Raw genomic sequence first — 115343 nt, 5'->3', positions numbered from 1 at the left:
CCGAGGCGTCCATCAGGTCGTCGTGCACGAGTGCGGCGGCCTGGAAGAGCTCGAGTGCGGCGGCCGCACGGACCGCGGGCGCGAGCGCGCTGTCCACCGGTGCACCGCACGCGCCCGCCGCCGCGAGGCACAGCCGGGCGCGCAGCCGCTTGCCCCCCGACACCGCGCGGGACGCCGCCTGCACGAGCACGGCCGTCTCCGCGCCGGCGGCCGCCGCGAGCCGGTCGGCCTCGGTCAGGGCCGCTTCGAGGGCGTGCTGGACGAGCGCGGGCGTGTCGGCGGGCATGGAAGCGAGGGTACGGCGCGAGTTGCGCCCAGGGGGCCAGGACGTCGCACTCCCGGGGGCTGTCCTCAGGCGACGCGCGGCGGCCGGGCCGGCTGCGGTGGCATGGGGGCACCCCCGCAGCGGGGGCACGAGAGGAGGAGCGTGCCGTGGAGAACGAACGTCCTGGTCAGTCCGGGTCCCGTGGGCGGCGGGGGCGCAGCGGGCCGGGTGGGCCGGGTGGGCCGGGTGGGCCGGGTGGGCCGCGGGCGCCGCGCGGTGTCGGTGCGGCCGGCGGATCGGACGACCTCGACGACGTCCCCGTCGTGCGGGTCGCCGGTCCCGCCGAGCTGCTGTCCTACGTCCCGCACGCCATGGGCTACCACCCGCGCAGCTCGGTCGCGCTGGTGTCGTTGCGGCCACCGCGCGGGCGGGTGGGGCTCGTGGCACGCATGGACCTCGCCGACCTCGCCGGCCCTGGCGGGCCCGTCCTCGCGGCCGAGCTCGCCGCCCACCTCGCGGCGGACGGTGCCGCCGCGGCCTTCTGCGTGCTCTACCGCGACGGCGACCCCACGCACGTGCCCGAGCGCGACCCGCTGCACGTCGTCGTCGCCGCGCTGGAGACGGCGGCCGGAATGCCGCCGCTGCGTGACGTGTGGGTGGTGGGCACCACCGGCTACGCGGCGTGGGGCTGCACGGACCGCGCGTGCTGTCCGGCCGGCGGCCGGCCGCTCGCCGACCTGAGCGCCACGAGCATCGCCGCCGAGCTCGTGCTCAAGGGCTCGGCGCCCGTCGCGTCCCGGGCGGACCTCGCGCCGGGGCGGGAGTCCGACCCCTGCGCGCGGCTGTCGTTCGAGGACGGGGTCCGCGCCGTGCGCGGACGCCGGACTCGGGCGGGTACCGCGACCCGTGCCGCGGCCGCGCTGCGCGTGGTGCGCACCGCCGACCCCGGACCCACCGAACTCGGCCGGCTGAGCGCGCTCCTGCTGGACCGGGCGACCCGGGACGCCGTGCTCGGGGTGCTCGCGGAGCAGTCGATCGGCGCGTTCGACGGGCGGGGGAGGTCTGCGGCCGGTGCCCCAGCCCGCGGCGCTCCGAGGGCCGAGCACGGCGCGGGCCCGGCCGTGGCGGCTGCTGCGGACGATGCGGCGCCGCACGCGGCCGAGCGCGACCGGCGGATGCTGGAGCGTGCGCGGATCGCGCTGAACAGCCTGTACGAGGCCGGCGGACCGGCGCCCGGGTCGCTCGCCCGCGCCGCGCGTCGGGCGCTCACCGAGGCGGCCCGGCTCGCGTCGGGTGACGTGCGGGCCGAGACGCTCGCCGTGCTCGCGTGGCTCGCGTGGTGGCACGGCGACGGCGCCACGGCGGACGTCTGCGCGGAGGAGGCGGAGCGGGTCCGGCCCGGACACGTGCTCGCGGGCCTCGTCCGGGACGCGCTCGCCGCTGGCCTGCCACCGGGTTGGGCGCGGCGCGGTTCCCAGGGGCGCCAGGGGGCCGCCGCGGTCGGCTAACCTCACCGAGAGGGCCCCTGACGCGGCCTGCGAATCGAGGAGGACACCATGACGATCGTCGTGGGTTACCTGGCCACACCCGAGGGTGCGGCGGCGCTCGACGCGGCGGTCGCGGAGGCCGGCCGACGTGCCGCTCGCATCGTCGTGGTCGTCTCGCAGCGACGCGGTGACGACGTCCAGGCGCTCGAGGCGAACCTCGAGCACGTGCGGGACCGTCTCGACGAGGCGGGCCTGGGGTACGAGGTGCGCCAGATGGAGCGGGGCCGCGACGTCGCGGACGACCTCATCGACGCAGCGGAGCAGACGGGCGCCGAGCTCATCGTCATCGGTCTGCGCCGTCGGTCCCCGGTCGGCAAGCTGATCCTCGGCTCGAACGCCCAGCGGATCCTGCTGGACGCCCCGACCCCCGTGCTCGCCGTAAAGTCGAGCTGACCGCGCAGCCCGCCTGACGCGCGTCGCCCAGTCCGCACGAGGAAGGCAGCTGCCGTGGCCGCGAACGACGTCCCCGAGAACCTCACGTACACCGCCGAGCACGAGTGGGTCGCCGTCGACGACGACGTCGCCACGGTCGGGATCACCGCCTACGCGGCCGACGCCCTCGGTGACGTCGTGTACGTGGCGCTGCCCGCCGTCGGCGACACGGTCACGATCGGCGACGTCGTCGGCGAGGTCGAGTCCCACAAGTCCGTCTCGGAGATCTTCGCGCCGATCGCGGGCGAGGTCGTGGCGGTCAACGACCGCCTCGAGGCGGAGGCGGAGCTGGCGGGGTCGGCGCCGTACGAGGACGGCTGGCTCTTCCGGGTGCGGCTGGACGGTGGCACCGAGCACCTGCTCGACGCCGCCGCGTACGCCGCGCACATCGCCGACGCCTGACGTCGCGGCCGGGAGGCCGCTGCGCCGCCCGAAACTTGTCGCCGGCGGCGGGAACAATCTCGTCGATGCTCGCGTTGGACCCAGTGGTTGACGACAGCCTCCCGTCGGTGCGCCCTGATCGTGCGGGACATGTCGTCGTCGGCCGGTACCATTACCGGGCCGACCCGGGCGCTACGCCCGGTCGGCTGCTCCCTGCCGAAAGGTTCTTCGTGTCGGTCAGTACCACCCCCGCCACCCAGGTCGACTCCACCACCGAGACGGCAGTGGCCGAGAAGAAGGCACCCCGCGCCCGCCGCGCCGCCGCACCCGCGGCTGAGACGGCCGAGACCGTCACCGCCGAGAAGCCCGCCACGCCGGCCCGTTCGCGTTCGCGCGCCAAGGCCGCGCCCGCGGGCGCCGAGGCCGACGAGAGCACCGCTCCCGCCACGCCCACCAAGGCCCGCACGACGCGGTCGAGCGCCAAGCCGGCGGCGAAGGCGCCCGCGAAGGCCGCGAGCAAGGCGAAGGCCGCCCCGGCGGACGACTCCGAGCACGCCGAGCCCGAGGACGTGGACGACGCCGAGCTCGAGGAGGTCGAGGTCGACGTCGAGGACACCGCGACCGACTCCGACGACGAGGAGTCGACCGGCGAGACCACCGCGAAGCCGGAGGCCAAGGAGGAGTCGGAGGAGGAGGAGGCCTCGGCCGGCTTCACCTACTCCGACGCCGACGACGACGATGCCCCCGCGCAGCAGGTCGTCACGGCCGGCGCGACGGCCGACCCGGTCAAGGACTACCTCAAGCAGATCGGCAAGGTCGCCCTCCTGAACGCCGAGCAGGAGGTCGAGCTCGCCAAGCGCATCGAGGCCGGCCTGTTCGCCGAGGAGAAGCTCGCCGAGGGCACGATCACCGACTTCCACCTGCGCCGTGAGCTGGAGTGGATCGCGGCGGACGGTCGCCGCGCGAAGAACCACCTGCTCGAGGCCAACCTGCGCCTCGTGGTGTCGCTGGCCAAGCGCTACACCGGCCGCGGCATGCTGTTCCTGGACCTCATCCAGGAGGGCAACCTCGGTCTGATCCGCGCGGTGGAGAAGTTCGACTACACCAAGGGCTACAAGTTCTCCACGTACGCCACGTGGTGGATCCGCCAGGCGATCACCCGCGCGATGGCCGACCAGGCCCGCACCATCCGCATCCCGGTGCACATGGTCGAGGTCATCAACAAGCTGGCCCGCGTGCAGCGGCAGATGCTCCAGGACCTGGGCCGTGAGCCCACGCCGGAGGAGCTGGCCAAGGAGCTGGACATGACGCCCGAGAAGGTCGTCGAGGTCCAGAAGTACGGCCGCGAGCCCATCTCCCTGCACACCCCGCTGGGCGAGGACGGCGACTCCGAGTTCGGTGACCTCATCGAGGACTCCGAGGCGATCGTCCCGGCCGACGCGGTGAGCTTCACGCTCCTGCAGGAGCAGCTGCACGCGGTGCTCGACACGCTGTCGGAGCGCGAGTCCGGCGTGGTCTCGATGCGGTTCGGGCTCACCGACGGTCAGCCGAAGACGCTCGACGAGATCGGCAAGGTCTACGGCGTGACGCGCGAGCGGATCCGGCAGATCGAGTCCAAGACGATGTCGAAGCTGCGTCACCCGTCGCGCTCGCAGGTCCTGCGCGACTACCTCGACTGATCTTCGTCCCACACCGACACGGGCCCGGCACTGACGTGCCGGGCCCGTTCGCGTCCCTCGGGGGGGCGGTCGGGACGTGCTCCCGGGTCGGCCTCGGCCACCCTGCGAGTCACCCGGTCTAGGGTGTGCAGGCGATGCGCCCCTGCACCCGGGGCGCGCTGACGGTCGGAGGGCGCGTGACGGAGCACGACCACGCCGCGGACCTTCGACGCGCGCTGCGGGCCGGCGACGGCCTGGCGGCCCGGCACCTGCGCGAGGGGGTCGACCCGGACGAGCGCTGGGCGGTCCTCGCGCAGGAGGGCGGTTCGGGATCGGTGCTCGCCGTCGAGCTGCTGGTCGAGGAGCTCGACCGCAGTGGCACGGTGCGCCGGCTCGTGCGACGGTCCCTGCTGGACGAGAGCGCGGTCGACGACGTGGTGCAGGACACCCTCGTGTCCGTCGCCGGGTCGATCGGGCAGTTCGGCGGCGACGCCAAGGTGACCACCTGGGTGCACCGCATCGCGCAGCGCCGCGTCGTCAACCACCTGCGTCGACAGCGCACGACGGCGGAGCTCACCGACTCCGACCTCGGCCCCTCCGCCCGCATCAGCTCGATGATCGCCGCCCGCGTCACGGTGCGGGACGCCGTCGAGCGCCTTCCCGAGCTGTACCGCGAGCCCGTGCTGCTGCGCGACCTCGCCGGCCTCGACTACGCCACGATCGCCGAGCGGCTCGGCCGCTCGGTCGGCACGGTGAAGTCGCAGATCGCCCGCGGTCGGGCGATGGTCGCGGCGCTCGTGGGGGAGCCGGGGTGAGCGAGCCCGCGCTCGGCCGCTACCGCCTGCTCTCCGTGCTGGGCGTCGGCTCCTTCGCCACCGTGCACCGCGCGCGGGACGACCGGCTCGAGTCCGACGTCGTGGTCAAGGTGCTGGCCGAGAACCACAGCCTCAACCTCGAGATCCGGGAGCGGTTCATCGCGGAGGGGCGCAGCCTGCGCCGCGTGGTGAGCCCGCACGTCGTCACGGTGCACGACATCGGCGAGTCCGAGCGCGGGCAGCCCTACCTCGTGCTCTCGCTCGCGGATCGCGGCACGCTCGCCGCGCGCGTCCGGGAGCTGCGCTCCGCGGGCTGGACGGCCACGGCGGACGACGTGCTCGCCGTCGCCCGCGCGCTCGCCGCCGCCCTCTCCGCGGTGCACGCCGCGCAGCTGGTGCACCGCGACCTGAGCCCGGAGAACGTGCTGCTGACCTCGGTCGCCGGACTGGAGCGCGGCGACGCGCCGAGGGCCGAGGCAACCGGTGGCCTGGTGCGGGCCGACGAACGGCTCGTCCTCGCCGACCTCGGGCTGTGCAAGGACCTCGCGCTGAGCTCCGGGCTCACCGTGGCCGGGGGGACGACGGGGTTTCGCCCGCCGGAGCAGCGCGACGCCGGCGTGGTCGACACGCGCGCCGACCTGTGGGCGCTGTCCGCGCTCGTGCGCTGGCTCGCCGCCGACGCCGCGCTGCCCGAGGAGCTCGCCGTCGTGCTGGGGCGCAGCCTCGCGGACGACCCGGAGCGGCGGCACCCCGACGTGGGCGCCTGGCTCGCGGACGTCGAGCGCGTGCTGGCTCCGCAGCCGGTCGGATCCGACCCGGGGGACGCCGCCACGTCGGGAGGGCGCGACGACGGGACGAGCGACGACGGCGCAGCTCACCCTCCGGTGCGACGCTCGCGTCGGGCGAGGGTCCTGGCGGGCGTCCTCGCGCTCGTGCTCGCGCTCGGCGTCACCGCCGGGCTTCTCGTGGCGCGCTCGAGTGGCCCGGGCGACGCGACGGCGACCGCGCGGATCGCGATCTCTGGGCCGGTGCAGGCGCAAGTGGGCGTGCCGGTGACGTTCGAGGCCGACGTCGACGGCGCTACCACCTGGGTCTGGACGCTGCCGAGCGGGGAGTTCGTGCCCGACGCCGAGTCGGTCACCGTGACGGCGTCCGCGCCGGGAGCGGCCCGGGTGGTCCTCAGCGCCCTGGACGAGGCCGGCCGTGAGCTGCGGACCGAGCACGGCTTCCGGGTGACGCCGTGACGGCGATGAGGTCGACGGGAGGGAAGGAGGAGGCGACGGTGAGCGCGGCGAGTTCGGAGCCCCTGCAACTTTTCCCCCTCCGACGCCGACGAACCTGGTGTGAGCAACCCACCGACCCGAGGAGCTGACATGACTCACCACGACCAGAACCGGCGGACGGCGTTCCTTCTCCCCGTCGTGCTGCTGACGGGCGCGTTCGCGCTGTCCGCGTGCACGGGCGACCAGGCCACGTTCGACCCCTCGGAGGAGGGTGACGCGCCCGCCAGCGCGGGCGCGACGCCCACGGGAGGCAAGGGGCCGAGCCAGGGCTCGACGTCGGACGCCTCCGCTGCCGCGAGCGGGGGAGACGCCGCCGGGATCGACCCGGACGACGTGGTCGCCGAGTACACGGTCGCGTTGCCCCCGGGCGCGGAGGCGCCGGAGGGCAGCACCGTGACGGTCGGCGTGCACGAGCTGCGCGTGCAGGGCGACGTGATGCTGCTCGAGCTCTACGTGACCCCCGACATCGCCGGGGACAGCTCGCAGGAGTGGTCGCTGTACGACCTGGGCGGTGAGCGTTCGATGTGGCCGATCCTCAACGACGCGGCGAACCTCAAGCAGTACAACCTGTTGATGGACGACCTGGGCCGGCGCTGGGTCGTCGACAACGTGTACACCACCACGACCGACGGAGTGACCGCGCTGTGGTGGGGCTACTACGCGGCGCCGGAGGACGACATCGACACGATCTCGGTCCAGGTGACGCAGGGTCACCCCGTGATCGACGTCCCCATCGAGCGATGAGCGCCGCACGCGCCACGTGGATGGCCACGCTGGCACTCGCCGCCACGCTGGTCACAGCGCCCGCGCTCGCGTACAGCGGGCCCCCCGTCGACTCGCCCACCCCGCCCGCGCAGCCGCCGACACCGACGCTGAGCCAGCTCGACGCCTCGGTCCTGCGCTTCACGAACCCGGGCGTGCTGCGCTTCACGGACCCGGGCGTGCTGCGCTTCTGGGCCGAGGGCAGCGTGTCGACCCTGGCCACGACCGAGCAGTCGGCGGGATCGACGACGATCACGCTCGCGACCGACATCCTCTTCCGGCCCGACCTGTGGGACGTCCCGGAGAACGCGCGCGAGCAGATCGTCGACCTGGTGGCGCAGATCCCGAGCGGCGCGAACGTGTCGGTCGCGGGACACACGGACTCGGTGGTCGGCGCGGTCGACAACCAGGAGCTGTCCCAGCACCGCGCCGACGCGGTGGCCGCCGTGATCGCGGCCGCTCGGCCCGACCTCGTGCTTGACGTCCAGGGGTACGGTCCCACCCGTCCCGCGGTGGCCGAGGACCCCGCCAACCCGGCGACGTATGCCGCCAACCGGCGGGTGGAGATCGTCTACCAGGGCTGAGCAGCGCCGCGTTGCGCTCGGAGGCGCGGGGAACGGCCCGTGGCGACGAGAACGGTCCGCTGCGGTCGCGGTGGTTGCGCCGGGAACGGCCCGTGGCGACGAGAACGGTCCGCAGCGGGCCGTTCTCGTCGCGGTGGGCCGTTCTGGGCGGAAACGGGAGGGGGATCGGGCCGTCTGGGCGCGGCAGGGCGGTTCTGAGTATGGGCGGCGCCTCGGTGATGGGAAGTGGGCGCGGTGGTTGCGCCGGGAACGGCCCGTGGCGACGAGAACGGTCCGCAGCGGGCCATTCTCGTCGCGGTGGGCCGTTCTGGGCGGAGATGGGAAGCGGGCAGTGGGCCGTCTGAGCGCGGGGTGGTGATCGGAGCGGGCGCGGCGCGTCGGTCGGGCGTCAGCGCCCGCGCCGACGCCCGCCAGACCGTGGGCCGGCGGAGCCGGTGTGCCGTCGGTCGCCTGGGGGCCGTCCGCCGCGCCGATCGTCGGTGGCGCCTCGCCCGCCGTCGCGCTTACCGGCCGCGCGGGCACCTCTCTCGCGCGCACCGCCATCTGGCTCGTCGCGGCCGCCGGCACGGTCGCGACCACGTGTGGAGGCCGCGGTCCGACCGCGCACCACCCCGATGAGGTCGTCCACGAGGGGCGGCGTCTCGCCGTCGGGCGCGGGTCGCCAGGCGAGGCCCACCTGCGAGGTGGGCGCGTCGCGCAGCGGCCGCAGCTCGACGTCGCGGCGGTGCAGGGCGCGCGCGAGGGCGCGAGGCAGCACGCAGACGCCCGCCTCCGCACCGACGAGCTCGAGCGCGTCGGCCGTGGTGGCGGGAGCGCGGCCGACGAACCGCTCGCCGGGCGCGCCGGACCAGTGCAGCACGTCGTCGGCGGGGACGAGGAGGGTCTCCTCGGCGAGGTCGCCGGGCGTGAGCTCCTCGAGCAGGGTGAGGACGTGCTCCCGGGGCAGCGCGACGACCGTCTCCTCCACCCACAGCGGGATGCGCGCGAGGTCGCCGCTCGCGAGGGGCAGGCGAAGGAAGGCGGCGTCTGCCGTCGCGGCCACGAGGGTGGCCTCGGCGCCCGAGGCGGGGACCTCGAGGAGGTCAAGGGGCACCGCGGGGTAGCGCTCGCGCCAGGTGTCGACCCAGCGTCCCGGGCTCACCCCGGGCACGACGGCGAGGCGCAGCCGGGAGGCGTGCTCGCCGTCGGGGGTCAGCGCAGGTCCGGGGCGGAGGTGGCGTGCAGGCGGTCCGTCTCGTCGAGGATCTCGACGGCGATGTCGCTTAGAGCCGGGGTGAGGGCGCGCCCGTGGTGGGCGCAGAAGTACAGCTGGCCGGACTCGAGCGTGACGCGGACGTAGGCCTGCGCACCGCAGCGGTCGCAGCGGTCGGCGACGGTCAGCTCGGCGGTCGGAGTCGTGGTCACGTGTCCATGGAACCACCTCGGGCGCCCGGACCACGGGAGGGTTCGCTGACCGCGTAGCGGCGCGTTGCGCGGATCACGTCGGTGCCGGCCCCGCCCTCCAGGACGCCGGAGGACCCCGCGCGAGCCGCCCGGGACCGGGGCGAGCCTGCCCGGCGATGTCGGCGCGGCGACCTAGCATGACGCGGTGAGCACCCCCGAGTCGTCCTACACCGCACGCCACCTCTCGGTCCTCGAGGGGCTCGAGGCGGTCCGCAAGCGCCCCGGGATGTACATCGGCTCGACCGACTCGCGCGGGCTCATGCACTGCGTCTGGGAGATCATCGACAACGCGGTCGACGAGGCCCTGGCCGGGCACGGCACGCTCATCGAGGTCGTGCTGCACGCGGACGAGAGCGTCGAGGTGATCGACCACGCGCGCGGCATCCCGGTCGACACGGTGGAGAAGCTCGGCCTGTCCGGCGTCGAGGTCGTGTTCACGAAGCTGCACGCCGGCGGCAAGTTCGGCGGCGGGTCCTACGGCTCCTCCGGCGGCCTGCACGGCGTGGGTGCCTCGGTCGTCAACGCGCTGTCCTCGCGGCTCGACGTCGAGGTCGACCGCGGCGGCAAGACCTACCGCATGACGTTCCGCCGCGGCGAGCCGGGCACGTTCGCCGACGGGCCGGGCGGTCCGGGACCCGACTCGCCGTTCACGCCGTTCACCGACCGCAGCGAGCTCGCCGTCGTCGGCAAGGTGGCGCGCGGCCGCACCGGTACGCGCATCCGCTACTGGGCCGACCGGCAGATCTTCCCGGTGAGCGCGACGTTCGCCTACGACGAGCTCATCACGCGCGCCCGCCAGACCTCCTTCCTCGTCCCGGGCCTCGAGATCGTGGTGCGCGACGAGCGCCGCCGCCCGGGCACGCCCGGTGAGCACGGCGTGGTCGAGGAGCGTTTCAAGCACGACGGCGGCACGCGCGACTTCGTGGAGTTCCTCGCCCCCGCGGACCCCCCGGTCACGGACGTGTGGCTGCTGCGCGGCAGCGGCACGTTCACCGAGACGGTGCAGCAGCTGGACGGCAAGGGTCACCTCGTGGCGACCGACGTCGAGCGCACGTGCGAGGTCGACGTCGCCCTGCGCTGGGGTCAGGGCTACGAGACCGAGGTGCGCACGTTCGTCAACATCATCGCCACCCCGAAGGGCGGCACCCACCTCGCCGGCTTCGAGCAGGCGCTGCTCAAGGTGCTGCGCCGCGAGATCGAGGCGAACGCACGGCGGCTCAAGCTCACGGCGAAGAACGGCAAGGACAAGGTCGAGAAGGACGACGCGCTCGCCGGCCTCACGGCCGTGCTCATGGTCCGGCTGCCCGAGCCGCAGTTCGAGGGGCAGACGAAGGAGGTGCTCGGCACGGCGCCGGTACGCCAGGTCGTGGCGAAGGTCGTCGAGACCGAGCTCACGGCTCACCTGCAGTCCACCGCCCGGACGACCAAGGCGCAGGCCGCCGCCCTGCTGGAGAAGGTCGTCGACGAGATGCGGGCTCGGGTGTCCGCCCGCACCCAGAAGGAGATCTCGCGCCGCAAGAGCGCGCTCGAGGCGTCCTCGCTGCCGGACAAGCTCGCGGACTGCCGCACGGACGACGTCGCCCGGTCGGAGCTGTTCATCGTCGAGGGCGACAGCGCGCTCGGCACGGCCAAGCACGCACGCAACTCCGACTTCCAGGCACTGCTGCCGATCCGCGGCAAGATCCTCAACGTCCAGAAGGCCTCGCTCTCGGACATGCTCGGCAACGCCGAGTGCGCGTCGATCATCCAGGTGATCGGTGCCGGCTCGGGCCGGTCGTTCGATCTCGACGCCGCGCGGTACGGCCGCGTCGTCCTCATGACCGACGCCGATGTCGACGGCGCGCACATCCGCACGCTGCTGCTCACCCTGTTCTTCCGGTACATGCGCCCCCTGGTGGACGCCGGGCGCGTGTTCGCCGCGGTGCCGCCCCTGCACCGGGTGGAGACGTACGGGTCGGGCGGCAAGCCGGGGGAGATGACCTACACGTACTCCGAGGCCGAGCTGCACCGGCTGCTCGCCCGGCTGGAGCGCTCGGGCAAGCGCTACAAGGAGCCGATCCAGCGCTACAAGGGTCTCGGGGAGATGGACGCCGACCAGCTGGCCGAGACCACGATGGACCCCGCGCACCGCACGCTGCGGCGCGTCACGATGGCGGACGCGACCCGCGCGGAGGAGATCTTCGAGCTGCTCATGGGCAACGACGTCGCGCCGCGCAAGGACTTCATCGTGGCCGGGGCCGCGGGCCTGGACCGCGAGCGGATCGACGCCTGAGGGCCTGCGCGGGTCCGGCGCGCCCAGCCCTGGACTCGGCACGCTCGGCCGGCTGGGACTCCTCGGCGGGCTCGGCCGGCCCGCCGGACTCCCAGGTGCGAGGCGCTCGGGGGAGGCCCGCGGGCCCTCCCGTAGGCTCGGCCCCATGACGCTGGAGGAACCACCGCTGCGCCCGCCGGGCGACCGCGAGTCCGCTCCGGCGACCCTGCCGGCCCCGCCGGCGCTCGAGGGGATCAGCTGGCGCGGCCTCGACCGACTCGACCTGCCCGCCCTCGCGGCGCTCGTCGCGGCGTGCGAGGAGCACGACGACCCGCCCTACCGCACGAGCGAGGACGAGCTCGCCGAGGACCTGTTCGACGGCTCGGCGTGCGACCCGGGCGTCAACACGATCGCCGGCGTCACGGCCGACGGCGCACTCGTCGCGTACGCCCGGGTGCGGGCGCTGCCCGGCCACGAGGTCAACGTGCGGGTGTTCCTCGGCGGCGGCGTCCACCCCGAGGTCCGGCGCCGCGGCGTGGGAACCGGGCTCGTGGCGTGGCAGGTGGCCCGGGCGCGGCAGCTGCTCGCGGAGCTGCACCCCCAGGTCCCGGCCCGGATCGCGACCTACGTCGAGGACGGCATGGGTGACCAGGAGGCGCTCCTGCGCCGCGCGGGGTTCGAGCCACGGCGCTACTACACCGAGCTGCGCCGCGACCTCGCCCTGCCGATCCCGGCGACCACCATCGCGGCGTCGCTGCGGGTCGAGCCGTGGACCCAGGAGCTGGACGACCAGGTGCGTCAGGCGCACAACGAGGCGTTCGCCGACCATTGGGACGCCGAGCCGCAGACGCCCGAGGCCTGGCAGGAGGGCAACAGCCACTTCGCCCCCGAGTGGAGCTTCGTCGTCATGGACCGCTCCACCGACCGGGTGCGCATCGCGGGCTACCTGCTGTCGGGCAGGTACGAGCAGGACTGGCCCGCGTTCGGGTACACCGTCGGCTACACCGACCTGCTCGGGGTGCGCCGCGAGTGGCGCGGCCGGCGCGTGGCCACCGCACTGCTCACGACGGCGATGCGCGCGTACGCGGCCGACGGCATGCAGTACGCGGCGCTCGGCGTGGACACCGAGAGCCGCACCGGCGCGTTCGGGCTGTACGAGGGGCTCGGCTACGTCCCGACCCGCGGCTCGGTGCTCTGGAGCATCGAGGTCTAGCCGATCCCGGCCACCGGGTGCGTGAGCGGCCGGCCGGAGCCGTCCCGGCGGTCGTCCAGCTCGGGCAGCTCGACGGGCTGGCCACCGGAGCCCACGGCGCGGGCCGGGTCCGGCCCGACCCAGGCCAGCACGAGGGCGTCCTCGCCGCGCAGGAACCGGTGCGCCCGGACCCCGCCGGTGCCGCGGCCCTTGCCCGGGTAGGCGGCGAACGGCGTCACCTTGGCGGTCCCGGGCGCGGTCCCCGGAAGCGCGCCGGACGCGCCCGCGACGGTCACGACGACCGTGTCGTCGGCCCGGCCGTGCGGGACGACGGCGAGGTGCACCACCCGGCTCCCGCCGTCGACCTTGACCCCGGCCATGCCGCCGGCCGCGCGGCCCTGCGCGCGCACCTGGGCCGCGGGGAAGTGCAGCAGCTGCGCGTCCGAGGTCACGAGCACGAGCTCGTCGTCGTCGCGTGCGGGGACCGCCGCGACCACCTCGTCGCCGGGTCGCAGCGCGAGGCACTCCCACGCCTCGCCGCGCACGGGGCGGTCCCCGGGGGCGACGCGCTTGACCATGCCCTGCGCGGTGGCGAGGGCGAGCACCGGTGAGTCGGGCTCGATCGCGGTGAGCGCGAGGATGCGTTCGCCGCGCTCGAGCGTCACGAGGTCGGCCGCCACCGCGCCACCGGCGAGGCTCGGTGCCCCGTCCGTGCTCGGCAGCGTCGGCACGTCGAGCACGGACAGCTCCACGATCCGCCCCCGCGAGGTGACGACGCCGACCGTGGCGCGTGCCGACGTCGAGACCTGGGCGGCGAGCGCGTCGTGCGCGGACCGCGACCCGGTGCGGACCACGGGTGCGTCGTCGCCGGTCCGCGCCACGAGGCCGGTCACCGACAGCAGCACGGTGCAGGGGGTGTCGGGCACCTCGAGCGGAACCGCCCCGCCGCGGCCCGCGGCCGGCGCGGACAGCGCGGTCACGGCGCCGCCCGCGGACTCCAGCAGCACCGTGCGCCGTGGCGTGCCGTACCGGCGGGCCACCTCGGCGAGCTCGTCGGACACGACGCCGCGCAGCACCGCGTCGTCGGCGAGGATCGCCTCGAGCTCCGCGATCTGCGCGAGCAGCTCGCCCTGCTCGCGCTCGAGCTCGATCGTGGAGAACTTGGTCAGCCGGCGCAGCTGCAGCTCGAGGATGTACTCCGCCTGCGCCTGGGAGAGGTCGAAGACCTGCTGCAGGCGGGTGCGCGCCGTCGCGGCGTCCTCGCTCGAGCGGATGACCGCGATGACCTCGTCGATGTCGGCGATCGCGACGAGCAGGCCGCGTACGAGGTGCAGGCGGTCCTGCCGGCGGCCGAGGCGGTACTCGGTGCGCCGCCGCACCACCTCCAGGCGGTGGTCGACGTACACGACCAGCAGCTCGCGCAGCCCGAGCGTGCGCGGCTGACCGTCGACGAGCGCGACGTTGTTGATGCCGAAGGAGTCCTCCAGCGGGCTGTGCCGGTACAGCTGCTCGAGCACGGCCTCCGGGTTGAACCCGGTCTTGACCTCGATCACGAGGCGCGTGCCGTTGGTGCGGTCGGACAGGTCCACCACGTCGGACACGCCCTGGACCTTCTTGGCCCGGACGGCGTCGACGATCTTCGATTTCGCCTTCTCCGGCCCGACGAGATAGGGCAGCTCGGAGACGACGATGCCCTTGCGGCGCGGCGTGATCGACTCGATCTTCGCCGTCGCGCGCGTGCGGAACGAGCCGCGCCCGCCGGCGTACGCCTCGCGAACGCCCTCGAGGCCGATGATCCGGCCGCCGCCGGGCAGGTCGGGCCCGGGGACGAAGCGCATGAGCGCCTCGAGGTCGGCGTCCGGGTGGGCGATGAGGTGCCGGGCCGCGGCGACCACCTCGACGAGGTTGTGCGGCGGCATGTTGGTCGCCATCCCGACCGCGATCCCCGAGGCCCCGTTGACGAGCAGGTTCGGGATCGCGGCGGGCAGCACCTCGGGCTGGCGGAACTGGTTGTCGTAGTTCGGGACCATCGTGACGACGTCCTCGTCCAGGTCCGCCGTCATCGCCAGGGCCGCCGGCGCGAGCCGGGCCTCGGTGTACCGGGGCGCCGCCGGACCGTTGTCGAGCGAGCCGAAGTTTCCGTGCCCGTCCACCAGCGGCAGGCGCAGGGAGAAGTCCTGCGCCATGCGCACGAGCGCGTCGTAGATCGCGGTGTCGCCGTGCGGGTGCAGCTTGCCCATCACCTCGCCCACGACGCGGGCCGACTTCACGTGCCCCCGGTCGGGTCGCAGGCCCATCTGGTCCATCTGGAACAGGATCCGGCGCTGGACGGGCTTGAGCCCGTCCCGGGCGTCCGGCAGGGCGCGGGCGTAGATGACCGAGTAGGCGTACTCCAGGAAGGAGTCCTGCATCTCGGACGTGACGTCGATGTCGACCACCGACCCCACCCGGTCCGCGCCGGGGGAGTTTCGGCCGCTCGGGCGGGAGGCGTCAGGCACGCCTCCCATCATCACCGACGAACGGGCGTTCGCCTGCCAGCCTCGCCGGGCCCCGGTTAGGGTGACGGTCATGCAGCCCGCTGGAGAGCCGTACCCCCGGCACTGGGAGGCGGACGTGCTGCTGCGGGACGGCTCGACCATGCGGATCCGGCCGATCCGCCCCACCGACGCCGACGCGCTGCAGGCGTTCCACGTCGCGCAGAGCGAGGAGTCGATCTACTTCCGGTTCTTCGCGCCGCTGCGCCGGCTGCCCGAGCGCGACCTGGAGCGCCTCGTCACGGTGGACCACGTCGACCGGGTCGCGCTCGTCGTCGTCTCCGGCGCGGCGATCGTCGCCGTCGGGCGCTACGACCGGATCGACGCCGACTCCGCCGAGGTCGCGTTCAACGTGTCCGACGTCTACCAGGGCCGCGGCCTCGGGTCGGTGCTGCTCGAGCACCTCGCGGCCGCCGCGCGCGAGCGGGGCGTGTCCACGTTCGTGGCGGACGTCCTGCCGGGCAACGCGAAGATGATCCGTGTCTTCACCGACGCGGGCTACGACGTCGTGCAGCGGTACGAGGACGGCGTGATCTCGCTGTCGTTCACGATCGAGGCGACCGACCGGTCCCTCGAGGTCGTCGCGAGCCGCGAGCAGCGCACCGACGCGGCGTCGATGCGGATGCTCCTGGACCCCACGGGCGTGCTCGTGGTCACCGACGGCCACGACGCCGCGTTCGCGCGCCGGGTCGCCAGCAACCTCACCGGCACCCTCGCGCACTGCGTCGGCGAGGCCCTGGCCGACGTCGCCGCGCAGGCCGGCCACACCTGGTCGGCCGACCTGGCGGGTGCGCCGGAGGACCCGCTCCAGCTCGCCGTCGTCGCCGCGTCGCCGCACGCCGTGCTCGACCTGCTGGCCCCCCTCGCGGCCCGCGGGGTGCGGGGCGTGGTGCTCCTGTCCGACGGTTTCGACGCGCCCGACGGCGACGCCCCGCGCCTGAGCGACCTCGTGACGGCCGCGCGCGAGGCGGGTCTGCGGCTGATCGGTCCGCGCTCGTTCGGCGTGTCCGTGGCGCGCGGCGACCGCGTGGTCAACGCGACGCTGCGCACCGAGCCCCTGACGCCCGGCCCGTCCGCGTTCTTCTGCCAGTCCGGCGCGATGGCGCAGGAGATGATGGACGAGGTCGAGACGTACGGCGCACGGGTGGGCACGTTCGTCTCGGCGGGACACCGCGCCGACGTCTCCGGCAACGACGTGCTGCAGTACCTCGCGGGTCAGAGCGACGTCCGCGTCGTCGGGATGTACCTGGAGTCCCTCGGCAACCCGCGCAAGTTCGCGCGCGTCGCGAGCCGCGTCAGCGCGGCGGTCCCGGTCGTGGCCGTGGTGGGCGCCAGCCAGCGCGAGCGGTCGCGGGAGGCCGGCACCCTGGGGCGCGGGGCCGTCGAGGAGGCCATGCTCGCGGCGGGCGTCCTCGTGGCTCCGACGATGCGCGCGATGGTGGCCGCGACCACGCTGTTCGCCCACCAGGAGCTCCCGCGCGGGGCACGCGTCGCGGTCCTCACCACCGCCGCGTCGGTAGCGCGGCTCGTCGCGGCGCAGGTCGCGCACCTGGACCCCGACCCCGTCGTGGTCCAGCTGCCGTGGGCCAGCCCGCCCGGGGCCGTGGTGGAGGCCGCCGCGACGCTCGCGACCCGGGAGGACTGGGACGTCGCGCTCGCCGTGTACTCCCCGCCGCTGGGGCCGCCGGAGGCCGAGGTGCTCGAGGCCATTGCCCGACTGGGGTCGGGGGAGCGACCGGTGCTCGCCGTCGTGCCCGGTCTCGTCGGCGTGACGCCCGGCCTCACGCATGAGCGGACCGTCCCCGCTTTCCCGTCCGTCGAGGACGCCGTGGCGGCGCTGGAGCTGGCGGACGCGTACGCGCGCTGGCGGCGCACCGACCGCGGTCACCTCGTCGCGCCCGACGGCGTGGACCTGCGTCGTGCGCGTGAGCTCGTCGCCGCGGAGGTCGCCCACGCGGCACCGGGGGAGCGGGTGCGCCTCGGACGTGACCGGACGCGCGAGCTGCTCTCGGCCTTCGGGATCGAGGTGCTGCCCAGCCGCGAGGTGCGCTCGACGTCGCAGGCGCTCGCCGCCGCGCGCGACCTCGGCTGGCCCGTGGCCGTGAAGTCGACCGACGCGATGCTGCGCCACCGCGCGGACCTGGGCGGAGTCCGGCTGGACGTCGCGGGGCCGATCGAGCTCGTCGAGGCGGTCCGCCAGGTGCGGCTGCGCCAGGACTCGCACGCCCCGGTGGAGATCCAGCCGATGGCGCCGCTCGGCGTGGCGTGCGTCGTCACGGCCGGCGAGGACCGCCTCCTCGGCCCGGTCGTCTCGTTCGGCCTCGCGGGCGACGCGACCGACCTGCTCGACGACGCGTCCTACGCCATGCCGCCGCTGCGCACCGGTGACGTGCACCGGCTCGTGCACTCCGTCCGCGCCGCGCCGCGGCTGCTCGGGCAGCGCGGGGGCGAGAGCGTCGACGTCGCGGCCCTGGAGGACCTGCTCGCGCGGGTCGCCGAGGCCGTCGAGGCGCTCCCGCAGCTGCACCGCGTCGAGCTGCGGCCGGCGCTCGCCTCGCCCGAGGGCGTCGTCGTGCTCTCCGCCCACGTGGACCTCACGCCCGAGTCCCGGCCCGACGGCGGGCGGCGCGCGCTACGCGCCTGACGCCGCGCGCTACGCGCCTGACGCCGCGCGCGACGCGCCTGACGCCGCGCGCGACGGGCTCGCGGCCTGCGGCCTGCGGCTTGCGGCTTGCGGCTTGCGGCTTGCGGCTGGCGGCTTGCGGCTGGCGCGCGGCACCAGCCCGGGGCCCGGGCTGTGGGCATCGCCCGCGGGGCGGCCCGGGATGGAACAATGTCGCGGTGCGCCGACCCACCTCAACCGACCTCGTGCAGGACCTGCACCGGTGCGGGTACTACCCGGACCTCGTCGCGGACGTCATCGACGTCGCGCTCGCCGGTGAGGAGGTGGTCGCCCACCTCCTGCAGCCCGAGACGACGTTCGACGACGCCGAGGTGCGCCGTCACCTCACCGCCCTCGTGCTCACGCCGCACCGGCTGATCGTGGCGCACGTCGACGACCACACGCTCGACGGCGAGGCGCAGGCCCTCGCGAGCACCGAGGCCGTGCCCCTGCGTGAGGTGCGCTCGGTCGTCATCACCCAGGGCTTCACCGACCCCGCCCAGCACGACGGCGTCTCCCGCCGGCGCGACCTCACGATGTCCCTGGGCTGGGGTGCCGTCCAGCGCATCGACCTCGAGCCCGCGACGTGCGGGGATCCGCAGTGCGAGGCCGACCACGGGCTGACCGGCGCTGCCACGCCGGACGACCTCGTGGTGCGGGTCAGCGCCGAGGCCGAGGGCGAGGAGGCGCTGGGTGCCGCGCTCGGGTTCGCGCGCGCCCTGTCCGCCGCGACCGCACGCACGTGACCGGACCCACGGCCGCCGATGTCGCCGCGCCGGACCCGCCGCAGCTGCACCCACCCGCCGGGCTCGAGCTGCCGGGCACGCGGCGGCCGCTGCGCGGACTGCTGCCGGACGTCGCGCGCTCGCTCGGTGCCGTCCTGCCCGACCTGCCGGGCGCCGGGCTCGACCTTCCCGCGGGGGAGCGCGCCGTCGTCGTGCTCGTCGACGGGCTCGGCGCCGAGGCGCTCACCGCACGCGCGGGGCACGCGCCCGTGCTGCGCGGGATGCTCGCCGACGCCGCCGCGGCGGGCGAACCGCACGCGAGCGCCGGCTACCCCAGCACGACCGCGGCGTCGCTCGGCTCGTTCGGTACCGGGCGCAGCCCCGGCGAGACGGGACTGCTCGGCTACTCGCTGCGCTGCCCCGACGCGGCGGCGCTCGGGCTGCCCCCCGCCGATCAGCTCGTCAACCTCGTCTCGTGGACCGCCGGTCCGGGTGCACCCGTGCCCGACGCGCGCACGTGGCAGCCGCTGCCGACCGTCTTCGAGCGGTTCGAGGGCGCCTCCACGGCGATCGGCAAGTCCAAGTTCGCCGGCTCCGGGCTCACCACGGCGGCCCTGCGCGGCGCGACGTTCGTGCCGGCCGACCGGTGGGACGACGCCGTCGAGGCCACGCTCACCGCCCTGCGCCGACCCGGCCTCGTCTACCTGTACTGGGGCGCGCTCGACGCGGTCGGGCACCAGCGCGGCTGGGCGGCGCCCGAGTGGGGCGAGGAGCTCGCCGCGCTCGACGCGGGGCTGCGCACGCTGCTGCGCCGGGCGCCGCGCGGGACGACCGTGCTCGTCACGGCCGACCACGGCATGGTCGACGTCACCGAGCGCCTCGACGTCGCCGAGACCCCGGCGCTGCGCGAGCAGGTGGTGCTCGTGGCGGGCGAGCCGCGCGCGCTGCACGTGCACCTCGAGCCCGGCGCCGCGATCGGCGCGGCGCGCGAGCGCTGGGCCGAGGCGCTGGGCGAGCGGGCGTGGGTGCTGACCGGGGCTGACGCGGCGGCCGGCGGGCTGTTCGGCCCGGTCGCCGACCGCAACCGCGCCCTGATCGGCGACCTCGTGGTCGCCCTCACGGGCACGACGGCGGTCGTCGACTCGCGCAGCCAGAGCGCCGCGTCGCTGCGGCTGGTCGGGATGCACGGCTCGCTCACGACGGCGGAGCTCGCCGTCCCCGCGCTCGTCACCCGGACCTGAGGTCGAGTCAGTCGGAGCGCGACCCGAAGACGATCTCGTCCCAGGACGGCACCGACGTGCGCCGCGAGCGGGACTTCCCCCGCGCGGGCGCGGCGGGCGCCGCCGGGTCCTCAGCCGTGGCCGCGGTGTCATCGGACCCGGACCCGGACCCGGACTCCGCCCCGGAGGCGCCGGTGGTGGAGTCCGCGGCCGCACGGCGCAGGCGGAGGACCGGTGGGACCGGGAAGAGGCCCTCCTCGGCGGGTGCGTCGTCGGCGGTGCCGCCGAGCCCGGGGGAGCGCGAGTCACCGGGATCGTCCGGGTCGCCCGGCTCGAGGCGGCCCCCGCTCGAGGCGCGCTCGTCGCCGTCGTCCGCTGCGCCGTCGTCCCGCGCGGCGTGACCGCGCCGCCCGCGGCGGGCCGTCAGCTCGGCCAGCAGGGAGTCCGTCGCGCTGGCCACGCCGGCGTCGTCCGCTGCGCCGGCGTGCGCCGCGGTGTCGGCACCGGGCACGTCCTCGGCGGCCGCTGCGCCGTGCGTCGGGCGCCCACGCTCACCGGGCTGCGGGCCGGCGGTCGACCCGACGGAGGGTCCGACGGCCCCCGACCCGGCCGCCGCGGCTGGTCCCGCCGGCCCCGTCGACCCGGCCGAGCCGCGCAGGTCGCGGATCACGAGATCGGCGCCGCGGCGGTGCTCGTCGGCCTCGACGTCGAACGGCGTCGCGCCGCGCGGGCGACGCGTGGTGAGGTCGGTCTCGGAGAGCCAGCGGCTCTCGTCGTCGAGCGCGGTGATCGAACGGGCCTGGAGGTCGACGTGCCACGCGGCGCGGCGCTCCGCGCCGCCCGCGGTGAACGTGACGCTGACCTCCCACGGCTCGCCGGCTCGGCGCAGGGCGTCCCACTCGGCCTCGGACTCCACGCCGCGGGCGGCGAGCCGGTCCAGCACGAGGTCCCCGAGCGTGGGCGCGCCCACCTCGTGACCGATCGCCAGGGCGCGCGTCTGCTGCACGATCCACGTGCGTTCCGCCTGCACCGGACCCTCGAACCGGCGCACCGCCTCGAGGGCGACGCCGCCCGCGGCGGCGACCTCCTCGACGCTCGCGCCCGCGCGGATCCGTGCCTGGATCTCCCGGGGGGACAGCGGGCTGCGCTCGGCTGCGCGCAGCGCCTCCAGGTGCGGGCGGTCCCGCCGCACGGCGACGCGCAGGGGCTCGTCGATCACGAGCAGGTAGCGCTGCCCCTCGCCGTCGACGAGGACCAGGTGCTCGCCGTCGGCGTGCAGGCTCTCGAGCTGTAGCTCACGCATGTGGCCTCCTTCTGCCCCCAGGGTGCCACCTGGCACGCGAGGACCGTGGGACCCGGTGCGGAGTGTGGCCGCCTCCGAACCATCTCGACGCGGTCCGAGGGCTTGCGCGGCGGCGACGCGGCACGGTCGGTCGCGACGTCGTCCTCAGCCGTCTCGACTGCCTCGCGAGACCGGGAACAACCGCGGGGTCGCGTGCGTTGAGCGCAGTGTCCGGCCCCGTGGAGCCGTCGGCCGATCCCTGTCGGCGACACCCCGGAGGGCGGGCCGCGTGCGGTCGGGTCTCGTTTGGTGCACAATCACCCCGCTCGACCTGCCCGCCGAGTCGGCGAACCGGCCCGACGTGAACACCTGGGTGGACAACCACCCGACGAAGACGGAGTGTGACGCCCCACCATGGCGACCGATTACGACGCCCCCCGCAAGACCGACGAAGAGCTCAACGAGGACTCCCTCGAGGAGCTGAAGGCCCGCCGCAACGAGAAGACCTCGGCCGTGGTGGACGAGGACGAGACCGAGGCCGCCGAGGGGTTCGAGCTGCCCGGCGCCGACCTGTCCGGTGAGGAGATCACCGTCCGCGTCCTTCCGCGGCAGGCGGACGAGTTCACGTGCACGCGGTGCTTCCTCGTGCACCACCGCAGCCAGCTCGCGTTCAGCGACTCGGTCGGAGCGGTCTGCGCGGAGTGCGCCGCCTGATCCGACCCTCAGCGACAGCACGGCCCCCGGCTCCAGCCGGGGGCCGTCGTCGTCTCGGCGCGGTCGTCCTTCGACCGCGGACCCTGCCTGCGTGCCGTCAGGCGACGGGTGGACGGATCGCCTGCAGCGCGCGTGCCAGCTCGTCCGCGCGCCGGGAGGAGACGACCCAGTACGGCGTCGGGTCCGCGTCGTCGCGCACCTCGACCTGCACGGCGGTGCGGATCCAGCCGCGGTGCGCGAGGTAGGCGCGTGCGTCCGCACCCGGCCCCAGGACGTGCCGGGTCGCCTCGGCGTCGAGCGCGCGCACCTCGCCGATGTGCCACGCGTCCAGGAACGCGCGGCCGGCGCGCAGGCCCGGGTCGGTGCCGTCGCTCACGCTGACGCGGTCGGCGGTCCGGGCCAGCAGCAGCGCGATGGTGGCGGTCACCACGATCGCGGTCGCCAGGGCGGTCACCTCCGACAGCGGGAAGACCACGAGCCCCGCCAGCAGACCCCCGAACGGTGCGAGCACCCAGGCCCCCGCGGAGGGCCACTGACGCTCCACGAACACGTCGGCGGACTCGACAGCGGGGGGCATGTGTCCAAGCCTGCCACGGCGCCGGGGCCGTGCAGACGCGCAGGTAGAGTGGCCGGGTGACGCACGACGGCATGGCGGGAGCGCCCGGGGAGGGCCCCGAGGAGGTCGACGTCGCGATCAAGATCCTCGACGACGGCATCGAGCCGCCCACCTATGCGCACCGGTTCGACGCGGGTGCGGACCTGCGCGCGCGGGTCGCCGTGACCCTCGAGCCGGGTGAGCGTGCGACCGTGCCCACGGGGCTCGCGCTGGCGGTGCCGCCGGGGTTCGTCGCGCTGGTGCACCCCCGCTCCGGCCTGGCCGCGCGGCACGGGGTCACCGTGCTCAACGCACCCGGCACGATCGACGCGGACTACCGCGGCGAGGTCGCCGTCGTGCTCGTCAACACGTCACGTGACCGCGCGGTGACGCTCGAGCGGGGCGACCGGATCGCCCAGCTCGTGCTGCAGCGCGTGGCGCACGCACGCTGGCAGGTCGCACAGGACCTGCCCGAGACCGTCCGCGGGACGGGCGGTTTCGGTTCCACGGGCGGGTTCGTCCCCGCCGGAGAGGACTCCTGATGGCTCTGTTCGGTCGACGCCGCCGCGAGGCGGAGGAGACAGCGCCCGAGCCGGCCGCCGAGGCCGTCGACGGCGAGGCCACCCCGGACGCCGGCGAGGCCACCGACGGCGGCGAGGCCACCGACGGCGAGGCCACGCTCTCGCCCGAGGCGGTGCCCGCCGGCGAGCGTGGCCCGTGGGACGTCGCCGACGCCGACGACCGCCCCGGCCGCGTGGACCTCGGCGCGCTGCGCATCCCCGGCCGCAACGGGATGGCGCTGCGGATGGAGCTGGACCGCCAGTCCAAGCGCGTCATGGCGGCCAACGTGACGATCGGCCAGTCCAACCTGCAGCTGCAGGCGTTCGCCGCACCGCGCACCGCGGGCATCTGGGACGAGATCCGCGGCCAGATCGCCGCGCAGATCACGGCCCAGGGCGGTTCGGTGCAGGAGGCCAAGGGCCCGTTCGGCGCCGAGCTGCTCGCGCTGCTCCCGGTGCGGGACCAGGCCGGCAACGTGGCACGCCGGCCGGCCCGGTTCCTCGGCGTGGACGGACCGCGCTGGTTCCTGCGCGGCGTGCTCACCGGGGCAGCCCTCGCCGACCGCGCGGCCGCGACGCAGATGGAGCAGTACTTCTCCGAGGTGGTCGTGGTGCGCGGCAGCGAGGCCAAGCCGCCGAGCGAGCTGCTCACCCTCACGATGCCCGGCCGGCCGGCGCCCGCCGAGCCGGCGCCCGCGCAGCCGGACCTGCTCCGCCGCGGTCCCGAGATCACCGAGGTGCGCTGAGGTGGGGACGACCTCGGCCCGCGTCGGCTGGCTCGCCAGCCACGCCGAGCTCCAGGCGTCGGAGCAGCGCAGCTGGGTCGAGCGGTACCAGACCGAGGACATCGCCGCGCTCCAGCCGCGCCACCGCAGCCGTGTGGCCGGCGTGCTGCGCTCCGTGACGTACGCGCCGGTGGGCTCGACGACGGCGCTGCGCGCGGAGCTGTTCGACGGCACCGGCTCGATCGAGCTGTGCTGGACGGGACGCCGCGACGTGCCCGGGATCGTGCCCGGCCGGCGGCTGCTCGCCACCGGCATGGTGGCGCGCGGCGAGGCGCGCCAGGCGCGCCTGCTGATGTTCAACCCGCGCTACGACCTCATCGCCACCCGGCCGGGTGCCGGGTGAGCGACGCGGCGCGGGACCGCGTCGACGGCGCCGCCCCCACCGCACCAGACGCTGGGCCGGACGCCTCGCCCGCCGCCACGCCCCCCGTTGCCAGGCCCGCGACCCCCGACGGCGTGTTCCACGCCGGTCCCGCCGTCGCGCCCGCGGTGACTCCCGCCGTCGTGCCCGCGACCGCTCGCGAGCTGGCGCCGGACGTCGCGCGGGCGCAGGGCCTGCGGGCGCTCGGCGGCGAGGGCTTCTCGCTCGAGGAGGCCGTCGGCGGGTGGCGCGGGCTGATCGAGTCGGTCGCGCCCGGGTTCGTCTTCGTCGTCGTCTTCGTCGTCACGAACGAGGTGCGACCGCCTGTCCTGGCCTCGCTCGCCGTCGCGGCGATCGCCGTCGTCGCGCGGCTGGTGCGTCGCAGCCCGGTGACGTACGCGCTCGGCGGCGTGCTCGGCGTCGGGATCGGCGCCTTCTGGGCCTGGCGCTCGGGCGACGCCGAGAACTACTTCGCGTGGGGCCTGCTCACGAACGCCGCGTTCGCGCTCGGCGTGGGGATCTCCCTCGCGGTGCGCTGGCCGCTGGTGGGGATCGTGGTGAGCGCGCTCGGCCTGGCGCCCAAGGCCCCGGTCGACGCACGGACCGAGGCGGGTGCCGCCGTCGAACCGGGCGAGCCGGCTCCGCCCGTGCTGGACTCCTCGTGGCGGCGCGACCCGCAGGCGATGCGCCGCTACACGATCGCCACGTGGCTCTGGTTCGCCGCGTTCGTGCTGCGCCTCGCCGTCCAGCTGCCGCTCTACCTCGGCGGCGAGGTCGCCTGGCTCGGCACGGCCCGGCTCGTCATGGGGCTGCCGCTGTGGGCGCTGGTGCTGTGGCTGACGTGGCTGCTGGTCCGGCGTCCAGGACACGCTGGAGCTGCTGCACGGGCGTCCCGTCGGGACTGAGGTGCGCGTCGACCTTGTCGGCCACCACGAACAGCAGCTGGTCCCCGCCCTCCAGGGCGTCGTCCGGGCTCGGCGGGATCGGGTGGTTGCTGCGGATGATGGTGGCGAGCACCACGTCGAGCGGCCAGGCCACCTCGCCGACGCGGCGCCCCACGAGCGGGGAGCTGTCGGGGAGTGCGACCTCGTACATCCCCGCACCGGAGGACTGCAGCTCGAAGAGCTTGACGAGGTCCCCCACGCTGACGGCCTCCTCGACGAGCGCCGTCATGATCCGCGGCGTCGAGACGGGGACGTCCACACCCCACGTCTCGTCGAACATCCACTCGTTCTTCGGGTTGTTCACGCGCGCGACGGTGCGCGGCACCGCGAACTCCGTCCGGGCGATGAGCGACAGCACGAGGTTCACCTTGTCGTCGCCCGTCGCCGCCACGACGACGTCGCAGTCCTCCAGGCCCGCCTGCTCCAGGGTCGCCATCTCGCACGCGTCCCCGAGCAGCCAGCGGGCGCGCGACACGCTGGCCACGCGCATCGCGGCGGGGTTGCGGTCGATGAGCGTGACGTCGTGGCCGTGCCCGAGCAGCTCGCGGGCGATGGACCGGCCGACACTGCCGGCACCGGCGATGACAGCCTTCATGACTCCTCCTTGCGCGGCGGCGTGGCGAGCACGCGCTGGACGGCGTTCGCGGACGACGGCGCACACAGCACGTGCGCGACGTCGTTCTCCTGCACCACGGACTCAGGGGTGAGGAGCATGCCGGCGCCCCAGCGGGTGAGGAAGGCGACCCGGGCGCCCGACGCCTGCTCGAGGCGAGCCACGGGCACGCCGATCCAGCCCGCGTGGAGCGACATCTCCACGAGCGCGACCTTCCCCGAGGAGTCGGTGTACTCGGTCATCTCGCGGGCCGGCAGCAGGCGACGCAGCATCTGGTCCACCGTCCACCGCACGGTGGCGACGGTCGGGATGCCGAGCCGCGAGTACATCTCGGCGCGACCGGCGTCGTAGATCCGCGCGACCACGTTGTCGACGCCGAAGGTCTCGCGCACCACGCGGGCGGCGAGGATGTTGGAGTTGTCGCCGTTGGACACCGCGGCGAACGCGTAGGCCTCGTCGATGCCGGCCTGGGTCAGGGCGTCCCGGTCGAACCCCATGCCGGTGACGCGTCGTCCGGAGAAGTCGGCCGGGAGCCGGCGGAACGCCTCGGGGTTGGAGTCGATGACGGCCACCGAGTGGCCCTGGTTCTCGAGCGTCTCCGCGAGCATGACGCCCACGCGGCCCGCACCCATGATGACGACGTGCACGCGTCAGACGCTACACGCGCCTAGCATGTCGACCCGTGCCAGGAATCCTCGACGGCGCCAAGCGCGTCCTCCTCGGGCGCCCGATGTCCAGTGACGCGCTGGGCCACACGCTGCTGCCCAAGCGCATCGCGCTGCCCGTCTTCGCCTCGGACGCGCTGTCGTCGGTCGCCTACGCGCCGGACGAGATCCTGCTGACGCTCTCGATCGCGGGCGTCACCTCCTACCTCCTGTCGCCCTGGATCGGGCTCGCCGTCGCCGTCGTCCTCCTCACGGTGGTCGCCTCCTACCGCCAGACGGTGCACGCCTACCCCTCGGGTGGCGGGGACTACGAGGTCGCGACGACGAACCTCGGCCGCAACGCGGGCATCAGCGTCGCGAGCGCGCTGCTCGTGGACTACGTCATGACGGTGGCGGTCTCGATCTCCCAGGCCGCGCAGTACCTGTCGGCGATCGTCCCGTCGGTGAACGGCTACGAGGCCGCCATCGCGGTGGGCGCCATCGTGCTGCTCACCCTCATGAACCTGCGCGGCGTGCGGGAGTCGGGGGCGTTCTTCGCCGTCCCGGTGTACCTGTTCATGTTCGCGATGGGACTGATGGCGGTCTGGGGCACCGTGCAGTACTTCACCGGCAGTCTCACGCTGGCCGAGAGCGCGGGTTTCGAGCTGGTGGCCGAGCCCGGGTTCGAGCAGGGCCTCGTGGGCATCGGCGGCGCGATGCTGCTCGCCCGGGCGTTCTCCTCCGGCTGCGCGGCGCTGACGGGTGTCGAGGCGATCAGCAACGGGGTTCCGGCGTTCAAGAAGCCGAAGTCGCGCAACGCCGCGACGACCCTCCTGCTGCTGGGTCTCATCTCGGTGACCATGATCGCCGCGATCCTCTTCCTCGCCCGGGCCACGGGCGTCGTCTTCGCCGAGAACCCGCACGAGCAGATGACCGACGGTGGTCGGGCGCTCCCCGTGGGGTACGAGCAGCACCCCGTCATCGGGCAGATCGCCGACGCGGTGTTCCACCACACCCCCGTGCTGTTCTACTTCGTGACGGCGGTCACCGGCCTCATCCTCGTCCTCGCGGCGAACACGGCGTTCAACGGGTTTCCCGTGCTGGGCTCGATCCTCGCGCGGGACGGGCTCCTGCCGCGGCAGCTGCACACCCGGGGTGACCGCCTCGCGTTCTCCAACGGCATCATCGCCCTCGCGGCCGCCGCGATCGCGCTCGTCATCATCTTCGACGCCTCGGTCACGCGGCTCATCCAGCTCTACATCGTGGGCGTCTTCATCAGCTTCACGATGAGTCAGCTCGGCATGGTGCGGCACTGGACGCGTGCGCTGCGCACCGAGGTCGACGCCCGAGTCCGGTCGCGGATGGTCCGCTCGCGCGCGGTGAACGCGTTCGGGCTGGGGCTCACCGGCGTCGTGCTCGTCATCGTCCTCGTCACGAAGTTCACCCGCGGCGCCTGGATCACCCTCGTCCTCATGGGGATCCTCTTCGTCGCGATGCGTGGCATCGCCAAGCACTACGACCGGGTGCGCGCGGAGCTCGAGCTCGACGACGTGAGCGCCGCGCGTGCGCTGCCGTCCCGGGTCCAGGCGGTCGTGCTCATCTCGCGGGTGCACAAGCCGACGATGCGGGCCATCGCGTACGCGCGAGCGACCCGCCCGTCCTCGCTCGAGGCCATCACGGTCGGGGTCGACCCGGAGGACGTCGAGCGGCTGCGCGCCGACTGGGTCGACAAGGAGATCCCGATCCCGCTCACCGTGCTGGACTCGCCCTACCGCGAGATCACCCGCCCGGTGCTGGACTACGTGAAGTCGCTGCGCAGCACCTCACCGCGCGACCTCGTGGTCGTCTACGTGCCGGAGTACGTGGTGGGGCACTGGTGGGAGCAGATCCTGCACAACCAGAGCGCCCTGCGGCTCAAGAGCCGTCTGCTGTTCACGCCCGGCGTCGTGGTGGCCTCGGTGCCCTGGCAGCTGGACTCCGCGAGCGACGGCGCGGACGAGTCGCGGTGGGACGAGCCGGTCGTCCAGTGGCGGACCGGCGGCCCGCAGGAGTGAGCCGCCGAGGTGGCCCGGTCGACCACGACCGGCTCGGCTACTGCAGGAGCGAGTCCGGCGGTGGCAACTGCACCGCCTGCTCGGCCTCGACGTGCACGCCCGGAAGCAGGTCCAGCCGTTCGCGGGTCGGGGTGTCGGCTCGCCCCAGCACGATCCCGAGCTGATCGAGCACCGAGGTGACGGCGAGCCCGCACTCCTCGAGCGCGGGCAGCGTCGTGCTCAGCGGGCGACCGGTGATCGTCACCACGACGGCCTGACGCTCGGGGCGCTCGGGGGCGTGGGGGGTGCGGCGGTGCAGCGGCGTGGAGCCGGACATGCCTCCATTCTCACCCCGGGTCAGCCTGCCGTCGACGACTGCCCACCCCCGGGCGGCGCGCGTCCGATCCTCAGGCCGGCGGCCGGGTGGGCACCGTGGCGCAGCCGGCGCCGACGAGCATCGCGTCCTGCCCGGTCGCCCGCGCGGTCTCGACCACCCGCGCCCACAGCTCGCGCCCGCGCAGCCCGGTGGCCTGCGCGTACACGGCGGCGACCCCGGACACGTGCGGCGTCGCCATGCTCGTGCCCGAGAGGTAGGCGTAGGACCCCCGAGCCACCGGGTAGGAGGAGTAGACGTCGACCCCCGGCGCGGCGATGTTCACCTCGCCGCCGTCGCCGTTGAGCGCGACGCACGAGAAGGACGCCCGCAGCAGCGCCCGGTCGAGCGCGGCCACGGCCATCACGCTCGGGCAGTTGGCGGGTGAGCCGACCGGCATGTACCCCTCGTTGCCCGCGGCCGCGACGATGAGGCAGCCCGCGTCGAGCGCGGCCTGGGCGGCGGCCTCGTAGTACTGCAGGTAGGTCTCGCCCTTGGCGACGGCCGAGCCGAGCGACATCGAGATGACCGGCGCTCCGAGCGAGACGGCCCAGTTGATGCCCGCCAGCACGCCGCCCGAGGACCCCGACCCCTCGTTCGAGAGCACCTTGCCGACGGCGAGGCGCGCCGAGGGGGCGACCGAGAACCGGCGCTGCCCGCCCGGCGGCGTGTGCGCGCCGGCGATCGTGCCCGCCACGTGCGTGCCGTGGCCCAGCCCGTCGTGCACCTCCTCGCCGTCGACGAAGCTCTGGTGGGCGACGACGACCCCGGCCAGGTCCGGGTGGCCGAGGTCGACTCCGGTGTCCAGCACCGCGACCGTGATCCCGGAGCCGGCCCAGGGCGCGCGGCTTCCGGCGGGCGGCGCGGCGTGCACGGCCTGGATGCCCCACGTCGCGTTCGGCGAGTCCGCCCAGAGCGTGGCCGGGTCGGTGCCCGGCTCCTCCGCGAGGTAGGTCTCGTCGGCCGAGACCGCGGCGGTGTGCTGGCCCAGCGCACGGACGTAGACCTCTGGCTCGCAGGAGCGCACGGGGAGCTCGGTTCCGGCGGCGGCCGCGCCCAGGGCGCTGACCTGGTCGGGATCCGCCGCGAGGATCGCGATGCCGAGCTGGTCGAGGTAGGCGTACTCGCCCGGGACGGAGCCCGGCGGCGTATCGCCCACGCGCTGCACGCGGATGCCGGTGACGTCACGCAGAAGTCCCTCGCCCTCGCCGCGGGCACCGGGCTCGAGGACGACGATCGTGCGTCCGGTCGTCCCGGTGGGGAGGTCGGCGCGGGTGGTGCTGTCCAGGCTCATGGGGGCTCCTCGAGAGTGACGGGTGCGGGTCCGAGGGGGACGTGCTCACCCCGGGGCGGGGGCGTGGGTCGAGCGTGCCACGCGCCGCCGACATCGCCCAGGGCGGGCGGATCTCGGCCGACATGCCAAGACCCCCGGACCCGCGCGGGGTCCAGGGGTCTCGGTCAGGATCGAGCCCGGGCGTGCGGCGTCAGGGACGGCGGGGCCTTCGCCGTCGGCCGGGGATCACGCGAGGAGCCCGGTCACGAGACGAGCCCGATCACGAGACGAGCCCGATCACGAGCTGGACCCAGAACACCCCGAGCACCGCGAAGGCCACGGCGCCGAGCGCGACCTGCCACCACCGGTTCCGGAGCCGGCCCATGAACTCCGCCTTCGTCGCCATGTAGACGAGCAGGAAGCACAGCACCGGCGCGGTGAGCACGGTGAGGGACTGTGCGATCACGATGAGCTGCACCGGTGAGGCCTGGAAGATGGCGGTGACGACGAGACCCACGGTGAGGATGACGCCGGAGAAGATGCGGGCGGCCGTCGTGGACGCGGAGGCGCCCTTCCCGAGCGCGTCGGAGAGCATCGTGCCGCCGGCGGTCGCGTTGGCGGTCATCGCGGAGAACGCCGCCGCGAAGAAGCCGAGCGAGAAGACCCAGGTGCCCACGCTGCCGGCGAGCGGCTCGAACACGGAGGAGAGCTGACCGATCGTCGAGGCGATCTCGCCGGGGCCGTCGAACACCTTGGCCGCCACGAGGATCACGAGGGCCGTCATGACGCCGGGCGCGACGATGCCGGGCACCGTGTCGGCGACGGTGATGTCGCGGTACTGCGACTCCGTCCGCCGACGCTCGCGCGTCCCGTAGGCGCTGTAGAAGGCGGCGTTCGCCGAGAGACAGGTGCCGATGAGGGCGATGACGATGGTCGTGGAGCCCTCCGGGACGCGCGGGACGAGGCCCTCGACGGCGAGCCACCAGTCCGGCCGGGCGAGCACCGCCGACAGCACGAACGCGAGGGCCATGAGCGCCATCGCGACGATCATCACCCGCTCCATCACGCCGTAGACGTTGCGCAGCACGAGCACGACGGCGACGGCGAGCGTGCACACGACGGACCAGAACACCGGCGCGCCGCCGAAGAGCATCGAGAGGGCCAGGCCGGACCCGACCGCGTTGCCGACGGAGAACATCAGCGTGATGACGAACACGGCGCAGCCGGCGAGGTAGCCCACCCAGGTGCCGAGCCGCTGCTTGACCGCGGTGAGCAGCGAGACGGGGGACTTGATGCCGATACGGACGCTCATGTCGGTGAGCGTGAGCATGAGGATCGTCGCCGCCACGACGACCCAGACGAGCTGGTACCCGAAGCCGGAGCCGGCCTGGATCGACGTGGTGAGGTTGCCGGGGCCGAAGCCCCAGCAGCCGACTACGAATGCGGGGCCGGCCATCCGCAGCAGCCGGACGAAGGAGCGACGACCGGTGGTGGTCGTCTCGCCCGTGGCGCTCGGCACTGCGGTGGACGCGGCTGCCTGCCGCTCTGGCGCGGGCGGGCCCGCGACCGTCTGGGGGAGCGGGTCTGCGCGGACGGCCGCTGGGGCGACGGTGCCGGTGGGACGGGTCGTGTCGTGCATGGGGTCCTCCGTAGCGGCAACTCTGCCGCGGGTCGACGTCGACGGGAAGGCTCGGACGAGTGGTCACGGAGTGCATGACCGCGAGGGACGTTCGATAAGGAACGTTCCCGGGAACGATTGCAAGTGTGCGGGCGCGTCGAGGCCGCCGTCAAGGGCCAGTTCCCGGAGGTCGCCGCGTCACGCCCCGTACAGGCCCGCGAAGACGAACGACAGCGTCACGGACAGCCCGGCCACGATCAGGCCCGGAACGAGGAACGGGTGGTCGAACACGTGGCGGCCGAGCCGCGTGGAACCGGTGTCGTCGAGCTCGGCGGCGGCCAGGAGGGTCGGGTAGGTCGGCAGGATGAACATGCCGGCGGTGGCGGGGAACGCCGCCACGATCGCAGCCGGCGCGACGCCGAGGGCGAGCGCGGTCGGCATCAGCGCCTGCGCCGTCGCGGCCTGGGAGTAGAGCAGCGACGAGGCAAGGATCATGACGACGGCGAGCAGCCACGGCCACTGCACCAGTGCATCGCCCGCCAGCTCGCCGATGAGCTCGCTGTGGTTGTTGACAAAGGTCGAGCCGAGCCAGGCCACGCCGAGGATGCACGTGCACGCCGTCATGCCGACCTTGAAGGTCGAGGCCGACGGGATCTCTTTCACGTCCCCGCGGCACAGCACGAGGATCGCCAGGGCGACGGTCAGCATGGCCGCGACGCGAGCCGCCGCGCCGTTCATCGCGGGCGGGTCGACGAGGCCGACCCGCTCGCTCGTGAGGACCGCGTAGGTGAGCACCGCGACGAGTCCGACGACGAAGATCACCACCGAGCGTCGGGCGCCGGGCGGCAGGTCGCGCGCCTCGTGCGGCTGCGGAGGCCGCGCCTCACCGGTGCGCAGACGCTCGGCGTACTCGGGCAGCGTCGACAGCGCGGTGCGGCCCCGCGCGCGGTCCCAGACGAGGTAGAGCACCGAGGTCGCGAGGACCGCGAGCAGTGTCGCTGGCATCACGATGGCGAGCAGGAGCAGGTAGTCCCAGCCCGTGTCCCCGTCCTCCAGGAGGGAGGACATGAACAGGACGGACGCTGAGATCGGGGAGGCGGTGATCGCGACGAGCGAGGCCGCGACGCCGATCGTGAGGGCGCGCTGCGGGCGGACGTCGTTCTCCTTGCCTCCACGATCACCGGCATCGTCGCGAAGGACGCCTGACCGGTGCTGGCGGTGAGCGTGAGCAGGTAGATGACGACCGGACCGAGCACGGTGAGTCGTTTGGGGTTGGCCCGCAGCACTCGGTCGGCGAGATCGACGAGGTAGTCCATGCCGCCGGCGACCTGCATGGCGGCGACGGCGACGATCACCACCATGATGAACGCCACGACGGTGAGGGGCAGGTCGTCGAGCGAGACCGTGGCGCCCGTGAGGCCGAGCAGCAGGACGCCGAGGCCCCCCGCGAACCCGATGCCGATGCCGCCGACCTTGGCGCCGATCGCGATGGCGCCGAGCAGGATGAGCAGGTGGAGCCAGATCATCGCCGCCACCCCCTGGCGACCGCGAGCGGCCGCGGGAACGGGGTGGGAGCGGGGGTGGTGGGACGGGGGCGCACGGGGCCGCCCGTCGGGGTGCCGGACAACGCGGGTCATCTCCTTCGATGGCGGCGTCGAGACGCCGTAGGCCTGCGGGTGGGCCGGCACCCTGGGGGAGGAACGGGAACGTCGGGGGAGCGGGGCGTCCCGGCCGCGCGGGGGTGAGCCGCGCGGCCGGGAGATCCGGGTGGGCCGATCAGGCGGGGACGACCGCCTGGCCGAGGCCCGCGAACGCCAGCGCGGCCGCGATCTCCTCGTGCGCGCCCTCGGCGAGCGGGAGGAGCGGCGAGCGGACGGTCGCGTGCTCGAGAATGCCGCGGGCGACCAGCGCCTCCTTGAGGGCCACGGTGCCCTCCATGTGCGAGCCGCGGTGGTACACGGCCTGGGTGAGCGGGAAGAGCTTGGTGTGCACGGCCTTCGCCGCGGCGTAGTCCTGCGCCTTGCCGGCCTCGAGCAGCTCGTTCAGCAGCTCCGACGCCATGTTGCCGTAGCCGACGAGGAAGCCGTCCACGTCGAACGCCGTGTGCAGCAGGTACTCGTCGTGGCAGGAGAGGATCTGCAGGTCGGGGTAGGTCTCGCGGAGGATCGGGATCTCGGTGTCCCACCGCTTCATGTTCCGCACGCCGTTCTTGGTGGCGAACACACCCTCCTGGCCGGCGATCTCGAGCTGGGTCTCGAGGTCGTAGGACGCCTTGGTGACGTCCGGGTACTGGAAGAGGATGCTGGGCAGGCCTGCCTCCTCGTAGATCGCCTTGTAGCGGTCCTGCGGGGCGCCCTTCTGGAAGCCGAAGCGCAGCCAGCCGTGCGAGGGGTAGATGAGCCCGGCGGCGGCGCCCGCGGCGACCGCGCGGCGCGACTCCTCGACGGCGACGGCCGTGCCCTCGCCGGTGATGCCCGCGATGACCGGGACGCGCCCGTCGGTGGACGCCACGAACTCCTCGATCACCTGCACCTGCTCGGCCTGGGTGAGGAACGTGCCCTCGCCCGCGTGGCCCAGCACGATGAGGCTCTTCACGTAGGGCAGGGAGCCCAGGTAGCCGCCGAGGCGGTGGATGGCCTCGACGTCCACCGCACCGTCGCGGGTGAAGGGCGTCACGGGGGCCGGGTTGATGCCGCGCATGTCCAACGTCATTGTTCTTCTCCTTGTCGGGATCAACGTGCAATCGTTCACGGGAACGATTGCAAGTATGCCCCCCGTCCCGATCACAGGTCAACCCTGCGTCTGCCACGGATCGTTCCCGGGTCGCCGGCGCGATGGTGGCGCGGCGGCGTGGCCGAGCGGATGGAAGGATGGCGGGTGCAGACCAGACCGAACCGGGGGTGGACGTGGCGTTCGAACGACAGGTCGTGACGCTGCGTGACGTCGCCGACGCAGCCGGGGTGTCCGTCTCGACCGCGAGCCGCGTGCTGGACGAACGGGGGCCCCGGTCGCGCTCGGCGAGCGCTGACCGGGTGCGCCGCGCCGCCGACGAGCTGGGCTACCGCCGCAACGCGATCGCGGCCGGCCTGCGCCGTGGTGCGACCGGGACGATCGGCATGCTGGTCCCGCGGCTGTCCGACACCGTGATGGCCGTCATGTACGAGGCGGTCGAGAGCGCCGCGCGAGCGCGCGGCTTCATGGCGGTCGTCGCGACGAGCGGTGACGACCCGCAGGACGAGGCGCGCGCCACCGAGACGCTGCTCGACCGCAACGTCGACGGCCTCGTGCTGGCGACGGCGCGCTTCGACGACTCCCTCCCCGAGTCGCTGCGCGAGCGCGGGATCCCGCACGTCCTCGTGCTGCGGACCGACGGCGTGAGCGCGTCCTCGCTCGGCGACGACGAGACGGGTGGCTACCTCGCGACGCGCCACCTGCTCGACCTCGGGCACGAGCGCGTCGCCGTCGTGGCAGGACCCGCGTTCACCTCGACCGCGCGATCGCGGCTGGCCGGGGCGAGGCGCGCCCTCACCGAGCGCGGCCTCGAGGCGCCCGCCGAGCTCGTCGGCCACGCGCCGACGTACGGCGTGGACGACGGCGTGCTCGCCGGCGAGCGACTGTTCGCCCTTCCCGCGGCAGAGCGACCGACGGCGGTGTTCGCCGCGAACGACAACCTCGCCATCGGGGTGATGTCGGCCGCGTACCGGGCCGGCCAGGTCCCGGGGCAGGACGTGGCGATCGTGGGCTACAACGACATCCCGTTCTCCCGCCGGATGCCGGTGCCGCTCTCCTCGGTCCTCGTCCCGTACGACCACATCGCCGCCACCGCGCTCGACCTGCTCGCCGAGCACGGCGAGCCGCGGATCGAACGCGCCATGCCGACCCTCATCCCACGGGCCTCCTCGGGGGCTCCCCTGCGCGGGGGGCGCTCGTGAGCCAGGACGGCCACGTGCTGCGCGGCGTCCGCACGGGCGCCCCGGCGCACGGCGGGCACGTCGTCGCCCGGCACGAGGGTCGCGTCGTCTTCGTGCGGCACGCCGCGCCGGGCGAGCTCGTGGACGTCCGGCTCACCGACGCCGGCGAGGGCGCGCGGTTCTGGCGCGGTGACGCGATCAGCGTCCACGAGCCCTCCCCGGACCGGGTGCCGCACGTGTGGCCGCCGGCCGGGCCGGGCGGCGTGGGCGGCGCCGAGCTCGGCCACCTCACGCTCGAGGCCCAGCGCCGCTGGAAGGCGACCGTCATCGCCGACACGCTGCGGCGCATCGGCCACCTCGAGGTGCCGGACGTGCCGGTGCACGCGGCGCCGGGCGAGGAGGCGCGCGGCGGGCTCGGCACGCGCACCCGCATCGAGCTCGTCGTCGACGCCGAGGGTCGCCCGGCGATGCACCGCCACCGCAGCCACGCGCTCGTGCCCGTGCCGGACATGCCGCTCGCCGTCGAGCAGATCCGCTCCTCCGGCGTGCTCGAGGAGTCCTGGCCGCCGGGCACCCGCCTCGACGTCGTCGCGGCGCACGACGGCCTGGCGGTCTACGTCGACGGCGAGCCCGCGCCCGGCCGACCGGGCGTGCGGGCCGGCGTCGTCGAGCGCGTGACGGTGACCGACCCCGCGGGCGCGAGCCGGGAGTACGAGTTCCGCGTCGCGGGCACGGGCTTCTGGCAGGTGCACCCCCAGGCGCCGAGCCTGCTGGCCGAGCGCGTGCTGACCGCGGCGGACCTGCGCGAGGGCGAGCACGTCCTCGAGCTCTACTCCGGCGCCGGCCTGCTCACGCTCCCGCTCGCGGACGCGGTGGGGGAGTCCGGCGTCGTGGTCGCCGTCGAGGGGGCCGGCGACGGCGCACGCTACGCCCGGCGCAACGCGCGCGCCCACCCGTGGGTGCGGCTCGTCGAGGGCGACGTCGACCACCTGCTCGCGCAGGCCGCCGACGGCCACGCGCCCCGAGGTCGAGGCGAGGGCGGCGGCCGCGGCGCGCGGGGCCGCTCGGGGCGCGGCGGCCGGACGAGGGCCGACGCGCAGACCCGGGCGCCCGGGACGCGCGGCCTGCTCGCTGACGTGCGACCCGACGTCGTGGTGCTCGACCCGCCCCGGGTCGGCGCCGGTCGCGGCGTGGTCGACGCCCTGACCGCGCTGCGCCCGCGGCGCATCGTCTACGTAGCGTGCGACCCCGCCGCGCTGGCGCGGGACGCGGCCCGCGCCGTCGCCCGCGGCTACGTGCTGAGCGACCTGCAGGCCTACGACCTCTTCCCGCACACCCACCACGTCGAGGCGATCGCGGTGCTCGACGCGCCCGGGGACCTCCGCCTCGCCGCGGAGCAGGGGTGGCCGGCGTGACGACGGCGACCCTCGTCGGGCTCACCGAGGCCGAGGTCGCGCAGCGGGTCGCCGCGGGTCAGGTCAACCGCGCCGACGACGCCACGTCGCGCAGCCTCGCGGACATCCTCCGGGCGAACACCCTCACCCTGTTCAACGCCATGCTCGGCACGGCGTTCGTGCTCGTCCTCCTCACCGGCCGCTGGCAGGACGCGCTGTTCGGCCTCGTGCTGGTCGTCAACACGCTCGTGGGCGTCGTCACCGAGTACCGCGCGAAGCGCACCCTCGACCAGCTCGCGGTGCTCGACGCACCCACCGCGCGGGCGCTGCGCGACGGGCAGGTGCGGGAGGTCGCCGTCGGGCACGTCGTGCTCGACGACGTGCTCGAGATCGCCGCGGGCGACCAGGTCCCGGTGGACGCGGAGGTCCTGCAGACCCGTGGGCTCGAGCTCGACGAGTCCCTGCTCACCGGCGAGTCCCGTCCGGTGCGCCGCGGCACGGGCGAGGAGGTGCTCTCGGGCTCGTCCGTGGTCGCCGGGGCCGCGACCGTGCGTGCCGTCCGGGTCGGTGCCGACTCCTACGCGCAGAAGGTGACGGCCGCCGCCAAGCGCTACTCCCTCGCCTCCTCCGAGCTGCAGGCGGGGGTGCGCCGCGTGCTGCGCGTCGTCTCGTGGATCATCGTGCCGATGGCCGTGCTGCTCGGGCTCAGCCAGCTGCGCGCGCTCGGCGGATGGGACGCGGCGCTCGCGAACGGGACGTGGCGCGACGCGGTCGTGCAGTCCGTGGCCGGGGTCGTCGGGATGATCCCCGACGGCCTGGTGCTGCTCGTGTCGCTCAACTTCGCCCTCGCCGCCGTGCTGCTCGCGCGGCGAGGCGTCCTCGTCCAGGAGCTGCCCGCGGTCGAGGTGCTGGCCCGGGTCGACGTGCTCTGCCTGGACAAGACCGGCACGATCACGGACGGCGCCGTCGCGTGCGAGGCGCTCCTCGTGCTCGACGCCGACGGCGAGCCCACCTCCGCGCAGCCGGACCGCCGGGTGCTCGCGGTGCTCGCCGCGATCGGCGCGCAGCCGGGGGCGAACGCGACCGCCGCGGCCCTGGCCGAGCACGTGCGGTCCAGGGCGGGCACCGCGCCGGGTGCGGCGAGCGGGGCGAGCACGACCGGATCCGCGATCGTGCCCGCCGCCGTGGGCGCCTCGGTCCCGTTCTCCTCGGCGCGCAAGTGGTCCGCGCTCGACGCCGACGGCGAGGCCTGGGTCCTCGGGGCGCCCGAGGTCGTGCTCGCGGGCCGGGAGGACGCCCTGGCCCGCGCAACGCTCGCGGCCGCCCGCGAGCGGGCGGGTGCGGGTGCGCGGGTCGTGCTGCTGTCCCGCGCCCCCGAGGGCCTGCCGGACGTCGACGAGGCGATGCCCGCCGTCGTGCCCGCCGCGCTCGCGGTGCTCGCCGAGCGCGTCCGGGGCGACGCGTCGGCGACGCTGGGCTACTTCCGCGAGCAGGACGTCGCGCTGCACGTCATCTCCGGCGACAACGCCGACACGGTCGGCGCCATCGCGACGAAGGTCGAGCTGCTCGGGCCGGGGGTCGACGTGCCGGGCACGGACGCCCGCACGCTGCCCGACGACGTGGCCGCCCTCGGCGACGCGCTGCAGGACGCGCCCGTGCTCGGGCGGGTCACGCCCGAGCAGAAGGTCGGCATCGTCGAGGCGCTGCAGGCGCAGGGCCGCACGGTCGCGATGACCGGCGACGGCGTGAACGACGCGCTCGCGATCAAGACGGCTGACCTCGGCATCGCGATGGGCGAGGGCGCGCGCGCCACCAAGGCCGTGTCCCGGATCGTGCTGCTCGACGGCCGGTTCGCCACCCTGCCCGGCGTCCTGGCGCAGGGCCGGCGGGTCATCGCCAACATGGAGCGGGTGGCGACGTTCTTCCTCGTCAAGACCGCCTACTCGACCGTGCTCGCCGTCGTGACGGTGCTCGCGACCCTCGCCGTGCCGATCGGCTACCCCTTCCTGCCGCGCCACCTCACGCTGGTCTCCGCGCTCACGATCGGCATCCCCGGGTTCCTGCTCTCGCTGCCGCCCTCGCAGGAGCGGTACGTGCCGGGCTTCCTGCGCCGGGTGCTCTCGTTCGCGCTGCCGGCCGGCCTGCTCGTCGCCGTCGCCGCGATGGGCGTGTACCTGGCCACCCGCGACCCCGCGCACGACGGCGAGACGACGGCCCGCACGCTGGCGACCCTCAGCGCGACGGGACTCGGGCTCGTCATCGTCGTGGCCTACCAGGGCCGGTTCGCGTGGTGGAAGGCCGCGATGGTCGCGGTGCTCGCCGCGGCCGGCGTCGGCGCGCCGTACGTGCCGCTCGCACGGGACTTCTTCCTGCTCGAGGTGCCGACGGCGGCCGACTGGCTGCTCGTGCTCGCCGTCGTGGCCGTCGGCGGAGCCCTGCTGGTGCTGCTGCGGCGGGTGGTGCAGGCGCGGGACGGCGGGCATGCTGGGCGAGCCGGTTCGCCGTCGGTGGGCCCGACGACGTAAGATATCTTGACGTCAAGATAGTTTTTGCGCGAGCGCGAGGAGACCCCATGAGCACACCTGACAGCTTCGGAGCCAGAGGGACCCTCGAGGTCGCGGGCGCCAGCTACGAGATCTACCGCCTCTCGGCGGTCGAGGGGACGGCACGGCTGCCGTTCAGCCTCAAGGTCCTCGCCGAGAACCTGCTGCGCACCGAGGACGGCGCGAACATCACCGCCGACCACATCCGCGCCATCGCGGCGTGGGACCCGGACGCCCAGCCCGACACCGAGATCCAGTTCACGCCTGCGCGCGTGATCATGCAGGACTTCACCGGCGTCCCGTGCGTCGTCGACCTCGCCACGATGCGCGAGGCCGTCGCCGAGCTCGGCGGCGACCCCAAGCGGATCAACCCCCTCGCGCCCGCCGAGATGGTCATCGACCACTCGGTGCAGATCGACGTCGCCGGCCGCCGCGACGCGTTCGAGCGCAACGTGGAGCTGGAGTACGAGCGCAACCACGAGCGCTACCAGTTCCTGCGCTGGGGCCAGACGGCGTTCGACGACTTCAAGGTCGTCCCGCCGGGGACCGGCATCGTGCACCAGGTCAACATCGAGTACCTCGCGCGCGTCGTGATGACGCGCGAGGTGGACGTCGACGGCGAGCGCGTGCTGCGCGCCTACCCCGACACCTGCGTCGGCACCGACTCGCACACCACGATGGTGAACGGCCTCGGCGTGCTCGGCTGGGGCGTCGGCGGCATCGAGGCCGAGGCCGCGATGCTCGGTCAGCCGGTCTCGATGCTCATCCCGCGCGTGGTCGGCTTCAAGCTCTCCGGCACGATCCCGGCGGGCGTCACCGCGACCGACGTCGTCCTCACGATCACCGAGATGCTGCGCCAGCATGGCGTCGTCGGCAAGTTCGTCGAGTTCTACGGCGCGGGCGTGGCGGCGGTCCCGCTCGCCAACCGCGCCACGATCGGCAACATGAGCCCCGAGTTCGGCTCGACCGCGGCGATCTTCCCGATCGACTCGGTCACCGTGGACTACCTGCGCCTGACCGGGCGCAGCGAGGAGCAGCTCGCGCTCGTCGAGGCGTACGCCAAGGAGCAGGGCATGTGGCTCGACCCGAGCGCGGAGGGCTACGCCGAGCCGCAGTTCTCGGAGTACCTCGAGCTCGACCTGTCCACCGTGGTCCCCTCGATCGCCGGGCCGAAGCGCCCGCAGGACCGCATCGAGCTGTCCCACGCCAAGACCCAGTTCGGCCGCGACCTGCCGACGTACGCGCCCGACGTCGTCAACGTCATCGACCAGGCCGAGCTCGAGTCCTTCCCGGCCTCGGACTCCCCGGCGATCGGCGAGCGCGTGCGCCGCACCGTCTCGGTGACCGACTCCGAGGGTCGCCAGTACGAGCTGTTCCACGGCGCCGTGGCGATCGCGTCGATCACGTCGTGCACGAACACCTCCAACCCGTCGGTCATGCTCGCGGCCGCGCTGCTCGCGAAGAACGCCGTCGAGAAGGGCCTCGTCGCCAAGCCGTGGGTCAAGACGTCGATGGCGCCCGGCTCGCAGGTCGTGACGAACTACTACGAGAAGGCGGGGCTGTGGCCCTACCTGGAGAAGCTCGGCTTCCACCTCGTGGGCTACGGCTGCGCGACCTGCATCGGCAACTCCGGCCCGCTGGACCCGGCCGTCTCCGAGGTCGTCAACCACGAGGACCTCGCGGTGGTCTCGGTGCTCTCGGGCAACCGCAACTTCGAGGGCCGGATCAATCCGGACGTCAAGATGAACTACCTGGCGTCCCCGCCGCTCGTCATCGCGTACGCCCTGGCCGGCACGATGGACTTCGACTTCGAGCACGAGCCCCTGGGCCGCGACGAGGCCGGGCAGCCGGTCTTCCTGCGCGACATCTGGCCGGCGCCCGAGGAGGTCCAGGCCACGATCGACGCCTCGATCGACCGCCAGATGTTCACCGAGGACTACGCCGACGTCTTCACGGGTGACGAGCGCTGGCGCGGGCTGGACACCCCCGCAGGCGACACGTTCGCGTGGGACCAGCAGTCGACCTACGTGCGCAAGCCCCCGTACTTCGAGGGCATGCCGGCCCAGCCCGAGCCGGTCACCGACATCACGGGCGCGCGTGTGCTCGCCAAGCTCGGTGACTCCGTGACCACCGACCACATCAGCCCTGCGGGGTCGATCAAGGTGGACAGCCCGGCCGGGCGCTACCTCGCCGAGCACGGCGTGGACCGCAAGGACTTCAACTCCTACGGCTCGCGCCGCGGCAACCACGAGGTGATGATCCGCGGCACGTTCGCGAACATCCGGCTGCGCAACCAGCTCCTCGCCGACCGCTTCGACGGCAAGGGCGTCGAGGGCGGCTTCACCGTCAACTTCCTGACCGGTGAGGACACCACGATCTACGACGCCTCGGTCGCCTACGCCGAGGCCGGCGTCCCGCTCGTGGTGCTCGGCGGCAAGGAGTACGGCTCGGGCTCCTCGCGCGACTGGGCCGCGAAGGGCACCCGCCTGCTCGGCGTGCGCGCCGTCATCACGGAGAGCTTCGAGCGCATCCACCGGTCCAACCTCATCGGCATGGGCGTCGTCCCGCTGCAGTTCCCGGCGGGCGAGAGCGCGAGCTCGCTCGGCCTCGACGGCACGGAGACGTTCGACATCGCCGGCATCACGCAGCTCAACGAGGGCGTGACCCCGCGCACGCTCGCCGTCACCGCGACCAAGCCGAGCGGCGAGGTGATCTCGTTCGACGCCGTCGTGCGCATCGACACCCCGGGTGAGGCGGACTACTACCGCAACGGCGGCATCCTGCAGTACGTGCTGCGCTCGCTCGTGGCCTGACGCCCGGCGTGTGACACCCGCGCCTGACACCCCGGCGCTGCGGGCCACCCGCGTGCCCGACGGCGGCCCTCACCTTCGCGGTGAGGGCCGCCGTCGTGCGTGTCGCACCCCGCTGGCACACTCGGCGCCATGACCACGACGTCCACGGTGCAGGACCACCTCGTCGACCGCGTGCAGCGCGAGCTCAGCAGCCTCGTCGACAAGACCGAGGGGCTCAGCGAGTACGACGCGCGGCGGCCGCTCGTGGGCAGCGGGACCAGCCTGCTCGGGCTGCTGCAGCACACGAGCGCCGTGGTGCTCGGCTACGTGACCGAGTGCTTCGGGCGCGAGGCGGGGATCGAGCTGCCCTTCTTCGGGCCCGACGCCGAGGAGGGCGCGGACATGTGGGTGTCGCCCGACGTCGAGCGGTCGTGGGTGGTCGGTCTCGCCCACCACACGATCGAGCAGGTGGGGCGCTCGAGCGAGGCGCTCACGCTGGACTCACCCGGACGGGTGCCCTGGTGGGGCGAGCGCGGTGCGGTGACGTTCGGCGAGATCCTCGCGCACGTCCTCGTCGAGGTCTCGCGGCACGCGGGGCAGGCCGACATCCTGCGCGAGGAGCTCGACGGCGCGCTCGGCTCCCGCCGCGACGACCCGAACGTGCCGGCGTGGAGCGCGCAGCAGTGGGCGGCCTACCGACAGCGGCTGGAGGAGATCGCGGCGCGCTTTCGCTGAGCACCGTCGAGCCGGCGGTGCAAGCACGGACCGCCGGCGGACACATCACGGTCATGGAGGGTCCCGCTCGTCCCGCTGATCCCACTGCCTCCGCTCGCGCTGCTCGCCGTGCGCGTCCGGTCCGGCCCTGCCGTCCAGATCGCACGGCGCCCGGCGAGCGTCCTCGCGGCCGGTCGCTCGCCGTCGTCGGTGCGGCCGTCGTGTCGGCGACGCTCGTCGCGGGGTGCGCTGCGCCAGAGGGTGCGACCGAACCCTTGCGCAGCGAGGTCGCGAACCAGCCCGTCTCGCTCGACGAGGCGTCCGCGCTCGACGGCGTGCTCGCCGCCAACGACGCCCTCGGCGCCGCGATGCTCTCCTCGAGCGACGCGACCAACGCCGTCGCGAGTCCGTTCGGCGCCTACGTCGCGCTCTCGATGCTCGCGGAGGGCGCGCGCGGCGACACGGCGGCGGCGTTCGAGGCGGCCCTCGGCGCGGCCGGTGCCGACCGCACGGCGAGCGTCTCGGCGCTGCGGGAGGCGCTGCTGGCCTACGACGGCGACCCCACGCTCGCCGCGGCCGACCAGCTGCCCGCCGCCCCGCTGCTCCACCTGGCCGACCGTGTCGTGCTCGACGACGAGCTCGACGTCGAGCCGGACTTCCTCGCCGCGCTGGCGCGCGGGTACGACGCGGGTGTCGACACGACCGACCTGGGCGTCGACGCGGCCAAGGCCGTGCTCGACGAGTGGGTGAACCGTGAGACGGGCGGCCTCGTACGGTCGTCGGCGATCACGCCCCACCCCGACCTGCGCGTCGTCCTGCAGGACGCGATCGTGCTGGCTGCCCGCTGGCGCGTCCCGTTCGAGCCGAGCGACACCGCGCCGGCCGCGTTCGCCACCGGCACCGACATGGTCGACGTCGACACGCTGCACGGGACTGCGGAGGCGGACTGGACGGCGCACGACGTCGACGGCTGGACCAGCGTGCGGCTGCCCTACGTCGAGGGCTTCGTCGCCGACCTCGTCCTGCCGCCGGCCGGGACCGACCCGGCCGACGTCTCGCTCGACGTGCTCGGCGGGCTGCGCACGGGGGCGGAGGCGACCGACCTGGCGCAGGGCCGGCCGATCGGCGTCGCGGTGCCCGTGCTCGACCTCGAGCCGGGCCCGCTCGACCTCCTTCTCGCGCTGGACGCCGTCGGGCTCGGGGAGCTGTCCCGTCTGTCCGACCTGCCCGACCTGGGAGGCATCACCACGACGGAGAATCTCGTTCTCGCCCAGGCGGCCCAGCAGGCGCGTCTGACATTGGACGAGGGCGGAACCGTCGCCGCTGCCGTCACCGAGCTCGCGGCCGACTCGACCGCCGCGCAGGTCCGGCCGGAGGACGCGTTCGTCGTGACGTTCGACCGGCCGTTCCTCCTGCGGGTCGCGGACGCGGAGACCGGGCTCACGCTGTTCCTCGCCGCGGTGCGCGACCCGAGTGCGGGGTAGCGCGCGTCAAGCGCTGTCGCACCCTGGTGCGAGGATGCGGGCATGACCCGGCCGGCGATCCCCGCGACAGGCTCCGGTGCGTCGCCGCCCGGGTGGTGGCCGGTGCTCGGTGGCGTGGTCGCAGGCGCCGCAGCCCTCGTGGCGGGCGAGCTCGTGGCCACCGTGCTCGTGCCGGCGGGGGCGCCGGTCGCCGCGGTCGGGGGAGCGGTCATCGACGCGCTGCCGGCCTCGCTCGTGAACTGGGGCAAGGAGACGCTCGGCACCGCCGACAAGCCCGTGCTGCTCGGCATCGTCGTGCTCGTGGTGCTCGCGCTCGCGGGCTGGGCCGGCGCGAGCGAGGTCCGTCGCGACGGCGCCGGGTCGCTCGTGCTCGCGGGCCTCGCGACCGTGGCGGGCGTTGCGGCCGCGGTGCGGGCCGAGTCGCTGGTGGCGGCGCTGCCCGCCGCCGTCGCGGGCGTGGCTGGCGTCGTGCTGCTACGGGCGTTGACGCGGCGGCTGCGCGCGGGTGGCGCCGGGGCGCGTGCACCTGCTCCCCGGCCGGGCGCCGAGGCCGTATCCGATGTACCCGGTCTTCCGATCGCGCCCGTGGTGCCCGCATCCGGTTCCGGTCCCGCCGGGGCCGCCCGCCGATCATTCCTCGTCTGGACCTCGGCGACGGCGGCGCTCACGGTGATCGGCGCCGTCGCCCTGCGCGCCTGGGGTGCCGCGGCGAGCGTGGTCGAGCAGACCCGCGCGCTGCTCACGCTGCCGGCCCCGGCGACGACCGAGTCGGTGCCGGCGGGAGCCGAGCTCGGCGTCGACGGCCTGTCGTCCTACCACACGCCCAACGCGACCTTCTATCGCATCGACACCGCGCTGCGGGTCCCGGTGGTGGACGCGGACACGTGGACCCTGCGCATCACGGGTCTCGTGGAGCAGGAGGTGACGGTGACGTTCGCGGAGCTGCTCGCCATGCCGCTCGTCGAGCACGCCGCGACCCTGGCGTGCGTGTCGAACCCCGTGGGCGGCGACCTCGTGGGGAACGCGACGTGGCTCGGGCTCCCGATCCGCGAGCTGCTCGCGCGCGCGGGCCCGCTGCCCGGTGCGGACATGGTCCTGTCGACGAGCGAGGACGGCTGGACGGCCGGGACGCCGCTCGAGGCGCTCACCGATCCCGACCGCGAGGCGCTGCTCGCCGTCGGGATGAACGGGGAGCCGCTCCCGGTGGAGCACGGCTTCCCCGTCCGGATGGTCGTGCCGGGCCTGTACGGCTACGTGTCGGCGACGAAGTGGGTGCGCGAGCTGCGGGTCACCACGTTCGCCGACGACCAGGGCTACTGGACGCCGCTCGGCTGGGCGGCGCTCGGGCCGGTGAAGACCGCGTCGAGGATCGACGTGCCCAAGCGAGGCAGCGACGTCGCGGCAGGCCCGGTCGTCGTCGCGGGTGTCGCGTGGGACCAGCACACCGGGATCGCGCGCGTGGAGGTCGGGATCGACGGCGAGTGGCGGGATGCCGAGCTGGCCGAGGTCACGGGGCCCGACACCTGGCGGCAGTGGCGGCTTGACTGGGTGGCGACGTCGGGTCGACACGAGATCGCGGTCCGCGCGACGAACTCCGACGGCGAGACCCAGACCTCGGACATCGCCTCGCCCGCGCCGGACGGTGCGACCGGGTGGCACACCGTGGTGCTCGGGGTCTCCTGAGGGGTCCGGGCGGTCCGGGCGACGGTCAGGCTGCTCGTCAGGCCGACGGTCGGGCTGCTCGTTCTCGTGGCCTGCGGCTAGTTTCCTCGGCTGCCCGGTCAGGCGGGCGGCACGCCGTCCGTCGGCTCCTCGGACACGTGGGCCCGGAACGCCGTCGTGACGTACGGCAGCTCCACGGTGTCCGCGCCGGACGCCGTGCGGGTCTCCGTGTCGAACCCCGGGGCGGCGCGGAACACCTCGTCGAGGAGGTCGGCCAGCCCACGCTCGATCCGGGCGCGCTCCTCGTCGCCGGCCGTGATGAGGTAGCTGCGCGACCGCGCCATGGCCAGGAGATCCGCACGTGTCACGGTCTGCGTCCAGCGCCACTCGGCGCGGTCCAGCCGCGACGACAGCGGGGGAGCGACCGGAGGAGCGCCGGCCGCGACCATCTGCTCGGCTCGGCTGCCGTGCATGATCTCAGTCAGCCTGCGCACCCACGGTTCCGACTCGTCGCGGACGTTCCAGATCAGCCCGAGCACGCCGCCGGGGCGCAGGACACGGGCAACCTCGCGGCTCGCGGCCCCGGGCTCGACCCAGTGCCACGCCTGTCCCATCACCACGGCGTCCACGGATCCGTCCGGCAGCGGGAGCGCCTCGGCGGTGCCGCGGAAGGTCGGGACGCCCGGCACCTGCTCGCGCAGCACCGCCAGCATCGCCGGATCGGGGTCGACGGCGACCACCTCGGCACCCGTCGCGACGATCCCGCGGGTGAGCTTGCCGGTCCCGGCGCCGACGTCGGCCACGCGCAGCGGGGGAGCGTCCGGCGACGGGTCGCCGAGCAACCACGCGACGGCGGGCTCCGGGTAGGTCGGGCGGCCGGCCTCGTAGGTCGCGGCTGCTGCTCCGAAGGACGTCGCACGCTCGGTCACGCCAGCACCCTACGCCGCGCGCCTCACGGCTCGACGGGGTCGTCGCCGGCGTCGGACGCGTGCACGAGCTCGTCGAGCGCGGCACGCGCCCACGGTCCGTTCGTCGGATCCTCGGGCGCGTCGACGAGCACGCCCGTCGCCATCGCGACCGCCCACGCCCCCGCGCGCCGCCAGCGGCCGGGATCGGGGCGGTCGGTGCCCGGGCCGCCGGGGCGACGCGCCTCGTAGGCCGCGGCGAACGCGGCGCGACCGGATGCGTCGAACGCGAGCCACGCCGTCGCGAGGTCGCACGCGGGGTCGCCCGCGCTGTGGTCGCCGAAGTCGAGGAGCGCGGCGAGCGCGTCCCCGCGTGCGCCGTCGTCCGCCCCGGGCGTCACCACGAGGTTGGCGGGGTGCGGGTCCCCGTGCACCCACGCCGGTGCGTGCGCCCACGCGGGGGCCGCCACGCCGGCCCGCCACCGGGCCTCGGCGAGGTCGAGATCCTCGAGCGGGACGGCGCCCGCCCCGGCGCGCGCGCGGTCGAAGCGGGCCGTCACGGCGGCGACGCGCGTCGCGAGGGGCACCGCCCGCACCGGGTTGTGCGGTGCGTCGGGCGGAGCGGTGGTGTGCAGGGCGGCGAGCGCGTCGGCGAGGTCGACCGCCCAGGCCGAGGCTCGCCGTCGGGGCCGATCGGCGGAGCGCGCACCGCTCACCCAGCGCGTGACGGTCCACGGCCAGGGGTAGCGCGGCGACGGCGCACCGACCCGCACCGGGACCGGCACCACCACCGGGAGACGGGGCGCGAGGGCGGGCAGCCACCGCTGCTCGTGCTCGATGAGCGGCACGCCCTGGGCGCGCCGGGGCAGCCGAACGCAGAGGTCGTCCCCGACCCGGACGAGCACGTTGTCCCAGCCCTCGGCGACGACGTGGCGCGGCAGGCCGGCGAGGTCGGGGTGCTGCTCCGCGAGCAGGTGGCCCACGAGGTCGGCGTCGATCGGGTGGTCCAGGGGCAGGTCGCGGGGCGGGACGGGCACCGGGCCATCGTGCCCGACGGGCCCACGGCCCCGCGCGAGAGTGACGGCGCGCGTTCGAGCTCGTGGTGGCACGCTGGGCCGGTGACAGCAGCAGCGGGGAGCGACGGCGCAGCGAGCGCGTCGGCACTCGACCCGACCCGGGTGTGGCGCTACGACGGCGAGATCCTCGGAGTGGGGTCGGCGAGCGGGACGCGCCTCGTGGTCGGGCTGTGGCGGCGCAGCCCGTTCGGGACGTTCGCGGACGTCATGGTCGAGGACCCGGGCGGCCGGCGCACGCTCCTCGCGCCCTCCCGAGAGATCGCCGACGAGGTCGCGCGCCTGTACCGGTTCGACCAGGTCCGCCTCGGACCCGTGCGCGTGCAGGGCAGCGCTGCGTCCGACGCGCATCCCGGTCTCCTCGTCGTCAGCGCCCCGGGTCTGCGCCTGACCGTCACGCTCGGCGGTCGCGACGGGCTCGGCAGGGTGTTGTCGCTCCTGCCGCGCGGCCTGGCGGCCTCGACGTCGTGGGCACGCGTCGTCGACGCACCCGCCCGGCTGCTCGCGCCCGGCGTGCGCACCGCGGGGCTGACCCGCGACGGGCGGCGCGCCACCTACGGGGCGTGGGACCGCCGTCGGGCGATCGCGGTCGAGGGGACCTGGTCCGGCGAGGACCTCGGCGTGCTCGCTCCCGTCGACCCGCCGGTGCGGTTCGGGTTTGGGTCGTCGCCGAGGGCGCCCGGGCTGACCCGCGTGGTGACGACCGTGCGGCCCTGACGCGCGGGTCGCGGCGAGCGCTGGGTCCTGGTCATGCTTCCGCGGCGAGCGCTGCGTTGCGTCACCGGAGGGCGCTGTGGTGACCGCAGGTCAGCGTTCGGTGGCGGGCCGTGACCGCAGGTCGTGCGCCGGCCCCGCACTGCGACGGCACGGTGCCGCCCGCGTCGCTCGTGGGGGCCCTGCCGTTCGCGCCGGACGCGGCGGCCGAGGCGCTGCACCGGCTCGAGCGCGACCACCCCGGCGCGTGGGACGAGCGGTACGGCTGGTGCGACGGCGTGAACCTCGGGGCGGGCGACGCCGCACCCGGGTCCGAGGGCACCGTCGCGAGGACCTGGTACGCGCCCGCGCGGTTCGGGCTCAACAAGGGGGTCTCGGCGCTGCTCGGCGCGGCCGCGCTCGGCAGCACCGTGGTGTGGGACGCGTACGCGGCGCACCCGTGGGTCGCCCGGGGACTCGACGTGCTCGGCCTCGAGCTCGCGCGCTGAGCCCGTGCCCGGAACTTGCCCGCCGAGCTCGCTCGGCGACCCGGCTCGTTCGTACCTGCTAGCTCAGTGCCCCGGCAGCGCGATCTCGCGCTCGCGGTCCCACGGCACCGTCCAGCCGAGGGAGTCCAGCAGCGCGTCGAGCACGAAGGCCGTGAAGCCCCAGACGACGTGACCGGCGACGGCGAACGCGGGGCTGCGGTGCAGCACCGTGCCGCGCCGGCCGGGCACCGGTCGGCGCAGCACGACGGTGCCGCGGTGCGCGGGGTCGAGCAGGTCGGCGACGCCGGCCCGGAACGCCTCGACGGTCTCGACGCCGTCCACGCGCAGCGCCGACGGCGCGTCCCACCACGCGAGGACGGGCGTCACCACGTTGCCGCTCACCGCGACCGGGACGTCCGGCAGCGCCCCGAGCACGGTGACGCCGGCCGGGTCCAGCCCGGTCTCCTCCTGCGCCTCCCGCACCGCCGCCGCGGCGGCGGACTCGCCGTCGTCGATCCCGCCCCCGGGGAAGGCGACCTGTCCGGGGTGGTGGCGCAGGGTGTCCGAGCGCCGGGTGAGGAGGAGGTCGACGTCGGCGTGGACGGGGTCGGCGACGTCGGACTCCTCGAGGAGGCCGAACAGCAGCAGCACGGCGGACCGGCGTACGGGGCCGGTGACGGGGGAGCGGTCCAGCGGCGTAGTCCAGGGACCGCCGCGGCTCGCGAGCGCCGTCAGGTCGGCGCGCGCCCCGTCCGCGTCAGGCGTCACCACGACGAGGGCAGCGGGCGGCCCTCCTCGTACCCCGCGGCGGACTGGCGACCCACCACGGCCCGCTCGTGGAACTCGGCCAGCGTGCGCGCGCCGGCGTAGGTGCAGGCCGAGCGCAGGCCCGAGATGATCGAGTCGAGCAGGTCCTCCACGCCCGGGCGCTCGGGCTCGAGGTACATCTTCGAGGAGGAGATGCCCTCCTCGTAGAGGGCCTTGCGCGCGCGGTCGAACGCGGAGTCGTTGCGGGTGCGCGCGGCGACCGCGCGGGCCGAGGCCATCCCGAAGCTCTCCTTGTACAGCCGCCCCGAGCCGTCGGTGCGCAGGTCGCCGGGCGACTCGTGGGTGCCCGCGAACCAGGAGCCGATCATCACCTGGGACGCACCCGCGGCGAGCGCGAGGGCGACGTCGCGCGGGTGGCGCACCCCGCCGTCGGCCCAGACGTGGGCGCCCAGCTCGCGTGCGCGGGCGGCGCACTCGAGGACGGCGGAGAACTGGGGCCGGCCGACGCCGGTCATCATGCGCGTGGTGCACATCGCACCGGGGCCCACCCCGACCTTGACGATGTCGGCGCCGGCGGCGACGAGGTCGCTCACGCCGTCGGCCGTGACGACGTTGCCGGCGACCACGCGCACGTCGGTGTCGACCGAGCGCACCGCGCGCAGCGCCTGCAGCATCTTCTCCTGGTGGCCGTGCGCGGTGTCGACGACGAGCAGGTCGACGCCCGCGGCGAGCAGGGCGGCCGCGTTGCCCGCGACGTCGCCGTTGATGCCGATGGCCGCGGCGACCCGGAACCGCCCGTCGGCGTCGAGCGCGGGGGAGTAGATGGACGAGCGCAGCGCGCCCGTCTGCGTGAGCACCCCGACGAGGGTGCCGTCCGCGCGCACGACCGGGGCGACGCGCCGTCGGGCTCGGTGCAGCTCGTCGAACGCGCGCGCACCCGCGTCCGCGCCGGTCAGCGTGGACTCCTCGATCACGGTGGGCGTGGCGGCCATCACCTCGCCGACCATCGTGAACTGGTCCACGCCGGCGCAGTCGGCGGGGGTGAGCACGCCCACGGGTCGTCCCTCGCGCAGTACGACGGCCATCCCGTGGCTGCGCTTGGCCATGAGCGCGACGGCGTCGTGGACGGTGTCCTCGGGCGTGACGTGCACCGCGGTCTCGACGACCGGGTGGCGGCGCTTGAGCCACGCCGTCGTGCTCGCGACGACGTCGGTGGGGACGTCCTGCGGCAGCACGGCGAGTCCGCCGCGGCGGGCGAGGGTCTCCGACATCCGCCGACCGCTCACGGCGGTCATGTTGGCCGCGACGATCGGCAGCGTCGTGCCGGATCCGTCACCGGGCGTCAGGTCGACGTCGAACCGGCTCGCGACGTCGCTGCGCGAGGGGACGAGGAACACGTCCCCGTAGGTGAGGTCCTCGTGGGCGTCCTGGCCGGGGAGAAGGCGCATGACCACCAGCGTAGGCGTCCGTCCCGGGCGCTCCCTCGACGGCGTGTCGGGCGCGGCGCGCCGCGACGGGAGGGCCGGTCCCGGCCGGGGAGGGCGAGCTCCTACCAGGCCGTACCCGTGCGTAGTAGCGTCGGGCCGTGAGGGGCATCACAGCAGGTGAGGCGCCTCACAGGAGGGTCGGGACCAGAGTCCCTGACGCTCGACCGGCGCGGTTCGTAAAGTCGAGGTCAAGGCCCGATCGGGTCGCTTCCGTACCACCAGGAGGAACGAGAACATGACCACCACTGCTCCGGCGGGTGTCGAGGTCGACGCCTGGGCCGGGTTCGTCCCCGGGCCGTGGACCGAGTCCGTGGACGTGCGTGACTTCATCCAGCGCAACTACACCCCCTACACCGGGGACGCCTCGTTCCTCGCCGGGCCCACGGAGAAGACTCTCCGGACGTGGGACACCCTGGCGAAGGACTACCTCGCCGTCGAGCGTGAGCGTCGCGTGTACGACGTGGACACCCACACCCCCGCCGACATCGACGCGTTCCCGGCCGGCTACATCAGCGCCGACGACGACGTGATCGTGGGCCTGCAGACCGACGTCCCGCTCAAGCGCGCCATGATGCCGAACGGCGGCTGGCGCATGGTCGAGACCGCGATCCAGGAGGCCGGCAAGGAGGTCGACCCGCGCGTCAAGGAGATCTTCACCAAGTACCGCAAGACGCACAACGAGGGCGTCTTCGACGTCTACACCCCGCGCATCCGCGCCGCCCGGTCCTCGCACATCATCACGGGTCTGCCGGACGCCTACGGCCGCGGCCGCATCATCGGCGACTACCGCCGCGTGGCGCTCTACGGCGTCGACCGCCTCATCGCCGAGAAGAAGAAGGACAAGGACTCGGTCGTCGGCCAGCCCTTCTCCGAGAGCTGGGCGCGGTTCCGCGAGGAGCACAGCGAGCAGATCAAGGCGCTGCTCAAGCTCAAGAAGCTCGGCGAGCAGTACGGCTTCGACCTCGGTCGGCCCGCACGCACCGCGATCGAGGCCGTGCAGTGGACCTATCTCGGCTACCTCGCCTCGGTGAAGAGCCAGGACGGCGCCGCGATGAGCATCGGCCGCCTCTCGCCGTTCTTCGACGCGTACTTCGAGCGTGACCTCGCCGCCGGCACCCTCACGGAGGAGCAGGCGCAGGAGATCATCGACGCGCTCGTCATCAAGCTGCGCATCGTGCGGTTCCTGCGCACGATCGACTACGACCAGATCTTCTCGGGCGACCCGTACTGGGCGACCTGGTCCGACGCCGGCATGAGCGAGGACGGCCGCACGCAGGTCACCAAGACCTCGTTCCGCCTCCTGCAGACGCTGCGCAACCTGGGCCCCGCGCCCGAGCCGAACATCACGATCTTCTGGAGCGACGAGCTGCCCGAGGGCTACAAGGAGTTCTGCGCCGCGATCTCGATCGAGACCAGTGCGATCCAGTACGAGTCGGACAACGAGATCCGTGACCACTGGGGCGACGACGCGGCCATCGCGTGCTGCGTCTCGCCGATGCGCGTGGGCAAGCAGATGCAGTTCTTCGGCGCGCGGGTGAACGCCGCCAAGGCGCTGCTCTACGCCGTCAACGGCGGCCGGGACGAGATGTCCGGCAGGCAGATCGTCACCGGCTACGAGCCGATCCAGGGCGACGGTCCGCTGCAGTTCGACGAGGTGTGGGCGAAGTACGACGCGATGCTGGACTGGGTCACGCAGACCTACGTCGAGGCGCTCAACATCATCCACTACAGCCACGACAAGTACGCCTACGAGTCGATCGAGATGGCGCTGCACGACGACGAGATCGTCCGGACCCTCGGCTGCGGCATCGCCGGCCTGTCGATCGTCGCGGACAGCCTCTCGGCCATCAAGTACGCGACCGTGACGCCCGTGCGGGACGAGACCGGCCTCGTGGTCGACTACCTCACCGAGGGCGAGTTCCCCGTCTACGGCAACGACGACGACCGCGCCGACGAGATCGCGCAGCTCGTGGTCAAGACCGTGATGGACAAGATCCGCGCGCTGCCCACGTACCGCGACGCGGTGCCCACGCAGTCCGTCCTCACGATCACGTCGAACGTGGTCTACGGCAAGGCGACCGGGTCGTTCCCGTCCGGCCACCGCGCCGGTCAGCCGTTCGCACCGGGCGCCAACCCGGAGAACGGCATGGACACGCACGGCATGATCGCGAGCATGATGTCGGTCGGCAAGCTCGACTACGACGACGCCCTCGACGGCATCTCGCTCACCAACACGATCACGCCGTCCGCCCTCGGCCGGACCAAGGACGAGCAGGTCACCAACCTCGTCGGCATCCTCGACGCCGGCATGGGCGAGGGCCTCTTCCACGCCAACATCAACGTGCTCAACAAGGACACGCTGGTGGACGCCATGGCGAACCCGGAGAACTACCCGCAGCTCACGGTGCGCGTGTCCGGCTACGCCGTCAACTTCGTCAAGCTGACCCGCGAGCAGCAGATGGACGTGCTCCAGCGCACGTTCCACGAGTCCGTCTGACGCGATCAGTCACGAGCCGAACGGGCGCCGGGCTGCCGACCAGGCAGCCGGGCGCCCGTTCGGCACGACAAGGAGGTGTCGCGATGACCGCGACCACCGGAACCACCACGACGACGAGCACGACGGCGGGCGCCCCGACCATGCTCGGCGGCCTCTCCACGGTGATGGACGCCGACCGCCGCGAGCTGCTCGCCGGCATGCGCACGGGCGAGATCGGCATGGTCCACTCGTGGGAGCTCGTCACGGCCGTGGACGGGCCGGGCACCCGGATGACCACGTTCTTCTCGGGCTGCCCGCTGCGCTGCCTGTACTGCCACAACCCCGACACGCTGCAGATGCGCGGCGGCAAGCCGGTGCGCGCCGACGACCTGCTCGGTCGGATCAAGCGCTACCGCAACGTGTTCAAGGCGACCAGGGGCGGCATCACGCTGTCCGGCGGCGAGGTGCTCATGCAGCCCGCGTTCGCGGCCCGCATCCTGCGCGGCGCCAAGGCCATGGGCATCCACACCGCGCTGGACACCTCCGGGTTCCTCGGCGCGAACGCCAGCGACGAGCTGCTCGCCGACGTCGACCTCGTCCTGCTCGACGTGAAGTCCGGCCTGCCGGACACCTACAAGCGCACCACGGGCCGGGAGCTCGCGCCCACCCTCACGTTCGGTCGGCGGCTCTCGGCGCTCGGCATCGAGACCTGGATCCGCTTCGTGCTGGTCCCGGGCCTCACGGACGCCGACGAGAACATCGCCCCGATCGTGGAGTACGCCGCGTCGCTGGAGTCCGTGAGCCGGGTCGAGGTGCTGCCCTTCCACCAGATGGGCCGCGCGAAGTGGGAGGAGATCGGGATGCGCTACGAGCTGGGCGACACCAAGCCGCCCACGATCGAGCGCACCGAGCAGGTCCGCGACATGTTCCGCGCCGCCGGGCTCACCACCTACTGAGCCCAGCCCAGCCCAGCGCAGCGCGGCCCAGCCCGGCCCAGCCGTGCACGACGGCGATCCTTCCCGTGCACGACGGCGAGCTGCGCCGTCCGCGGTCGTCGCGCCCGGGCGAGGCTCGCCGTCAGGCTCGCCGTCGTGACTCCACGATCACTCCGGGAGCGACGCCACGCCGTCGGGCAGCAGCCGCCGACCCAGCACGCGCTCGGAGTACCCCGTGCGGTCCAGGTACGGCGTGATCCCGCCGAGGTGGAACGGCCAGCCGGCGCCGAGGATCATCGCGGTGTCGATCTGCGACGGCGTGGTCACGACGCCCTCGTCCAGCATCCGGCCGATCTCCGTCGTCAGGGCGACGAGCACGTCGTCGAGCACGCCCGCCTCGTCGAGCGGCTGCTGCGGCGTGGCGGGGTCGCGCGCGGCGTCGAAGGCCGCCTGCACGTCCGGGAGCGGGCGGCGCGGAAGGCCCGGCGCGGGCGGCGGACCCACCACGGGGACGCCGTCGGCCACGATCCGCTCGAGGCCCGGCGAGCGCGGGAACGCGTCGCCGAGCTCCTCGCGCAGCGAAGTCAGCACGTGCAGCCCGACGGCAGGCCCGACCAGGTCGAACAGCTGGAACGGCGGCATCGGCAGACCGAGCACGTCGCACGCCCGGTCCGCGACCTCGACCGGCGTCCCGCGCTCGACGGCGCCCACGATGCGACCCAGGAGCAGCACGAGCAGCCGGTTGACGATGAAGCCGGGCCGGTCGGCCGACCCGACCGCGTTCTTGCCCAGCGCCTTCGTCACCGCGTACGCCGTCGCCAGCGCGGGCTCGTCGGTGCGCTCCGCGCGGATCACCTCCACCAGCGGCATGGCGGCGACGGGGTTGAAGAAGTGCAGCCCCACGACGCGCTCGGGGTGGTCCAGGTCGGCTGCCATCGCGGTGACCGACAGCGCCGAGGTGTTGGTGGCGAGCACGGCGTCAGGCCCGACGATCGGCTCGAGCTCGGCGAACACGCGCTTCTTGAGGTCGAGCCGCTCGGTCACGGCCTCGATCACGAGGTCGCAGCCCGCGAGGTCGGCCAGGTTCGTGGTCGCCGTGACGGAGCCGAGCACGCGCGCGGCCCGCGCCGTGGTGAGCCGGCCACGGTGCACCGCCTTGTCGACCTCGGCCCGCACGTGCGCGAGGCCCGCGGCGCAGCGCTCGGAGTCGAGGTCGCGCATCACCACGGGCACCTTGAGCCGACGCGCGACGAGCAGGGCGATCTGCGCGGCCATGAGCCCCGCGCCCACCACGCCGACCCGGCGCACGGGCCGGGCCAGCTCGGCCGGCGGCGCCCCGACGGGCCGCTTGGCGCCGGTGACGAGGCCGAACGCGTAGACGCTCGCGCGCATCTCGTGCGTCATCACGAGGTCGGCGAGCGCCTCGTCCTCGAGCGCGTACGCCTCGTCCAGGCCGAGGTCACGGGTCTGCTCGACGAGCGCCAGGGCGCGGTGCGGTGCGGGCCGGGAGGTGCCCACGACGGCGTCCAGGCGCGTGCGCGCCGCGTCCACGACTGCGCGGAAGGTCTCCTCGGGCTCGGGCGCGCGACGAGCCACCACGGTGTCGCCGCGCACCACCGACGCCGCCCACGCGACGGAGCGGGCGAGGAAGTCGGCCGGGTCGAGCATGACGTCGACGACCCCGAGCAGGTCCGCCTCGTGCGCGCTGAGCGGCTTCGTGGCGGCGGCCCGGGTGAGGATGACGTCCAGCGCGGCCTCGACGCCGATCAGCCGCGGCAGCAGGGTCGCCCCGCCCCAGCCCGGCACGAGGCCGAGGGAGGTCTCGGGCAGCCCGAGGGCGCGCACCGAGCCGGCGACCGTGCGGTAGTCGCACGCCAGCGCCAGCTCGAGCCCGCCGCCGAGCGCGACGCCGTTGACGAACGCGAACGTCGGCACGCCGAGCTCGCGCAGGAGCCGGTACGCGGCGTGCCCGCCGCGGCCGAGCGCGAGGGCCTGGTCCCGGGACGTGACCTCGGTGACCCGCTTGAGGTCGGCGCCCGCCGCGAACACGTAGGGCTTGCCGGTCACGGCGAGGGCCGCGATCTCCCCGCGGGCTACGCGCTCGCGCTGCGCGAGGAGGACCTGCTCGAGCTCGGCGACGGTCTCGGGGCTGAGCGTCGTCGGTCGCGTGTGGTCGGCCCCGTTGTCGAGCGTGAGCAGTGCCAGCGTTCCGCCGCCGCGCAGGGCGTCCGCGGTGGGCAGGTCGACGTCGCGGACCAGGACACCGGTCGTGCTCACAGCTGGACCTCCGGGGTGGTGGGCGTCGTACCCGCGGACGCGAGGTGCTCGCCCGAGGTGGGCTCGCCGTCGTACGCGGGGTGGTGCGGGTTCTCCCAGACGACCGTCGCGCCCTGGCCGAGGCCGACGCACATCGTGGTGAGGCCGTACCGGATGCTGGGGTCGTCCTCGAAGCGACGGGCGAGCTGGATGGCGAGTCGCACGCCGCTCGCGGCGAGCGGGTGGCCGACCGCGATCGCGCCGCCGTCGGGGTTGACGCGCGGGTCCGCGTCGTCGAGGCCGAAGGCGTCGAGGAAGGCGAGCACCTGGACGGCGAAGGCCTCGTTGACCTCGATCGCGCCGATGTCGTCGACGCCCAGGCCCGCGAGCTCGAGGGCGCGGCGGGTCGCGGGGACGGGACCCAGGCCCATGACGGCGGGGTCGACGCCCGCGTAGGCGAAGGACACCAGGCGGGCCCTGGCGGCGAGCCCGAGCTCGGCGGCGACGTCCTGCGCGGCCAACAGGCACGCCGTCGCGCCGTCGGTGAGCGGCGAGGAGGTCGCCGCGGTGACGCGTCCGCCGGGCCGGAACGGGGTCGGCAGGTCGCGCACGCCCTCGAGGGTGGTGCCCGGCCGGGGCGGCTCGTCCGCGGTCGCGAGCGTCCAGGCGCCCTGGTCGCGGATCCCGACGGCGACGAGGTCGCGGTCGATCCGGCCCGCGGCGAGGGCGGCGGCGTAGCGCTCCTGGCTGGTGACCCCGTACCGGTCCGCACGCTCGCGGGTGAGGCGAGCGTCGCCGTCGTGCAGGTTCTCGGCCGTGGCGCCCATGACGAGCGCGTCGGAGTCGACGATCCCCTCGGCGACGAACCGCGGGTTGGGGTCGGCGCCGCCGCCGAGCGGGTGCCGGCCCATGTGCTCGACCCCGCCCGCGATCGCGACGTCCACGGCGCCGACGGCGATCTGGGCCGCGACCTGCGTGGTCGCGGTGAGCGCTCCGGCGCACATGCGGTCGACGGCGTAGCCAGGCACCTCCTGCGGCAGGCCCGCGAGCATGGCCACGGTCCGGCCGAGCGTGAGGCCCTGGTCGCCCTGCTGGGTGGTCGCCGCGATCGCGACCTCGCCCACGCGCTCGGGGGGCAGGTTCGGGTTGCGGTGCAGGAGCTCGCGCACGCAGGCGACGGCGAGGTCGTCGGCGCGTGTGCCGGCGTACAGGCCGTCGTCGCGGGCGCGACCGAACGGGGTGCGCACGCCGTCGACGAGGACGACGCGTCGGCCGAGCAGGCCGCGGCGCGTAGGGGGAGAGCTGGTCACGGTGACCTCCGGGAGGGCCGCGCAGGCGGCGGGACGACGGTGTCGAGGACGACGTTACCTGATACCGCGGGTACCGGTAAACGGGCGCCGTCGCCGCCGGTCGTCATACCCCGTCGGACGAGGTCGGCCCGTCAGACGGGGTCAGTGGCCCGCTGCTCGCCGTCGGGGTCGGCCACCGAGGCAGGGTCCCGCAGCGCCGCCGCGAGCCCGGCCGCGCAGACCTCGGCCTGCCAGGGCCGCGCGCCGTGCGTGGTGAGCCAGGTCGCCACGACGCCCGTCGTGATCGCGTCGCGCGGCGTCACCTCGCCGGCCTCCCAGGCGAGCCGGCGCTGCAGGTCGGGCGTGAGCAGGTTCTCCTGCGGCGTGCCGACCTCCTCGGCGATCTCGCGCATCCGCGCCCGCACCGCCCGCAGCCGCTCGGCCGCCTCGGGGTAGCGGTCGCGCCACGCGCGGTAGGAGGGCACGTCGGCCGCGGGGCCGCGCCGCGAGGGCAGCTCGTTCTCGGGCAGCGCGAGCGCACGCGCGACGGCGGACCACCAGATCCCCAGGCGCCGCCGCGTCCCCTTGCCGGAGAACTCGGGCAGCGCGCCGAGCGCGTCGGCCGAGCGCGGCAGGGCCGTGGCGGCCGCGACGATGGCGCGGTCGGGCAGGACTCGACCGGGGGAGATGTCGCGGTCGCGCGCCACGTCGTCGCGCTGCTGCCACAGCTCCCGCACGACGGCGAGCCGGCGCACGTCCCGCACCGACGTCAACCCGGACGTGCGTCGCCAGGGCTCCACGCGGGGCGGGGGCGGCGACGCGAGCCGGACGGCCTCGAACTCCTGGCGGGCCCACTCGAGCTTGCCCTGGCGCACGAGGTCGGCCTCGAGCGCCTCGCGCAGCTCCACGAGCACCTCGACGTCGAGCGCCGCGTAGCGCAGCCACGACTCGGGCAGGGGGCGGGTGGACCAGTCGGCCGCGGAGTGCTCCTTGGCGAGCGAGAGGCCGAGCTCGGCCTCGACCATGGCGGCGAGCCCGACGCGATCACGGCCGAGGAGGCGGCCGGCGAGCTCGGTGTCGAACAGGAGGTCGGGCACGAAGCCGACCTCGGCGAGGCAGGCGAGGTCCTGGGAGGCGGCGTGCAGCACCCACTCGACGCCCGCCGTCGCGCGCGTGAGCGAGGACAGGTCCGGCAGCTCGACGGGGTCGATGAGCGCCGTGCCGGCGCCCTCGCGGCGCACCTGCACGAGGTAGGCGCGCTGGCCGTAGCGGAAGCCCGAGGCCCGCTCGGCGTCGACGGCGACCGGGCCCGTGCCGGCCGCGAGCGCGGCCGCGTACGCCGCGAGCTCCGCCTCGGTCACGAGGACGTCGGGCACGCCGTCGCGCGGTTCGGTCAGCGGCGTGACCGGGCGGACTGCCGGCTCGGTCGGGGCGGTGCCCGGGGAGCTGGTGGTGCCCGTGGCGTCAGCGCTGTCGGTGCTGCCCGTGCTGCCAGTGCTGCCCGTGGTGTCGGCGGTGGTCACCGCGCCTGCCGGCTCAGCCACGGTTCCTGCGGATGCCTAGGGCGGTCACGTTCTCGGGCAGGGGCGGCAGGCCGCCGGCCCACGCGGTGGCCGCGACCCACGCGCGCAGGTGCGGACCGAGGTCGGAGCAGGCGGGGGTCCACGAGGCTCGCATCTCGATCTCGACCTCGTGGCCACGCACCTCGAGCCCGCCGAACGTCTCCGAGAGCACGCGGGTCACGGTGCCCGAGAGCGAGTGGTACTCGGCGCGCGCGTCCGTGAGCGAGTCGGTCAGCCAGCTCCACGCGGCCTCGCCGAGCATCGGGTCGGCGCCCATCTCCTCCTCCAGCCGCGCACGGGCGAGCACGACGACGCGGAAGGTCCCGTGCCAGGCGTCCTGGCCCTCCGGGTCGTGCAGCACGACGAACCGCCCGTTGGCGAGCATGTCCTCGGCGTCGGTGGTGGGGTTGATCTCGGCCGTCATCGCCAGCGCCCAGGGCGCGATCCGGGTCGGCGGGGGCACCTCCTCGAGGTGCACCTCGGGTCGGAACGCGTGTCCGCGCAGGCTGAGCAGCGCCGCCTCGAAGTCGGGCGGCAGCGTCGGTGCATCCGTGGCCACGCTCACACGCTAGGCGGGTGCGCCACCGGCGCGGTCTAGGCTCGCCGTCGTGCCGCTCACAACCCCGCCCCCGCCCGCGTCCGGAGGCCCTGCCGGGCACCGCTCTCGCGGAGTGCGGGGCAGCGCGGCGGTGCGGCCCGTGCGGCCGATCGTCCTCGGTGGCGACATCGGGGCCTACGCGTCCGCGCGGGCGTTCCACGAGGCGTTCGGCGTGCGCTCGGTCGTGGTCGCGGGCGCGGCCACCGGGCCGGTCCGCGACTCCGTCGCCGTCGACCTGCGGGTCGTGCCCGACGTCGCCGCCGACCTCGTCGCCACCCTGGGCGCGATCGTCGCGGAGCGACCGGGGGAGCGCCACCTCGTGCTGGCGAGCGCGGACTGGCTGGTCGAGGCGGTGGTCGCGGCGGCGCCGCAGCTGCGCGACCTCGGCGTCGTCGTCCCGTACGCACCGGCCGACGTCGTCGCGCAGGTGTCGGACAAGGCGCAGGTGATGGCCGCGTGCGCCGCCCTCGGCGTGCCGCACCCGGAGACGGCCGTGCTCGTGCTCGACGGCGAGGCGAGGCTCGACGCCGTGCTCGCGCCGTTGGCGGAGCTCACCTACCCGCGCGTGGTGAAGGTCGCCTCGACGTCGCGGGCGCACGACGTGATGTACCCCGGCCAGGCGAAGGTGCACGTGGTGGCCGACGCGGCCGAGGCGCGCGACCTGCTCGGCCGGATGGCCGCGGCCGGCCTGCGCGGCGGGGTTCTCGTGCAGGAGGTCCTCCCGGGCGGGGACGGCGCGATGGCCGCGGCGAACGTCTTCGTTGGGCCCGACGGCGAGGTGCGGTTCGCGCAGCTCGGTCGCGTCCTCCTGGAGGAGCACACGCCGACGGCCCTGGGCAACTCCCTCGCCCAGGTCACGGCCGACGCCCGCACCGACGCCGTGGCGCCCGCGGTGCTGGCCGACGTCCAGCGGCTGCTGCGGCATCTGGGCTGGAGCGGCTTCGCGAACGTCGACCTCATGCAGGACGCTGCGGGCACCTACCGCGTGCTCGAGATCAACCCGCGCGTGGGTCGCAGCGGGTACGCGGTGACGGCCTCGGGGTACAACGTGGCGGCGATGTACGTCGACGCCTACCTCGACGGCGCGCCCGCGCCGGCGGCGCCCGTGCTCGGCGCGCGGGAGCACCTGTTCACCGTGGTGCCGACGGCGCTCCTGCGCGTGTTCGCGCCGCAGGCGCGCGCCCAGGTGCGGCGGCTGCGCCGGGCCCGCGCCGTGACGAACGTGCTGGTGTACCGGGCCGAGCGGAGCCCGCGGCGCTGGTGGTACGTGACGGTCGCGGCCGTGAACCAGGCCCGCAAGCTGCTCCGGTACCACCCGGCGTCGCCGCTCGCCGGTCGCCGCTGACCGGGAGCCGCGCGCCGCGTCTGCGGCGGGCGCCGCCGAGGCGAGGCGTGCTACTCGCCGACGACCGAGGTGCCCGTGTAGAAGTGCAGGACGGGCACGCCGAGCTCCTTCTCCGCCTTGTCGGCCCAGCCGCGGTGGAAGGTGTCCTCCACGGCGCGGGGCTGCGTCACGGCGATGACTTGGAGGATGTCGGGGGCCGCGGCGAGCTCCGCGCGCAGGGCCACGACGACGTCGTCGGCGATCGTCGCGGCCTCGACCTCTGCGCCGGCCGCCTCGAGCGCGTCCACGGAGCCCTGCAGCACCTCGGCGGCGTCGCGGCGGGCGACGTCGTCGGGCAGGTCGTTCCTGCCCGTCACGTCCTCCCACGCCTCCTTGAGGTCGAGCACCATGAGGTGGTCGAGGAAGTCCGACACGACGCTGTGCTTCACCTCGGTGGGCACGAGCACCCGGTAGACGGCGCCGTCCTCACCGGCGAGCGCGAGGATCTTCGCGACGTCGGAGGCGGCGAGGACGTCCTCGCTCAGGACGACGACGGTCTGGGGCATGGCACGGGCCTTCCTGCGGGGAACGGGTGGCGCGTCCGAGGGTCTGGTCGCGCGGCGCCACCAGCCTAGGCCCCGCCGGGCCCGCCAGGGCCGCCAGCCCCGCCAGGACCGCCGGGCCCGCCAGGGCCGCCAGCCCCGCCGGGCCCGCCAGGACCCGGTGCCCGCCGTCGCAGAGTGCCCGGTAGCCTGCCCACGTGCCCGACCCCGCCCACCCGATCTCGCTCACGGACCGACTCCCGGAGGTCACGGCGGCGCAGCTGCTCGCCGGCCTCGTCCCGCCGCCGCAGTTCGCCCGCGCCTCGTTCGACTCCTACGTGCCCGATCCGGCGCACCCTTCGCAGGCCCACGCGCGCGAGCGCATGCGCGACCTGGCGGCCCGCATCGTCGAACCCCCGCGCAAGAGCCTGTTCCGCAAGGCGCCCCCGCCCCCGCCGTCGCTCTACCTCGACGGCGGCTACGGCGTCGGGAAGACGCACCTGCTCGCCTCGCTGGCGCACGCCGTCGGGCCCGAGCGCTCCGCGTACGGCACGTTCGTCGAGTACACCCACCTCGTGGGCGCCGTCGGGTTCCGCGAGTGCGTGGCCGCGCTGTCGGACCGCGCGCTCGTCGCGATCGACGAGTTCGAGCTCGACGACCCGGGCGACACGGTGCTCATGTCGCGCCTCCTGCGCGAGCTCGCCGACGCGGGGGTCACGCTCGTGGCCACGTCGAACACGCTGCCCGAGGCGCTGGGTGAGGGCCGGTTCGCCGCAGAGGACTTCCTCCGCGAGATCCAGGCCCTCGCCGCCCGGTTCGAGGTCATGCGGATCGACGGCGAGGACTATCGCCTGCGCGACGGACGCCCCGAGCGGACCGCGCTGACCGACGAGGAGGTGCGCCTCGCCGTCGAGCAGGCGTCGGCGAGCGGCGCGCAGGCGAGCCTCGACGACTGGGGCGGGCTCATGGCGCACCTCGCGCGGATCCACCCCTCCCGCTACGGGCAGCTGGTGGACGGCCTCGACCTCGTCGCGGTCACCGGCGTGCACGAGCTCGACGACGACATGGTGGGGCTGCGGCTCGTCGTCCTCGTCGACCGGCTGTACGACCGTGACGTCCCGGTCCGGCTCGGCGGAGCAGCGGTCGCCGATCTGTTCAGCCCTCGCATGCTGACGAAGGGGTACCGCAAGAAGTACTTCCGGGCACTCTCGCGGCTCGGTGCGCTGGCCGGACGGCCCCTGCCCTGAGCCCCCGCCCGACCTCGCGCGGCGCCGTCGCCGGCTCTCCGACGGCATCTGCGCCGCACGCCGAACGGTCACGGGACGAGGGATCCGGCACCCGTCCGACCCCGGCGGTCAGCGCGCGCTGAGCGCCCGGGCCTCCTCGACGGGCTCGGCCTGCCCGCCGGCGGCGAGGGCGTCGCGCAGCCGCTCGGCTGCGTCGTCGAGCTCGGAGTCCGGCGCGGGCGGGCCCTCGATGCCGTGGAAGTCCTCCGGGCCGTGGGTCGGGAGCACGTGAAGGTGCAGGTGGGGGACCCCGTAGCCCTGCACGACGAGGCCCGAGCGGACACCGCCGAACGCCTCGAGCTGCGCGCGTCCCACGATGCGGGCGACGTCCACGAGGTGGGCCATGAGTCCGGGGTCGGCGTCCAGCCAGTGGTCCACCTCGGCGCGCGGCACGACCAGGGCGTGCCCGGGGCGCACGGGGGCGATCGTGAGGAACGCGACGCACGTGGGGTCGGACCAGACGAACCGTCCGGGGATCTCGCCGTCGATGATGCGGGTGAACAGGGTCGTCATGGGTCCTGACGGTACCGAAGGCGCGGGGTTGCCGAGGTAGTGTGATCCGGGTCACCATCGGGGGTGGCAGCCGGGGGCGGCGGAAGGGTGACGGACGTGCGGGCAACGGTCCTGACGAGAGGCGTCGCGGCATGCCTCGCGGCCGCCGTCGGGGTGCTCGTGGCGGGCGGCGCGCAAGCGGCGCCGGTGCCGCTGCCGGTCTCGGGGGAGAGCGCCCCCGCGTACCTCGACTCCCCGATCGCCGGGGCGGCCTACCTCGCACCCGAGCACGCCAGCCCGCGCTGGGACCGCACGTCGAGCGCCCGTGGGGCGGCCGACTCCGACGGGCTCTCCCCGATGGACTATCCGCTCGAGGAGGACTCGGTCGACCCGCTGGCGGAGGCCGCCTCGTGGTGGACCCCGGCCACCGCGACCGGGACCGCGCCCCCGCCGCCCGCCCCGCTGCTGTCCGCCGTGGACGGCGCGGTCGAGCAGGCCGCGTACCGGCTCTCGCTCGCCGAGGCGGGGGTCGAGGTGTCCGAGCTCGGCTGGGTGCACCCGCTGCCGAACGGGAAGTTCGCCTCACCCTTCGGGTTCCGCGGCGCGATCGCGGGGTTGACCAGTGCGGGGCTGCACAACGGCGTGGACCTCTCGGCCCCGCTCGGGTACCCGATCCGGGCGGCCGCCGCGGGCACCGTGGTGTACGTCGGCAACGGCAGCCGCGAGCTGGGGCTCTCCGGATGGGTGGTCGCGATCGACCACGGCGACGGCGTCGTGACCGCGTACAACCACATGGCCCAGGCCGGCGTGCTCGTGACCCTCGGGCAGCAGGTCCGCGAGGGCGAGATCGTCGCACTGGTCGGGACCGAGGGTCGGTCGACCGGACCGCACCTGCACTTCTCGGTGCACGTCAACGGCGTGGCCGTCGACCCCGTCCCGTTCATGCTGGCGCGCGGCGTCGACCTGCGCTCCGGGCGCACCGTCACGCCGGTCCCGCTGACCGCCGACTACCTCGCCGCCCAGGCCGCGTTCCAGGCCAACCTGGTGGCGATCGCCACGACGCCGCTCCCGCCCGTGCCGGTGGTGCAGGCGCCGTCGCCGACCCCGACGCCCACGCCCGACCCGTCCCCGAGCCCGACGCCCACGCCCGACCCGACTGCGAGCCCGACGCCGGAGCCGTCGCCGAGTCCCTCGCCCAGTCCGTCGGCCAGTCCGTCGCCCAGCCCCGGACCCTCGGCGACGCCGCATCCCTCGACTACGCCCACGCCGACTCCGAGCCCGACGCCCGAGCCGTCACCGCAACCCTCTCCGAGCCCGAGCCCCACCGCCACGCCGACACCGGCCGCGACGGCGTCACCCGAGCCCGCAGGGACGCAGCCTTCCGCGTCAGCAGCGCCGTCCGCCGCCGCGAGCGACGAGCCGACCTCGAGCGCCGCCGTGGCCGGGGACCCCGAGCCGACCGCCGCTCCGTAGCGCACCCGCGCCGGCGCCCTCGCGAGCCGGCGCCGGCGCCGACCGCGATCAGCTCCGGGTACGCACCAACGCGACGCCGTGGGCGCCCAGGTCGACCACGCCGTCGTGCACGCTGGTGCCCGGCTCCCACGCGAGCAGCACCTCGACGGCGCCCTCGACGCGCACCGGGAGCGGCTCGTCGGTGAGGTTGAGGACGACGGCGACGCCCGAGCCGCCGTCCGACGCGCCACCGTCCGCAGCCTGCGCCGCCTCCCCGGCACGGTGCAGCACGAGCGCGGTCGCGTCGTCGTCGGCGTCCACCCGGGTGCGCGACCGGTCGCCCGAGGCGAGGGCCGGCTCGCGGCGGCGCAGCGCGATGAGGTCGCGGTGCCACGCGAGGAGCCGGTGGTGCCGGCGCGCGCCGTCGTCGGGTGTCGCACCGGAACCAGCGTCGTGTGCGTCGCCCCGCGGAGCGTCGATCTCGCTCCAGTCCAGCCGGCTCGCCTCGAAGGTCTCAGGGTCCTGCGGGTCGGGCACCTCGTCGGTGTCCCAGCCGTGACCGCCGAACTCCTCGCGCCGCCCCCGGGTCACGGCCTCGCCGAGCTCGGGCTCGGGGTGGGAGGTGAAGAAGCGGAACGGCGTGCTCGCGCCCCACTCCTCACCCATGAAGAGCATCGGGCTGAACGGCGAGGCGAGCACGAGCGCGGCGGCCTGCGCGAGCGCGGCGGGCGGGAGGCTCGCGCCCGGCCGGTCACCCGTCGCCCGGTTGCCCACCTGGTCGTGGTTGGCCGAGCACACCACGAAGGCGTGGCCGTCGATCCCCTCGGGAACCGGCGCGCCCCAGTCCTGCTCGCGGAAGGTCGAGTACGTGCCGTTGTGCACGAAGACGTCGCGCATCACCTGGGCGAGTGCCGCCGTCGAGCCGAAGTCCACGTAGTAGCCCGCGCGCTCCCCGGTGAGCAGGGCGTGCACCGCGTGGTGCACGTCGTCGTCCCACTGCGCGGTCATGCCGTGGCCCCCGGCCGCGGTCGGCGTGACCATGACGGCGTCGTTGAGGTCGGACTCCGCGACGAGCGAGAGCGGCCGGCCCACCTCGCGCGCGAGGTCCGCGACGGCGTCGGACAGCTCGGCGAGCAGGTGCCGCTCGGAGTCGTCGACGAGCGCGTGCACGGCGTCCAGCCGCAGCGCGTCGACGTGGAAGTCGCGCAGCCAGCGCAGCGCGTTGTCGACGAGGAAGGCGCGCACCTCGGCGCTGCCCGGTCGGTCGAGGTTCACGGCCGACCCCCACGGGGTGGTGTGCGCGTCCGTGAAGTAGGGGCCGAACTCGCCGAGGTAGTTCCCCGACGGACCGAGGTGGTTGTAGACGACGTCGAGGCACACCGCGAGCCCGCGGGCGTGCGCGGCGTCGACGAACGCCTGCAGAGCCTCGGGGCCGCCGTAGGGCTCGTGCACCGCGTAGAGCGCGACGCCGTCGTACCCCCAGCCGCGGTCCCCGTTGAAGGCGGCGAGCGGCATGAGCTCGACGACGTCGACGCCGAGCTCGACCAGGTGGTCCAGCCGCTCGATCGCGGAGGGCAGCGTGCCGCCGGGCGTGAAGGTGCCCACGTGCAGCTCGTACGTCACGGCGCCGCGCACGTCGCGCCCCGCCCACGCCGCGTCGGTCCACGCGAAGGCGTGTGCGTCGAACGTGCGGCTCGGCCCGTGCACCCCGGCGGGCTGCCGGGGCGAGCGCGGGTCGGGGCGGGGATCGCCGCCGTCGAGCCGGAAGGCGTAGTCCACCTCCGGCGCGACGTCGCCGGTGGTGCGCCACCACCCGCCGCCGACGGCGAGCATCGCCTCCTCGTGCGCGTCGCCACCCTCGCGCCCCACGCCGAGCACCACCGCCACGGCGTCCGCGTAGGGCGCCCACACCGACAGCGGGGCGGCGCCCGGCCCGCTGGTCACGAGGGCGCCCCGGACGGCCCGGCGACGGCGTCCGCGGCGTGCCCGGCGTCCTCGGCAGCCCCAGCCGCCTCGGCAGCCCCAGCCGCCTCGGCAGCCCCAGCCGCCTCGGCAGCCTCAGCCGCCTCGGCCGTGACATCCTCGACCGGCAGCAGGAACGCGACGGGGGAGGGGGCGAACAGGTCGGCGAGCCGGACCGGGCCGGGCCGGTGGACGAGGCCGGGTCGGCGGGGGTCGGCCCACGTGGTGCCGTCGGGCAGCACCACCTCGCGCTCACCCCAGCCCGACGTCAGACCCGTGGTGTGCCGGCTGATCACCGTGAGCGAGCGGGGTTCGCCGTCGCGCGTGCGGGCGAAGGCGACGGCCCGCTCGGAGGAGGTCGCGAGCGGGAGGTAGCCCGCGCGCGGGCCCACGAAGGCCTCGGGGTCGCCGCGCCGCGCGTGCAGCACGGCGCGCACGAGCGCGAGCTTCTCCTCGCCGAGCGAGCCGGTGCCGCTGCCGTCGGTCCGCTCGACGCGGTCGAGCGCGACGGCGAGAGCCGCGTAGTCCACGGGGCGCCGGTTGTCGGGGTCGACCAGGGCGATCCGGGTGGTCTCGGTGCCCTGGTACACGTCCGCGACGCCCGGCAGCGTGAGCTGGAGGAGCGTCTGACCGAGCGTGGCCGCGCGGACCGAGGCCCGTGTGCGGTCCAGCCACCCCGCCATGAGCTCGGCGACGTCCGGCGAGGCGAGCACGTGCTCGGCGAAGGCGATCACGCGCTCCTCGCGAGCGGCGTCCGGGTTGGTCCAGGCGGTCCACTCCTTGGCCTCGCGTGCGGCCTTGAGCAGGTACCCCGTGAACCGGTCGGCCTCGAGCGGGCCCTCGTCCGTCCAGGTGCCGGCCAGGATCTGCCAGAGCAGGTTCTCGGTCCGGCCCGGCAAGTCGGTGGGTCGTGCGTCGGACGTGGCCGCGCGCAGCGCGTGCACCAGGTCGACCCACGCCGTCGCGTGCTCGCTGAGCACCCCGATCCGGGCACGCACGTCGGCGCCGCGCTTGGTGTCGTGCGTCGTACCCGCCGTCATCGTGTCGGGCCAGCGCTGCTGCTGCCGCTCGGCCCACGAGTGCAGCGTGTCCGGCCCGAGGGCGAACGTGCCCGGCGAGGCGCCCACCTCGCACAGGCTCACCAGGTGGGTCCACCGGTAGAAGGTGGTGTCCTCCACGCCCTTGGCCATGACCGCGCCGCAGACCTGCTGGAAGCGCACGATGATCTCGTCGCGGCGGGGCTCGCGCACCTTGCCCGCGCTGCCGGCCTCGCGCCCGAGCACGAGGTCGACCACCACCTGCATCGTGTCGGCCCGCTCCTCGTCCAGCCGGGACGCGGCCAGGGCGGCCGCCTCCTCCACGAGGGCGACGGCGGCGGGCGGGGCGGGCTCGCCCGCGACGACGTAGGCGCGGTAGCGGTCGAAGGCGATGACGAGCTCGGTGACGCAGTCCAGCAGGGCGCGCCACGTGTGGTCCCGCAGCCGGATGTCGTCGTGGCACACGTCGGAGATGAGGGACGTGAGCCGGTGCACCTCGGCGAACAGCGACTGCTCGACGACCTGCCGCTTGCTCTCCACGGTGAGCGCCGGCAGGCCCATCGGCCCGTCGCCGGTCAGCTCGTGCATGATCCCGGCGAGCGCGGGCGCACCGGCGGGATCCACGAGGAGCTGGCCGACCCGCCATGCGGTGTCGTACCCGGTGGTGCCCGCCACGGGCCAGTCGGCGGGCAGCTCCTCCGTCGGCTCGAGGATCTTCTCGGCCACGACCCAGGCTCCGCCGGTCGCCTCGTCCAGGTGCCGCAGGTAGGCGCGCGGGTCGGCGAGGCCGTCCGGGTGGTCGATCCGCAGGCCGTCGACGAACCCCTGCGCCATGAGCTCGAGCACGAGGCGGTGGGTCGCGTCGAACACCGCCGGGCGCTCCACGCGGATCGCCACGAGGGTCCCGACGTCGAAGAACCGTCGGTAGTTCAGCTCCTCGTCCGCGACGCGCCAGTAGGCGAGCCGGTAGTGCTGGGCCTCGAGCAGTCGGGTCAGGGGCAGGCTCTCGGTGCCGGCCCGGACCGGGAAGACGTGGTCGAAGTAGCGCAGCACCGTGGTGGGCCCGACACCGGGCACGTCGACCTCGTCGACGGTGAGCTCACCCCGTCCCAGTACGGCACCGATCCGGTCGCCCAGGACGGGCATGAGCAGCCCGGCCGAGGGGCCCGACCACTCGACGTCGAACCACTCGGCGTACTCCGAGGTCTCCCCGTGCGCCAGGACGTCCCACAGCTCGCGGTTGTGCCACGCAGGCGTCGGCACCGCCATGTGGTTCGGCACGATGTCCAGCACGACGCCCATGCCCCGTTCGTGGGCCGCCGCGCAGAGCCGCTCGAGGGCGGCGCGCCCGCCCATCACCTCGCTGACCTCGTCGTGGTCCACGACGTCGTACCCGTGCGTCGACCCCGGCGCCGCCGCGAGCACGGGCGAGAGGTAGAGGTCGGTCACCCCGAGCCGCTCGAGGTACGGCAGCTGGGCGCGCGCCTCGTCGAACGAGAGGTCAGGACCCAGCTGGAGGCGGTAGGTGGAGACCGGGGTGCGTCGGGAGGGCTGGTGGGGCTCGCGGCTCATGCGTCGTTCTTCTTGGCGCGCGGCTTGCGCGGCGCGCGCCGCTTCGGCGTGGGCGGGTTGGGTGGCGTCGCACCGCCGCTGGTCCCCGTCTCGTCGGCCGCCGCGGCCGCCGTCGCCGGGTCGGTGGGTGCGGTGGAGACCGAGGCGGTGGGCGCGGCCTCCGCCGCCCGGGCGAGCTGCGCCGTCGTACCCGCCGACACGCTCGTGCCGGGACGCCGCGTCACCGTGACGCTCGGGCGGGAGAACACGACGATCGAGCTGCCGGCGACCTGCACGGTCGTGCCCGCGGCGAACACCTGCCAGTCCTCGAAGGAGTGGTCGGAGTCGAGCACGCCCTGCCAGGCCTGACCGTAGGAGGCGGGCGGCAGGGTGAACGTGATGGGCGCCGGGTCGGCGTTGAAGAGCACGAGGAAGGAGTCGTCGACGATCGGCTCGCCCCACTCGTCGGGCTCGTTGATCGCGTCGCCGTTGAGGAACACCATGAGCGCCTTGGCGTACCAGGTGTTCCACTCCTCGCCCGTCATCGGCTCCGCCGCGGGGGTGAGCCACGCGATGTCCTGGATCCGGTCGCCCTCGGACTCGGTGTAGGTGCCCTCGAAGAACCGCCGGCGGCGGAACACCGGGTGCTTGGCGCGCAGCGCGATGACCTTGCGCGCGAACTCGAGCATCGTGGTCTGGGGCTCGCCCAGCTCCCAGCTCATCCAGGAGATCTCGTTGTCCTGGCAGTAGACGTTGTTGTTGCCGCCCTGGCTGCGCCGCAGCTCGTCACCGTGCGCGATCATCGGCACGCCCTGCGACAGCAGCAGCGTGGCGAACAGGCTGCGGGCCCGCCGCGCGCGCAGCTCGAGGATCTCCGGGTCGTCCGTGGGTCCCTCGGCACCAGAGTTCCAGGACCGGTTGTGCGACTCCCCGTCCCGGCTGTCCTCGCCGTTGGCCTCGTTGTGCTTCTCGTTGTAGGAGACGAGGTCGTTGAGCGTGAAGCCGTCGTGCGCCGTGATGAAGTTGACCGACGCGATCGGCTTGCGGCCGGTGTGCTCGTAGAGGTCGGAGGACCCGGCGAACCGGCTCGCGAACTCCGACATCGTGTGCGGCTCGGCGCGCCAGAAGTCGCGCACGGTGTCGCGGAAGGCGCCGTTCCACTCGGTCCACAGGGGCGGGAACCCGCCGACCTGGTAGCCGCCCTCGCCGAGGTCCCAGGGCTCGGCGATCAGCTTGACCTGGGAGACGACCGGGTCCTGGTGGACGAGGTCGAAGAACGCCGACAGGCGGTCCACCTCGTGCAGCTCGCGAGCGAGGGTGGCCGCCAGGTCGAAGCGGAAGCCGTCCACGTGCATCTCGGTGACCCAGTAGCGCAGCGAGTCCATGATGAGCTGCAGCACGTGCGGGGACCGCATCATGAGCGAGTTGCCCGTGCCGGTGGTGTCGAAGTAGTGGATGGGCTCGTCGTCGACGAGCCGGTAGTACGCGGGGTTGTCGATGCCGCGGAAGGACAGGGTCGGGCCCAGGTGGTTGCCCTCCGCCGTGTGGTTGTACACGACGTCGAGAATCACCTCGATGTCGGCCTCGTGCAGCGCCTTGACCATCCCCTTGAACTCCTGCACCTGCTGCCCGCGGCTGCCGGTGGCGCTGTAGGTGTTCTGCGGTGCGAAGAAGCCGATCGTGTTGTAGCCCCAGTAGTTCGACAGGCCCTTGCCCTGGAGCGTGGAGTCGTTGACGAACTGGTGCACCGGCATGAGCTCGATCGCGGTGACGCCGAGGGTTTTGAGGTGCTCGATGACCGCGGGGTGGGACATCCCCGCGTACGTGCCTCGCAGGTCCTCCGCGACGTCGGGGTGCAGCATCGTCATGCCCTTGACGTGGGCCTCGTAGATGACGCTGCGGTGGTACTCGTGCGCCGGCGGGTGGTCGTGGCCCCAGTCGAAGAAGGGGTTGTGCACCACGGAGGTCATGGTGTGACCGAGGGAGTCCAGGTCGTTGGGCGCCTGCCCCGGCTCGGGCGCGCCGCCGGCGGGGTAGGACAGGAGCGCGGGGTCGCCGTCGATCGTGCCGTCGAACGCCTTGGCGTACGGGTCGAGGAGGAACTTCGCGGGGTTGCACCACAGGCCGCGCTCGGGCTCGTAGGGCCCGTGCACGCGGTAGCCGTAGCGCTGCCCGGGCTGCACGGCGGGCAGGTAGACGTGCCACACGTACGCGTCGACCTCGCGCACCTCGATGCGCTCCTCGTTCCCCGCGTCGTCGATCAGGCAGAGCTCGACCCGCTCGGCGACCGAGGAGAAGAGGGCGAAGTTCGTCCCCGTCCCGTCGTAGGTCGCGCCGAGCGGGTAGGGGTGTCCAGGCCAGATACGCATTGCGGAAGCATGTCATGGACGCGTGACATCCCTGTGACGCGGTCGGGGAGAGCGTTGCGCTCAGCGGGGCGCCGAGCGCGTTCGGCCTCGTCAGCGCGCCGGCGCGGCGACGGGGCCCGGCGGCGGAGCGCACCTCGCGCGGTCGGCTCGTCAGCGCGCGACGGCGGAGCGCACCTCGCGCGGTCGGCTCGTCAGGGCGCCGGCGCGGCGACAGGGCCCGACGGCGGAGCGCACCTCGCGCGGTCGGCTCGTCAGCGCGGCACGTCGGCCAGGCGCGCACGCAGGGCCGCGAGACGCGACTCGTCCCACCCGTCCGGCTGAGTCACCCAGCGCCAGGCGTCGACGTAGGCGCCGCAGTAGTGGTGCCCGTAGCCCGCGGGGATCCCGTCGGAGTCGGAGACCATCATGTCGAGGAAGAGCTGGACACCGGTGATCACCGGCCACCACTGCAGGCGTGGCAGCACGTCCTGGCCGGCGGGCTCGCGCAGCCAGTCGTCGGGACGCCAGAGCTCGGGCCACCACCAGCGCGCGACGCCGTCGCTCGGGTGCTGGACGTAGACCACGCGAGGCGAGCCGGCCGGGCCGAGGGCGTCGAGGTGCTGGGGTCCGCCGTTGCGGGTCGCGAAGCGCACGTGCCGACCGCCGTCCAGGACGGGGTGGATCTGGGTGGAGCCGGCATCCCGCCGCGCGGTGAGCTCGGTCACGAGCGGCGTGAACCGGGGCGAGCCCGCCCACACCGCGCCACCCGCCCGGCTCAGGACGTCCTCCAGCGAGCCGAACGCTGCCTGCGAGCCGTAGGCGCCGAGCGACAGCCCGAAGGGCACCAGCAGGGGCCGGGAGTCCGGCGGCAGCTGCCGCCAGCGCGCGTGCACGGCCTCGAAGAGCGCGCGGCCGGCGCGGGCCGGCAGGTCCAGCTCGAGGGCCAGCTGGACCCAGCTGGGGTTCACCGAGTACTGCAGGGCGGCGACCGCGGTGCGGCCGCCGTGCAGGTACTCCACGGCCGCCACGGCCGGACCGTCCACCCAGCCCGACCCGGTCGGGGTGACGAGGACGAGCACGTCCCGCTCCCAGGCACGGGTGCGGTCCAGCTCGGCGACGAGGCGTGCGGCCATCGCGTCCAGGTCGGGCGGGTCGACGAGCTTCCCGTGCGTCGTGACGCCCACGTAGACCCGGATCGGCTCGACCGCGGGGCGGCCGGTGAGCTCGGCGATCTCCTCGACGGAGGGACCGGAGCCGACGAACCGACGGCCCTCCGCGCCGAGACCCGACCACGGCTCGAAGGAGGCCGGCGAACCGGACCGGGTGCTCGCCGTCGGGCGCTCGTACTGGTGGGAGATGGTGCCGCTGCGGATCGCGAAGCGGCCGGTGACGTAGCGGCCGAGGATCTCGGCGAACCCCGCGCGCAGGAGGAGGATCGAGCCGACGGTGTAGAGGGCGTCGCCCGCCACGCCCGCGACGGGCTCGGGCAGCCAGCGCCCGAGCAGGCTGCGCAGCGCGTGCACGCGGCGCCGGATGCGCCGCTGCGCGATGACGGGCAGGACGATCGCGCCGGCGGCGACGGCGAGGGTGCGCGGATCCGGTTGCGCGGTCGCGGGCAGGCCCCACAGCCGCTGGAGGCGACGCTGCCCCTGGGCCCCGGTCCAGAGCGTGACGACGGCGGTCGCGGCGAGGCCCGCGCCGGCGACCGCGCGTGCGACGGGCTGGGCGTCGGACCACGGGTGGCCCGCCGCGTCGTCCGCGCGGTGCGCGCCGCGGCGCGCCCAGTGCACGAGGCGCTCACCTCGCGCGCCGAGCGCGTACCCGACGGCGAGCGACAGCCCGGCGGCCACGCCCTGGGCGACGGCTCCGCGCGGCGCGAGGGTCGGTCGGGTGCCGGCCGCGTAGGCCGCGGCCCCGACGGCGAGGCCCGCGGGGGAGAGGCTGCGCCAGAAGCGGCCGAGCGGGCCGACGGCCAGGCGGGCGCTCGCCGCGGCCGGCGTCACCGCTGCTGCTGCTCGCGCCGCGTCCGCCGCCGTGGCCGTGGCCGCCCGGTCCGTCGCCAGGGCTCGCGCCGCCCGGAGCGACGCCAGCACTCCCGCGGCGCTCACCGCGTGAACGGTCCTCACCACGGCGCGCGCGCGTAGTCCTTGAGGAAGCAGCCGTGCAGCAGCTCCCCGGCCTCGCCGCGCACGATGGGGTCGTATACCCGGGCGGCGCCGTCGACGAGGTCGAGCGGCGCGTGGAAGCCCTCCTGCGCGAGACGCACCTTCGTGGTGTGCGGGCGCTCGTCCGTGATCCAGCCGGTGTCCACGCTCGTCATGTAGATGCCGTGCTCGGCGAGCTCGGTGGCGCTGGTGCGGGTGAGCATGTTCACGGCGGCCTTGGCCATGTTCGTGTGCGGGTGACCGGGGCCCTTGTAGCCACGCGCGAAGACGCCCTCCATCGCGGACACGTTGACCACGTAGGCGCGGCCGGTCGCGGTCGCCGACATGCTCGCCCGCAGGCGCGAGAGCAGGATGAACGGCGCCGTGGAGTTGCACAGCTGCACCTCGAGCAGCTCCATCGGGTCGACCTGTTCGACGGTCGCGACCCAGGAGTTGTGGTCCACCTCGTCCGGCAGGAGGCCGCCGGCGTCGATCGCCGTGCCCGCGAGGTGCCTCTCGAGGGAGGCGCTCGCCGCGTCGAGGGCGGCCCGGGCGGGGCCGAGGCTCGCGAGGTCGGCGCCGACGGGATTGCTCGGCAGGTCCGTCACGGAGCCCGCGAGCATCGCGGGGTGCGCGGCGCTGGTGCGCCCGAAGGTGATCGTGGGGACGTCCGGGTCGTCCGGCAGGTGCAGGTTCTCCGCCTCGGCCAGGGCCGAGTAGGCGCCGGGCGTGCGCCGGACGGTCTGGGCGGCGTTGTTGACGAGGATGTCGAGCGGACCGCGGGCCGCGACGTGGTCGGCCAGGGCCACGACCTGGGCGGGGTCGCGCAGGTCGATGCCCACGACGTCGAGCCGGTCCAGCCACTCGTGCGCGTCCGGCATCGCGGCGAAGCGGCGGGCGGCGTCGCGCGGGAAGCGCGTCGTGATGGTGAGGTGGGCGCCGTCGCGCAGGAGACGCAGCGCGATGTACATGCCGATCTTCGCCCGCCCGCCGGTCAGCAGGGCGCGCCGCCCCGTGAGGTCGGTGCGGGCGTCGCGCTTGGCGTGGTTGACGGCCGCGCACGCGGGGCAGAGCTGGTGGTAGAACCAGTCGACCTGCGTGAAGAGCTCCTTGCACACGTAGCACGGCAGCGGCTTGCGCAGCGTGCCGGCCACCCGGTCGGGCGTGGTGGCCGAGCTCGGCAGGAGGCCGGCCGTCTCGTCGTCGATCCGGCCGGGGCTGCCGGTGGCGGTGGAGTGGATGACGGCGCGGTCGTGGTCCTGCAGGTCGCGACGGCGCTCGTCGCGGCGGACCTTCTTGGCCAGCTTGTACAGGCCCGCCGTCGCGCGACGGGCCTCGATCTGGTCGGGGTGGTCCGAGGGCAGGTGGGCCACCTCGCGCGCCACGCGGACGAAGACCGCCATGTCGGCGGGGTCGACGCCCGCGGGTGCGTCGGCGTCGGCGTCGAACGCGTTCGATCTGGTGGAGAGGTCCTCGAGGGTGGTCATACGCCTGCCTGGGCCGGGCAGGCGCGAACCTGCGGAGAGAGTCGAGTCGGTCAAGTCTACGGGCGGGTTGCGCAGCGAGCCCGGGACGGTGGCGACGGCCACAGGGGCGGGACCGGCGGGCTCGCGGTCGTGGGAGCGAGGCGGTGGCGCTGGCGGCCCGGACAGGGGGTCGCGGCGCGTGCCTCGCCGTCGGGCGTGGGGCTGGGCCCGGCAGACTGGTCGCGATGGATGCGATCGCGCGGCTGCTCGCGAACCCCGGCGACCTCCCGGTGCGGGGCGCGCTGCCGGAGGTGCGTGCCGCCGTCGAGCGCGCGGGTGTCGCGGTGCTCACGGCGCCGCCCGGGAGCGGCAAGACCACGCTAGTCCCGCCGCTGCTCGCGGACATCGTGCGCGCAGGTGCCGGTGTGGGCGCCGGTTCCAGGGCACGTGCCGGTGCCGGTGCCGGCCGGATCGTGGTCACCCAGCCGCGGCGGATCGCGGCCCGGGCGGCCGCGCGCCGACTCGCGTCGCTGCTCGGCCAGGAGGTCGGCGGCGACGTCGGCGTCACGGTGCGGGGCGAGTCGCGCACGTCCCCGCGCACCCGGGTCGAGGTCGTCACGACCGGCGTGCTGCTGCGCCGGCTTCAGCGCGACCCGGCGCTGCCCGGCGTCGCGGGCGTGGTGCTCGACGAGGTGCACGAGCGGTCGTTGGAGTCCGACCTCGTGCTGGCGATGGTCGCCGACGTGCGGGAGACGCTGCGCGAGGACCTCCGCGTGGTCGTGATGTCGGCGACGCTGGACGCCGCCGCTCTCGGCGCCGCATGGGACGCGCCGGTGGTCGTGGCCGACGGGGCGCTGCACGAGGTCGACACGGTGTGGTGCCCGCCCGAGCGGCCGCTCGTGCGCAGCGACGAGCGAGGCGTGCGGCGCGAGTACCTGCAGCACGTGATCGCCGTCGCGCGGCGCGCCGTCGCCGAGCGTGCGGGGGATGTACTCGTGTTCGTGCCGGGGGCGCGGGAGGTGGACGACGTCGTGGCCGGGCTGCGGCGTGCGCCCCTCGGGGGTCTCGCCGGCGCCGAGGACACGGCCGACGGGCGTCGCAGCGAGGAGCCGGAGGTGCTGCCGCTGCACGGGCGCCTTCCCGCCGCAGCGCAGGACCGCGCGCTGCGGGCCGGTGGGCGTCGACGGGTCGTGGTGAGCACCGCCGTCGCGGAGTCCTCGCTCACGGTGCCCGGCGTGCGCGTGGTGGTCGATGCCGGACTGGCGCGGCAGCCGCGCACCGACCACCGGCGTGGGCTTGCCGGGCTGGTCACGGTGATGGTGAGCCGCGCCGGCGCCGAGCAGCGCGCGGGCCGCGCCGGGCGTGAGGGCCCGGGGGCGGTGTACCGGTGCTGGTCCGAGGCCGAGCACGCCCGGCTCGCGCCGTTCGCCGAGCCCGAGGTCGCGACGGCGGACCTCGCCTCGTTCGTGCTCGAGGCCACGTGCTGGTCGCGCGACGGCGTCGCCGGGCTCCGGCTGCCCGACGCGCCACCCCGCGCCGCGCTCGAGGCGGCCGAGGAGGTGCTGCGCGGGCTGGGCGCGCTCGACGGCGACGGCGTGGTGACCGCGCGGGGTCGCGCGATCGCCGGGGTGCCGACGGATCCGCGGCTCGCCCGCGCGCTGCTCGACGGCGCGGCGTCCGTCGGTCCGCGCGCCGCGGCCGAGGTGGTAGCCCTGCTGGCGGAGGACTTGCGCGCTTCCGGGGGCGACCTCAGCGCCGCGTGGCGGGCGGCGCGGGGCGGAGGAGCGGGGACCGAGTGGGCGCGGACGCGCGACCGGTTGCTCGCCGTCGTGCAGGACGCCGACGGCGGGGCGGACGTCGCGGGAGACGCGCCCACGCGGGCGGTGCGCGACGCGCAGGCGCGCGACACGCCGAGGGTGAGCGACGCCGTCGTGGCCGAGGTGGTGGCACTCGCGCACCCCGACCGGCTGGCGCGGCGTCGGGCCGGGTCGACCGCCTATCTCATGGCCTCGGGCTCGGGCGCCGTGCTGGGCGAGGGGTCGGCGCTGGTCGGCCAGGAGTGGCTCGCCGTCGCCGACGCCGATCGCTCGCGGGGGAGGGACGCGCTGATTCGGTCGGGGGTCCCGATCGACGAGGCCGCGGCGCTCGCCGCCGGCGCTGCGCTCGTGCGTGAGGAAGTCGACGTGGCGGTCGAGGGCACGCGCGTGGTGGCTTCACGGGTGCGCCGCCTGGGTGCGATCCCGCTGTCCTCGGTGCGGCTGAGCCGCGTCGGACCGGAGGGTGCGGCGGCGCTGCGGGCGGCCCTGCGCCGCTCGGGAGTCGGCGTGCTGCGCTGGACCGAGGCCGCGAGAGGCCTGCGGGCACGACTGGCGTTCCTGCACCGTGAGCTCGGTCCGCTGTGGCCCGACGTGGGGGACGACGCGCTCGCCGAACGCGTGCAGGAGTGGCTTCCCGACGGGACGACGGACCTTGCGCGCGTCGACGTGCTCGCGCTGCTGCGCGGGCTGCTCCCGTGGCCCGACGCCGCGCACCTCGACGAGCTCGCGCCCGAGCGGATCGCGCTGCCGTCGGGGCGGTCCGTACGGGTGGAGTACGGGGCGGACCAGCCCGTGATCGCGTCGCGCGTGCAGGACTTCTTCGGGATGCACGAGACGCCGCGGCTGGCCGGGGGGCGGGTTCCGGTGGTGGCGCACCTGCTGTCACCCGCCGGTCGGCCCGCGGCGATCACGGCTGACCTGGCGGGCTTCTGGGACGGCGGGTACACGGCGGTGCGCGCGGACCTGCGGGGGAGATACCCGAAGCACGCCTGGCCGGAGCGGCCGTAGGGGTAGCCGTACGAGTAGTGGCGCGTCTGTGGTGGACGTGGCGGTCGCCGTGTCCACGTGTGGCGCGCCGAGGGGATATCGGTGCTCGGCTCAGGACGACGCGAGTGCGAGAAGCTCCCGTTCGTCCTCGTCGGAGAGACCCGACGTCGGCACCCCGCCGACGGTCTCGTGCCACCGCAGCGTCGCGGCGAACGTCTCGGCGAGCGGGCGAAGTCGGAGCCCGGCGGCGAGCGCGGCGGCGTTGCTGCGCGCACCGAAGCCGGCCCACTCCGGGTCGTCCAGCCACAGTGGCATCGAGCGCGGCCCCGCCCACGGAGCGACCTCGTGCGCCGCGAGCCACGGTCCGTCCACCGCGACGAGGGCCGGCTCGCCAGGCTGTCCGCCGCCGCCGTCAGGCGCCCCCGCCTGCTCGCCACCGCCCACCGCGAGCGCCGCCTCGTGCGCGGCGCTCAGCGCCGCGGGGAACGGCGTCGCGTGCCCGACGGCGTTGAACACTCCCGTTCGTCCGCTGTCGAGCAGATGGACGATCCACGCCGCGAGGTCCTCGACGTCGATGAGCTGCACGAGCAGGTCGGGTGCGTCCGGGACGAGCACCGCCGGCCCGCTCGGGTGGGCGAAGCGCCACGGCCAGTAGCCCGATCGCCCCGAGGTGTCGCCGGCGCCCCCGATCAGGCCGGGCCGCACCACCGTGGCGCGGGAGGCGCCGTCGAGCACCGCCCGCTCGCACGCGACCTTCGCGCCGCCGTAGTCGGCCATCGACTCGAGCGCGTCGCCCGCGAGCGCAGGCAGCAACGGCCCGTCCTCGGTGAGACCGGGCGTCGCGGTGTCCGCATAGGCGCTGCCGCTCGACACGTAGAGGTAGTGCGCACCGTCGGCCGCGAGCTGCGCGACGGCGGAGCGCACCTGGCCCGGTTGGCTCGAGACGTCGACGACGGCGTCCCACACCTTGCCCGCCACGCTCGCCAAGCCGTCCGGAGCGGTTCGATCCGCGCGGACGTGCGTGACGCCGTCGGGCACGGTGCCGTGCAGGCCGCGGGTGACGGCCGTGACGTCGTGGCCGGCGGCGAGCGCGTGGCGCACCACGGCGGCGCTGACGAAGACGGATCCACCCAGCACGAGAAGGCGCATCGTCACACCGTAGGCCGAGGTTGGCATGGGCGAGGTGCCCCCGCAGAAACGCGAGAGGCCCCCGGCTCGGCGTCGCCGCCGGCCAGGGGCCTCTCGTCAAGGGTGGGCGATACTGGGATCGAACCAGTGACCTCTTCCGTGTCAGGGAAGCGCGCTACCGCTGCGCCAATCGCCCGCTGCGAGGTGGGTACGGGATTCGAACCCGTGTATACGGCTTTGCAGGCCGCTGCCTCGCCTCTCGGCCAACCCACCGCGCTGAGATCGCTCCCAGCAGGATGACCCATCAGGTGGGTGCTTCCGAGCGGATGACGGGACTCGAACCCGCGACCCTCACCTTGGCAAGGTGATGCTCTACCAACTGAGCCACATCCGCATGCTCCGTGCGACCTTTTCGGCCGTGCGGCGCGGATAAGACTCTAGACCAGCCTCGCCGGGATGACCAAATCGGCGCGCTGGCGCCGCTCGCGGGCCGCCCCTGGGCGCGGACTCCCTGGGCCGCAGTGCGCTGGCCCGCCCCGCGACCCGGACCGGTTCCGTCCGCGCCCCGATGGCAGGATCGAGCTCATGACGACGATCGCGTGGGCCCACGGCGCTCTCATCGACCCGACGACCCCGCAGCTGTCGGTGCTCGACCACGGCTTCGTCGTGGGGGACGGCGTCTTCGAGACCTGCGAGCTCATCGACGGCGCACCCTTCGCGCTCACGCGGCACCTCGAGCGGCTGCGGGCCTCGGCGCTCGGCCTCGGGATCGCCGTGCCCGACGAAGCGGTGGTGCGCGACGCCGTCGCGCAGGTGAGCCAGGCGTGGCACTCCGCCGAGCCGGGCACGACGGCGAGACTCCGGATCACCTGGACGGCCGGTCTCGGCCCGCTCGGGTCGGACCGGTACGAAGGTCCGGGGACCCTCGTCGTCGCGGCCTCGGCCGTGCCGTCCCACGGAGAGGTGCGCCTGCACGTCTTGCCCTGGACGCGCAACGAGCGCGGCGCGCTCGCTGGGCTCAAGACGACGTCCTACGGCGAGAACGCGATGGCACTGGCCCGGGCTCGTGCGCACGGCGCCGCGGAGGCGATCTTCGGCAACACCCGAGGAGAGCTCTGCGAGGGCACGGGGACGAACGTGTTCCTCGAGGACGCCGAGGGCCTCGTGACCCCGCCGCTGTCCTCGGGCTGCCTCGCCGGCGTGACCCGCGCGCTCGTCCTGGAGTGGGCCGTCGAGGCGGGCGTCGCCGTGCGCGAGGAGGCCCTGCCGCTCCGTGCGATCCACGACGCCCAGCACGTGGCGATCACCTCGAGCACCCGCGGTATCGCGGCCGTCGCGGCGGTCGACGGCGAGCCCAAGCTCCCGGGTCGGCTCACCCTCGCGATGGGGGAGATCTTCGCCGCGCGCCGGCTGGAGCGGATGGACCCGTGAGGTTCGGCGGGGCGACGTCGGTCCGGACGGGCTCCGTCAGGGTGCCGTGCCGGTGAGCTCCGGCTCACCGCGGCGCACACCTGCACCGTCGCGAGGGCGAGGCGACGGGACGGACTCGGGCTCGCCGTCGCGCATGATCCTGCCGATTTCGGGTCGACGCGTTCCTCGGCTACTATCGACAGGCCGCGGTTCGCAACGGACCGCACGGGCGATTGGCTCAGTGGTAGAGCGCCTCGTTCACACCGAGGAGGTCACTGGTTCGAACCCAGTATCGCCCACCCGATCCGAAGGCCCCCTGACCAGCGCGAGCGCTGACCAGGGGGCCTTCGTCGTGCTCGGCCTGCCATGACGCGCCGTGCTTCTCGGGCTCGACACCGCATCGGCCGGTGCGCGTGTCACCGGGTCGTCGTAGCGTGCCCCGCATGGGTGAGTTCACCGAGCTGACGCTGTCCCGGGTGCCTCCCGGGCTCGGATCGCGTCGCCGCCCGGCTGGGCTCGACGCTTCACGTCGCCCGACGGACGCGACCGCACGCCGCGCGCCACGAGCCGCACGCCCCCGGCCCGAGTAGGCTCGGGCGTCGGGCCGTTCGGCCCGGTCAGCCCCCGACCCCAGGAGTCCGCAGTGCCCAGCGTGCGCATCACCCTCGACGGCATCGACCACGAGATCGAGGCCGGGACGACGGGACTGACGCTCCTGGGCAAGGAGAAGGCGGTCGTGGCCGTCCGGGTGGACGGCGAGCTGCGTGACCTCAATCGCGAGCTGCCCGACGGCGCGGCGGTCGAGCGCGTGGGCATCGACACCCCGGACGGGCTCGCGATCCTGCGCCACTCCACCGCGCACGTCCTCGCGCAGGCCGTCCAGCAGGTCAACCCCGACGCCAAGCTCGGCATCGGCCCGCCGATCACCGACGGCTTCTACTACGACTTCGACGTCGAGACCCCGTTCACCCCCGAGCAGCTGCGCGAGCTCGAGAAGGTGATGACCCGGATCATCCGCGACGGGCAGTCCTTCCGCCGCCGCGTGGTGACCGAGGAGGAGGCGCGCGCCGAGCTGGCCGCCGAGCCGTACAAGCTCGAGCTCATCGGGCTCAAGGGCGGTGCCGGCCCGGGTGACACGGGCGACGCGGACGTCAGTGAGGTCGCCGAGGGCGCGAGCGTCGAGGTCGGCGGCGGCGAGCTGACGATCTACGACAACGTCGCGCGGACCCGCGAGGGCGAGGAGGTCGTGGCGTGGAAGGACCTGTGCCGCGGTCCCCACGTCGCGAGCACCCGGGTGCTCGGGAACGGCTTCCAGCTCATGCGCAGCGCCGCCGCGTACTGGCGGGGGAGCGAGAAGAACCCGCAGCTGCAGCGCATCTACGGCACCGCGTGGCCGAGCAAGGACGAGCTGCGCGCCTACACCGAGCGACTCGCCGAGGCCGAGCGGCGCGACCACCGGCGCCTCGGCGCCGAGCTGGACCTCTTCTCCTTCCCGGACGAGATCGGCTCGGGCCTGGCGGTGTTCCACCCCCGGGGCGGCATCATCCGCTCGGCGATGGAGGAGTACTCCCGCAAGCGGCACGTCGAGGCGGGCTACGAGTTCGTCTACACCCCGCACGCCACCAAGGGCCGACTCTTCGAGGTCTCCGGGCACCTGGACTGGTACGCCGACGGCATGTACCCGCCCATGCACCTGGACGCCGAGCACCACGCGGACGGCACCATCAAGCGCGAGGGCCAGGACTACTACCTCAAGCCGATGAACTGCCCGATGCACAACCTGATCTTCGACGCGCGCGGCCGCTCCTACCGCGAGCTGCCGCTGCGGCTGTTCGAGTTCGGCACCGTGTACCGCTACGAGAAGTCCGGCGTCGTGCACGGCCTCACCCGGGCGCGCGGGTTCACCCAGGACGACGCCCACATCTACTGCACCCGCGAGCAGATGCGGGACGAGCTGAGCAGCCTGCTGACCTTCGTCCTGGACCTGCTCAAGGACTACGGGCTGGACGACTTCTACCTCGAGCTGTCCACCCGCAACCCGGAGAAGTCCGTCGGCGACGACGCGACCTGGGAGGAGGCGACCGAGACCCTGCGCGAGGTCGCCGAGGCCTCGGGGCTCGAGCTCGTCCCCGATCCGGGTGGCGCGGCGTTCTACGGACCCAAGATCTCGGTCCAGGCCAAGGATGCGATCGGCCGCACCTGGCAGATGTCGACCATCCAGCTCGACTTCAACCTGCCCGAGCGGTTCGACCTCACCTACCAGGCCGCCGACGGCTCCCGCCAGCGCCCGGTGATGATCCACCGTGCGCTGTTCGGCTCGATCGAGCGGTTCTTCGCCGTCCTGCTCGAGCACTACGCGGGCGCCTTCCCGGCGTGGCTCGCGCCCGTGCAGGTGCTCGCCGTCCCCGTCGCGGAGCCCTTCAACGACTACCTCGCGGACGTCGTGGTGCAGCTGCGCCGTGCGGGCGTGCGCGCGGAGCTCGACGACTCCGACGACCGCTTCAACAAGAAGATCCGCAACGCCACCACGCAGAAGGTGCCGTTCGTCCTCATCGCCGGCGGCGAGGACGCCGAGAACGGCGCGGTGTCGTTCCGGTTCCGTGACGGCAGCCAGCGCAACGGGGTCCCGGTGGCCGAGGCGGTCGAGCTCGTCCGGACCGCGATCGCCGAGCGGACGGCCTGACACGTGACGCGCGACGCGCCCGGCCCGGACGTGCCGCTCGAACGGTCCGAGTCGTTCGCGGGCGACCCCGACCGCTTCGAGCGGCTCTGGACGCCGCACCGGATGGTCTACATCGACGGCGCCGACAAGCCCGCCGACGCCAGCGCCGGGGAGTGCCCGTTCTGCCGCGTCCCCTCGCTGGACGACGCCACCGGGCTCGTCGTGCACCGCGGCGAGCTCGCCTACGTCGTGCTCAACCTCTACCCGTACAACCCGGGCCACCTCATGGTCGTGCCCTACCGGCACGTCGCGGGTTACCCCGAGCTCACGACGGCGGAGCTCGCCGAGGTCGGCGACCTCACCCAGCGCGCCATCCGCGTCCTGCGCGCCACCTCACGTCCCGACGGGTTCAACCTCGGCGTGAACCAGGGCGCCAGCGGAGGGGCCGGGATCGCGGCGCACCTGCACCAGCACGTCGTGCCGCGGTGGACCGGCGACGCGAACTTCATGCCGGTCGTCGCCTCGACCAAGCCGCTCCCGCAGCTGCTCGGCGCGACCCGCGAGCTCCTGGCGGGCGCCTGGGCCACGCACGCCGACCCCGTGGCCGCTGCCGACGCGAGCACTGCCGACGCTGCCGACCCGACCCGGGTCGAGGAGGCCTGATGCTCAAGCACCTGCGCGCCGTCGTCGGCCGGATCCTCGGCCCGATCGCGGCGTTCCTGCTGCGGATCGGCCTCACGCCCGACGTCGTGACGATCGTCGGCACGCTGGGCGCCATGGCCGGGTCGCTCGGCCTCATCGCGCGCGGCGAGCTGTTCGCGGGGACGATGGTCATCACGTTCTTCGTGCTGTTCGACGTGCTCGACGGCACCATGGCGCGCCAGGCCGGGACTACGGGGCCGTGGGGTGCCTTCCTCGACTCGGTGCTCGACCGGTTCGCCGACGGCGCCCTGTTCGCCGCCCTCACGATCTACCTCGCCGGTCAGGACGAGAACGTGGCGGCCGTCGCGGCGCTCGCGTGCCTCGTGCTCGGCTCGATCGTGCCGTACGCCCGCGCCAAGGCCGAGTCGATCGGGTTCACCGCCACGGTCGGCATCGCCGAGCGCGGCGACCGGCTGCTCCTCACGCTCGTCGCCACCGGCCTGGTGGGGCTTGGGCTGCCCCCGGTGCTCCTCACGGTCGTCCTCGTGGTGCTCGCGGTCCTCTCGCTCGTGACCGCGGTGCACCGCATGCTGTACGTCCGGCGCCAGGCGCTCGCGGCGCAGCGCGTCGACCCGGCCGCGGGGGAGGGCCACGCGTGAGTCGCGCCCGGCGGTTGCGCGCCCCCGGCACCACGCAGCTGTTCGCCTTCGCCTGGCGGAACGTGCGTCACCTGCCCGACGGCCTCGTGCGCGCCCTCGCGGCGCTCGCCGCCGACGTGACGTGGCTGTCCCGCACCGACGGCGTGCGCCGGCTCGAGGCCAACCTCGCCCGCCTGCGCCCCGACCTGGACGCGCGGGCCCTGCGTCGCACGTCGCGCGCCGGGATGCGCTCCTACCTGCGCTACTACGCCGAGGTGTTCCAGCTGCCCGGCTGGAGCGAGGCACGCGTCGACGCGCGCGTGCGGGCCACCGGGCTCGACGAGGTGCGCACCGCGCTCGAGGACGGCAGCGTCGTCCTCGCGCTCGGGCACGCCGGCAACTGGGACCTCGCGGGGGCGTGGGCGGCGCGGCACCTCACGCCGGTGCTCACCGTGGCGGAGAAGCTCCCCGACGGCCTGTACGAGGAGTTCGTCTCGTTCCGCAACGCCCTCGGGATCGAGATCGTGCCGCTCGAGGGCAGCGCCACCTTCCGCCGGCTCGTGCGGCGTTCCGGCGCGCAGACGTTCCTCGTCCCGCTCCTCGCGGACCGCGACCTCACGGCGCACGGCATCGAGGTCGACCTGCGCGGCCACCCCGCGCGCGTCGCGGCCGGCCCGGCGGCGCTGGCACTGGCACGCTCCCGACCGCTGTTCGCCGTCGCGATCCACTACGAACGCCTCACCGGGGCGCGCCGGCGTGCGGCGGGCTCGCCCTGGGGCATCGTCCTGAACTTCCTTCCCGTGGCCACGACCGACGACGGCGGAGCGCGCCTCGACGTCCGGACCCTCACCCAGGCCTGGGTCACGGCGTACTTCGACGCGATCGCAGCGTTCCCGCAGGACTGGCACATGCTGCAGCGGGTCTTCCTCGCCGACCTCGACCTCGAGCGGCTCGCCCGTGCCCAGGACCGTGAGCGCGGATGAGGATCGGCATCGTCTGTCCCTACTCGATGGACGCACCCGGCGGTGTCCAGGTGCACGTCAAGGACCTCGCCGGGCGCCTCATCGCCCTCGGCCACCACGTGAGCGTGCTGGCGCCCGCCGAGGACGAGACCGACCTGCCGGACTTCGTCGAGGGCACCGGGCGGTCCGTCCCGGTGCGGTACAACGGCTCGATCGCGCGCCTCGCGTTCGGACCGGTGACGGCGCGGCGCGTGCGCACGTGGCTCGAGGACGGCGCGTTCGACGTCGTGCACATCCACGAGCCGCTGAGCCCGAGCGTCAGCCTCATCGCGCTGTTCCAGGCCGAGAGCGCCGTCGTCGCGACGTTCCACACGGCGACCGACCGCTCCCGTGCGATGCAGATCGCCTACCCGATGCTGCGGCCGGCGCTGGAGAAGATCGCCGCTCGGATCGCGGTGTCGGAGGAGGCCCGGCGCACCGTCGTCGAGCACATCGGCGGCGACGCCGTGGTGATTCCCAACGGTGTGGAGCTCGCGACGTTCCGCCGGGCGGACCCCGATCCGCGCTGGACGAGCACGCCGGAGCGGCCGACCGTGGCGTTCCTCGGCCGCACCGACGAGCCCCGCAAGGGCCTCGGCGTGCTTCTCGAGGCGCTGCCCGACCTCGCCGCACGGGTGCCCGGCCTGCGCGTGCTCGTCGCGGGGCGCGGTGCGCTCGACGAGGCGCGCGAGGCGGACGAGCGCACCCCGGGGGTGCTGGAGCTCCTGGGCGAGGTGAGCGACCGCGACAAGGCCGCCCTGCTGCGCTCGGTCGCCGTGTACATCGCGCCGCAGACGGGCGGGGAGAGCTTCGGGATCGTGCTGGTCGAGGCGATGGCGGCCGACGCCGTCGTGGTCGCGAGCGACCTGGCCGCGTTCCGGCGCGTGCTCGACGAGGGGCGGGCCGGCGCGACGTTCGAGGTCGGCAACCCAGGTGCGCTCGCCGACGCGGTGGTCTCGATGCTCGCGGACGGCGACCACCAGGACGCCTGCCGGACGCACGCACGCCGCTGGTGCGAGCAGTACGACTGGGACGTGGTGACCCGCCAGGTGCTCGACGTGTACGCGCTGGCCGTGGGGGAGAGCCCCGAGCCGATCGATCGCCTCGCCGGTGGGCGCGCATGACCGCCGAGACCTGGCTCGTCGCGCTCGCCGTCGCGGTCCTGCTCGTCTGGCTCGCGCTCGCCCGCGCCAACCGGATCGACCTGCTGCACCAGAAGGTGACGCGGACGGCCGCCACCCTGGACGCGCAGCTCCTGCGGCGCGCCGCGCTCTCCGCCGAGCTTGCGGTGTCGGGGGAGCTGGACCCCGCGTCCGGGCTGCTCGTGGCGGACGCCGCGAACGCGTGCCTCGCCGAGGCGCGCGAGGACGTGGAGGCGGACCCGGCGCTGCGGTCCGGATCGGGCGGGCGGCGCCGCCCGCCGGCGCTGCCTGGTCGGGTGACGCTCACCGAGGACCGAGAGACCGTCGAGAGCGACCTGTCCCGGGTGCTGCGCCAGGCGATGGGCGAGGTGGGCGACGACGGCGTGGCGGCCAGCGCAGGCGAGGGCACGCTCGCCGGCGACCTCGTCGCGACCTGGCGCCGCGTGACGCTCGCGCGGCGGTTCTACAACGAGGCGGTGGCACAAGCCGTCCGCGTCCGATCCCAGCCGATCTCGCGGCTGCTGCGCCTCGCGGGTCGCGCGCGGATGCCGCGCATGTTCGAGATGGACGACACCCTGCCCTGACCCGGCTCGACGGCGAGCGTTGGCTAGGGTGCTCGCGTGACGTATCCCCCCACGCCTCCGCCCACCGGCGGGTACCCGCCGCCGCGCCGGGCGGCCGACCCGGCGCAGGCCGACCAGCAGGGTGCGCCGCAGGGGTACCCCCGGCAGACACAGCCGCAGCAGCAGGGTTACCCGCAGCAGCACGGGTACCCGCAGCAGACTCAGCCGCAGCAGCAGGGTTACCCGCAGCAGCACGGGTACCCGCAGCAGACTCAGCCGCAGCAGGGGTACCCGCAGCAGCAGGGCTACTCGCAACGGCAGAGCTACCCCACGGCGAGCCGCCCCGTCGCTGCCGGGCCCGTCGCCGCCGGCAACCGGGGCGTTCCGGGCGGCCCGCCGGGCTCGCCGGGAGCCCACGCGGCGTGGTCCGGCAGCGCCGTCGTGCCGCAGCAGTGGGCCCGCTCGCGTGGCAGCGGCTCCGTGGGCACCTGGGCGGCGCTCGGGATCCTGGGGTTTGCCGCACTGTGGGGCATGTGGATCGTGCTGTCCAACGTCGGCACGGCCCCGGCCGCGGTCGGCTTCGTGGCGGCGCTCGTGCCGCTGATCGCCGTCGTCGCCGTCGTGATGTGGCTGGACCGCTGGGAGCCGGAGCCGCGGATCATGCTGCTGCTCGCGTTCCTGTGGGGCGCCGGCCCCTCCGTGGTCATCGCCTACTTCGGCAACACCGCGGTCGCACAGGCCATCTATGACGCGACTGGCGACCCCGGCGTCGCGAGCGTCCTCGGCTCGGTCATCTCGGCGCCGGTCCTCGAGGAGCTCGCGAAGGGCACGGGCGTGCTCCTCATCTTCCTGCTGCGGCGCTCGTACTTCGACGGCGTGGTCGACGGCATCGTCTACGCCGCCATCGTCGCCGCTGGTTTCGCCTTCACCGAGAACATCCTGTACTTCGGGCGGTACATCGACTCCCTGGTGCCCGTGTTCGTGCAGCGCGGCGTGATGTCGCCGTTCGCGCACATCCTGTTCACCGCCTGCACCGGAATCGCGCTCGGCCTCGCGAGCCGGAGCAGGAGCCGACGGTCGGCGTGGTGGTTCTTCCCGCTCGGCCTGCTGAGTGCCATGGCGCTGCACGCGCTGTGGAACGGGTCGGCGTCGCTCGAGGCGCTCGGCGTCCAGGGCGTCAGCTTCTTCCTCCTCTACGCCGCCGTCCAGGTCCCGCTGTTCGTCGCGGCGATCATGCTCGTCGTCTGGCTGCGCCGGCAGGAGAGCGCGGTGATCCGGGACCGCCTCGGCGAGTACGCCGCCGCCGGGTGGTTCGCGCCGCACGAGGTCGCGATGGTGTCGTCGCTGCGGCAGCGCTCGCAGGCGCGCACGTGGGCCGCCCGGGTGGGGCCGACCGCCGCCCAGGCCATGCGCACCTTCATCAAGGACGCGACCTCGCTCGCCTACCTCCGCCAGCGCGCCGTGTCCGGCCGCGCGGACCTGCGCACGCACGCGACCTCCGAGACGGACCTGCTGGGGCGGATCAAGGAGGACCGGCAGACCTTCCTCGCCGCGGCCGGCGTCGCGGGAGCTCCACGGGCCTGAGCCCCGGTGGCACGCCTCCTGCCACGGGCGGGCTCGAGGCGCAGGCGCGCCCGCGTCCCGGCCGTCTGCGATGCGGTAGACACGTCACGGGCAGACGAGCGATCGACGAGGAGGTACGCGTGCGCAGCACACCCGCGCAGACGACGCCCGACGGCGAGCACCACGGCGCGAGCGCGCCCGACGGCGAGCACCCGCCCCTGCCGGGCGGGGAGTGGGCGATCGGGCCGGACGGCATGCCCGTCCGCGAGGCGGCGCGCCTCGTCCTCCTCGACGCCGCAGGCCGGGCGCTCCTGGTGCGCGGGCACGACGCGCACGACGTCGAACGCACCTGGTGGTTCACCGTGGGTGGCGGCATCGAGCCCGGCGAGGACCCGGTGGCGGCCGCCGTGCGAGAGCTGCACGAGGAGACCGGGCTGAGGCTCGCCGTCGCCGACCTCGCCGGACCGGTGGCCACGCGCTCAGCGGTGTTCGACTTCTTCGCGCGCTCGGTGCGCCAGCGCGAGGTCTTCTTCGTGGCGCACCTGGACCGCGAGGTGCCGCAGGAGGAGCTCGTCCGGCACGGGTGGACCGACGTCGAGCGCGCCTTCATGGACGAGCTCGCGTGGTGGTCGGCCGACGACCTCGCCGACGTCGCGATCGAGGTGTTTCCGCGCGCCCTTCCCGACCTCGTGCGCTGGCTCGCGCCCGGCTGGGACGGCACGCTGCGCGACCTCGGCCACGAGGGTGAGGGCACCGCCTGAGCGGCGCCGCGACCCGCCGCCGCGCGGCGTGCGAGCGATCGGCGGCCGGGACGCGCGGCGGGTCCTGGCCCGCGACCCGCGGACGCGCACGGCGCGCGAGTAGGATCGGCCGGGCCGTTCCTGCCAGCTGCCGCGACGCCGACGCTCTGCTCGGAGCTGCGCCGCGACGCCCGGGACGGGAATCGAGACGAGGGCGAGGAACATGTCGGGTCACTCCAAGTGGGCCACCACGAAGCACCAGAAGGCCGCGAAGGACGCCAAGCGCGGCAAGCTGTTCGCGAAGCTCATCAAGAACATCGAGGTCGCGGCGCGCACCGGCGGCGGGGACCCCGCGGGCAACCCCACGCTCTACGACGCCATTCAGAAGGCCAAGAAGACCTCCGTCCCGAACGACAACATCGATCGCGCGGTCAAGCGCGGCTCCGGCCAGGAGGCCGGCGGCGCGCAGTACGACACGATCATGTACGAGGGCTACGGACCCGGCGGGGTGGCCGTGCTCGTGGAGTGCCTCACGGACAACCGCAACCGCGCGGCGGCCGACGTGCGTGTCGCCTTCAGCCGCAACGGCGGGTCGATGGCGGACCCGGGCAGCGTGTCGTACCTGTTCTCGCGCCAGGGCGTCGTCGTGGTGCCCAAGACCGACGGCCTGACCGAGGACGACGTCCTCGTGGCCGTCCTCGACGCGGGCGCCGAGGAGGTCAACGACCTGGGCGAGGCGTTCGAGGTCCTGTCCTCCGCGAGCGACTTCGTCGCCGTGCGCAAGGCCGTCCAGGAGGCCGGCCTCGACTACGAGTCGGCCGAGGCGGAGTTCCGCCCGTCCGTCGAGGTCGAGGTCGACGTCGAGGGTGCGCGCAAGATGCTCCGCCTCATCGACGCGCTCGAGGACTCCGACGACGTGCAGAACGTCTTCGCGAACTTCGACGCCTCCGACGAGGTCATGGCGGAGCTCGAGGCCGAGGACTGACGCTCGCCACCACCCGGCGCACCGAGCGCTCGTCCGACGGCGAGCACCGGGTCAGCCGGCGGCCCCGCCGGCCGCCGGGGTTGCGGTCCGCGCGTGTCGCAGCGCCCCCTCGGCGCTGCCCGTACCGCACAGTGGAGCGGTGACCGCGACCGCCGTGCCCCGACCGGGTGATCCCGGTTCCCAGGTCCGCGGGCGCACCGTGCTCGGCGTCGACCCCGGCCTGACCCGGTGCGGGCTCGGCGCCGTGACGGTCACGGGCGGGCGGGTCGTCCGTATCGTCGACGTCGGTGTCGCCACCTCCAGCCCCGACGAGCCGGTCGAGCGGCGGCTGCTCGCGATCTCCGACGCGATCGAGGCCTGGCTGGACAGGCTGCGCCCGGACGCCGTCGCCGTCGAGCGCGTGTTCGCGCAGTCCAACGTCAGCACCGTCACCGGCACCGCGCAGGTCGCCGGGCTCGCGATGGTGGCGGCGACCCGGCGCGGCATCCCGGTGGGGCTGCACACCCCGAGCGAGGTGAAGGCCGCGGTGACCGGCAACGGCCGCGCAGGCAAGGAGCAGGTCACCACCATGGTGACCCGCGTGCTGGCCCTCGCCGAGGCGCCGCGACCTGCGGACGCCGCGGACGCCCTCGCGCTGGCCATCTGTCACGCCTGGCGGACCGGTCCGATCTCGGGCGCCGGGGCCGCCGCCGCGGCAGCCGGGGGAGCCCGTGCAGCGTCCGGCGCCGGCACGGGTGCGGGAGCTCCTGGCGGCTCGTCGCTCACGGCGGCCCAGGAGGCGTGGCGCCGCGCGGAGGCCAGCGCCCGCCGGTCCGGACGGCGCGTCGCGCCTGCCCGGCCCACTGTGGGACGCTAGTCTTCGATTCGTACACGTGTTCGCCGTCGTGCCCTCTCGGGACGCGACCCGACGTCCCGGAGGTTCCGTGATCGCCCTGGTTCGCGGCGAGGTCGCCGCCATCGGCCTGGACCACGCCGTCGTGGTGGTGAGCGGTGTCGGGATGCGCGTGCACGCCGCTCCGAACACGCTGGCCGAGCTGCGGCACGGCACGGAGTGCACGCTGCACACCACCCTCGTGGTGCGCGAGGACTCCCTCACCCTGTTCGGCTTCGCCGACGTCGACGGGCGCGACACGTTCGAGATCCTGCAGACGGTCACGGGCGTCGGGCCGCGCCTCGCGCTGGCCATGCTCGCGGTGCACACGCCGGACGACCTGCGCCGCGCTGTCGCCACCGAGGACCTGGCCGCGCTGTGCCGCGTGCCGGGCATCGGGCGCAAGGGCGCGAGCCGCCTCGTGCTCGAGCTCGGGGACCGGCTGGGTGCGCCGCTGGGCGCCGGAACGGCGGCCGGAGCCGGGGGAGCCGCCGCGCCCGCCCGGACGTCGGCCGGGATCGAGGACGACGTGGTGGCGGCCCTTGTGGGCCTGGGCTGGAACGCGAAGGCGGCCCAGGACGCGGTGGCCGGCGTGATCGAGCGCGGCGAGGCGACGGCGAGCGACGCCGCCGGTGTGCTGCGCGCCGCCCTGCGGGCACTCGCGGCGCAGGGTCGCTGACGTGAACGAGGAGGGGCTGCTCGCCGCGGAGGCCGACGAGCTCGAGCGGGCGGCGGAGGCCGCGCTCCGGCCGCGCCGGCTCAGCGAGTTCGTGGGGCAGCGGGTGGTGCGCGACCAGCTCTCGCTCGTGCTCGAGGCGGCGATCGCGCGGCGCCGGCCGCCCGACCACGTGCTGCTCGCGGGCCCGCCCGGACTGGGCAAGACGACGCTCGCGATGATCGTCGCGAGCGAGGTGGGCGCCGCGCTCCGGCTCACCTCGGGTCCGGCGATCGCCCACCCCGGTGACCTCGCGGCGATCCTGTCCGGCCTGCAGGAGCACGACGTGCTCTTCATCGACGAGATCCACCGCCTCGCGCGTCCCGCGGAGGAGATGCTCTACCTCGCGATGGAGGACTTCCGGGTCGACATCGTGGTGGGCAAGGGCGCGGGTGCCACCGCGATCCCGCTGAGCCTGCCGCCCTTCACCGTGGTCGGCGCCACCACGCGCGCCGGACTGCTGCCGGCGCCGCTGCGCGACCGTTTCGGGTTCACCGGCCACATGGACTTCTACGAGACGGCCGACCTCGAGAAGGTGCTCGCGCGCTCCTCACGCCTGCTGGGCATCGAGCTGTCGGGTGAAGCCGCGCACGAGATCGCCAGCCGGTCGCGCGGCACACCGCGGATCGCCAACCGCCTGCTGCGCCGCGTGCAGGACTGGGCGCAGGTGCGTGGCGAGGGCGTCGCCGACCTCGCCGCCGCCGAGGCTGCGCTGCGCGTCTTCGAGGTGGACCCGCGGGGTCTGGACCGGCTGGACCGCGCCGTCCTGCGGGCCCTGTGCGAGCGTTTCGGCGGCGGACCGGTGGGCCTCACCTCGGTCGCGATGGCCGTGGGGGAGGAGCCGGAAACGGTCGAGACGGTCGCCGAGCCGTTCCTCCTGCGCGAGGGCTTCCTCGCCCGCACGCCGCGGGGACGGATCGCCACGGAGCTGGCCTGGCGACACCTGGGCCTCACGCCGCCGGCCGGTGCCGCCGGCACGCTCTTCGACTGAACTACACTCGACCGAGCACCGCGCCCGCTCCGCCTGCGCGCGCCCCCCGACACGAAGGTCTGCACACTCATGGGTGAGTCCCTCCCGCTGATCCTGCTGCTCGGCGTCGCCGTGATCGGCATGCTGTTCATGAGCCAGCGCGGCAAGAAGCAGCAGGCCAAGCAGAGCGACTTCCGCAACACGCTCGAGCCGGGCCAGCAGGTCATGACCTCCTCGGGCCAGCTCGGCGCCGTGGTCGAGGTCGTCGGCGACGCGGTGACGATCGAGACCACCCCCGGCGTCCAGACCCGCTGGGTCAAGGCGGCGATCCAGGCCGTGCCGCCGCAGTTCGCGAGCGTGCTGGAGCCGGCCGAGTCCACCGAGGCCCTCGAGGCGCTCGACACGGGCGAGGCGACCTACGTGGACGACGTCCTCACCGACCCGGGTGCGGAGCGTCCGAGCTACGGGACGGCGCAGGACCGCGACGACGAGGGGACCTCGGGCCCCGCTCGGGCCTGATCTCTCCGAGATGAGAGCCGCGGCCTCGCCGCGGCGCGAGTAGAAGGAAGACCCGGTGGCCCGACGCAGCACGATCGCGCGCCCGCTCTACGTTCTCGCACTGCTGCTGGTCGCGATCTACGGTGCCGTCGGCATCGGCGTCGCGACCGGCAGCTCCGGCGTGGGCAAGGCCTCGTTCACCCCGGCGCTCGCGCTGGACCTCGAGGGCGGAACGCAGCTCATCCTCACCCCGCGCACCACCACGGGGGAGGACATCACCAGCGACGACGTCAACCAGGCGATCGCGATCATCCGCCAGCGCGTCGACGGCTCCGGCGTGGCCGAGGCCGAGATCACCACCCAGGGTGGCCAGAACATCGTCGTGGCCATCCCGGGCGAGGTGGACGACGCGACGGTCGACCTCATCACGCAGTCCGCGCAGATGCGGATGCGCGCGGTGCTCATCGAGTCCGGCCCGGGCACGATCGACCCCGCCGCGCTCGCGGCGAGCGAGGACCCGACCGCGGACCCCAGCGCTGACGCGACGGCGGAGGCCGGCACGGACGCGACGGCGGAGGCCGGCACCGATGCAACGGCGGACGCTACGGAGGAGCCCACCGCGACCCCGACGTACACGCAGGACCAGATCGACGAGGCTGCGTTCACCGCGGCCGACGCGGACGGCGACGGCGTGCTCTCGAACACGCCGGCCACGACGCCGACCGACGCCTCCGACCAGGCCTGGGTGACCGAGCAGGTCACGTACGACTACCTGCGGCTGGACTGCACGCTCCCGGAGAACCGCATCGGCGGCATCGACGACGACGTGGACGCCCCGCTCGTCACCTGCTCGCAGGACGGCACCTCGAAGTACGTGCTGGGTCCGGCCGAGCTCACCGGCCAGGACCTCTCCTCGGCACAGATGGGCTACAAGCAGTCCTCGACCGGCATGCAGACCAACCAGCCGATCGTCCAGCTCACGTTCACCGACGAGGGCGCCACGAAGTTCGCGACCGTCACCACGCGCCTGTCCGCGCAGACGACGCCGCCGGCGAACCAGTTCGCGATCGTCCTCGACGGTCTCGTGATCTCGGCGCCGACCGTGAACGAGCCGATCCCGAACGGCATGGCCGAGATCTCCGGCCCCACCACCAACCCGTTCACCCGGGCGGAGGCGACCTCGCTCGCCAACCAGCTCAACTTCGGTGCGCTCCCGCTCACGTTCGAGGTGCAGTCCCAGGAGCAGATCTCCGCGACGCTCGGCACCGAGCAGCTCCAGCGCGGCATGCTGGCCGGCGCGATCGGCCTCATCCTCGTCGTCGCGTACAGCTTCCTGCAGTACCGCGGCCTGGGCATCGTGACCGTGGCCAGCCTCGTCATCGCGGCGGCGCTCACGTACGGCGTGATCCTCGTGCTCTCCTGGACGCAGGGTTACCGGCTCTCGCTGCCCGGCGTCACCGGGTTGATCGTCGCGATCGGCATCACCGCGGACTCGTTCATCGTGTACTTCGAACGTATCCGTGACGAGGTGCGCGAGGGCAGGTCCCTGTCCGCGGCCGTCGAGCACGGCTGGACGCGCGCGCGCCGCACGATCCTCGCCTCCGACGCCGTGAACTTCATCGCCGCGATCGTGCTGTACCTGCTCGCCGTCGGCGGCGTGCGTGGCTTCGCCTTCACGCTCGGCCTCACGACGATCATCGACCTCGTCGTCGTCATGCTCTTCACGCACCCGCTCATGCGCCTCCTCATCAAGACGCGCTTCTTCGGCGGCGGACACAAGTGGTCCGGCCTCGACCCCGTGTCGCTCGGCGCCTCGGTGGCCGCGTACGCGGGCCGAGGCCGCGTACGGACGCCCGTGGAGCGCAAGGCCGCCGTCGCGAACGCGGACACCCGCACCATCGCGCAGCGCAAGGCCGACGCCGAGCGCGCCGCCCGCGAGGCGGCCGCAGCCGACGCGAAGAGCACGGTCGCGGGCACGACGGCGAGCGACCCGGACGCGACGACGGCGGGCCAGGGCGCGACGTCGGCGGGCACCGAGCCCGCGACCGCACCGACCACCGAGCCCTCGACGAAGGCCCCGGGCGTGGTTCCCGTGCCCTCGGCGACCGACGAGCCGGAAGGAGGCTCCCGCTGATGGCCGGCAAATTCTCCCAGTTCGGGAACGACCTGTACTCGGGCAAGCGCTCGTTCGACATCATCGGCCACCGCCGTCGCTGGTACCTCATCGCGTGCGGCCTGGTCGTGTTCTCGCTCGCGCTGCTCCTCGCGCGTGGCCTCAACCTCGGCATCGAGTTCCGCGGCGGCTCGGAGTTCACCGTGTCGGGCGCGTCGACCACGGCCTCCGAGCCGGCGCAGGAGGCGCTCAACTCGGTCGACGCGAACCAGGTGGCGCGGGTCTCGGTGGTCGGCGGCAACTCGGTCCGCGTCCAGACCGAGGCGCTGGGGGCCGACGACACCGAGGCGATGCGGGACGCGCTCGCCGTGGCGTACGGGGTGGATGCGACGCAGGTGACCTCGTCGTTCGTCGGGCCCAGCTGGGGTCAGGACGTCACGGCGAAGGCGCTGCAGGGTCTCGTCATCTTCCTCGTGATCGTCACGGTCGTGATGGCGTTGTACTTCAGAACCTGGAGCATGGCCATCGCCGCGCTCGTCGCGCTGCTGCACGACCTCGTCGTCACCGTCGGGCTGTACGCGGGGGTCGGGTTCGAGGTGACGCCGGCGAGCGTCATCGGGTTCCTGACGATCCTCGGGTACTCGCTCTACGACACGGTGGTCGTCTTCGACAAGGTGCGCGAGAACACCGCACACGTCCTGGACCAGAGTCGCGTCACGTACGCCGAGGCCTCGAACCTGGCCGTGAACCAGACGATCGTCCGCTCGATCAACACCTCGGTCGTGGGCATCCTGCCGGTCGCGTCGATCCTGTTCGTCGGCGCCTTCCTGCTCGGCGCCGGCACCCTGCGGGACATCGCGCTCTCGCTCTTCATCGGCATGATCGTCTCGACGCTCTCGTCGATCTTCCTCGCCTCGCCGCTCGAGACGACGTTCCGCCTGCGGCGGCCCGCGTACCGCGAGCACACCGCGAAGGTGCTGGCGCGTCGTGCGGCGAGCGCGGACGCCGACGTCACGATCACCTCCGACGACGTGCGCTCCGAGGCCGATCGCGTCACCGCGCTGCTGCCCGGCGGACACCAGGGACAGGCGGCCCAGCCGAAGCGCAAGAAGCGCTGAGGTCCGCCCGCACGAGCGCCCGCCGGGGTCACCCGGCGGGCGCTCGTGCGTTCCGCCGTCGGGCACAGGCACCGACCCGGCGCCCTGTGGACCGCGCCGCCCCGCGGACGCTCGCTCGCCGTCGTGCCCGCCCGCGGGACCCGTGGACGGGTGGGCCCGTTCGCGGACCTAGGATGACGAGATGGCGGACGAGGGGCGTCACAACCTTCCCGGAGGCAGCGAACCTGTCATCCCGCGGTCGCGCATGCGCTCCACGCTGGTGCGGTTCGGCTCGCGCGGTCACTCGAGCCCGCCAGCGATCGAGCCGCTGCTGCAGGTGGTTCGCGCGAACCACCCGCGTGAGGACCTCGCCGTCATCGAGCGCGCGTACCTCGCCGCGGAGCGGGCGCACGAGGGGCAGCTGCGCAAGAGCGGCGACCCCTACATCACGCACCCGGTGGCGGTCGCGACGATCCTCGCCGAGCTCGGCCTCACGTCCTCGACGCTCGCGGCGGCGCTGCTGCACGACACCGTGGAGGACACGCCGTACACGCTCGACCAGCTGCGCACGGAGTTCGGGCCGGAGATCGCGGCCTTGGTCGACGGCGTGACGAAGCTCGACAAGGTGACGTTCGGCGAGGCGGCGCAGTCCGAGACGGTCCGCAAGATGGTCGTGGCGATGGCGCGCGACATCCGGGTCCTCGTCATCAAGCTCGCCGACCGCCTGCACAACGCGCGGACGTGGCGGTACGTCTCCTCCGCCTCGGCCGCGAAGAAGGCGCGCGAGACCCTGGAGATCTACGCCCCGCTGGCGCACCGGCTGGGCATGAACACCATCAAGTGGGAGCTCGAGGACCTCTCGTTCGCCACGCTGTACCCCAAGGTGTACGACGAGATCGTGCGGCTCGTGGGGGAGCGGGCGCCGGCGCGCGAGGAGTACCTCGGCGTTGTGCGCGAGCAGGTCGGCGAGGACCTCAAGGCCGCAAAGATCCGAGCCACGGTGACCGGCCGGCCGAAGCACTACTACTCGATCTACCAGAAGATGATCGTGCGCGGCCGCGACTTCGCCGACATCTACGACCTCGTCGGCGTGCGGGTCCTCGTGGACTCGGTGCGCGACTGCTACGCGGCGCTCGGCGCGCTGCACGCGCGGTGGAACCCGGTCCCGGGCCGGTTCAAGGACTACATCGCGATGCCGAAGTTCAACATGTACCAGTCGCTGCACACCACGGTGATCGGGCCCGGCGGCAAGCCGGTCGAGATCCAGATCCGCAGCCACGAGATGCACCGGCGCGCCGAGTACGGCGTCGCCGCGCACTGGAAGTACAAGGAGCGTCCCGCGCCCGGGGCGGCCGCGCGCGGCGAGCGGGGCGGCGAGGCCGGCGAGATGCCGTGGCTGCGCCAGCTCGTGGACTGGCAGCGCGAGACGAGCGACCCGGGGGAGTTCCTCGACTCCCTGCGCTACGAGATGGCCGGCACCGAGGTCTACGTGTTCACGCCGAAGGGCGACGTCGTCTCGCTGCCGGACGGGTCCACTCCGGTCGACTTCGCGTACGCCGTGCACACCGAGGTGGGTCACCGCACCGTCGGGGCGAAGGTGAACGGCCGCCTCGTGCCGCTGGAGTCCGCGCTGGAGAACGGCGACACGGTCGAGATCTTCACCTCCAAGGCGGAGGGGTCTGGCCCGAGCCGGGACTGGCTCGGCTTCGTGAAGTCCCCCCGCGCCCGGAACAAGATCCGCGCGTGGTTCACCAAGGAGCGCCGCGAGGAGGCGATCGAGGAGGGCAAGGCCGCGATCGCCAAGGTGATGCGCAAGCAGAACCTGCCGATCCAGCGGCTGCTCACGCACGACTCACTCGTCGCGCTCGCCGCCGACATGCGCTACCCCGACGTCTCCGCGCTCTACGCCGCCGTGGGGGAGAACCACGTCTCCGCGGCCAACGTCGTGCAGCGGCTGGTCGCGAGCCTCGGCGGCGAGGACGGCACCACGGAGGACCTCGCCGAGGTCACCACGCCGGGGTCGGGCCACATCGCGCGGCCGCGGGGCGGCAGCGTCGGGGTCATCGTCGCCGGCATGGACGACGTCTGGACCAAGCTCGCCAAGTGCTGCACACCGGTGCCGGGCGACCCGATCGTCGGGTTCGTGACGCGCGGGCAGGGCGTCTCGGTGCACCGCGCGGACTGTCCGAACGTGGCGGTGATGCGCAGCGAGCCCGAGCGGTTCGTCGACGTGGCCTGGGCGCCGGACGCGCAGAGCGTCTTCCTCGTCCAGATCCAGGTCGAGGCGCTCGACCGGGCGCGTCTCCTGTCCGACGTCACCCGCGTGCTGTCGGACAACCACGTCAACATCCTGTCCGCCACGGTGTCGACCTCGAAGGACCGGGTCGCGCTGAGCAAGTTCGTGTTCGAGATGGGCGACACCTCCCACCTCGGCCACGTGCTGCGCGCCGTGCGGGACATCGACGGCGTCTTCGACGTCTACCGCGTCACCGGCGTCCGCCCGGATGCCGCCCCGGTGCCGTCGGCGCGCAGCTGATCGTCGGCGCCGCGCCGCGTCGCGTCGCCGGCGTTGGCGGCGCCGCGCCGGTCACTCGTCCGCGAGCACGACGGCGAGCAGCGCCTTCGCGCGTCGGGCGTGGGCGCGCTCGGGCTGGCTCGTGAGCAGCCGCTGCACCTGTGCCACGCGCGTGCCGGCGTCGAGCAGGGCTCGGACCGCGGCGACGACCTCGCGGGCGTCGAGCTCGCCCTGCCCCGGCGTCGCTCCCGGGAGCGCGCCGAAGCGCAGCAGGTCGCCCGCCGTCTGGGTGGGTGTGGTGACGGTGACCCCACCCAGGAGGAGGATCTCGTCGGGCGGCAGCACGAGGGTGCGCGGTCGCACGCGGTAGGTGCGGGTGCTGCGGGGTGTCCGGTAGGCGACGTCGAGCGCGTCAGGGCGGACGCGGCCCGTGTGCACCCACGCCGCGGCACCGAGGACCACGATGGCGCCGGTCGGCACGAGCGAGCGCAGCGAGGTGGCGCGCTCGGCGGGTCCGGGCGGGACGTCGGGGGCGGTCGCGCCGGCCCAGAGCGCGGTGGCCGGGTCGACCGCGAGCGGCGGCGGGCACAGCCCGTCGGTCGGGAGGACGACGAGGGGCGCAAGAGGGAGCGGGCGCCAGGCGGGGAGGGTCACGCCGTCAGTCTCGCGCTGCTGGCCGCGCTGGGGAACGACGACGGCGCGCCTGTGGATCCACGTGCCGGTGGCGGGCGAGGGGTGAGGTCTGCCGCGTGTGGGGTGGACGTGGCGGTGGCGGTGGCCACGTGGGGCGCGGTGGGGTGAGGGGTCTGCTGCACGGTGAGGTGACAGGGTGGGTCAGGCGGCGAGTGCTGCCTGGGTGGTGATGATGGTCTCGTACTCGATCGGGGTCAATCGGCCGAGTCGGGGTTGGCGTCGACGCCGGTGGTAGGTGCGCTCGATCCAGGTGATGATGGCCAGCCGGAGCTCCTCGCGGGTGGCCCATCGGCGGCGGTCCAGGACGTTCTTCTGCAGCAGGCTGAAGAAGGACTCCATCGCGGCGTTGTCGCCGGCGGAGGCGACCTGGCCCATCGAGCCGAGCAGGTCGTGCTCGGCCAGAGCGCGTAGGAACTTCCTGGATCGGAACTGACTACCTCGATCGCTGTGCACGATGCAGCCAGTGACCTCACCGGGTCCGCGTCGGGCGAGCGCGCAGGCCAGGGCGTCCACGGCCAGACGGGCTTTCATGCGCTCGTCCATGGAGTAGCCCACGATCCGGCCCGAGCAGACGTCCTTGATCGCGCACAGGTAGAGCTTGCCCTCGCTCGTGTGGTGCTCGGTGATGTCGGTGAGCCACAGCTCGTTAAGCGTCTCGGCGGAGAAGTTGCGCTGTACCCGGTCCTCGTGCGCGGGCGGTCCGGGCTTCTTCCCGTTCCTGGCGCGCTTCTTGCCGAACACGCTCCACCAGCCGTTCTCCGAGCAGCGTCGCCACACCGTGCGGTCGCAGGCCTTCTCACCCGCCAGGGCCGCCTCGTCGGCCAGGAGCCGGTGCCCGAACTCCGGGTCATCGCGGTGGGCGTCGAACAGGGCATTCGCGAGGTAGGCCTGGTGCAGGTCCCGAGCGGTCACGGGATCGGCCAGCCACCGGTAGTAGGCGGCTCTGGTGAGATTCAGCACCCGGCAGGTCACCGTGACGGGAATCCCGTCAGCGGCAAGGTCACGGACCAGCGGGTACATCATTTTCCCGGCAGATGAGCCTGAGCGAAGTACGCCGCAGCGCGGCGCAGGACCTCGTTCTCCTGCTCCAGCAGCCGGTTGCGACGCTTCAGGTCCCGCAGTTCCACCGACTCCAACTTCGTCACCCCCGGCCGGGCGCCGTCCTCCACGTCGGCCTGCTGCAGCCAGTTTCGTAGGCACGACTCGGAGATCCCGAAGTCCTTCGCGATCTGTGCGATCGGAGCATCCCCGCGGCGAGCCACGGCCACGACATCGTCGCGGAACTCCTTCGGATGAGGTCTGGGCACGATCGACATCCTTCCAGTGGCACCCCACGGCACCACACATCAGGTGTCACCCATCCGTGCAGCAGTCCCGAGGTCTGCCGCGTGTGGGGTGGACGTGGCGGTGGCGGTGGCCACGTGGGGCGCGGTGGGGTGAGGTCTGCCGCGTGTGGGGTGGACGTGGCGGCGGCGGTGGCCACGTGGGGCGCGGCGGGGTGAGGTCTGCCGCGTGTGGGGTGGACGTGGCGGCGGCGGTGGCCACGTGGGGCGCGGCGGGGTGAGGTCTGCCGCGTGTGGGGTGGACGTGGCGGCTCCGCAACCCACCCGGGACCGCCGACGGGGCGCCTGGAGTGATCCAGGCGCCCCGAGGTGACCATCGGACGCGGCGAGCGGGCGGACCGAGCGCCCGTTCGCCGTCGGGCGTCAGCGCTGCGAACGCTGCACGGCGTCGAGCCACTGCCGCCGAGCGGCCAGCGCGGTCCGCGCGCTCTCCACCGCGCGGGCGTCGCCCTTGGCCTCGGCGGCCGCGAGGTCGGCCTCGAGGGCGTTGATGGCGTCGACCAGCTGGGCGGTCGCGCCCTCGACGCGGGCCTTGAGCTCGGGGTCGCTGCGGCGCAGGTCGGCCTGCTCGGCGTCGCGCACCGCCTGCTCGACGGCGCGCAGCCGCGCCTCGACCCGGCTGATGTCCTTGCGGGGCACCTTGCCGGCCTCGTCCCAGGCGTCCTGTATCGCGCGCAGCTCGCGCTTGGTCGACGCGAGGTCCTTGACCGGAAGCAGGGCTTCCGCACGCGTGAGCAGCTCGAGCTTGACCTGGAGGTTCGCCTCGAACTCCGCGTCCACGGCCTCATTCGCCGCCGTGCGGGCGCCGAAGAAGTGGTCCTGCGCGGCCTTGAAGCGCGCCCAGAGGGCGTCGTCGTCCTTCCGGGAGCCGCGGGGAGCGACCCGCCAGGAGTCCATGAGGTCGCGGAACTCCCCGCCGGTGGCGCCCCAGTCGGTGGAGTCCTGCAGCCCCTCCGCCCGCGCGACGAGCGCCTCCTTGACGCTGCGGGCCTCGGCGTTGCGCTTGTCCAGCGTCGCGAAGTGCGAGCGGCGCGCCTTGTCGAAGACGGTGCGCGCGTGCGAGAACCGCTTCCAGAGGGCGTCCTCGGTGGGGCGGTCGATGCGCACGCCGCTGCGCTGCGCCGTCTTCCACTCCTCCAGGAGGGCTGCGACCTTCGCCGTCGCGTCGCGCCACTGCACGCGCTCCGGGTCGGTCGCCGCGAGCGCCTCGACCTGCTCGACGATGGCGGTGCGCTCCTCGACGGCGCGCGCCCGGCTCTGCTCGCGCTCGGCCTGCGCCGCCGCGGCGATCTCCTGCGCGCGGACGGCCGCGGCCGACAACCGGGTGCGCAGTGCGGGCAGGTCGCCGACCGCAGCGGGCTCGGTGAGCTGCTCCTGGAGCGAGGCGATGGTCGAGGTCGCGTCCTTGGCGGGCAGGCCCGGCAGACGGGTCTCGAGCAGCTGGACCTGTGCGGCGAGGTCGAGGTACCGGCGGACGTAGAGGCTGAGAGCCTCCTCGGGCGCGCCACCCGGGACCTGGCCGACGACGCGGACCGTATCGCCGTCGCGCACCGACACCGTGCCGTCCTCGGCCACGACGCCGAACTCGGCCGCGGCGGTCGCCGCCGCCTCGTCCAGGGGTGCGGGGATCGGGGCGGGTGCCGCGGCCGGTGTGGCAGGGGCGGCTCCCGGGCGCGGTGCGGGGCGAGCTCCGCCGCCACCGGGGCGCGGACCGGGGCGCGGGCCCGGCCGGGGGCCAGGCGTGGGGCGCGGGCGCGGCGCTGGGGCGGGCGTGGGAGCGGGCTCGGGAGTCGCCTCGGCTGCCGGCGTCTCGGGCTCCGGCGCGGCGACCGACTCGGTGGCGGCCTCAGGCTCGGCCTCGCTCACGGCCTCCTGGCCGGCGGGCTCGTCGGAGGCGTCGGGGTCCGTGGCCACGTCGGCCTCGACCGCGGGCTCCGGCTCCGCAGCCGCGTCCGGGTCCGACGCGACGTCGGGCTCGTCCGCCTCAGGAGCCTGGACCGAGATCTCGGCCTCGACAGGGACGTCCGGCTCGACCGCCACCTCGGGCTCGGGGTCGACCGCCACCTCGGGCTCGGGGTCGGCGGCGACCGCGGGCTCGGGGTCGGCGGCGGTCTCGACCGCGGCGTCGGGCTCCTGCTCCAGCGCGGGTGCGTCGTCGACCGTCTGGTCGACCGTCTGGCCGACTGCCGGCTCGGCAGACTGGTCGACGGCCGGGTCGAGCTCGCCGACGGGCCCCTCCTGGAGGGCGTCCTGCGGCTCGGGGGTCGTCTCGAGCGGGTCTGGGGTGGTGGTCACGAGATGGTCACCTTCTCGATGATGACCGCCGTCGCCGGCGGTCCGTCCGAGGCACCGGTGGTGGTGCCTGCTGCGCCTACGGACTGAAGGATGTCCAGTCCCTGGGTCACGGTACCGAACACCGTGTACCCCCCGGCAGCGTCGTCCGGGAGCGTGGTGTCCTCGAACACGAGGAAGAACTGGCTGCCCTGGCTGTCGGCGATACCGGGCTGCCGCGCCATGGCGACCGTGCCGGCCGGGTAGGTCTGGTCGCTCGGCGAGTTCTCGATCGGCCCGAAGCTGTAGCCGGGACCGCCGGTGCCGCTCGCCGTCGGGTCCCCGCACTGCAGCAGCGCGTCCGGGAGGAGGCGGTGGCACGCCGTGCCGTCGTAGAAGCCGTCGCTCGCGAGCATGAGGAAGGACGCCACCGCCTGCGGGGCGGCCGCGCCGTCGAGCTCGAGCACGATGTCGCCGAGGTTCGTCGTGACCGTGGCCGTCCACGTCGTGCCGAGCGAGTCGGTGGCGGGCGGGGGTGCGTCGTAGGTGCGCGGCACCGTGGTCGGCAGGGCGTTCGGGTCGATCGACGGTGACGCGCCCGCCTCGGTCGCGCCCGCCGTCGCCTCGGCGGTCGCGGTCGCGGTCGCGGTCGCGGTCGCGCCGACCGTGGCCGTGGGGTCGACGGCCGGGTCGTCGCCGACGTCGCCCAGCGTGACCGCCGCGACCACGCCCGCGAGCACGAGGAGACCTGCCACGAGGCAGATCGCCACGATCCGTCGCTCCCGACGCAGCTTCGCGGCCCGCTCGTAGCGCGCCTGCGCCTTCGCTGCGCGTCGCCGCTCCGCGTCGCGCTGCTGCCTGCTGACCACTGCGGCCTCCCGCCGTCCCCGCCGATGCTCTGTGCGTCGCCGCCGCCACGCGTGCCGCGGCCGTCGGCAAGTCTAGGTCGGCGCCACCCTCTGCCGGACCGCGCGGCGCCCCGCTCGACGACCGGCTCGGCGCCCCGCTCGGCGACTGGCTCGGTCGATCCGAGGGACCTGGAAGGATCGAGGCATGGCACGTGCATCCCTGTCCGGCTTCCCCGAGTGGCTCCCCGACGAGCGCATCGTCGAGCAGCGCGTGCTCGACGTCATCGCGCGGACCTTCGAGCTGCACGGGTTCGCCTCGGTCCAGACCCGCGCCGTCGAGCCGCTCGGCGAGCTCCTGCGCAAGGGCGAGACGTCGAAGGAGGTCTACGTGCTCTCGCGCCTGCAGGCCGACGAGGGCGAGGCCCCCGCGGACGAGGCCGACCGCCTCGGCCTGCACTTCGACCTCACCGTCCCGTTCGCGCGCTACGTCGTGGAGCACGCCGGTCGCCTCACGTTCCCCTTCAAGCGCTACCAGATCCAGCCGGTCTGGCGCGGCGAGCGACCCCAGGACGGCCGGTTCCGCGAGTTCTGGCAGGCCGACATCGACGTGGTCGGCGACGGTGAGCTCCCCTTCCACCTCGAGGTGGACGTCGCGCTCGTCGCCGCCGAGGCGCTCACCGCTCTCGGGGCGCTCGGCCTGCCGCCGGTGCGCATGCTCGTCAACAACCGCAGGGTGGTCGAGGGGTTCTACGCCGCGATCGGCCTCGACCGCACGGAGGAGGTGCTTCGCGTCGTCGACAAGCTCGCCAAGATCGGGCCCGACGGCGTCGCTCGCCTCCTGCGCGAGGAGGTCGGGGCGAGCGAGGCGCAGGTCGAGGCGTGCCTGGCCCTGTCCCGCCTCGGCGGCGACGCCACGGTGGTGGATCAGGTGCGCGACCTGGCCGACCGGTACGCCGCCGTCACCGCCGACGACCCGGCGCGTGCGCTGCTCGCGACCGGGCTGGACGAGCTGTCCGCGCTGCTCGGGGCCGCCGAGCGGCGCGCCCCCGGGGTCGTGGCCGCCGACCTCTCGGTGGCCCGCGGCCTCGACTACTACACGGGGTCGGTCTACGAGACCGTCCTGCTCGGGCACGAGAACCTCGGCTCGATCTGCTCCGGCGGGCGCTACGACTCCCTCGCGACGGACGGGAAGCGCACCTTCCCCGGCGTCGGGATCTCGATCGGCGTGTCCCGGCTGCTCTCGCGGCTGTTCTCCGCCGACTTGGTCCGCGCGACCCGCAGCGTACCGACGGCGGTGCTCGTCGCCGTCGTGGACGAGGACCGGCGTGCGGCGTCGGACGCGATCGCGGCGACGTTGCGCTCGCGCGGCGTCCCGACCGACGTCGCCCCGACGGCGACCAAGTTCGGCAAGCAGATCCGCTACGCCGACCGCCGCGGCATCCCGTTCGTGTGGTTCCCGGGCTCGGACGAGTCGGGCAGCGATCCGGCGCCGCACGGCGAGGTCAAGGACATCCGCTCGGGCGAGCAGGTGGCCGCCGACCCTGCGACGTGGACCCCGCCGGCCGAGGACCTCTGGCCGCGCGTGGTCGCGGTCGTCCCGGAGTAGCCGGGACCACCCCGGCCGGCGCACCACGCGCGAGAGGCCGGTCCCGAACGGGACCGGCCTCTCGCCGTCGTGCAGGTGGAGCGTGCGCACCGGGTGACCGACGGCCGCGGGTGGACGAGCCACCCACCCGCGCCGCGTGGTCGGTGTGCGCCGATCAGTGCGTGCTGATCAGTGCGCGAAGGTGCGCGGGCGGCGCGGACGGTCGTCGCGGTCGCGCGGGCCGGCCTCACGGCCGCCGCGCGAGGGCGGACCGGAGTCCGCCTTGATCCGCAGCTGACGCCCGGCCACCTTGGCCGCGCTGATCCGGCGCTCCGCCTCGGCGTCGATCCCGAGCGGGATCTCGACGATGGAGAAGGACCCGAAGATGTCGATCTTGCCGATCTCGGCGCCGCGCAGGCCGCCCTCGCCGGTGATCGCGCCGACGATGCCCTGGGGCGTCACGCCGTCGCGGTGGCCGACCGAGATGCGGTAGCGGTTGCCGCCCGACTCACGCGAGTCGCGACGGCCCGAGCGCTCACGGCCGCGACCGTCACGGTCGCCCCGCTCCTCGCGCTCGCCGTAGGAGCGGCGGTCGTCGCGGAGCGCGACCTCGTCGGGAACCTCGGGCGTCACGCCGTCGTCGCCCACGGCGAGCGCGAGGAGCGCGGCGGCGACGTCGAGGATGTCGGTCCCGGTCTCCTCGCAGTGCGCCACGAGCTGGGCGCGGGTGGTCGCGAGCGGGCTCGCGCCGATCCGGGCCTGCGCGGAGCCGAGCGCCGCGCCGAGGCGGTGGGTGAAGACGTCGGCGCGCGAGGGCAGCCGGGTCTCGACGAGGGTGGAGCCCGTCACGCGCTCGATCGTGCGCAGGCGGGGCTTCTCCTTCGGCGTGAGGAACGTGAGCGCCACGCCCGTGCGGCCGGCGCGGCCGGTCCGCCCGATGCGGTGCACGTACGTCTCGACCTCGCGCGGGACGTCGAAGTTGACGACGAGGCCGATGCGCTCGACATCGAGCCCGCGGGCCGCGACGTCGGTGGCGACGAGCACGTCGAGCGTGCCGGCGCGCAGGCGGTCCACGATCTTCTCGCGGTCGCGCTGGGCGACGTCGCCCGAGATCGACGCGGCGTTGACGCCCATGGCGCTCAGCGCGGCCCCGACCTCCTCGGCCGTCTCCCGGGTGCGGACGAAGACGATCGCGGCCTCGGCGTCGCTCGTCGCGAGCACGCGCGCGACGGCCTCGGTCTTGTTGCGGAAGGGCACCACGGCGTAGCGCTGCTCGACCGAGCCGATCGGCGTGGACTGACGCGCGATCGAGATCTCGACCGGGTTGCTCAGGTGCGTGTTGGCCACCGCGCGGATCGCGGCGGGCATCGTCGCGGAGAACAGGGCGACCTGCTTGCTCTTGGGCGTGCCCGCGAGGATCGTCTCGACGTCCTCGGCGAAGCCCATCCGCAGCATCTCGTCGGCCTCGTCGAGGACCACGAAGCGCAGCGTGGACAGGTTGAGCGCGCGGCGCTCGATCATGTCCATGACGCGGCCGGGCGTGCCGACGACGACCTGGGCGCCGCGCTCGAGGCCCCGCAGCTGGGGCACGAAGCTCGCGCCGCCGTAGATCGGCAGGACCGTGGCGCGCGAGCCGGCGGGCAGGAAGGACGAGATGGCGTCGGCCACCTGGATCGCGAGCTCGCGGGTCGGGGTGAGCACGAGCGCCTGCGTCTCGCGCGAGGAGCCGTCGACGGCGGCGAGCATCGGCAGGCCGAACGCGGCGGTCTTGCCCGTCCCGGTCTGGGCGACGCCGACGATGTCGCGGCGGGCGAGCAGCGCCGGGATCGCGCGGGACTGGATCGGGGTCGGGGTGGTGAAACCGAGGGCGTCGACCGCCGCCATGATGTCGGCTGGCAGGCCGAGGCCGGCGAAGGTGGGGCCGGTCTCGACGGACGTCTCGGCCTCGGACGAGGTGTCGGCGGGCGTGCGGGCAGGGGTGTCAGCAAGGTCTGGCATGGCAGGGATATCCCAACGTGTCGAACGGGGGGAGAGGTCGACGCGCGACGGGTCGCATGCCGCACGTCCGCGCCCGGCCCGTCGTCCTGCCGTCGCACTCTGCGACGCGCGTGGTCCCGTCCGCTGCCTGGTCGTGCTGCAGCGCTCTGCGGGAGCTTGTGATGGGGCCCTGTGGCGGATTCGCACTCCAGGAACTCCCACAGCCTACCGGACGGGGTCCGCGCGGGCGAGGACGCCCCCGGTGACCTGGCTCACCCGCGCCCGCAGCCGCCGCGGCAACCGTGGCCGTGCCCAAGCCGGCGCGAGTGCGAGTGCGAGTGCGAGTGCCAGAATGCCGGGGTGTCGCCGTCCCGTCGCTCCGCCGTCGCGCCGTTCGAGGTGATGGACGTCGTGGCCGAGGCCATGCGGCGCCGCGCCGAGGGGCTCGAGTCGTACCTGCTGTGCGTGGGGGAGCCGAGCGGGGGAGCGCCCGCCGACGTGCGCGCCGCGGCCGAGCGTGCGCTGGCCGACACCGCGGGGATCGCGCACGCCTACACGCAGCCCTCGGGCCTGCCCGCGGTGCGCGAGGAGATCGCGGGTCACTACGACCGGTGGTACGGCGTCGCGGTTGACCCCGCCGACGTCGTCGTGACAACGGGCGCGTCCTCGGCGTTCCAGGTGGCGGCGCTCGCCGCGTTCGACCACGGCGATCGGGTGGCCGTCCCGGCGCCGGGCTACCCCGCCTACCGCAACCTCCTGGCCGCGCTGGGCTGCGAGGTGGTCGACGTCGACGCGGGTGCAGCGCGCGGGTACCGGCTCACCGTGGCGGCCCTCGTGGAGCAGCACGCGCGCCGGCCCCTCGCCGGCGTCGTGCTCGCGAGCCCCGCGAACCCCACCGGCACGATGGTCGACGCCGACGGCATGGCGGCGCTGGCGCTCTGGTGCGCGGAGCACGGCGTCGTCCTCGTGAGCGACGAGATCTACCACGGGCTCACCTACACCGGCTCGCGCGGCGAGGCCGCCCTTGGGCACACGGGCGAGGCGCTGACGGTGGGGTCGTTCTCCAAGTACTGGGGGATGACGGCGTGGCGGCTGGGCTGGATCGTGCTGCCGCGTGCCCTGCGTGCCGCCGGGGAGGCGCTGGCGGGCAACCTGCAGCTGTGCGCGCCGTCGCTCGCGCAGGTCGCGGCCCTGCGGGCCTTCACGCCGGCGAGCTACGCCGAGTGCGACGCGCGGCGGGACGCGCTGCACGTCGCACGCGACGCGGTCGTGGCCCGTGCGCCGGCGCTGGGCTGGCGCGACGTCGCCCCGCCGGACGGCGCCTTCTACCTGTGGGCGGACGTGTCGGGCAGCGGGCTGGACTCGCGCACGTACTGCGCCCGCCTGCTCGAGGCCACGGGGGTGGCGCTGGCGCCCGGGACGGACTTCGACCCGGTGGCGGGGAGCTCGCACGTGCGGCTGTCGTTCTCGCCCGGCGCCGAGGTGGTCGCGCGGGCGTGCGACCGGATCGCGGACTGGAGCGCCTGAGCGCGACTACCATCGAACGTCGGCTCGCGCGCTGCGGGCCGAGACACCCGGAAGGAACCTCCTCGTGCTCCGCACCCACACCGCAGGCGACCTGCGCGCCACCGACATCGGGACCACCGTCACCCTCACGGGCTGGGTGGATCGCCGTCGGGATCACGGCGGCGTGGCGTTCCTGGACCTGCGCGACGCCTCCGGCATCGCCCAGGTCGTCGTGCGGGACGAGGAGGTCGCGCACCCGCTGCGCGCCGAGTGGGTCCTCCAGGTCACCGGTGAGGTGACGCGCCGACCCGCGGGCAACGAGAACCCGAACCTCCCCACCGGTGAGATCGAGGTGGTGGCGAGCGACGTCGTCGTGCTCAACCAGGCTGCGCCGCTGCCCTTCCAGGTCTCCACCGCGCTGGACGCGACCGAGCACGCCGCGATCGGTGAGGAGGCGCGTCTGAAGTACCGCTACCTCGACCTGCGCCGCCCGGCGCCCGCCCGCGCGCTCCGCCTGCGCGCGAAGGTCTCCCAGGTCGCGCGTCGCGTGCTCGACGGCGAGGGCTTCGTCGAAATCGAGACGCCCACCCTCACGCGGTCCACGCCCGAGGGCGCGCGCGACTTCGTGGTGCCCGCGCGCCTGTCGCCGGGGTCCTGGTACGCGCTGCCGCAGAGCCCGCAGCTGTTCAAGCAGCTGCTCATGGTCGCGGGCATGGAGCGCTACTACCAGATCGCCCGGTGCTACCGGGACGAGGACTTCCGGGCCGACCGCCAGCCGGAGTTCACCCAGCTCGACGTCGAGGCGTCGTTCGTGGACCAGGACGACGTCATCGCGCTCACCGAGAAGCTGCTGGTGGAGATCTGGCGCCTCGTCGACGTCGAGGTGCCCACCCCGATCCGGCGGATGACCTACGCGGACGCGATGGCGCACTACGGCACCGACAAGCCCGACCTGCGGTTCGGGCTCGAGCTCGTCGACCTCACGGCGTACTTCGCGCAGACCCCGTTCCGCGTGTTCCAGGCGCCGTACGTCGGCGCCGTGGTGCAGCCCGGCGGCGCCGCGACGCCGCGCCGCGGCTTCGACGCGTGGCAGGAGTGGGCCAAGCAGCGCGGCGCCAAGGGCCTGGCCCACGTGACGGTCGGCGAGGACGGCACGCTCGGCGGGCCCGTCGCGAAGAACCTCACCGACGACGAGCGTGCCGGCCTGGCGCAGGCCACGGGCGCGGGCCCGGGCGACGCGATCTTCTTCGCGGCCGGCGCCGCGACCGCGTCGCGTGCGCTGCTGGGCGCGGCGCGCCTGGAGATCGGCCGCCGCGGCGGCCTCATCGACGAGGACGCCTGGTCGTTCGTGTGGGTCGTCGACGCGCCGCTGTTCAAGCCCGTGGGCGAGGACGACGACGTCGCGGTCGGCGCCGGTGCCTGGACCGCGGTGCACCACGCGTTCACGTCGCCGACCCCGGACTGGATCGACACGTTCGAGAACGACCCGGGCGCCGCCCTCGCCTACGCCTACGACATCGTGTGCAACGGCAACGAGATCGGCGGCGGCTCGATCCGTATCCACCAGCGGGACGTGCAGGAGCGCGTGTTCGCCGTCATGGGCATCGACCCCGAGCAGGCGCAGGAGAAGTTCGGCTTCCTGCTCGAGGCGTTCTCGTTCGGCGCGCCCCCGCACGGCGGGATCGCGTTCGGCTGGGACCGCATCGTCGGCCTCCTCGCGGGCACCGACTCGATCCGCGACGTCATCGCCTTCCCGAAGTCCGGCGGCGGATACGACCCGCTGACCGGCGCGCCCGCGCCGATCACGGCGCAGCAGCGCAAGGAGGCCGGCGTCGACGCGGCGCCGCCGAAGGCGAAGGCCGGTCCGGCTGAGACGGCCGAGACGGCCGCCGGGGACGCCGCCGCGACGCCCGACGGCGAGGCACCGGCAGCGCCCTCCGTCACCTCGGCGCGGGCGTGAGGCTCGCGCTGCCCGACCCGCTCGTCGACCACCCCCTGCTGCTCGCCGAGCGCGGGGAGTGGTCGGCCGCGCGCGTCGAGCGCACCGCTGACGCGGTCCTGCTCGTGCGACCCGGCGCGCAGGGCGACGTGCTGTTCGCGCTCGGCCCGGACGCGGGCGTGCTGGATCTGCTCGACGCCGAGGCGCGGCTGCGCTACCGGTCCGAGGCACGGGGGGCGATGTGGCTGTCGGCCCCGGCCTCCGTCGCCGTGCCCGCCTGGGTGCTGGACGCGCTCGGGCTCGCGGCGTTCTCGCGCTGGGACTGGCTCGCCACGACGGAGCGGCCCGGGGAACGTGGCCACGACGCCGGCACCGTGCGGCTCCTCGATCGCCTGGCGGACCAGGATGCGATCCGCGCGGTGCTGACAGCCGCGAACCCCATCTCGACGGCGGATCCGTCCGCCGCCGGCGAGGTCGCGTGGTTCGGCGCGTACGACGGCGAGGCCCTCGTCGGCGTGATCGGTGCCCGGATCGCCCAGGGTGGGCTCGGCGAGGACGAGCTCGGGGGTCGTGGAGCGGACCGGGTGGGCTCGACGTGGGGCACGGCGCCGGGCTCGGCGCCGGACTCGGTGTCGCACGAGGCGTCCGCCGAGGAGCCGACCGTCGAGCCCGCGGACGGCGAGCCGTTCTCCTGGCACCTGCACGGGCTCGCGGTGCTGCCGCAGGCACGTCGGCGTGGCCTGGGCGCGGCGCTCACCGCGGCGGCCACGGCCGCCGGCCTGGATGCCGGCGCCGACTGGGTCTCGCTCGGGATGTACGCGGACAACGCGGGCGCCCGGCGTCTGTACGAGCGGCTCGGCTTCGTCACGCAGGCGCGCATGGCCTCCTACGGGCCCCAGGGCGTGACGCGGCCGCTGCGCTGACGGCCGGGCGCGGGCAGCATCGGGGCGCGGCCGGCGCGGCTCAGTGCTCGATCGCGAACCGGGCGGCGATCGGGCGCAGCCACCGCGGCGCCCACCAGTTGAGGTCGCCGAGCACGGTCATCGTCGCGGGCACGAGCAGCATCCGCACGAGCGTGGCGTCGAGCGCGACGGCCACGGCAAGCGCGAACCCGGCCTCCTTGATCGGCAGCAGGTCGCCCGAGGCGAACCCGGCGAACACGACGATGATGACGAGCGCGGCCGAGGTGATGATCCGGCCCGAGCGCTGCAGACCGAGCCGCACGGCGTCGTCGTTGGTCGCGCCGTGGTCGTAGAGCTCCTTGATCCGGGAGATGAGGAAGACCTCGTAGTCCATCGCGAGGCCGAAGCCGAACGCGATGACGATCGCCACGACGTAGCTCTCCAGCCCGCCCGACGGGGTGAACCCCAGCAGTCCTGCACCGTGGCCGTCCTGGAACACCCACGTCGTGATCCCGAGCGAGGCGCAGATCGACACGGCGTTCGTGAGCAGCGCCTTGATCGGCACGAGGACCGACCCGGTCATGAGGAAGAGCAGCACGAAGGTCGCGAGCACCACCATGCCGCCGGCGAGGGGCAGGCCCTCGAGCAGGGCCGCGGTGAAGTCGGCCTGGCCCGCGGCCTGACCACCGACCAGCAGCGGCTCGGGGGTGTCGAGGGCGCGAATGTCGTGGACCACCGTGACGGCGTCGGCGCTGTCCGGCTCGATCGAGTCGTCCAGGCGCACGCCGAGGAGCACGTGCTCGCCGTCGGCGCCGACCGGGGCGGCCGCGTCGACCGAGGCGACGCCCGGCACGTCCGCGAGGTCCGCCGCGATCGCGGCGACGTCGTCCTCGGCGGGGGACATGGCGTCGGGCACCACCCAGATGTCGGCGGCGGAGGTGGCGGGGAAGCGCTCGGCGACCGCGTCGTACGCGCCGCGCGCCGCCGAGGACTCCGGCAGCGCGTCGATGCCGGAGTTGCGCAGGTGCAGGTGCGCCAGCGGCGACGCCGCGACGAGCAGCAGCGCGAGGCACGTGAGCAGCACGAGCCACGGCCGGCGCTGCACCCATGTGGTGAGCCGGGAGAACACGCCGTGCTCGGGGGCGACGTCGCCCAGGCGCCCGACGACGCGCCGCACCAGCGGCACCCGGGCCAGCACCGAGGGGCGCAGGAAGCGCCGTCCGCTGAGCGTGAGCAGCGCCGGCACGAGCGTGATCGCCGTGAGCAGCGCGATGACCACGACGATGCCGCCCGCCACGCCGAGGCCCTTGAGCAGCGACGGCGACATCGCGGTGAGCGCGCCGACGCAGATCGCGATCGTCAGCGCCGAGTAGAGCACCGTGCGGCCGGCGGTCGCCACGGTCCGCTCGACGGCGCGCACCACCAGCGGGTCGCGCCGGCGGCCGCCGCGGCGGCGCTTCCCGACGGCGATCCCCGCCGTGATCGCGAGCTCCATCTCGTCGACGAGGTGCTTCAGCTCCTCCCGGAACCGCGACACCATCAGCAGGCCGTAGTCGATCGACAGGCCGAGCCCGAGCAGCGTGACGACGTTGATGACGACCGAGTCCAGGTCCATCACGTACGACAGCGCCCAGATGCTGCCGAGGCCGCCCGCGATCGACGCGAGAGCACCGACGATCGGCATGCCGGCGGCGAGCGCCCCGCCGAACACGATGATCATGACGAGCAGCGAGATGGGCAGCGCGACGAGCTCGCCGCGGACGAGGTCCCGTTCCATCTGGTGGTTGAACTCGCGGACGAGGATCGCGCCGGACGTCACGTCGGCGTCCGTGGCCAGGTCCGCGTCGACGAGCTCCTGGCCGAGCGCGACGAGCCCGTCCTCCACCTCGAGGCTGACCGCCTTCTCCCGCGCGTCGGACAGGTCGTTCTCGAGCGTCACGGTGACGAGGAAGGCCTCGCCGTCCTCGGACACGAGGGCCGCGACCTCGGGCGCCGTGGGACCGAGCGGGTGCTGGTAGGGGTCGGCCTCCTCCGCGACG

General features: G+C 74.4%; 89 protein-coding genes, 4 tRNA genes and 1 pseudogene (2 of these 94 only partly in view). 56 read left to right on the top strand and 38 right to left on the bottom strand.

All coding sequences use genetic code 11. The annotated features are described in order from the left end of the window. A protein-coding gene (locus AC3AQ1_RS01560; RefSeq protein WP_108717543.1) for a polyprenyl synthetase family protein crosses the window boundary here: on the bottom strand, positions 1-286 show its 5' portion. Its footprint begins 785 nt before the window's first position; the window shows 286 of its 1071 coding nt (coding positions 1-286); the start codon lies at positions 284-286; its stop codon lies off the left edge, out of view. A 146-nt stretch (positions 287-432) separates the two neighbouring features. Between AC3AQ1_RS01560 and AC3AQ1_RS01555 the strand changes: the two genes are divergently transcribed. The 8 genes from AC3AQ1_RS01555 (at position 433) to AC3AQ1_RS01520 (ending at position 7727) form a co-directional block, all read left to right on the top strand. Continuing rightward, a complete protein-coding gene (locus AC3AQ1_RS01555) occupies positions 433-1773 on the top strand; it encodes a DUF4192 domain-containing protein (RefSeq protein ID WP_159096331.1) in 1341 nt (446 codons plus the stop codon). 48 nt (positions 1774-1821) lie between these two features. Further along, positions 1822-2205, top strand: a complete 384-nt coding sequence (locus AC3AQ1_RS01550; RefSeq protein ID WP_108717541.1) for a universal stress protein — start codon at positions 1822-1824, stop codon at positions 2203-2205. A gap of 54 nt (positions 2206-2259) precedes the next feature. Continuing rightward, the gene (gene gcvH / locus AC3AQ1_RS01545; RefSeq protein ID WP_108717540.1) at positions 2260-2646 is read left to right on the top strand and encodes a glycine cleavage system protein GcvH; all 387 of its coding nucleotides are present in this window, start codon (positions 2260-2262) and stop codon (positions 2644-2646) included. Between the two features lie 65 nt (positions 2647-2711). Next, complete coding sequence (locus tag AC3AQ1_RS01540) at positions 2712-4304, top strand: RNA polymerase sigma factor (RefSeq protein WP_199916504.1); 1593 nt, start codon at positions 2712-2714, stop codon at positions 4302-4304. 176 nt (positions 4305-4480) lie between these two features. Next, entirely contained in the window at positions 4481-5098 is a 618-nt protein-coding gene (locus AC3AQ1_RS01535; RefSeq protein WP_159096330.1) for an RNA polymerase sigma factor, read from the top strand. Beyond that, on the top strand, positions 5095-6342 hold the full coding sequence (locus AC3AQ1_RS01530) for a serine/threonine-protein kinase (protein ID WP_108717538.1): 1248 nt from the start codon (positions 5095-5097) through the stop codon (positions 6340-6342). Before AC3AQ1_RS01535 ends, AC3AQ1_RS01530 begins: the two co-directional genes overlap by 4 nt. 129 nt (positions 6343-6471) lie before the next feature. Beyond that, positions 6472-7125, top strand: coding sequence for a hypothetical protein (locus AC3AQ1_RS01525; protein WP_108717537.1), 654 nt, complete (start codon positions 6472-6474; stop codon positions 7123-7125). Next, positions 7122-7727, top strand: coding sequence for an OmpA family protein (locus AC3AQ1_RS01520; protein ID WP_108717536.1), 606 nt, complete (start codon positions 7122-7124; stop codon positions 7725-7727). The genes AC3AQ1_RS01525 and AC3AQ1_RS01520 overlap by 4 nt, the downstream gene beginning before the upstream one ends. Before the next feature lie 388 nt (positions 7728-8115). On the opposite strand, the gene AC3AQ1_RS01515 is transcribed toward AC3AQ1_RS01520, so the two are convergent. Both AC3AQ1_RS01515 and AC3AQ1_RS01510 read right to left on the bottom strand, forming a co-directional pair. Next, positions 8116-8877 (bottom strand): LysR family substrate-binding domain-containing protein, encoded by a 762-nt coding sequence (locus tag AC3AQ1_RS01515; protein ID WP_199916503.1) that lies wholly within the window; start codon positions 8875-8877, stop codon positions 8116-8118. Positions 8878-8918: 41 nt separating this feature from the next. Next, on the bottom strand, positions 8919-9131 hold the full coding sequence (locus AC3AQ1_RS01510) for a DUF7455 domain-containing protein (protein WP_108719898.1): 213 nt from the start codon (positions 9129-9131) through the stop codon (positions 8919-8921). Between the two features lie 184 nt (positions 9132-9315). Between AC3AQ1_RS01510 and AC3AQ1_RS01505 the strand changes: the two genes are divergently transcribed. Further along, complete coding sequence (locus tag AC3AQ1_RS01505; RefSeq protein ID WP_108717535.1) at positions 9316-11442, top strand: DNA gyrase/topoisomerase IV subunit B; 2127 nt, start codon at positions 9316-9318, stop codon at positions 11440-11442. Positions 11443-11587: 145 nt separating this feature from the next. Beyond that, on the top strand, positions 11588-12634 hold the full coding sequence (locus AC3AQ1_RS01500; protein WP_108717534.1) for a GNAT family N-acetyltransferase: 1047 nt from the start codon (positions 11588-11590) through the stop codon (positions 12632-12634). Here AC3AQ1_RS01500 and AC3AQ1_RS01495 read toward each other — a convergent pair. Beyond that, a complete protein-coding gene (locus AC3AQ1_RS01495) occupies positions 12631-15111 on the bottom strand; it encodes a DNA gyrase/topoisomerase IV subunit A (RefSeq protein WP_234417654.1) in 2481 nt (826 codons plus the stop codon). The two genes, AC3AQ1_RS01500 and AC3AQ1_RS01495, sit on opposite strands and share 4 nt — an antisense overlap. Before the next feature lie 70 nt (positions 15112-15181). On the opposite strand from AC3AQ1_RS01495, the gene AC3AQ1_RS01490 reads away from it, so the two are divergent. The 3 genes from AC3AQ1_RS01490 (at position 15182) to AC3AQ1_RS01480 (ending at position 19775) form a co-directional block, all read left to right on the top strand. Further along, positions 15182-17791, top strand: coding sequence for a GNAT family N-acetyltransferase (locus tag AC3AQ1_RS01490; RefSeq protein ID WP_108717533.1), 2610 nt, complete (start codon positions 15182-15184; stop codon positions 17789-17791). A gap of 197 nt (positions 17792-17988) precedes the next feature. Then, positions 17989-18555: a DUF5998 family protein gene (locus AC3AQ1_RS01485; RefSeq protein WP_108717531.1), complete on the top strand. Its 567-nt coding sequence runs from the start codon at positions 17989-17991 to the stop codon at positions 18553-18555. Then, positions 18552-19775, top strand: coding sequence for an alkaline phosphatase family protein (locus AC3AQ1_RS01480; RefSeq protein WP_199916502.1), 1224 nt, complete (start codon positions 18552-18554; stop codon positions 19773-19775). Before AC3AQ1_RS01485 ends, AC3AQ1_RS01480 begins: the two co-directional genes overlap by 4 nt. Positions 19776-19782: 7 nt before the next feature. On the opposite strand, the gene sepH is transcribed toward AC3AQ1_RS01480, so the two are convergent. Next, the gene (gene sepH, locus AC3AQ1_RS01475) at positions 19783-21057 is read right to left on the bottom strand and encodes a septation protein SepH (RefSeq protein ID WP_108717530.1); all 1275 of its coding nucleotides are present in this window, start codon (positions 21055-21057) and stop codon (positions 19783-19785) included. 393 nt (positions 21058-21450) lie between these two features. On the opposite strand from sepH, the gene AC3AQ1_RS01470 reads away from it, so the two are divergent. Then, the gene (locus AC3AQ1_RS01470; protein ID WP_108717529.1) at positions 21451-21750 is read left to right on the top strand and encodes a DUF4193 domain-containing protein; all 300 of its coding nucleotides are present in this window, start codon (positions 21451-21453) and stop codon (positions 21748-21750) included. Between the two features lie 97 nt (positions 21751-21847). Here AC3AQ1_RS01470 and AC3AQ1_RS01465 read toward each other — a convergent pair whose 3' ends face one another. After that, positions 21848-22327, bottom strand: a complete 480-nt coding sequence (locus tag AC3AQ1_RS01465; protein WP_108717528.1) for a DUF3093 domain-containing protein — start codon at positions 22325-22327, stop codon at positions 21848-21850. A gap of 71 nt (positions 22328-22398) precedes the next feature. Here AC3AQ1_RS01465 and dut point away from each other — a divergent pair, with 71 nt between their 5' ends. Genes dut through AC3AQ1_RS01445 form a run of 4 tightly spaced genes read left to right on the top strand, consistent with a single transcriptional unit; the run spans position 22399 to position 24956 of the window. Further along, the gene (gene dut / locus AC3AQ1_RS01460; protein WP_108719895.1) at positions 22399-22887 is read left to right on the top strand and encodes a dUTP diphosphatase; all 489 of its coding nucleotides are present in this window, start codon (positions 22399-22401) and stop codon (positions 22885-22887) included. Next, positions 22887-23651 (top strand): DUF3710 domain-containing protein, encoded by a 765-nt coding sequence (locus tag AC3AQ1_RS01455; RefSeq protein WP_108717527.1) that lies wholly within the window; start codon positions 22887-22889, stop codon positions 23649-23651. The genes dut and AC3AQ1_RS01455 overlap by 1 nt, the downstream gene beginning before the upstream one ends. Before the next feature lies 1 nt (position 23652). Continuing rightward, complete coding sequence (locus tag AC3AQ1_RS01450) at positions 23653-24033, top strand: single stranded DNA-binding domain-containing protein (protein ID WP_108717526.1); 381 nt, start codon at positions 23653-23655, stop codon at positions 24031-24033. Continuing rightward, positions 24030-24956, top strand: coding sequence for a DUF3159 domain-containing protein (locus AC3AQ1_RS01445; RefSeq protein WP_234417651.1), 927 nt, complete (start codon positions 24030-24032; stop codon positions 24954-24956). The genes AC3AQ1_RS01450 and AC3AQ1_RS01445 overlap by 4 nt, the downstream gene beginning before the upstream one ends. Here the strand turns inward: AC3AQ1_RS01445 and AC3AQ1_RS01440 are convergent. Both AC3AQ1_RS01440 and AC3AQ1_RS01435 read right to left on the bottom strand, forming a co-directional pair. Beyond that, positions 24853-25590 carry a potassium channel family protein gene (locus tag AC3AQ1_RS01440; protein ID WP_108717525.1) on the bottom strand — a complete coding sequence of 246 codons (738 nt, stop codon included), beginning with the start codon at positions 25588-25590 and terminating at the stop codon, positions 24853-24855. The two genes, AC3AQ1_RS01445 and AC3AQ1_RS01440, sit on opposite strands and share 104 nt — an antisense overlap. Further along, a complete protein-coding gene (locus AC3AQ1_RS01435) occupies positions 25587-26240 on the bottom strand; it encodes a potassium channel family protein (protein ID WP_108719893.1) in 654 nt (217 codons plus the stop codon). Before AC3AQ1_RS01435 ends, AC3AQ1_RS01440 begins: the two co-directional genes overlap by 4 nt. A gap of 98 nt (positions 26241-26338) precedes the next feature. On the opposite strand from AC3AQ1_RS01435, the gene AC3AQ1_RS01430 reads away from it, so the two are divergent. Beyond that, the gene (locus tag AC3AQ1_RS01430) at positions 26339-28306 is read left to right on the top strand and encodes an APC family permease (RefSeq protein ID WP_108719892.1); all 1968 of its coding nucleotides are present in this window, start codon (positions 26339-26341) and stop codon (positions 28304-28306) included. Between the two features lie 37 nt (positions 28307-28343). On the opposite strand, the gene AC3AQ1_RS01425 is transcribed toward AC3AQ1_RS01430, so the two are convergent. From AC3AQ1_RS01425 to AC3AQ1_RS01405, 5 genes and pseudogenes are all read right to left on the bottom strand, one after another. Then, complete coding sequence (locus tag AC3AQ1_RS01425; RefSeq protein ID WP_108717524.1) at positions 28344-28622, bottom strand: hypothetical protein; 279 nt, start codon at positions 28620-28622, stop codon at positions 28344-28346. Positions 28623-28692: 70 nt separating this feature from the next. Continuing rightward, positions 28693-29952, bottom strand: a complete 1260-nt coding sequence (locus tag AC3AQ1_RS01420) for a S8 family serine peptidase (RefSeq protein WP_108717523.1) — start codon at positions 29950-29952, stop codon at positions 28693-28695. A 259-nt stretch (positions 29953-30211) separates the two neighbouring features. Continuing rightward, positions 30212-31570, bottom strand: coding sequence for an Nramp family divalent metal transporter (locus AC3AQ1_RS01415; RefSeq protein ID WP_108717522.1), 1359 nt, complete (start codon positions 31568-31570; stop codon positions 30212-30214). Between the two features lie 177 nt (positions 31571-31747). Next, positions 31748-33075 (bottom strand): annotated as a pseudogene (locus AC3AQ1_RS01410) (anaerobic C4-dicarboxylate transporter family protein). Positions 33076-33325: 250 nt separating this feature from the next. Next, entirely contained in the window at positions 33326-34261 is a 936-nt protein-coding gene (locus tag AC3AQ1_RS01405; protein ID WP_108717521.1) for a dihydrodipicolinate synthase family protein, read from the bottom strand. A 158-nt stretch (positions 34262-34419) separates the two neighbouring features. Between AC3AQ1_RS01405 and AC3AQ1_RS01400 the strand changes: the two genes are divergently transcribed. The 7 genes from AC3AQ1_RS01400 (at position 34420) to AC3AQ1_RS01370 (ending at position 46070) form a co-directional block, all read left to right on the top strand. After that, positions 34420-35481 (top strand): LacI family DNA-binding transcriptional regulator, encoded by a 1062-nt coding sequence (locus AC3AQ1_RS01400; RefSeq protein WP_108717520.1) that lies wholly within the window; start codon positions 34420-34422, stop codon positions 35479-35481. Beyond that, on the top strand, positions 35478-36875 hold the full coding sequence (locus tag AC3AQ1_RS01395; RefSeq protein WP_234417649.1) for a class I SAM-dependent RNA methyltransferase: 1398 nt from the start codon (positions 35478-35480) through the stop codon (positions 36873-36875). The genes AC3AQ1_RS01400 and AC3AQ1_RS01395 overlap by 4 nt, the downstream gene beginning before the upstream one ends. Continuing rightward, a complete protein-coding gene (locus tag AC3AQ1_RS01390) occupies positions 36872-39379 on the top strand; it encodes an HAD-IC family P-type ATPase (RefSeq protein WP_108719890.1) in 2508 nt (835 codons plus the stop codon). The genes AC3AQ1_RS01395 and AC3AQ1_RS01390 overlap by 4 nt, the downstream gene beginning before the upstream one ends. Positions 39380-39426: 47 nt before the next feature. Then, positions 39427-42210 (top strand): aconitate hydratase AcnA, encoded by a 2784-nt coding sequence (gene acnA / locus AC3AQ1_RS01385; RefSeq protein ID WP_108717519.1) that lies wholly within the window; start codon positions 39427-39429, stop codon positions 42208-42210. A gap of 129 nt (positions 42211-42339) precedes the next feature. Further along, positions 42340-42924, top strand: a complete 585-nt coding sequence (locus AC3AQ1_RS01380) for a mycothiol transferase (RefSeq protein WP_108717518.1) — start codon at positions 42340-42342, stop codon at positions 42922-42924. A 254-nt stretch (positions 42925-43178) separates the two neighbouring features. Then, positions 43179-44387, top strand: a complete 1209-nt coding sequence (locus AC3AQ1_RS01375; RefSeq protein ID WP_159096329.1) for a serpin family protein — start codon at positions 43179-43181, stop codon at positions 44385-44387. A 42-nt stretch (positions 44388-44429) separates the two neighbouring features. Then, positions 44430-46070, top strand: coding sequence for a molybdopterin-dependent oxidoreductase (locus tag AC3AQ1_RS01370; RefSeq protein WP_108717516.1), 1641 nt, complete (start codon positions 44430-44432; stop codon positions 46068-46070). Between the two features lie 98 nt (positions 46071-46168). Here the strand turns inward: AC3AQ1_RS01370 and AC3AQ1_RS01365 are convergent, their stop codons facing one another. Together AC3AQ1_RS01365 and AC3AQ1_RS01360 are read right to left on the bottom strand one after the other, a co-directional pair. Then, positions 46169-46978, bottom strand: a complete 810-nt coding sequence (locus tag AC3AQ1_RS01365) for a class I SAM-dependent methyltransferase (RefSeq protein WP_108717515.1) — start codon at positions 46976-46978, stop codon at positions 46169-46171. Positions 46979-47001: 23 nt separating this feature from the next. Further along, on the bottom strand, positions 47002-47991 hold the full coding sequence (locus AC3AQ1_RS01360) for a phosphotransferase (protein ID WP_234417648.1): 990 nt from the start codon (positions 47989-47991) through the stop codon (positions 47002-47004). A gap of 81 nt (positions 47992-48072) precedes the next feature. Here AC3AQ1_RS01360 and AC3AQ1_RS01355 point away from each other — a divergent pair, with 81 nt between their 5' ends. Together AC3AQ1_RS01355 and AC3AQ1_RS01350 are read left to right on the top strand one after the other, a co-directional pair. After that, positions 48073-48744 (top strand): hypothetical protein, encoded by a 672-nt coding sequence (locus AC3AQ1_RS01355; protein ID WP_234417647.1) that lies wholly within the window; start codon positions 48073-48075, stop codon positions 48742-48744. A 110-nt stretch (positions 48745-48854) separates the two neighbouring features. After that, a complete protein-coding gene (locus tag AC3AQ1_RS01350; RefSeq protein WP_108717513.1) occupies positions 48855-49229 on the top strand; it encodes a glucoamylase family protein in 375 nt (124 codons plus the stop codon). A 63-nt stretch (positions 49230-49292) separates the two neighbouring features. On the opposite strand, the gene AC3AQ1_RS01345 is transcribed toward AC3AQ1_RS01350, so the two are convergent. Both AC3AQ1_RS01345 and AC3AQ1_RS01340 read right to left on the bottom strand, forming a co-directional pair. Then, positions 49293-49976 (bottom strand): NUDIX hydrolase, encoded by a 684-nt coding sequence (locus AC3AQ1_RS01345; protein WP_313555457.1) that lies wholly within the window; start codon positions 49974-49976, stop codon positions 49293-49295. Beyond that, on the bottom strand, positions 49973-51424 hold the full coding sequence (locus AC3AQ1_RS01340) for a GuaB1 family IMP dehydrogenase-related protein (protein WP_108719888.1): 1452 nt from the start codon (positions 51422-51424) through the stop codon (positions 49973-49975). The genes AC3AQ1_RS01345 and AC3AQ1_RS01340 overlap by 4 nt, the downstream gene beginning before the upstream one ends. 274 nt (positions 51425-51698) lie before the next feature. Between AC3AQ1_RS01340 and pflB the strand changes: the two genes are divergently transcribed. Both pflB and pflA read left to right on the top strand, forming a co-directional pair. After that, on the top strand, positions 51699-53960 hold the full coding sequence (gene pflB, locus AC3AQ1_RS01335) for a formate C-acetyltransferase (RefSeq protein ID WP_108717511.1): 2262 nt from the start codon (positions 51699-51701) through the stop codon (positions 53958-53960). 83 nt (positions 53961-54043) lie between these two features. Next, positions 54044-54895, top strand: a complete 852-nt coding sequence (pflA, locus tag AC3AQ1_RS01330; protein ID WP_108717510.1) for a pyruvate formate-lyase-activating protein — start codon at positions 54044-54046, stop codon at positions 54893-54895. A gap of 147 nt (positions 54896-55042) precedes the next feature. On the opposite strand, the gene AC3AQ1_RS01325 is transcribed toward pflA, so the two are convergent. From AC3AQ1_RS01325 to AC3AQ1_RS01310, 4 genes are all read right to left on the bottom strand, one after another. Further along, positions 55043-57151: a 3-hydroxyacyl-CoA dehydrogenase NAD-binding domain-containing protein gene (locus AC3AQ1_RS01325; RefSeq protein WP_108717509.1), complete on the bottom strand. Its 2109-nt coding sequence runs from the start codon at positions 57149-57151 to the stop codon at positions 55043-55045. Further along, positions 57148-58440: a thiolase family protein gene (locus AC3AQ1_RS01320; RefSeq protein WP_199916500.1), complete on the bottom strand. Its 1293-nt coding sequence runs from the start codon at positions 58438-58440 to the stop codon at positions 57148-57150. Before AC3AQ1_RS01320 ends, AC3AQ1_RS01325 begins: the two co-directional genes overlap by 4 nt. Positions 58441-58571: 131 nt before the next feature. Continuing rightward, on the bottom strand, positions 58572-59963 hold the full coding sequence (locus AC3AQ1_RS01315) for an HRDC domain-containing protein (RefSeq protein ID WP_370445313.1): 1392 nt from the start codon (positions 59961-59963) through the stop codon (positions 58572-58574). Then, complete coding sequence (locus AC3AQ1_RS01310) at positions 59956-60540, bottom strand: DUF3000 domain-containing protein (RefSeq protein ID WP_108719885.1); 585 nt, start codon at positions 60538-60540, stop codon at positions 59956-59958. The genes AC3AQ1_RS01315 and AC3AQ1_RS01310 overlap by 8 nt, the downstream gene beginning before the upstream one ends. Positions 60541-60679: 139 nt before the next feature. On the opposite strand from AC3AQ1_RS01310, the gene AC3AQ1_RS01305 reads away from it, so the two are divergent. Then, positions 60680-61924 carry a carboxylate--amine ligase gene (locus tag AC3AQ1_RS01305; RefSeq protein WP_159096328.1) on the top strand — a complete coding sequence of 415 codons (1245 nt, stop codon included), beginning with the start codon at positions 60680-60682 and terminating at the stop codon, positions 61922-61924. Between the two features lie 50 nt (positions 61925-61974). Here the strand turns inward: AC3AQ1_RS01305 and AC3AQ1_RS01300 are convergent, their stop codons facing one another. Then, positions 61975-62469 carry a hypothetical protein gene (locus AC3AQ1_RS01300; RefSeq protein WP_108717507.1) on the bottom strand — a complete coding sequence of 165 codons (495 nt, stop codon included), beginning with the start codon at positions 62467-62469 and terminating at the stop codon, positions 61975-61977. Between the two features lie 194 nt (positions 62470-62663). Here AC3AQ1_RS01300 and zapE point away from each other — a divergent pair, with 194 nt between their 5' ends. Then, positions 62664-63692 carry a cell division protein ZapE gene (gene zapE / locus AC3AQ1_RS01295; protein ID WP_108717506.1) on the top strand — a complete coding sequence of 343 codons (1029 nt, stop codon included), beginning with the start codon at positions 62664-62666 and terminating at the stop codon, positions 63690-63692. Positions 63693-63800: 108 nt separating this feature from the next. Here zapE and AC3AQ1_RS01290 read toward each other — a convergent pair whose 3' ends face one another. Next, entirely contained in the window at positions 63801-64244 is a 444-nt protein-coding gene (locus tag AC3AQ1_RS01290; RefSeq protein ID WP_108717505.1) for an HIT family protein, read from the bottom strand. 96 nt (positions 64245-64340) lie between these two features. Between AC3AQ1_RS01290 and AC3AQ1_RS01285 the strand changes: the two genes are divergently transcribed. Further along, entirely contained in the window at positions 64341-65696 is a 1356-nt protein-coding gene (locus AC3AQ1_RS01285; protein ID WP_159096327.1) for a M23 family metallopeptidase, read from the top strand. A 48-nt stretch (positions 65697-65744) separates the two neighbouring features. On the opposite strand, the gene treZ is transcribed toward AC3AQ1_RS01285, so the two are convergent. The 5 genes from treZ to AC3AQ1_RS01260 all read right to left on the bottom strand — a co-directional run bounded on the left by treZ (position 65745) and on the right by AC3AQ1_RS01260 (position 76204). Beyond that, the gene (treZ, locus tag AC3AQ1_RS01280) at positions 65745-67619 is read right to left on the bottom strand and encodes a malto-oligosyltrehalose trehalohydrolase (RefSeq protein WP_199916499.1); all 1875 of its coding nucleotides are present in this window, start codon (positions 67617-67619) and stop codon (positions 65745-65747) included. Then, a complete protein-coding gene (gene treY / locus AC3AQ1_RS01275) occupies positions 67616-70246 on the bottom strand; it encodes a malto-oligosyltrehalose synthase (protein WP_108717503.1) in 2631 nt (876 codons plus the stop codon). Before treY ends, treZ begins: the two co-directional genes overlap by 4 nt. Beyond that, a complete protein-coding gene (glgX, locus tag AC3AQ1_RS01270; protein ID WP_108717502.1) occupies positions 70243-72594 on the bottom strand; it encodes a glycogen debranching protein GlgX in 2352 nt (783 codons plus the stop codon). Before glgX ends, treY begins: the two co-directional genes overlap by 4 nt. A gap of 251 nt (positions 72595-72845) precedes the next feature. Then, positions 72846-74681: an alpha/beta hydrolase gene (locus AC3AQ1_RS01265; RefSeq protein WP_159096326.1), complete on the bottom strand. Its 1836-nt coding sequence runs from the start codon at positions 74679-74681 to the stop codon at positions 72846-72848. Between the two features lie 14 nt (positions 74682-74695). Further along, positions 74696-76204, bottom strand: coding sequence for an SDR family NAD(P)-dependent oxidoreductase (locus AC3AQ1_RS01260; RefSeq protein ID WP_108717500.1), 1509 nt, complete (start codon positions 76202-76204; stop codon positions 74696-74698). Between the two features lie 224 nt (positions 76205-76428). Between AC3AQ1_RS01260 and hrpB the strand changes: the two genes are divergently transcribed. Continuing rightward, a complete protein-coding gene (gene hrpB / locus AC3AQ1_RS01255; protein ID WP_199916498.1) occupies positions 76429-79008 on the top strand; it encodes an ATP-dependent helicase HrpB in 2580 nt (859 codons plus the stop codon). 90 nt (positions 79009-79098) lie between these two features. Here hrpB and AC3AQ1_RS01250 read toward each other — a convergent pair whose 3' ends face one another. The 4 genes from AC3AQ1_RS01250 to AC3AQ1_RS01235 all read right to left on the bottom strand — a co-directional run bounded on the left by AC3AQ1_RS01250 (position 79099) and on the right by AC3AQ1_RS01235 (position 80509). Continuing rightward, positions 79099-80136, bottom strand: a complete 1038-nt coding sequence (locus AC3AQ1_RS01250) for an NAD-dependent epimerase/dehydratase family protein (protein ID WP_108717499.1) — start codon at positions 80134-80136, stop codon at positions 79099-79101. A 103-nt stretch (positions 80137-80239) separates the two neighbouring features. Beyond that, positions 80240-80311, bottom strand: a tRNA-Val gene (locus tag AC3AQ1_RS01245). Positions 80312-80317: 6 nt separating this feature from the next. Further along, a tRNA-Cys gene (locus AC3AQ1_RS01240) sits at positions 80318-80388 on the bottom strand. Between the two features lie 48 nt (positions 80389-80436). Then, positions 80437-80509: transfer RNA gene (locus AC3AQ1_RS01235), tRNA-Gly, on the bottom strand. A 191-nt stretch (positions 80510-80700) separates the two neighbouring features. On the opposite strand from AC3AQ1_RS01235, the gene AC3AQ1_RS01230 reads away from it, so the two are divergent. From AC3AQ1_RS01230 to AC3AQ1_RS01145, 18 genes are all read left to right on the top strand, one after another. Then, positions 80701-81546 carry an aminotransferase class IV gene (locus AC3AQ1_RS01230; protein ID WP_108717498.1) on the top strand — a complete coding sequence of 282 codons (846 nt, stop codon included), beginning with the start codon at positions 80701-80703 and terminating at the stop codon, positions 81544-81546. Positions 81547-81752: 206 nt separating this feature from the next. Next, a tRNA-Val gene (locus AC3AQ1_RS01225) sits at positions 81753-81824 on the top strand. 344 nt (positions 81825-82168) lie between these two features. Further along, entirely contained in the window at positions 82169-84208 is a 2040-nt protein-coding gene (gene thrS, locus AC3AQ1_RS01220; protein ID WP_108717497.1) for a threonine--tRNA ligase, read from the top strand. A gap of 3 nt (positions 84209-84211) precedes the next feature. After that, positions 84212-84850: an HIT family protein gene (locus AC3AQ1_RS01215; protein ID WP_234417646.1), complete on the top strand. Its 639-nt coding sequence runs from the start codon at positions 84212-84214 to the stop codon at positions 84848-84850. Beyond that, entirely contained in the window at positions 84850-85488 is a 639-nt protein-coding gene (gene pgsA / locus AC3AQ1_RS01210) for a phosphatidylinositol phosphate synthase (RefSeq protein WP_108717496.1), read from the top strand. The genes AC3AQ1_RS01215 and pgsA overlap by 1 nt, the downstream gene beginning before the upstream one ends. Further along, positions 85485-86450: a phosphatidylinositol mannoside acyltransferase gene (locus AC3AQ1_RS01205; RefSeq protein ID WP_234417645.1), complete on the top strand. Its 966-nt coding sequence runs from the start codon at positions 85485-85487 to the stop codon at positions 86448-86450. Before pgsA ends, AC3AQ1_RS01205 begins: the two co-directional genes overlap by 4 nt. Next, on the top strand, positions 86447-87592 hold the full coding sequence (locus tag AC3AQ1_RS01200; protein WP_108717495.1) for a glycosyltransferase family 4 protein: 1146 nt from the start codon (positions 86447-86449) through the stop codon (positions 87590-87592). The genes AC3AQ1_RS01205 and AC3AQ1_RS01200 overlap by 4 nt, the downstream gene beginning before the upstream one ends. After that, the gene (locus AC3AQ1_RS01195; RefSeq protein ID WP_108717494.1) at positions 87589-88194 is read left to right on the top strand and encodes a hypothetical protein; all 606 of its coding nucleotides are present in this window, start codon (positions 87589-87591) and stop codon (positions 88192-88194) included. The genes AC3AQ1_RS01200 and AC3AQ1_RS01195 overlap by 4 nt, the downstream gene beginning before the upstream one ends. A 36-nt stretch (positions 88195-88230) precedes the next feature. After that, a complete protein-coding gene (locus AC3AQ1_RS01190; protein ID WP_108717493.1) occupies positions 88231-89757 on the top strand; it encodes a PrsW family intramembrane metalloprotease in 1527 nt (508 codons plus the stop codon). A 119-nt stretch (positions 89758-89876) separates the two neighbouring features. Further along, positions 89877-90497, top strand: a complete 621-nt coding sequence (locus tag AC3AQ1_RS01185; protein ID WP_234417644.1) for an NUDIX hydrolase — start codon at positions 89877-89879, stop codon at positions 90495-90497. A 202-nt stretch (positions 90498-90699) separates the two neighbouring features. Beyond that, on the top strand, positions 90700-91461 hold the full coding sequence (locus AC3AQ1_RS01180; RefSeq protein ID WP_108717492.1) for a YebC/PmpR family DNA-binding transcriptional regulator: 762 nt from the start codon (positions 90700-90702) through the stop codon (positions 91459-91461). A gap of 139 nt (positions 91462-91600) precedes the next feature. Beyond that, complete coding sequence (ruvC, locus tag AC3AQ1_RS01175; protein ID WP_234417642.1) at positions 91601-92317, top strand: crossover junction endodeoxyribonuclease RuvC; 717 nt, start codon at positions 91601-91603, stop codon at positions 92315-92317. A 67-nt stretch (positions 92318-92384) separates the two neighbouring features. Continuing rightward, positions 92385-93011, top strand: a complete 627-nt coding sequence (gene ruvA / locus AC3AQ1_RS01170; protein WP_108717491.1) for a Holliday junction branch migration protein RuvA — start codon at positions 92385-92387, stop codon at positions 93009-93011. A 1-nt stretch (position 93012) separates the two neighbouring features. Next, positions 93013-94038: a Holliday junction branch migration DNA helicase RuvB gene (ruvB, locus tag AC3AQ1_RS01165; RefSeq protein WP_234417640.1), complete on the top strand. Its 1026-nt coding sequence runs from the start codon at positions 93013-93015 to the stop codon at positions 94036-94038. Positions 94039-94107: 69 nt separating this feature from the next. Next, positions 94108-94536, top strand: coding sequence for a preprotein translocase subunit YajC (gene yajC / locus AC3AQ1_RS01160; protein WP_108717489.1), 429 nt, complete (start codon positions 94108-94110; stop codon positions 94534-94536). A gap of 55 nt (positions 94537-94591) precedes the next feature. Beyond that, positions 94592-96649, top strand: a complete 2058-nt coding sequence (gene secD, locus AC3AQ1_RS01155) for a protein translocase subunit SecD (RefSeq protein ID WP_234417638.1) — start codon at positions 94592-94594, stop codon at positions 96647-96649. Then, positions 96649-97746, top strand: coding sequence for a protein translocase subunit SecF (gene secF / locus AC3AQ1_RS01150; protein ID WP_108717488.1), 1098 nt, complete (start codon positions 96649-96651; stop codon positions 97744-97746). The genes secD and secF overlap by 1 nt, the downstream gene beginning before the upstream one ends. Positions 97747-97927: 181 nt before the next feature. After that, positions 97928-100261: a RelA/SpoT family protein gene (locus tag AC3AQ1_RS01145; protein ID WP_108717487.1), complete on the top strand. Its 2334-nt coding sequence runs from the start codon at positions 97928-97930 to the stop codon at positions 100259-100261. A 51-nt stretch (positions 100262-100312) separates the two neighbouring features. Here the strand turns inward: AC3AQ1_RS01145 and AC3AQ1_RS01140 are convergent, their stop codons facing one another. From AC3AQ1_RS01140 to AC3AQ1_RS01125, 4 genes are all read right to left on the bottom strand, one after another. Continuing rightward, positions 100313-100894, bottom strand: a complete 582-nt coding sequence (locus AC3AQ1_RS01140; RefSeq protein WP_108717486.1) for a hypothetical protein — start codon at positions 100892-100894, stop codon at positions 100313-100315. A gap of 180 nt (positions 100895-101074) precedes the next feature. Beyond that, positions 101075-102240 (bottom strand): IS3 family transposase gene (locus AC3AQ1_RS01135; protein WP_199916562.1). Its coding sequence is split into 2 segments (ribosomal slippage): positions 101075-101959 and positions 101962-102240, totalling 1164 coding nucleotides; the frame shifts between segments, so codons are not numbered across the junction. Between the two features lie 399 nt (positions 102241-102639). Further along, positions 102640-104571 (bottom strand): DUF349 domain-containing protein, encoded by a 1932-nt coding sequence (locus tag AC3AQ1_RS01130; RefSeq protein WP_234417636.1) that lies wholly within the window; start codon positions 104569-104571, stop codon positions 102640-102642. Next, a complete protein-coding gene (locus AC3AQ1_RS01125; protein ID WP_108717484.1) occupies positions 104568-105416 on the bottom strand; it encodes a peptidylprolyl isomerase in 849 nt (282 codons plus the stop codon). The genes AC3AQ1_RS01130 and AC3AQ1_RS01125 overlap by 4 nt, the downstream gene beginning before the upstream one ends. Positions 105417-105600: 184 nt before the next feature. On the opposite strand from AC3AQ1_RS01125, the gene hisS reads away from it, so the two are divergent. Next, positions 105601-107001: a histidine--tRNA ligase gene (hisS, locus tag AC3AQ1_RS01120; RefSeq protein ID WP_108717483.1), complete on the top strand. Its 1401-nt coding sequence runs from the start codon at positions 105601-105603 to the stop codon at positions 106999-107001. A gap of 168 nt (positions 107002-107169) precedes the next feature. Here the strand turns inward: hisS and AC3AQ1_RS01115 are convergent, their stop codons facing one another. Then, positions 107170-108978, bottom strand: coding sequence for a DEAD/DEAH box helicase (locus AC3AQ1_RS01115; RefSeq protein WP_108717482.1), 1809 nt, complete (start codon positions 108976-108978; stop codon positions 107170-107172). Positions 108979-109317: 339 nt separating this feature from the next. Between AC3AQ1_RS01115 and AC3AQ1_RS01110 the strand changes: the two genes are divergently transcribed. The 3 genes from AC3AQ1_RS01110 (at position 109318) to AC3AQ1_RS01100 (ending at position 113325) form a co-directional block, all read left to right on the top strand. Next, complete coding sequence (locus tag AC3AQ1_RS01110) at positions 109318-110484, top strand: pyridoxal phosphate-dependent aminotransferase (RefSeq protein ID WP_108717481.1); 1167 nt, start codon at positions 109318-109320, stop codon at positions 110482-110484. Between the two features lie 64 nt (positions 110485-110548). Beyond that, on the top strand, positions 110549-112423 hold the full coding sequence (gene aspS, locus AC3AQ1_RS01105; RefSeq protein WP_108717480.1) for an aspartate--tRNA ligase: 1875 nt from the start codon (positions 110549-110551) through the stop codon (positions 112421-112423). Continuing rightward, complete coding sequence (locus AC3AQ1_RS01100) at positions 112420-113325, top strand: GNAT family N-acetyltransferase (RefSeq protein WP_159096325.1); 906 nt, start codon at positions 112420-112422, stop codon at positions 113323-113325. Before aspS ends, AC3AQ1_RS01100 begins: the two co-directional genes overlap by 4 nt. 40 nt (positions 113326-113365) lie before the next feature. On the opposite strand, the gene AC3AQ1_RS01095 is transcribed toward AC3AQ1_RS01100, so the two are convergent. Further along, positions 113366-115343 carry the 3' portion of an MMPL family transporter gene (locus AC3AQ1_RS01095; protein ID WP_108717479.1) on the bottom strand. Its footprint extends 317 nt past the window's final position, so only the last 1978 of its 2295 coding nucleotides appear in the window; its start codon lies beyond the right edge, outside the window; it ends in the stop codon at positions 113366-113368.

Source organism: Miniimonas sp. S16, assembly GCF_057748195.1.
Note: the sequence above shows the minus strand (reverse complement) of the source record. Positions and strands in the feature narration are given on the sequence as shown.

Excerpts from the sequence above, each read along its gene's own strand:
- AC3AQ1_RS01550 (WP_108717541.1), top strand. The coding sequence starts at position 1,822 with ATGACGATCGTCGTGGGTTACCTGGCCACACCCGAGGGTGCGGCGGCG.
- AC3AQ1_RS01540 (WP_199916504.1), top strand. The coding sequence starts at position 2,712 with ATGCTCGCGTTGGACCCAGTGGTTGACGACAGCCTCCCGTCGGTGCGC.
- AC3AQ1_RS01525 (WP_108717537.1), top strand. The coding sequence starts at position 6,472 with ATGACTCACCACGACCAGAACCGGCGGACGGCGTTCCTTCTCCCCGTC.
- AC3AQ1_RS01520 (WP_108717536.1), top strand. The coding sequence starts at position 7,122 with ATGAGCGCCGCACGCGCCACGTGGATGGCCACGCTGGCACTCGCCGCC.
- AC3AQ1_RS01500 (WP_108717534.1), top strand. The coding sequence starts at position 11,588 with ATGACGCTGGAGGAACCACCGCTGCGCCCGCCGGGCGACCGCGAGTCC.
- AC3AQ1_RS01490 (WP_108717533.1), top strand. The coding sequence starts at position 15,182 with ATGCAGCCCGCTGGAGAGCCGTACCCCCGGCACTGGGAGGCGGACGTG.
- sepH (WP_108717530.1), bottom strand. The coding sequence starts at position 21,057 with ATGCGTGAGCTACAGCTCGAGAGCCTGCACGCCGACGGCGAGCACCTG.
- AC3AQ1_RS01470 (WP_108717529.1), top strand. The coding sequence starts at position 21,451 with ATGGCGACCGATTACGACGCCCCCCGCAAGACCGACGAAGAGCTCAAC.
- AC3AQ1_RS01465 (WP_108717528.1), bottom strand. The coding sequence starts at position 22,327 with ATGCCCCCCGCTGTCGAGTCCGCCGACGTGTTCGTGGAGCGTCAGTGG.
- dut (WP_108719895.1), top strand. The coding sequence starts at position 22,399 with ATGGCGGGAGCGCCCGGGGAGGGCCCCGAGGAGGTCGACGTCGCGATC.
- AC3AQ1_RS01455 (WP_108717527.1), top strand. The coding sequence starts at position 22,887 with ATGGCTCTGTTCGGTCGACGCCGCCGCGAGGCGGAGGAGACAGCGCCC.
- AC3AQ1_RS01440 (WP_108717525.1), bottom strand. The coding sequence starts at position 25,590 with ATGAAGGCTGTCATCGCCGGTGCCGGCAGTGTCGGCCGGTCCATCGCC.
- AC3AQ1_RS01435 (WP_108719893.1), bottom strand. The coding sequence starts at position 26,240 with ATGGGTGCGGGCCGCGTGGGCGTCATGCTCGCGGAGACGCTCGAGAAC.
- AC3AQ1_RS01430 (WP_108719892.1), top strand. The coding sequence starts at position 26,339 with ATGTCCAGTGACGCGCTGGGCCACACGCTGCTGCCCAAGCGCATCGCG.
- AC3AQ1_RS01425 (WP_108717524.1), bottom strand. The coding sequence starts at position 28,622 with ATGTCCGGCTCCACGCCGCTGCACCGCCGCACCCCCCACGCCCCCGAG.
- AC3AQ1_RS01420 (WP_108717523.1), bottom strand. The coding sequence starts at position 29,952 with ATGAGCCTGGACAGCACCACCCGCGCCGACCTCCCCACCGGGACGACC.
- AC3AQ1_RS01415 (WP_108717522.1), bottom strand. The coding sequence starts at position 31,570 with ATGCACGACACGACCCGTCCCACCGGCACCGTCGCCCCAGCGGCCGTC.
- AC3AQ1_RS01405 (WP_108717521.1), bottom strand. The coding sequence starts at position 34,261 with ATGACGTTGGACATGCGCGGCATCAACCCGGCCCCCGTGACGCCCTTC.
- AC3AQ1_RS01400 (WP_108717520.1), top strand. The coding sequence starts at position 34,420 with ATGGCGGGTGCAGACCAGACCGAACCGGGGGTGGACGTGGCGTTCGAA.
- acnA (WP_108717519.1), top strand. The coding sequence starts at position 39,427 with ATGAGCACACCTGACAGCTTCGGAGCCAGAGGGACCCTCGAGGTCGCG.
- AC3AQ1_RS01380 (WP_108717518.1), top strand. The coding sequence starts at position 42,340 with ATGACCACGACGTCCACGGTGCAGGACCACCTCGTCGACCGCGTGCAG.
- AC3AQ1_RS01370 (WP_108717516.1), top strand. The coding sequence starts at position 44,430 with ATGACCCGGCCGGCGATCCCCGCGACAGGCTCCGGTGCGTCGCCGCCC.
- AC3AQ1_RS01340 (WP_108719888.1), bottom strand. The coding sequence starts at position 51,424 with ATGCGCCTTCTCCCCGGCCAGGACGCCCACGAGGACCTCACCTACGGG.
- pflB (WP_108717511.1), top strand. The coding sequence starts at position 51,699 with ATGACCACCACTGCTCCGGCGGGTGTCGAGGTCGACGCCTGGGCCGGG.
- pflA (WP_108717510.1), top strand. The coding sequence starts at position 54,044 with ATGACCGCGACCACCGGAACCACCACGACGACGAGCACGACGGCGGGC.
- AC3AQ1_RS01300 (WP_108717507.1), bottom strand. The coding sequence starts at position 62,469 with ATGCCCCAGACCGTCGTCGTCCTGAGCGAGGACGTCCTCGCCGCCTCC.
- AC3AQ1_RS01290 (WP_108717505.1), bottom strand. The coding sequence starts at position 64,244 with ATGACGACCCTGTTCACCCGCATCATCGACGGCGAGATCCCCGGACGG.
- treY (WP_108717503.1), bottom strand. The coding sequence starts at position 70,246 with ATGAGCCGCGAGCCCCACCAGCCCTCCCGACGCACCCCGGTCTCCACC.
- glgX (WP_108717502.1), bottom strand. The coding sequence starts at position 72,594 with ATGCGTATCTGGCCTGGACACCCCTACCCGCTCGGCGCGACCTACGAC.
- AC3AQ1_RS01260 (WP_108717500.1), bottom strand. The coding sequence starts at position 76,204 with ATGACCACCCTCGAGGACCTCTCCACCAGATCGAACGCGTTCGACGCC.
- hrpB (WP_199916498.1), top strand. The coding sequence starts at position 76,429 with ATGGATGCGATCGCGCGGCTGCTCGCGAACCCCGGCGACCTCCCGGTG.
- AC3AQ1_RS01250 (WP_108717499.1), bottom strand. The coding sequence starts at position 80,136 with ATGCGCCTTCTCGTGCTGGGTGGATCCGTCTTCGTCAGCGCCGCCGTG.
- AC3AQ1_RS01230 (WP_108717498.1), top strand. The coding sequence starts at position 80,701 with ATGACGACGATCGCGTGGGCCCACGGCGCTCTCATCGACCCGACGACC.
- pgsA (WP_108717496.1), top strand. The coding sequence starts at position 84,850 with ATGCTCAAGCACCTGCGCGCCGTCGTCGGCCGGATCCTCGGCCCGATC.
- AC3AQ1_RS01200 (WP_108717495.1), top strand. The coding sequence starts at position 86,447 with ATGAGGATCGGCATCGTCTGTCCCTACTCGATGGACGCACCCGGCGGT.
- AC3AQ1_RS01195 (WP_108717494.1), top strand. The coding sequence starts at position 87,589 with ATGACCGCCGAGACCTGGCTCGTCGCGCTCGCCGTCGCGGTCCTGCTC.
- AC3AQ1_RS01180 (WP_108717492.1), top strand. The coding sequence starts at position 90,700 with ATGTCGGGTCACTCCAAGTGGGCCACCACGAAGCACCAGAAGGCCGCG.
- yajC (WP_108717489.1), top strand. The coding sequence starts at position 94,108 with ATGGGTGAGTCCCTCCCGCTGATCCTGCTGCTCGGCGTCGCCGTGATC.
- secF (WP_108717488.1), top strand. The coding sequence starts at position 96,649 with ATGGCCGGCAAATTCTCCCAGTTCGGGAACGACCTGTACTCGGGCAAG.
- AC3AQ1_RS01145 (WP_108717487.1), top strand. The coding sequence starts at position 97,928 with ATGGCGGACGAGGGGCGTCACAACCTTCCCGGAGGCAGCGAACCTGTC.
- hisS (WP_108717483.1), top strand. The coding sequence starts at position 105,601 with ATGGCACGTGCATCCCTGTCCGGCTTCCCCGAGTGGCTCCCCGACGAG.
- AC3AQ1_RS01115 (WP_108717482.1), bottom strand. The coding sequence starts at position 108,978 with ATGCCAGACCTTGCTGACACCCCTGCCCGCACGCCCGCCGACACCTCG.